Origin of the sequence: Glycomyces buryatensis (genome assembly GCF_004912275.1) — a bacterium.
In the GTDB taxonomy this organism is placed as follows: Bacteria; Actinomycetota; Actinomycetes; order Mycobacteriales; family Micromonosporaceae; genus Glycomyces; species Glycomyces buryatensis.
Genome location: NZ_STGY01000067.1, coordinates 241,072 through 355,891, shown reverse-complemented (window position 1 = coordinate 355,891; position 114,820 = coordinate 241,072). Strand labels below are relative to the sequence as shown.

102 protein-coding genes (1 of these 102 cut by a window edge) are annotated in these 114,820 nt (G+C 68.5%); 69 read left to right on the top strand and 33 right to left on the bottom strand.

The annotated features are described in order from the left end of the window. Window positions 1-53: 53 nt before the first annotated feature. Complete coding sequence (locus tag FAB82_RS19865) at window positions 54-407, bottom strand: PLD nuclease N-terminal domain-containing protein (RefSeq protein ID WP_136536272.1); 354 nt, start codon at window positions 405-407, stop codon at window positions 54-56. 115 nt (window positions 408-522) lie between these two features. Here FAB82_RS19865 and FAB82_RS19860 point away from each other — a divergent pair, with 115 nt between their 5' ends. The 3 genes from FAB82_RS19860 to FAB82_RS19850 all read left to right on the top strand — a co-directional run bounded on the left by FAB82_RS19860 (window position 523) and on the right by FAB82_RS19850 (window position 2,993). Then, window positions 523-1,299 carry an electron transfer flavoprotein subunit beta/FixA family protein gene (locus FAB82_RS19860; protein ID WP_136536271.1) on the top strand — a complete coding sequence of 259 codons (777 nt, stop codon included), beginning with the start codon at window positions 523-525 and terminating at the stop codon, window positions 1,297-1,299. Window positions 1,300-1,308: 9 nt separating this feature from the next. After that, window positions 1,309-2,238, top strand: a complete 930-nt coding sequence (locus tag FAB82_RS19855) for an electron transfer flavoprotein subunit alpha/FixB family protein (RefSeq protein WP_136536270.1) — start codon at window positions 1,309-1,311, stop codon at window positions 2,236-2,238. A gap of 128 nt (window positions 2,239-2,366) precedes the next feature. Beyond that, on the top strand, window positions 2,367-2,993 hold the full coding sequence (locus tag FAB82_RS19850) for a biotin transporter BioY (protein WP_136536269.1): 627 nt from the start codon (window positions 2,367-2,369) through the stop codon (window positions 2,991-2,993). Between the two features lie 81 nt (window positions 2,994-3,074). Here the strand turns inward: FAB82_RS19850 and FAB82_RS19845 are convergent, their stop codons facing one another. Then, window positions 3,075-4,403 (bottom strand): DUF418 domain-containing protein, encoded by a 1,329-nt coding sequence (locus tag FAB82_RS19845; protein WP_168801681.1) that lies wholly within the window; start codon window positions 4,401-4,403, stop codon window positions 3,075-3,077. Window positions 4,404-4,630: 227 nt separating this feature from the next. On the opposite strand from FAB82_RS19845, the gene FAB82_RS19840 reads away from it, so the two are divergent. From FAB82_RS19840 to FAB82_RS19830, 3 genes are all read left to right on the top strand, one after another. After that, complete coding sequence (locus FAB82_RS19840) at window positions 4,631-5,281, top strand: response regulator (RefSeq protein WP_136536267.1); 651 nt, start codon at window positions 4,631-4,633, stop codon at window positions 5,279-5,281. A gap of 20 nt (window positions 5,282-5,301) precedes the next feature. After that, window positions 5,302-6,369: a sensor histidine kinase gene (locus FAB82_RS19835; protein WP_136536266.1), complete on the top strand. Its 1,068-nt coding sequence runs from the start codon at window positions 5,302-5,304 to the stop codon at window positions 6,367-6,369. Between the two features lie 125 nt (window positions 6,370-6,494). Then, window positions 6,495-7,094 (top strand): DUF4291 domain-containing protein, encoded by a 600-nt coding sequence (locus FAB82_RS19830; protein WP_136536265.1) that lies wholly within the window; start codon window positions 6,495-6,497, stop codon window positions 7,092-7,094. 63 nt (window positions 7,095-7,157) lie between these two features. On the opposite strand, the gene FAB82_RS19825 is transcribed toward FAB82_RS19830, so the two are convergent. Next, on the bottom strand, window positions 7,158-8,069 hold the full coding sequence (locus tag FAB82_RS19825) for a hypothetical protein (RefSeq protein WP_136536264.1): 912 nt from the start codon (window positions 8,067-8,069) through the stop codon (window positions 7,158-7,160). A gap of 169 nt (window positions 8,070-8,238) precedes the next feature. On the opposite strand from FAB82_RS19825, the gene FAB82_RS19820 reads away from it, so the two are divergent. The 3 genes from FAB82_RS19820 to FAB82_RS19810 all read left to right on the top strand — a co-directional run bounded on the left by FAB82_RS19820 (window position 8,239) and on the right by FAB82_RS19810 (window position 11,645). Beyond that, window positions 8,239-9,396 (top strand): cysteine desulfurase family protein, encoded by a 1,158-nt coding sequence (locus FAB82_RS19820; protein WP_136536263.1) that lies wholly within the window; start codon window positions 8,239-8,241, stop codon window positions 9,394-9,396. Between the two features lie 31 nt (window positions 9,397-9,427). Continuing rightward, entirely contained in the window at window positions 9,428-10,582 is a 1,155-nt protein-coding gene (mnmA, locus tag FAB82_RS19815; protein ID WP_342799474.1) for a tRNA 2-thiouridine(34) synthase MnmA, read from the top strand. Window positions 10,583-10,649: 67 nt separating this feature from the next. Beyond that, complete coding sequence (locus FAB82_RS19810; protein WP_342799473.1) at window positions 10,650-11,645, top strand: uroporphyrinogen decarboxylase/cobalamine-independent methonine synthase family protein; 996 nt, start codon at window positions 10,650-10,652, stop codon at window positions 11,643-11,645. A 9-nt stretch (window positions 11,646-11,654) separates the two neighbouring features. Here the strand turns inward: FAB82_RS19810 and FAB82_RS19805 are convergent, their stop codons facing one another. Then, complete coding sequence (locus FAB82_RS19805; RefSeq protein WP_136536260.1) at window positions 11,655-12,296, bottom strand: sulfotransferase family protein; 642 nt, start codon at window positions 12,294-12,296, stop codon at window positions 11,655-11,657. A gap of 75 nt (window positions 12,297-12,371) precedes the next feature. Continuing rightward, the gene (locus FAB82_RS19800; protein ID WP_136536259.1) at window positions 12,372-14,699 is read right to left on the bottom strand and encodes a DUF4153 domain-containing protein; all 2,328 of its coding nucleotides are present in this window, start codon (window positions 14,697-14,699) and stop codon (window positions 12,372-12,374) included. Between the two features lie 172 nt (window positions 14,700-14,871). Between FAB82_RS19800 and FAB82_RS19795 the strand changes: the two genes are divergently transcribed. Beyond that, entirely contained in the window at window positions 14,872-15,576 is a 705-nt protein-coding gene (locus tag FAB82_RS19795; protein ID WP_246039731.1) for a VIT1/CCC1 transporter family protein, read from the top strand. Between the two features lie 4 nt (window positions 15,577-15,580). On the opposite strand, the gene FAB82_RS19790 is transcribed toward FAB82_RS19795, so the two are convergent. The 4 genes from FAB82_RS19790 to FAB82_RS19775 all read right to left on the bottom strand — a co-directional run bounded on the left by FAB82_RS19790 (window position 15,581) and on the right by FAB82_RS19775 (window position 19,461). Next, the gene (locus FAB82_RS19790; protein WP_136536257.1) at window positions 15,581-16,195 is read right to left on the bottom strand and encodes a TetR/AcrR family transcriptional regulator; all 615 of its coding nucleotides are present in this window, start codon (window positions 16,193-16,195) and stop codon (window positions 15,581-15,583) included. A 9-nt stretch (window positions 16,196-16,204) separates the two neighbouring features. Beyond that, on the bottom strand, window positions 16,205-16,999 hold the full coding sequence (locus FAB82_RS19785) for an ABC transporter permease (protein ID WP_136536256.1): 795 nt from the start codon (window positions 16,997-16,999) through the stop codon (window positions 16,205-16,207). A 2-nt stretch (window positions 17,000-17,001) separates the two neighbouring features. Further along, complete coding sequence (locus tag FAB82_RS19780; protein ID WP_136536319.1) at window positions 17,002-17,724, bottom strand: ABC transporter ATP-binding protein; 723 nt, start codon at window positions 17,722-17,724, stop codon at window positions 17,002-17,004. 297 nt (window positions 17,725-18,021) lie between these two features. Then, a complete protein-coding gene (locus FAB82_RS19775) occupies window positions 18,022-19,461 on the bottom strand; it encodes an alkaline phosphatase PhoX (protein WP_136536255.1) in 1,440 nt (479 codons plus the stop codon). 246 nt (window positions 19,462-19,707) lie between these two features. On the opposite strand from FAB82_RS19775, the gene ligA reads away from it, so the two are divergent. The 4 genes from ligA to FAB82_RS19755 all read left to right on the top strand — a co-directional run bounded on the left by ligA (window position 19,708) and on the right by FAB82_RS19755 (window position 26,149). Continuing rightward, window positions 19,708-21,879: an NAD-dependent DNA ligase LigA gene (ligA, locus tag FAB82_RS19770; protein ID WP_425461593.1), complete on the top strand. Its 2,172-nt coding sequence runs from the start codon at window positions 19,708-19,710 to the stop codon at window positions 21,877-21,879. Between the two features lie 366 nt (window positions 21,880-22,245). Beyond that, window positions 22,246-24,273 carry a putative bifunctional diguanylate cyclase/phosphodiesterase gene (locus FAB82_RS19765; protein WP_136536253.1) on the top strand — a complete coding sequence of 676 codons (2,028 nt, stop codon included), beginning with the start codon at window positions 22,246-22,248 and terminating at the stop codon, window positions 24,271-24,273. Window positions 24,274-24,402: 129 nt separating this feature from the next. Further along, window positions 24,403-25,359, top strand: a complete 957-nt coding sequence (locus tag FAB82_RS19760; RefSeq protein WP_136536252.1) for a sigma-70 family RNA polymerase sigma factor — start codon at window positions 24,403-24,405, stop codon at window positions 25,357-25,359. Window positions 25,360-25,435: 76 nt separating this feature from the next. After that, on the top strand, window positions 25,436-26,149 hold the full coding sequence (locus FAB82_RS19755; RefSeq protein ID WP_136536251.1) for a polyamine aminopropyltransferase: 714 nt from the start codon (window positions 25,436-25,438) through the stop codon (window positions 26,147-26,149). A 135-nt stretch (window positions 26,150-26,284) separates the two neighbouring features. On the opposite strand, the gene FAB82_RS19750 is transcribed toward FAB82_RS19755, so the two are convergent. Together FAB82_RS19750 and FAB82_RS19745 are read right to left on the bottom strand one after the other, a co-directional pair. Next, window positions 26,285-26,749, bottom strand: coding sequence for an NUDIX domain-containing protein (locus FAB82_RS19750; protein ID WP_168801680.1), 465 nt, complete (start codon window positions 26,747-26,749; stop codon window positions 26,285-26,287). A 138-nt stretch (window positions 26,750-26,887) separates the two neighbouring features. Further along, window positions 26,888-27,307, bottom strand: coding sequence for a VOC family protein (locus FAB82_RS19745; RefSeq protein WP_136536249.1), 420 nt, complete (start codon window positions 27,305-27,307; stop codon window positions 26,888-26,890). Between the two features lie 292 nt (window positions 27,308-27,599). Between FAB82_RS19745 and FAB82_RS19740 the strand changes: the two genes are divergently transcribed. The 7 genes from FAB82_RS19740 (at window position 27,600) to erm (ending at window position 34,490) form a co-directional block, all read left to right on the top strand. Next, on the top strand, window positions 27,600-27,959 hold the full coding sequence (locus FAB82_RS19740; protein WP_136536248.1) for a DUF485 domain-containing protein: 360 nt from the start codon (window positions 27,600-27,602) through the stop codon (window positions 27,957-27,959). Then, the gene (locus FAB82_RS19735; protein ID WP_136536247.1) at window positions 27,956-29,635 is read left to right on the top strand and encodes a solute symporter family protein; all 1,680 of its coding nucleotides are present in this window, start codon (window positions 27,956-27,958) and stop codon (window positions 29,633-29,635) included. Before FAB82_RS19740 ends, FAB82_RS19735 begins: the two co-directional genes overlap by 4 nt. 142 nt (window positions 29,636-29,777) lie before the next feature. Continuing rightward, window positions 29,778-30,776 carry a sensor histidine kinase gene (locus FAB82_RS19730; RefSeq protein ID WP_136536318.1) on the top strand — a complete coding sequence of 333 codons (999 nt, stop codon included), beginning with the start codon at window positions 29,778-29,780 and terminating at the stop codon, window positions 30,774-30,776. Next, window positions 30,773-31,522, top strand: coding sequence for a LytR/AlgR family response regulator transcription factor (locus FAB82_RS19725; protein WP_136536246.1), 750 nt, complete (start codon window positions 30,773-30,775; stop codon window positions 31,520-31,522). The genes FAB82_RS19730 and FAB82_RS19725 overlap by 4 nt, the downstream gene beginning before the upstream one ends. Before the next feature lie 18 nt (window positions 31,523-31,540). Further along, on the top strand, window positions 31,541-31,879 hold the full coding sequence (locus FAB82_RS19720) for a hypothetical protein (protein WP_136536245.1): 339 nt from the start codon (window positions 31,541-31,543) through the stop codon (window positions 31,877-31,879). A gap of 16 nt (window positions 31,880-31,895) precedes the next feature. Next, window positions 31,896-33,395: a sodium/solute symporter gene (locus FAB82_RS19715; RefSeq protein WP_136536244.1), complete on the top strand. Its 1,500-nt coding sequence runs from the start codon at window positions 31,896-31,898 to the stop codon at window positions 33,393-33,395. Window positions 33,396-33,686: 291 nt separating this feature from the next. Then, on the top strand, window positions 33,687-34,490 hold the full coding sequence (erm, locus tag FAB82_RS19710; RefSeq protein WP_136536243.1) for a 23S ribosomal RNA methyltransferase Erm: 804 nt from the start codon (window positions 33,687-33,689) through the stop codon (window positions 34,488-34,490). 1 nt (window position 34,491) lies between these two features. On the opposite strand, the gene FAB82_RS19705 is transcribed toward erm, so the two are convergent. Both FAB82_RS19705 and FAB82_RS19700 read right to left on the bottom strand, forming a co-directional pair. Then, window positions 34,492-35,442, bottom strand: a complete 951-nt coding sequence (locus FAB82_RS19705; protein ID WP_136536242.1) for an ADP-ribosylglycohydrolase family protein — start codon at window positions 35,440-35,442, stop codon at window positions 34,492-34,494. Window positions 35,443-35,452: 10 nt separating this feature from the next. After that, complete coding sequence (locus tag FAB82_RS19700) at window positions 35,453-37,378, bottom strand: heavy metal translocating P-type ATPase (protein WP_211116696.1); 1,926 nt, start codon at window positions 37,376-37,378, stop codon at window positions 35,453-35,455. Between the two features lie 56 nt (window positions 37,379-37,434). Between FAB82_RS19700 and FAB82_RS19695 the strand changes: the two genes are divergently transcribed. The 7 genes from FAB82_RS19695 to FAB82_RS19665 all read left to right on the top strand — a co-directional run bounded on the left by FAB82_RS19695 (window position 37,435) and on the right by FAB82_RS19665 (window position 46,454). Next, window positions 37,435-37,752 (top strand): ArsR/SmtB family transcription factor, encoded by a 318-nt coding sequence (locus FAB82_RS19695; RefSeq protein WP_136536240.1) that lies wholly within the window; start codon window positions 37,435-37,437, stop codon window positions 37,750-37,752. A 77-nt stretch (window positions 37,753-37,829) separates the two neighbouring features. Continuing rightward, window positions 37,830-39,539 carry an ABC transporter transmembrane domain-containing protein gene (locus FAB82_RS19690; protein ID WP_136536239.1) on the top strand — a complete coding sequence of 570 codons (1,710 nt, stop codon included), beginning with the start codon at window positions 37,830-37,832 and terminating at the stop codon, window positions 39,537-39,539. Beyond that, window positions 39,536-41,281, top strand: a complete 1,746-nt coding sequence (locus tag FAB82_RS19685) for an ABC transporter ATP-binding protein (RefSeq protein ID WP_136536238.1) — start codon at window positions 39,536-39,538, stop codon at window positions 41,279-41,281. The genes FAB82_RS19690 and FAB82_RS19685 overlap by 4 nt, the downstream gene beginning before the upstream one ends. A 731-nt stretch (window positions 41,282-42,012) precedes the next feature. Continuing rightward, complete coding sequence (locus FAB82_RS19680; RefSeq protein ID WP_136536237.1) at window positions 42,013-43,185, top strand: hypothetical protein; 1,173 nt, start codon at window positions 42,013-42,015, stop codon at window positions 43,183-43,185. After that, complete coding sequence (locus FAB82_RS19675) at window positions 43,182-44,618, top strand: alpha/beta hydrolase (RefSeq protein ID WP_136536236.1); 1,437 nt, start codon at window positions 43,182-43,184, stop codon at window positions 44,616-44,618. The genes FAB82_RS19680 and FAB82_RS19675 overlap by 4 nt, the downstream gene beginning before the upstream one ends. A 21-nt stretch (window positions 44,619-44,639) precedes the next feature. Beyond that, window positions 44,640-45,131, top strand: a complete 492-nt coding sequence (locus FAB82_RS19670) for a flavin reductase family protein (RefSeq protein ID WP_168801679.1) — start codon at window positions 44,640-44,642, stop codon at window positions 45,129-45,131. Window positions 45,132-45,173: 42 nt separating this feature from the next. Next, complete coding sequence (locus FAB82_RS19665) at window positions 45,174-46,454, top strand: MFS transporter (RefSeq protein WP_136536234.1); 1,281 nt, start codon at window positions 45,174-45,176, stop codon at window positions 46,452-46,454. A 606-nt stretch (window positions 46,455-47,060) separates the two neighbouring features. On the opposite strand, the gene FAB82_RS19660 is transcribed toward FAB82_RS19665, so the two are convergent. The 4 genes from FAB82_RS19660 to FAB82_RS19645 form a co-directional block, all read right to left on the bottom strand. Beyond that, window positions 47,061-48,728, bottom strand: a complete 1,668-nt coding sequence (locus FAB82_RS19660; RefSeq protein ID WP_136536233.1) for an HNH endonuclease signature motif containing protein — start codon at window positions 48,726-48,728, stop codon at window positions 47,061-47,063. Between the two features lie 349 nt (window positions 48,729-49,077). After that, window positions 49,078-49,293, bottom strand: coding sequence for a hypothetical protein (locus FAB82_RS19655; protein ID WP_136536232.1), 216 nt, complete (start codon window positions 49,291-49,293; stop codon window positions 49,078-49,080). Window positions 49,294-49,332: 39 nt separating this feature from the next. Beyond that, window positions 49,333-49,512 (bottom strand): DUF397 domain-containing protein, encoded by a 180-nt coding sequence (locus FAB82_RS19650; RefSeq protein WP_136536231.1) that lies wholly within the window; start codon window positions 49,510-49,512, stop codon window positions 49,333-49,335. Beyond that, a complete protein-coding gene (locus FAB82_RS19645; RefSeq protein WP_246039737.1) occupies window positions 49,509-50,336 on the bottom strand; it encodes a helix-turn-helix domain-containing protein in 828 nt (275 codons plus the stop codon). Before FAB82_RS19645 ends, FAB82_RS19650 begins: the two co-directional genes overlap by 4 nt. 195 nt (window positions 50,337-50,531) lie before the next feature. On the opposite strand from FAB82_RS19645, the gene FAB82_RS19640 reads away from it, so the two are divergent. From FAB82_RS19640 to mgtE, 9 genes are all read left to right on the top strand, one after another. Further along, window positions 50,532-50,840 carry a hypothetical protein gene (locus FAB82_RS19640; protein WP_136536229.1) on the top strand — a complete coding sequence of 103 codons (309 nt, stop codon included), beginning with the start codon at window positions 50,532-50,534 and terminating at the stop codon, window positions 50,838-50,840. Then, window positions 50,837-51,073, top strand: coding sequence for a hypothetical protein (locus tag FAB82_RS19635; protein ID WP_136536228.1), 237 nt, complete (start codon window positions 50,837-50,839; stop codon window positions 51,071-51,073). The genes FAB82_RS19640 and FAB82_RS19635 overlap by 4 nt, the downstream gene beginning before the upstream one ends. A 93-nt stretch (window positions 51,074-51,166) precedes the next feature. Then, window positions 51,167-52,900 carry an ABC transporter ATP-binding protein gene (locus FAB82_RS19630; protein WP_136536227.1) on the top strand — a complete coding sequence of 578 codons (1,734 nt, stop codon included), beginning with the start codon at window positions 51,167-51,169 and terminating at the stop codon, window positions 52,898-52,900. Between the two features lie 3 nt (window positions 52,901-52,903). Next, window positions 52,904-54,697 carry an ABC transporter ATP-binding protein gene (locus FAB82_RS19625; protein ID WP_136536226.1) on the top strand — a complete coding sequence of 598 codons (1,794 nt, stop codon included), beginning with the start codon at window positions 52,904-52,906 and terminating at the stop codon, window positions 54,695-54,697. Window positions 54,698-55,265: 568 nt separating this feature from the next. Continuing rightward, window positions 55,266-56,129 (top strand): class I SAM-dependent methyltransferase, encoded by an 864-nt coding sequence (locus FAB82_RS19620; RefSeq protein ID WP_136536225.1) that lies wholly within the window; start codon window positions 55,266-55,268, stop codon window positions 56,127-56,129. A 138-nt stretch (window positions 56,130-56,267) separates the two neighbouring features. Then, entirely contained in the window at window positions 56,268-56,567 is a 300-nt protein-coding gene (gene gatC, locus FAB82_RS19615; protein WP_136536224.1) for an Asp-tRNA(Asn)/Glu-tRNA(Gln) amidotransferase subunit GatC, read from the top strand. A gap of 2 nt (window positions 56,568-56,569) precedes the next feature. Beyond that, window positions 56,570-58,072: an Asp-tRNA(Asn)/Glu-tRNA(Gln) amidotransferase subunit GatA gene (gene gatA / locus FAB82_RS19610; protein ID WP_136536223.1), complete on the top strand. Its 1,503-nt coding sequence runs from the start codon at window positions 56,570-56,572 to the stop codon at window positions 58,070-58,072. A 5-nt stretch (window positions 58,073-58,077) separates the two neighbouring features. Further along, complete coding sequence (gatB, locus tag FAB82_RS19605; RefSeq protein ID WP_136536222.1) at window positions 58,078-59,568, top strand: Asp-tRNA(Asn)/Glu-tRNA(Gln) amidotransferase subunit GatB; 1,491 nt, start codon at window positions 58,078-58,080, stop codon at window positions 59,566-59,568. Window positions 59,569-59,986: 418 nt separating this feature from the next. After that, window positions 59,987-61,327, top strand: coding sequence for a magnesium transporter (gene mgtE / locus FAB82_RS19600; protein WP_246039729.1), 1,341 nt, complete (start codon window positions 59,987-59,989; stop codon window positions 61,325-61,327). A gap of 25 nt (window positions 61,328-61,352) precedes the next feature. Here the strand turns inward: mgtE and FAB82_RS19595 are convergent, their stop codons facing one another. Both FAB82_RS19595 and FAB82_RS19590 read right to left on the bottom strand, forming a co-directional pair. Further along, window positions 61,353-63,014 carry a metallophosphoesterase family protein gene (locus FAB82_RS19595; protein WP_136536221.1) on the bottom strand — a complete coding sequence of 554 codons (1,662 nt, stop codon included), beginning with the start codon at window positions 63,012-63,014 and terminating at the stop codon, window positions 61,353-61,355. Beyond that, window positions 63,014-64,165 (bottom strand): PQQ-dependent sugar dehydrogenase, encoded by a 1,152-nt coding sequence (locus FAB82_RS19590; RefSeq protein ID WP_136536220.1) that lies wholly within the window; start codon window positions 64,163-64,165, stop codon window positions 63,014-63,016. The genes FAB82_RS19595 and FAB82_RS19590 overlap by 1 nt, the downstream gene beginning before the upstream one ends. Window positions 64,166-64,270: 105 nt before the next feature. Between FAB82_RS19590 and FAB82_RS19585 the strand changes: the two genes are divergently transcribed. Further along, window positions 64,271-65,182 (top strand): 2-hydroxyacid dehydrogenase, encoded by a 912-nt coding sequence (locus tag FAB82_RS19585; protein WP_136536219.1) that lies wholly within the window; start codon window positions 64,271-64,273, stop codon window positions 65,180-65,182. Here FAB82_RS19585 and FAB82_RS19580 read toward each other — a convergent pair. Then, window positions 65,176-65,550: a PH domain-containing protein gene (locus FAB82_RS19580; RefSeq protein WP_168801677.1), complete on the bottom strand. Its 375-nt coding sequence runs from the start codon at window positions 65,548-65,550 to the stop codon at window positions 65,176-65,178. The genes FAB82_RS19585 and FAB82_RS19580 overlap by 7 nt on opposite strands. Window positions 65,551-65,749: 199 nt before the next feature. On the opposite strand from FAB82_RS19580, the gene FAB82_RS19575 reads away from it, so the two are divergent. The 11 genes from FAB82_RS19575 to FAB82_RS19525 all read left to right on the top strand — a co-directional run bounded on the left by FAB82_RS19575 (window position 65,750) and on the right by FAB82_RS19525 (window position 75,729). Then, the gene (locus tag FAB82_RS19575) at window positions 65,750-66,232 is read left to right on the top strand and encodes a hypothetical protein (RefSeq protein ID WP_136536217.1); all 483 of its coding nucleotides are present in this window, start codon (window positions 65,750-65,752) and stop codon (window positions 66,230-66,232) included. Between the two features lie 291 nt (window positions 66,233-66,523). Next, the gene (locus FAB82_RS19570) at window positions 66,524-68,569 is read left to right on the top strand and encodes an ABC transporter substrate-binding protein (RefSeq protein ID WP_136536216.1); all 2,046 of its coding nucleotides are present in this window, start codon (window positions 66,524-66,526) and stop codon (window positions 68,567-68,569) included. A 9-nt stretch (window positions 68,570-68,578) separates the two neighbouring features. Next, window positions 68,579-69,586: an ABC transporter permease gene (locus FAB82_RS19565; protein ID WP_136536215.1), complete on the top strand. Its 1,008-nt coding sequence runs from the start codon at window positions 68,579-68,581 to the stop codon at window positions 69,584-69,586. Window positions 69,587-69,716: 130 nt separating this feature from the next. Continuing rightward, the gene (locus FAB82_RS19560) at window positions 69,717-70,826 is read left to right on the top strand and encodes an ABC transporter permease (RefSeq protein ID WP_136536214.1); all 1,110 of its coding nucleotides are present in this window, start codon (window positions 69,717-69,719) and stop codon (window positions 70,824-70,826) included. Between the two features lie 8 nt (window positions 70,827-70,834). After that, complete coding sequence (locus tag FAB82_RS19555; RefSeq protein ID WP_136536213.1) at window positions 70,835-71,845, top strand: ABC transporter ATP-binding protein; 1,011 nt, start codon at window positions 70,835-70,837, stop codon at window positions 71,843-71,845. Further along, window positions 71,842-72,840: an ABC transporter ATP-binding protein gene (locus tag FAB82_RS19550; RefSeq protein ID WP_211116695.1), complete on the top strand. Its 999-nt coding sequence runs from the start codon at window positions 71,842-71,844 to the stop codon at window positions 72,838-72,840. The genes FAB82_RS19555 and FAB82_RS19550 overlap by 4 nt, the downstream gene beginning before the upstream one ends. An 11-nt stretch (window positions 72,841-72,851) precedes the next feature. Beyond that, on the top strand, window positions 72,852-73,343 hold the full coding sequence (locus FAB82_RS28935) for a beta-galactosidase (protein ID WP_136536211.1): 492 nt from the start codon (window positions 72,852-72,854) through the stop codon (window positions 73,341-73,343). 57 nt (window positions 73,344-73,400) lie between these two features. After that, on the top strand, window positions 73,401-74,081 hold the full coding sequence (locus FAB82_RS19540; RefSeq protein WP_136536210.1) for an alpha/beta fold hydrolase: 681 nt from the start codon (window positions 73,401-73,403) through the stop codon (window positions 74,079-74,081). A gap of 177 nt (window positions 74,082-74,258) precedes the next feature. Further along, window positions 74,259-74,939, top strand: a complete 681-nt coding sequence (locus FAB82_RS19535) for a Crp/Fnr family transcriptional regulator (protein ID WP_136536209.1) — start codon at window positions 74,259-74,261, stop codon at window positions 74,937-74,939. Further along, on the top strand, window positions 74,936-75,184 hold the full coding sequence (locus tag FAB82_RS19530; protein ID WP_136536208.1) for a hypothetical protein: 249 nt from the start codon (window positions 74,936-74,938) through the stop codon (window positions 75,182-75,184). Before FAB82_RS19535 ends, FAB82_RS19530 begins: the two co-directional genes overlap by 4 nt. Before the next feature lie 32 nt (window positions 75,185-75,216). Further along, on the top strand, window positions 75,217-75,729 hold the full coding sequence (locus tag FAB82_RS19525; RefSeq protein WP_136536207.1) for a hypothetical protein: 513 nt from the start codon (window positions 75,217-75,219) through the stop codon (window positions 75,727-75,729). On the opposite strand, the gene FAB82_RS19520 is transcribed toward FAB82_RS19525, so the two are convergent. Further along, window positions 75,683-76,357: a DUF3159 domain-containing protein gene (locus tag FAB82_RS19520; protein WP_246039728.1), complete on the bottom strand. Its 675-nt coding sequence runs from the start codon at window positions 76,355-76,357 to the stop codon at window positions 75,683-75,685. The two genes, FAB82_RS19525 and FAB82_RS19520, sit on opposite strands and share 47 nt — an antisense overlap. 152 nt (window positions 76,358-76,509) lie before the next feature. Here FAB82_RS19520 and FAB82_RS19515 point away from each other — a divergent pair, with 152 nt between their 5' ends. The 5 genes from FAB82_RS19515 (at window position 76,510) to FAB82_RS19495 (ending at window position 81,359) form a co-directional block, all read left to right on the top strand. After that, window positions 76,510-77,502, top strand: coding sequence for a DUF6301 family protein (locus tag FAB82_RS19515; protein WP_136536205.1), 993 nt, complete (start codon window positions 76,510-76,512; stop codon window positions 77,500-77,502). 56 nt (window positions 77,503-77,558) lie between these two features. Further along, window positions 77,559-78,566, top strand: coding sequence for a threonine aldolase family protein (locus FAB82_RS19510; RefSeq protein WP_136536316.1), 1,008 nt, complete (start codon window positions 77,559-77,561; stop codon window positions 78,564-78,566). Between the two features lie 126 nt (window positions 78,567-78,692). Continuing rightward, window positions 78,693-78,884, top strand: a complete 192-nt coding sequence (locus tag FAB82_RS19505) for a (2Fe-2S)-binding protein (RefSeq protein WP_136536204.1) — start codon at window positions 78,693-78,695, stop codon at window positions 78,882-78,884. 114 nt (window positions 78,885-78,998) lie between these two features. Continuing rightward, window positions 78,999-79,481 carry a bacterioferritin gene (bfr, locus tag FAB82_RS19500; RefSeq protein WP_136536203.1) on the top strand — a complete coding sequence of 161 codons (483 nt, stop codon included), beginning with the start codon at window positions 78,999-79,001 and terminating at the stop codon, window positions 79,479-79,481. A gap of 255 nt (window positions 79,482-79,736) precedes the next feature. Further along, window positions 79,737-81,359 carry an endo-1,4-beta-xylanase gene (locus FAB82_RS19495; RefSeq protein WP_168801676.1) on the top strand — a complete coding sequence of 541 codons (1,623 nt, stop codon included), beginning with the start codon at window positions 79,737-79,739 and terminating at the stop codon, window positions 81,357-81,359. A 4-nt stretch (window positions 81,360-81,363) separates the two neighbouring features. Here FAB82_RS19495 and FAB82_RS19490 read toward each other — a convergent pair whose 3' ends face one another. The 3 genes from FAB82_RS19490 to proC all read right to left on the bottom strand — a co-directional run bounded on the left by FAB82_RS19490 (window position 81,364) and on the right by proC (window position 83,819). Next, entirely contained in the window at window positions 81,364-81,846 is a 483-nt protein-coding gene (locus FAB82_RS19490; protein WP_136536201.1) for a GNAT family N-acetyltransferase, read from the bottom strand. A 58-nt stretch (window positions 81,847-81,904) separates the two neighbouring features. Next, window positions 81,905-82,849 carry an NAD-dependent epimerase/dehydratase family protein gene (locus FAB82_RS19485; RefSeq protein ID WP_136536200.1) on the bottom strand — a complete coding sequence of 315 codons (945 nt, stop codon included), beginning with the start codon at window positions 82,847-82,849 and terminating at the stop codon, window positions 81,905-81,907. A gap of 160 nt (window positions 82,850-83,009) precedes the next feature. Then, window positions 83,010-83,819 carry a pyrroline-5-carboxylate reductase gene (gene proC, locus FAB82_RS19480; RefSeq protein WP_136536199.1) on the bottom strand — a complete coding sequence of 270 codons (810 nt, stop codon included), beginning with the start codon at window positions 83,817-83,819 and terminating at the stop codon, window positions 83,010-83,012. 174 nt (window positions 83,820-83,993) lie between these two features. Between proC and FAB82_RS19475 the strand changes: the two genes are divergently transcribed. The 6 genes from FAB82_RS19475 to FAB82_RS19450 all read left to right on the top strand — a co-directional run bounded on the left by FAB82_RS19475 (window position 83,994) and on the right by FAB82_RS19450 (window position 92,564). Beyond that, window positions 83,994-85,403 (top strand): cytochrome ubiquinol oxidase subunit I, encoded by a 1,410-nt coding sequence (locus FAB82_RS19475; protein WP_136536315.1) that lies wholly within the window; start codon window positions 83,994-83,996, stop codon window positions 85,401-85,403. A gap of 9 nt (window positions 85,404-85,412) precedes the next feature. Further along, the gene (gene cydB, locus FAB82_RS19470; RefSeq protein WP_136536198.1) at window positions 85,413-86,408 is read left to right on the top strand and encodes a cytochrome d ubiquinol oxidase subunit II; all 996 of its coding nucleotides are present in this window, start codon (window positions 85,413-85,415) and stop codon (window positions 86,406-86,408) included. Further along, complete coding sequence (cydD, locus tag FAB82_RS19465) at window positions 86,408-88,117, top strand: thiol reductant ABC exporter subunit CydD (RefSeq protein ID WP_136536197.1); 1,710 nt, start codon at window positions 86,408-86,410, stop codon at window positions 88,115-88,117. The genes cydB and cydD overlap by 1 nt, the downstream gene beginning before the upstream one ends. Then, window positions 88,114-89,832, top strand: coding sequence for a thiol reductant ABC exporter subunit CydC (gene cydC, locus FAB82_RS19460; protein ID WP_168801675.1), 1,719 nt, complete (start codon window positions 88,114-88,116; stop codon window positions 89,830-89,832). Before cydD ends, cydC begins: the two co-directional genes overlap by 4 nt. Before the next feature lie 98 nt (window positions 89,833-89,930). Next, window positions 89,931-90,593, top strand: coding sequence for a 2'-5' RNA ligase family protein (locus FAB82_RS19455; RefSeq protein ID WP_136536195.1), 663 nt, complete (start codon window positions 89,931-89,933; stop codon window positions 90,591-90,593). 234 nt (window positions 90,594-90,827) lie between these two features. Next, window positions 90,828-92,564, top strand: coding sequence for a stealth family protein (locus FAB82_RS19450; RefSeq protein WP_136536194.1), 1,737 nt, complete (start codon window positions 90,828-90,830; stop codon window positions 92,562-92,564). Between the two features lie 78 nt (window positions 92,565-92,642). On the opposite strand, the gene FAB82_RS19445 is transcribed toward FAB82_RS19450, so the two are convergent. Next, window positions 92,643-94,694, bottom strand: coding sequence for a M3 family metallopeptidase (locus tag FAB82_RS19445; protein ID WP_136536193.1), 2,052 nt, complete (start codon window positions 94,692-94,694; stop codon window positions 92,643-92,645). A 158-nt stretch (window positions 94,695-94,852) separates the two neighbouring features. Here FAB82_RS19445 and FAB82_RS19440 point away from each other — a divergent pair, with 158 nt between their 5' ends. Continuing rightward, window positions 94,853-95,647 (top strand): metallophosphoesterase, encoded by a 795-nt coding sequence (locus tag FAB82_RS19440; protein ID WP_136536192.1) that lies wholly within the window; start codon window positions 94,853-94,855, stop codon window positions 95,645-95,647. A 49-nt stretch (window positions 95,648-95,696) separates the two neighbouring features. Here FAB82_RS19440 and FAB82_RS19435 read toward each other — a convergent pair whose 3' ends face one another. Continuing rightward, the gene (locus FAB82_RS19435; RefSeq protein WP_136536191.1) at window positions 95,697-95,954 is read right to left on the bottom strand and encodes a hypothetical protein; all 258 of its coding nucleotides are present in this window, start codon (window positions 95,952-95,954) and stop codon (window positions 95,697-95,699) included. A gap of 328 nt (window positions 95,955-96,282) precedes the next feature. Between FAB82_RS19435 and FAB82_RS19430 the strand changes: the two genes are divergently transcribed. The 3 genes from FAB82_RS19430 (at window position 96,283) to FAB82_RS19420 (ending at window position 99,296) form a co-directional block, all read left to right on the top strand. Then, window positions 96,283-97,521, top strand: coding sequence for a helix-turn-helix domain-containing protein (locus FAB82_RS19430; protein ID WP_136536190.1), 1,239 nt, complete (start codon window positions 96,283-96,285; stop codon window positions 97,519-97,521). A 163-nt stretch (window positions 97,522-97,684) separates the two neighbouring features. Next, entirely contained in the window at window positions 97,685-98,521 is an 837-nt protein-coding gene (locus FAB82_RS19425) for a Nif3-like dinuclear metal center hexameric protein (protein WP_136536189.1), read from the top strand. Further along, the gene (locus tag FAB82_RS19420; protein WP_136536188.1) at window positions 98,511-99,296 is read left to right on the top strand and encodes a zinc ribbon domain-containing protein; all 786 of its coding nucleotides are present in this window, start codon (window positions 98,511-98,513) and stop codon (window positions 99,294-99,296) included. Before FAB82_RS19425 ends, FAB82_RS19420 begins: the two co-directional genes overlap by 11 nt. Window positions 99,297-99,593: 297 nt before the next feature. On the opposite strand, the gene trpD is transcribed toward FAB82_RS19420, so the two are convergent. Next, entirely contained in the window at window positions 99,594-100,664 is a 1,071-nt protein-coding gene (gene trpD, locus FAB82_RS19415; protein WP_136536187.1) for an anthranilate phosphoribosyltransferase, read from the bottom strand. A gap of 23 nt (window positions 100,665-100,687) precedes the next feature. Next, window positions 100,688-101,122 (bottom strand): hypothetical protein, encoded by a 435-nt coding sequence (locus tag FAB82_RS19410; protein ID WP_136536186.1) that lies wholly within the window; start codon window positions 101,120-101,122, stop codon window positions 100,688-100,690. Window positions 101,123-101,322: 200 nt separating this feature from the next. On the opposite strand from FAB82_RS19410, the gene ctaE reads away from it, so the two are divergent. The 4 genes from ctaE to qcrB all read left to right on the top strand — a co-directional run bounded on the left by ctaE (window position 101,323) and on the right by qcrB (window position 105,630). Further along, window positions 101,323-101,943, top strand: coding sequence for an aa3-type cytochrome oxidase subunit III (ctaE, locus tag FAB82_RS19405; protein WP_136536185.1), 621 nt, complete (start codon window positions 101,323-101,325; stop codon window positions 101,941-101,943). Window positions 101,944-102,128: 185 nt separating this feature from the next. Beyond that, complete coding sequence (gene qcrC, locus FAB82_RS19400; protein WP_136536184.1) at window positions 102,129-102,935, top strand: cytochrome bc1 complex diheme cytochrome c subunit; 807 nt, start codon at window positions 102,129-102,131, stop codon at window positions 102,933-102,935. Continuing rightward, on the top strand, window positions 102,932-104,047 hold the full coding sequence (qcrA, locus tag FAB82_RS19395) for a cytochrome bc1 complex Rieske iron-sulfur subunit (protein ID WP_136536183.1): 1,116 nt from the start codon (window positions 102,932-102,934) through the stop codon (window positions 104,045-104,047). Before qcrC ends, qcrA begins: the two co-directional genes overlap by 4 nt. After that, the gene (gene qcrB, locus FAB82_RS19390) at window positions 104,044-105,630 is read left to right on the top strand and encodes a cytochrome bc1 complex cytochrome b subunit (RefSeq protein ID WP_211116691.1); all 1,587 of its coding nucleotides are present in this window, start codon (window positions 104,044-104,046) and stop codon (window positions 105,628-105,630) included. Before qcrA ends, qcrB begins: the two co-directional genes overlap by 4 nt. Before the next feature lie 156 nt (window positions 105,631-105,786). Here qcrB and FAB82_RS19385 read toward each other — a convergent pair whose 3' ends face one another. The 5 genes from FAB82_RS19385 to FAB82_RS19365 form a co-directional block, all read right to left on the bottom strand. Then, window positions 105,787-107,514: a RelA/SpoT family protein gene (locus FAB82_RS19385; RefSeq protein WP_136536182.1), complete on the bottom strand. Its 1,728-nt coding sequence runs from the start codon at window positions 107,512-107,514 to the stop codon at window positions 105,787-105,789. Between the two features lie 254 nt (window positions 107,515-107,768). Next, window positions 107,769-109,496 carry a DEDD exonuclease domain-containing protein gene (locus FAB82_RS19380; protein ID WP_246039723.1) on the bottom strand — a complete coding sequence of 576 codons (1,728 nt, stop codon included), beginning with the start codon at window positions 109,494-109,496 and terminating at the stop codon, window positions 107,769-107,771. Window positions 109,497-109,506: 10 nt separating this feature from the next. After that, window positions 109,507-111,840 carry a transglutaminase TgpA family protein gene (locus FAB82_RS19375; protein ID WP_136536181.1) on the bottom strand — a complete coding sequence of 778 codons (2,334 nt, stop codon included), beginning with the start codon at window positions 111,838-111,840 and terminating at the stop codon, window positions 109,507-109,509. Beyond that, entirely contained in the window at window positions 111,837-113,087 is a 1,251-nt protein-coding gene (locus FAB82_RS19370) for a DUF58 domain-containing protein (RefSeq protein WP_136536180.1), read from the bottom strand. The genes FAB82_RS19375 and FAB82_RS19370 overlap by 4 nt, the downstream gene beginning before the upstream one ends. Window positions 113,088-113,089: 2 nt before the next feature. After that, window positions 113,090-114,091, bottom strand: coding sequence for an AAA family ATPase (locus FAB82_RS19365; RefSeq protein ID WP_246039722.1), 1,002 nt, complete (start codon window positions 114,089-114,091; stop codon window positions 113,090-113,092). 295 nt (window positions 114,092-114,386) lie between these two features. Here FAB82_RS19365 and leuS point away from each other — a divergent pair, with 295 nt between their 5' ends. Beyond that, window positions 114,387-114,820 carry the beginning of a leucine--tRNA ligase gene (leuS, locus tag FAB82_RS19360; protein WP_136536178.1) on the top strand. 2,383 nt of this gene lie beyond the right edge of the window, so 434 of the gene's 2,817 nt are visible here — the first part of the coding sequence; the start codon lies at window positions 114,387-114,389; its stop codon lies off the right edge, out of view.

The following is a 114,820-nucleotide window of genomic DNA, read 5'->3' as shown; positions in this document are numbered from 1 at the left end:
AGCCCTCCGGAACGGCGCCTTGGGCGTCGTCCGTGCGGACGGGCCGGAGGGCGCTACTCGTCTTTGCCCTTCTTCTCGTCGTCGCGGAGCCTGCGGTCGAGGTCTCGGAGGAAGTCGGGGTCGTCGTCGGGGGCCTTCGGGCCCCTCGGGCCCCTCGGTCCCTTCGGGGGCCGCGGGCCGCCGGTTCCGCCCGTGGGGCGCCCCGGACCCGCCTGGCCGCCTTCTGCTCTGGCCCGGCCGACCGTGAACCACAGGACCGCACCGACAATGGGCACCAGCAGGATGATCACCACCCACCAGCCGCGACCCAGCTTCCGGGGCGACCTTTCGCCGCCCAGGCAGTCGGCCAGCGCTGCGATGATCAGCGCCAGGTGGACGAGAACGAGGAAGACCGCTACCCGGATCATTCCCCAATCATGCCTTGTCCCCTCCCGCGCGTACAACAGCGGCTCGGGGTGTTACCCGCTGGTAACTTCGTAGGATATAGTTCAGACCTATACGCAACGACCTCGGAGGTTGTCGATGAACATCGTGGTTCTGGTCAAGCAGGTCCCCGACTCGGGACTCGCAAGACAACTTGACGCCCAGTTGCGGGTCGACCGCAACGGCGCCAACAATGTCATGGGGGAGCTCGACGAGTACGCCGTCGAAGCCGCCCTCCAACTCAAGGAGGCCCACGGCGGCGAGGTCACAATCCTCACCCTCGGACCCGACCAGGCGACCGAGACGATCCGCAAGACCCTGGCGATGGGCGCGGACAAGGCCCTCCACATCTCGGATGAATCCGTGGCCGGCTCCGACGCCCTCGCCACCTCCAAGATCCTCGCCGCGGCCCTCGGCCGCTTCGAATGGGACCTCGTCATCGCCGGCGCCGAGTCCACCGACTCCGGCATGGGCATCATGCCCCACCTGCTCGCCGCCCGCACCGGCGTCGCGGCCGCCACCGGCGCCCGCAAGATCGATGTCGACGGCACCGCGGTGAACGTGGAGCATCAGCGCGACAACGGCTACGACGTCCTGACGACGCAGCTGCCGGCCATCGTCTCGGTCTGGGACACCATCAACACCCCGCGCTACCCCTCGCTCAAGGGCATCATGGCGGCCAAGCGCAAGCCCATCGAGACGCTCACCGTGGGGGACTTGGGCATCGACGCCGCAGAGGTCGGCGCCGCCGCCGCGGCGACCGAGGTACTCGAGGCCGCCGACCGGCCCCCGCGCAGCGCCGGCCAGATCGTCACAGATGAGGGCGAGGGCGGACGCGCGCTCGCCGAATTCCTCGCCGCCGAGAAGTTCGTTTAGGAGACCGACATGACTGACATCCTCGTCTACGTACCGGACTCCGGCAAACACGCCGCAGAGGTCCTCACTCTCGCCCGCTCCCTGGGCGACGTCTCCGCGATCGCCTTCGACGACGCGGCAGCCTCGCTCGCGAGCGAATACGGCGCGGCCAAGGTCTACCGCGTCAACGCCGCCGGGATCGATGACTACTTCGTCGCTCCCAAGGCGACCGTCCTGACCGACCTGGCCCGCCAGGTCTCGCCCTCGGTGTTCCTGCTGCCGAGCACGGACGAGGGCAAGGCGCTGGCCGCCCGCGTCGCCGTGGTGCTCGACAATGGACTGCTCACGGACGTCACCGGCCTGGAGACCGACGGCACCGCGAGGCAGGACATCTTCGCGGGCGCCATCATTGCGAAGTCGAAGCTGGCCAAGGGATTCACCCTCGCCACGGTGGCGACCGGCGCGACTGCGGCCGCACCGGCCCCGGCCGAGGCCCCAGTGGAGACGGTCGAGGCGACCGTGTCCGAGGACGACCAGCGCGTGAAGGTCGCCGAGAGCATCGACGAGCCGGCGGGCGACCGCCCGGGACTGGCGGAGGCCGACGTGGTCGTCTCCGGTGGCCGCGGGGTCGGTTCGGCGGACGACTTCGCGCTCATCGAGCGGGTGGCGGACGCCCTGGGCGGCGCGGTCGGCGCTTCGCGCGCGGCCACGGACGCCGGGTACTACCCGCACAAGTTCCAGGTCGGCCAGACCGGCACCACCGTGAGCCCGCAGCTCTACCTGGCGGCGGGAATCTCTGGTGCGATTCAGCACCGCGCGGGGATGCAGACCTCGCGGGTCATCGTGGCGGTCAACAAGGACGCGGATGCTCCGATCTTCGGCATGGCCGACTTCGGTGTCGTGGGCGACCTGTTCCAGGTGCTGCCGCAGGCGGCCGAGGAGATCGAGAAGCGCAAGTAAGTACCGAGAAGTCCACGAGGGCCCCGCTCTGCGAGCGGGGCCTTCATGTGTTCGAAACAGAGCTGCGTTAGGCTTCGCGACAGCCTCTCGCTATGTAGAACCTATAAGAGATGTTGGAGGAATCCGCTATGGCCGCCCCAGCTGCCGCGTTCTCCCTTTCGGGCACCGTTGGTCCTCGAGTGCTCGCCGATCTGCTGCCCGCCTCGACGCGTGCCGTCGCGATCGCCCGCGATGCCGTCCTCGTCCTCGGCGGTGCCGCCGTCGTGGGCGCCTCCGCGCAGGTCGCGATCACCATTCCGCAGATCAGCCCGGTCCCGTTCGTGCTCACCACGTTCACCGTGCTGCTCCTGGGCGCCGCCTACGGGCCGCTCCGCGCGGGACTGACCCTCGCCGTCTACCTCGCCGCCGGCATGGCCGGCGTCCCATGGTTCACCGAGGGCGCCTCCGGCTACGCCCTTCCGACCCTCGGCTACGTCATCGGCTTCCTGGTCGCGGCGGTCGCCGTGGGCTGGCTCGCCCAGCGCGGTGCCGACCGCACCGTCCTCAAGACGGTCGGCCTGATGGTCGTCGGGAACGTGCTCATGTACGCCTTCGGCGCCCCGTACCTGGCCGCCTCGCTCGACTTGAGCGCCGGCGAAGCGCTCGCCATGGGCGTCACCCCGTTCCTCGCGGGCGACCTCGTCAAGCTCATCGCCGCCACGATCGTCCTGCCCGCCACCTGGATGGCGGTCAAGAAGTTCCGCGAAGAAGACTAAGCAGGACCGCACGCCGAGCGGCGGACCGGCTCTGAAACCCCCAGTTCCGAGCCGGCCCGCCTGTCCCTGCGGAGTGAAGTCCTATTTGATGAACTTGGCGGGCTTCGTGGCCGCCCACATGACCCATTCGAGTGGGCCGCGTTTCAGGAATCGCGTCCAGAGCGGCGCGAAGACCAGCATGACCACCACGAAGATCGCCCACATGCCCCAACCGGTCATGTAGCCGACCTCATTGACAGGGTGGTCGATCAGGTACCAGACGGCCGCGATATGCGCGACATACGCCGTCAGAGACATCGCGCCGACCGCGATCAGGGGTGCGAACCAGAACCGCAGCTTCCCGAAGCGACCCAACAGGAACACGAGCCCGGCGATGATCGTGAACGCGACGCCGATGTTCCCGGCCAGTTCGAGCGGCATGCTCGAGTGCGCTCTCGCGGACACCAGGCCGGTCCAGTCGAAGCCGCCGCCCATGGCCTTGTCTCCGGGCATCTTGTCGAAGAGCGAGGCGTGCTCGGTCTCGAAGGACTTCCACTGCTCCTTGGTCCAGTTCGAGGAGTCTTTGCCCTCCAACGCCTTCGACCAGGCCTGGTCGTAGGCCTTCCATTCGGAGCCAGGGGCTGCGGTGTCCGCCGCGGGCAGGAACTTCCCTATCAGCCACGCGCCCCCGTAACCGAGCAGCGCCAGCACCGGGCCGATGATCAAGAGACGCACTTGGATAGCGAGCTTCGCGAGGTCGAGCTTGCCGACCGCCATGCCCGCGAATATGTACGCCATCCACGCGAGGCCCGGGTAGCCGCCGTTGAACAGCAACGAGACGAGGCCTTCGCCGCTCCACATCGCGAGAGGGTCCTTCGCGGTGAAACCGTCCATCCACGAGGTGTCCACTGTCCGCAGGTACTGGATGAGCAGTGGCCCGCCGATGCCGACGACCACGGCGAAGATCGCGAGGGTCCGTGCCCGCAGTTTGATGAACGGGAGCGCGAGCAGGAAGAACAGGCCGTAGTACGCCAAGATCACCACGATCGAGGTGCCCGTCGCGACCAGCCACGAGCCGAATGCCAGCAGCAGGACCGAGCGGATGACGATCCGCACGACCGCCTGCCGCCCCGGCGGGCCCGTCTTCGGGCGGCTTCCGCCCGCGAGGAGGACGAGCGAGAGGCCGGCGAGGGTCGCGAACAGCGCAGAGGAGCGGCCGTGGGGGATCTCCATGAGGAAGCTCTTCCACGTGCCCGTCTCGTTGGGCCACGGCCCGACGTGCGCGTAGTACATACCGAACACGGCTAGGGCGCGGGCGGCGTCGAGGCCGACGATGCGGCCGAGCGAGGCGTCCCGGTTGGGCGGTGGATCCGCGAGGGCGGGGTCGTCGGGCACGGCGGCGAGGTGCCGGAGCCGGATGGTGTCAGTCATGTCGCCAGCGTGCGGCGGTTCGGGGTCCGTTCCCATCCGGCGATGCGCCGGATCGGGCCCGCTGCCAGGGTCGGGACCAGCCGCCACCGGGCCGCATCCGATCCCCCGTTCGGCCGGAACGTCCCCGCCGATCGGCGGGTATTCCTCACGCTCGGCGCACTGACCGAGGCAGCGGGTGGCGCGGACGTGCTACCAATCGTCCTGAGCGAACAACGAGAGGAGGCCGCATGATCCGCGTACTGGTCGTCGACGACGAGGCCCTCATCCGCACCGGCTTCCTGCACATCCTCAATGCCGCCGGGGACATCGAGGTGGTCGCGGCCGTCTCGGGCCGCCAGGCCGTCGCCGAGGTCGGCCGCCTCCACCCCGACATCGTGCTGCTCGACATCCGCATGCCCGACGTCGACGGCCTCACCGTCCTCGAACGACTCCGCGCCCTTCCCCGTCCGCCCGTCGTCGCCATGCTCACCACCTTCGACACCGACGAGTACGTGGCCGCCGCCCTGCGCATGGGCGCGGCCGGGTTCCTCCTCAAGGACACCGACCCCGAACATCTCGCCCTCCAGGTGCGTACCCTCGCCGCCGACGGCGTGGTCCTCTCCCCGAAGGTCACCTCCACCGTCGTCGACGGCTACCTCGCCGGGCGCACCCAGACCGGCGGTCCGGTCGAACGGCTCAGCGCCCGCGAGCGCGAGATCCTGGTGCTCCTCGCCGACGGGCTCTCCAACGGCGAGATCGCCGCCCGCCTCTACCTGGGCGTGGGCACCGTCAAGGACCACGTGAGCGCGATCCTCACCAAGCTCGGCGTCGGCGTCGGCGGCCGCGTCCAGGCAGCCCTCGTCGCCGAACGTGCCGGGCTCCTGCGGGGCCACCAGTGAAGCGCTGGTGGCGGCCGTGGATGACCGACACGGCCGTCGTCGCGGTCGCCGCAGCCGACCTCTTCACCTACTGGTGGCTCGAACCGAGTTGGCACACGGCCCTGGGCTCGCTCGGGGTTCTGGCCCTGTTCGCCCGCCGCCGCTGGCCCCTCGTCGTTTTCGTGCTGACCCTGCCGGGCGCGTACCTGGTCGGCCAGCTTGCGGCCGCGCTCATCGCCCTGTTCACCCTTGCCGTCGGGTCGCATCGGCGGTGGCTGATCAGGGCCTGCGCCGTGGCGCTCGCGGGGTGCATGTTCTGGCCGGTGGGCATGGGCTTCACGGTCCTGTTCAGCGACTTGTGGTGGCCCGCCTACGCCGCTTACGCGCTGGCCCCGGCCGCGGCGGCGGCGTTCCTCGGCCAGTTCGTGCAGGCCCGCCGGGAGCTTTCGGCGCGACTGGAGGAGATCACCGAGGCGCGCGAGCACGAGCAGCTGATGGCGACGCAGAAGGTGCTCTCCGAGGAGCGCGCTCAGCTCGCCCGCGAGATGCACGACGTCGTGTCGCACCAGGTCAGTTTGATCGCGGTGCGAGCCGGGGCGCTCCAGGTGAGCACCGGCGACGCCGAGGCCAAGGAGGCGGCCGGGACGATCCGCACGTTGAGCGTGCGGACCCTCGATGAGCTGCGCCACATGGTGAACGTGCTGCGCGCGGGCGGCAGCGGCCCCACCGAACTCGCCCCGCAGCCGACCCTCGCTGAGCTCGCCGACCTCGTCGCGGGCAGCGGCATCGAGACGGCGCTGCGGATCGGGTCGCACCCGGACCTCGACCCGCCCGTCGAGCGCGCGATCTACCGGACGGTGCAGGAGTCGCTCACGAACGTCCGCAAGCACGCCCCGGGCGCGAGCGCGGAGGTCGTCCTCGCTCACGAGGCCGGGTCCGTCACGGTCACGATCGCGAACACCGCGCCGACCCGCGACGCCATGCCGCTCCCCAGCTCCCGGCACGGCCTCCTCGGACTCCACCAGCGCGCCGCGCTCCTCGGCGGGACGCTGACCTGGGCCGCCACCCCGGACGGGGGCTGGAAGAACACGCTCACGCTCCCCGTCTGAGTCGGCGCGCCGGCACCACATGCCACCGATCATGCCGGCTCGGCGATCCACGTGTCCCTCTGCGGGGCAAGCGCTCCGGGGATATCGGCTTGATGCGGGTGCGAGGTTCTGGGAGGGTACACCGCATGACCACCCCTTACCGGCAGATCCGCGCGCGGTTCGATGCGGACACGATCACCGTCTATCAGGCCTACGATCCGGCCATCGCCGAGCCGGCCCTGGCGGCGCAGGCGTTCGTCGGTCCGTTCAAACGCGAGCGCATGACCTGGATCAAGCCTTCGTTTCTGTGGATGATGTACCGCTGCGGCTGGGCGACCAAGCCCGGGCAGACCCGCGTGCTCGCCATCGAGCTCACCCGCACCGGATTCGAGTGGGCGTTGGCGCACTCAAGCCTGAGCCACCCGGCGGACGACCAGAATCCGGAAGACCGGCGGGCCGGGCTCGCGGCCGCGCCGGTGCGGATCCAGTGGGATCCCGAGCGCAGCCTGCGGTTGGCGCGTATGGAGCACCGCTCGATTCAGATCGGCCTGTCGGGCGAGGCGGTCGACCGGTACGTCGAGGAGTGGATCGCCTCGATCAGCGACGTCACGGACCTGGCGCGCGAGACCGCGGCCGACGTTGAGGCGGGCCGTATCGAGGACGCCGAACGGCGCCTGCCCGTCGAGCACCCCTATCCGCTGTCCCCAGACCTTGCCACGACGGTTCAAACCTCGACGCAGCCGTAACGCCGCTGATCGAATGGCGAAGGGCCCCACCGTCAACCGGTGGAGCCCTGCGCGCTCTTCGCTCTATTCGATCTCCCAGCCGATGCCCAGTGCCCCCGGCCTCGGGATCGGCTCCGCCAGCGCCACGGTCCGGCTCGGGCCCAGCTGCAAGTCGCCGGTCTCGCGCTTCTCCCTCTGGAGGCTCGACTGCGCGAACCGGTAGACCCGCTTGGGGATCGCGTCGGACGCGAAGCGAACCTGGAGCGAGTACTGGTCGACCGGGTACCGGAACGCATTGCCGTGCCCGGTGGACATGCCGCCATTGCCCTGCACGACGATCTCGAACAGGTGCGTCGCGCCCTTGGGAAGCGGCGTGTCGAACACGATCTGGGCCAATGCCACCGGCGCCTCGGCGTGCCGCAGCACGTTGGGGACGGTGCAGTCGCGAACCGGCTTGAACTCGATGTCGTCGATGTCGCAGCCGTTGTCGCCGCGGTACAGCAGGACGTAGCGGTCGACGTCGTCTCGCCTGGCCCGCACCAGCATCGACAGTTCGAACACCGACTCCTGCCATTGTGAGTCGACGTGGACGATGACCTGCTGGCTGAGGATGTCGAGGGTGTGTTCGCGGGAGGCGGGGACCTGGTCGCACAGTTCTCGGACCGCGTCGCCGCCGAGGACCGCGTCGGGGCGGGGGAGTTGCCCGCGGATCGAACGGGGGCCGCGGGCCCGCTTCGGGCCCAATAGTGCCCGCAGCGATCCGGCCGGGATTTCGAGGAGGTCTTCGAGAGCGGTGACGGCGGCGAGCGATTCGGCTCGTTCGGGCCTGGACCTTCCGGACTGCCAGTAGCTGAGACTGGTCGTCGAGACCGTGATGCCGCGCATCGCGAGGCGGTGCCGGATCCGGTCGAGTCCGAGGCCGCTGGTCTGGATGGCGACGCGCAGGGCAGTGTGGAACGGCCCTGCGCGAAGTGCTTCGGCGAGTTCGGGCGTCATCGGCACACTTCCTCTGAAGGACCCGGCCATGCAAGGCCGGCCTTGGGGCTTTTCCCACCGCGAAAGGTAGGAGGATTCGTCAAATTCTAGCTCGCGCGCGCCACCTCACATTCATCTGAGGTCTTGGGGAGGTCGCCCGGGGAGGGGCGCGCCGTAGACTGGAAGGGCCATGCCCTATCTCGATCACGCCGCCACCACGCCGATGCTTCCCGAGTCGCTCGACGCGTATGTGCGCGTTGCCCGCGAACTCGGCAATGCATCGTCGCTTCACGGTTCGGGCCGCTCCGCCCGACGCACCGTCGAAGAGTCCCGCGAGCGACTCAGCGAGGCGCTCGGCGCCAAACCCAGCGAACTCGTCTTCACCGGTTCGGGCACCGAGGCCGACAACCTCGCCGTCAAGGGAATGCACTGGGCCCGCCGGACCGAGGCCCGCAATCGGGTCGTCACCACCGCGATCGAGCACCACGCCATCGCCGACGCCGTCGCCTGGCTCGGCGACCACGAGCGGGCCGACGTGACCGAGCTGCCCGTCGACGAGGTCGGCCGCGTCAAGGTCGAGGCCCTCGCCGAACTGCTCGCGGAGCGCGCCGCCGAGATCACCGCCATCACCTGCATGTGGGCGAACAACGAGGTCGGCACCCTCCAGCCGCTGGAGGAGATCGCCGCCCTCGCCGAAGCCCACGGCATCCCCGTCCACACCGACGCCGTCCAGGCCGTCGGCCACGTCGCGGTCGACTTCGGCGCCAGCGGCGTCGACTCGCTCGCCCTGTCGGGCCACAAGCTCGGCGGACCCGCCGGCGCCGGAGCGCTGCTGCTGCGGCGCGACACGAAAGTCACGCCGCTGCTGCACGGCGGCGGTCAGGAACGCGAGATCCGCTCCGGCACGCTCGACGTGCCCGGGATCGCCGCGCTGGCCGAGGCCGCCGTCATCGCCGTGTCCCGCCAGAAGGACGAGGCCACCCGCCTCGCCGCGCTCCGCGACGACCTGGTCGAGCGGATCCGCGCGGCCGTGCCCGACGCGATCTACAACGGCGACCCCGTCGACCGCCTGCCCGGCAACGCGCACTTCTCCTTCCCCGGCTGCGAGGGCGACGCGCTCCTCATGCTCCTCGACGCCGCCGGTGTCGAATGCGCCACAGGATCGGCCTGCTCGGCGGGCATCGCGCAGCCCTCCCACGTGCTGCTCGCGATGGGCGCCGGCGAGTTCGACGCCCGCTCCTCCCTGCGGTTCACCCTCGGATGGTCGACCACGCAGGCCGACGTCGACGCCCTCCTGGCCGCCCTCCCCGAATCGGTCGAGCGGGCGCGCAGCGCCGGGCTCTCCTGACGACGGAATGGTTATGGTTGAGGGCGTGAAACTGCGAGTACTGGCCGCCATGAGCGGCGGAGTCGACTCGGCCGTCGCCGCCGCGCGGGCCGTCGAGGCCGGGCACGACGTCACCGGCGTCCACCTGGCGCTGTCCAAGAATCCCCAGACCTACCGGACCGGGGCCCGAGGCTGCTGCACGATCGAGGACTCCCGCGACGCCCGCCGCGCCGCCGACGTCATCGGCATCCCCTTCTACGTGTGGGACATGGCCGAACGCTTCCACGAGGACGTCGTGGAGGACTTCTACGCCGAGTACGCCGCCGGGCGCACCCCCAACCCGTGCCTGCGCTGCAACGAGAAGATCAAGTTCGCCGCCGTCCTGGACCGGGCCATGGCCCTCGGCTTCGACGCCGTCGCCACCGGCCACTACGCCCGCAAGGGCGACGACGGCCTGCTGCGCCGCGCCGTCGACCCCGCCAAGGACCAGTCGTACGTGCTCGCCGTCCTCAACCCGGCCCAGTTGGCGCACTCGATGTTCCCGCTCGGCGACACCCCCAAGGACCTGGTCCGCGTCGAGGCCGAGGAGCGCGGACTGGCCGTCGCACGCAAGCCCGACAGCCACGACATCTGCTTCATCGCCGACGGCGACACCTCCGGATTCCTCAAGAACAAGCTCGGCTCCAAGGAGGGCGAGATCGTCGACGCCGCCTCCGGTGAGGTGCTGGGCAGCCACGACGGCGCCCACCAGTTCACCGTCGGCCAGCGCCACGGCCTGGGCCTCAAGCGGCCCGCCGCCGACGGCAAGCCGCGCTACGTCCTGTCGATCACGCCCGTCGACAACCGCGTGGAGGTCGGCCCGCGCGAGGCGTTGCGCGTCGACCGGATCCACACCGGCGCCCCCGTCTGGCTCGGCCCGGAGCGGACCGAGCCGTTCGAGGCCGAGGTCCAGCTGCGGGCCCACGGCGAGGTCTACCCCGCCACGGTCGTCCCGAGCCCGAAAGGCCTCCGCGCCGAGCTCCACCAGGGTGCGTTCGGCGTGGCCGCCGGGCAGGCCCTGGTCGTCTACGACCCCGACGCCGCTGAGCACAATGACGCTTCCGCAGGCGTCGGCGACCGCGGCGACGCGGTCCTGTGCTCGGGCACCATTGACGCCACGGGGCTCAACGATGCGGCCGTCTCCAGCGGATCGGCCGCCGGTGTCTGACGGTTGGCTGTCCGACCCCGAAGCGGCGCTTGAAGAAGCGTTCGCCGTCAAGCCGGACCCCACCGCGGTGGCGCTGCCCTCCGGGGTCGCCACCGGCATCGGTTCGCTCCCCGGCACCGACATCAACGAGGCCGTCCGAACCGTCTTCGGCGAGCTCCCGGACTGGCCCTACCTCCCCGAACTTCCCGGCCGCGGGGTCGGCTCGGACATGATCGGCCGCGGGGCCGCGCTCCTGGCCGGACTCCCGGTGCAGTGGTGGGCCTCCGGCTGGCAGCTCGCCGACCTGCCCGGCCGCGACGCGCGCCGCGCCGCCGACTTCCTCGAACGCGACCTCGACGCCCTGCACGAGGTCGCCGACGCCGCGACCGGTCCCGTCAGGCTCACCGCCGTCGGCCCGTTCACCCTGGCCTCCCACCTGTGGCGGCGCACCGGCGGGGCCATGATCGGCGACCACGGCGCCCTGGCCGACCTGACCGGCTCCCTCGCCGAGGGCCTGCGGCACTTCACCGCCGCCGCGCAGGCGCGGCTTCCGAGGGCCCAGCTCTCGATCCAATTGGACGAACCGGGCCTGCCGGCCGCGCTGGCCGGACGCGTGCACACCGAGTCGGGCCTGAACTTCTATCGGCGGGTGCCGGTGGAGTCGGCGCGCGACCGGCTTCGCGAGGTCGTCGACGCGCTCGACATTCCGGTCGTGGTCCACTGCTGCTCCACGGAGGTCCCGCTGCGGCTGCTGCAAGAGGCCGGAGTCGGCGCGATCGCGTTGGACCTGACCTTGATCGGCCTGGACGACGTCGCGGCCGTGGATGCCCTGGGGGAGTACTTGGACTCGGACGGCCGCATCCTGGCCGGGGTCATCCCCGGCTTCGGCAAGGCCGACCCCGGCATGGCCGAGCGGGCGGCGGGGCGGATCACCGCGCTGTGGGAACGGCTCGGCTTCGACCCCGAGCTCATCGCTCAGCAGGTGAGCGTCACGACCACCTGCGGCATGGCCGGTGCGAGCTGGGACTACGCCCGCGAGGCGATGCGGGCCGGCCGCGAAGCCGCCAGGCGGCTCCGCGGCTGAACTGCGGCGTTACTGCTGCTCGCTGTTCAAGACACTTTCGACCTGGGCGTTGAAATCGGCCGTGGAGTTCAGGTGCGGGAACGGCTCGGCGGGGATCGGGAGGTCGAGCGCCGTGCACAGCGGCTCCCAGCCCGCTCCGGTCTCGAACTCGACCAGTCGGTCGGCCGGAATCGTCTCGCGGACCTGCTGGTGATACCGCTCGTAGGCGACCTTGATGGCCGCGACGTCGCCGGTCCGGTCGGCGCCGGGGAAGGTCTTGTCCCAGATGCCGTTGATCATGTCGACCCATATCGGGCCCATGCGTTCTTCGGCCATGTCGAAGCCCTTGAAGATGGTGTTGTTGACGCTGGTCCACCAGGTCTCGAAGCTGTCTCGCCGGGAGAGGACGACGATGGCGTCCGGATAGGCCTCGGCCAGTTCGGCATAGAAGGCCGAGCCGGGCCAGTCGACGGCGGCGGCGTAGCCCTCGAAGAGCTTGTCCCACTCAGGGAAGTCGCCCTGGGAGGCGGCGTGGAAGGCCGGCGGGTCGATCTCCGGGCGGCCGAAGACCTCCGCCATGTGGTGGCACGGCTCCCCGAGGAGGGTTTCGAGCGCGTTCTTGAGGGTCATGGTTCCGGTGCGCGGGAGTCCCGCGCCGATTACGCGAATCATCTTCCGAACGTATTCGGCCCCAACGGATTCCACAAGCCACCGAAACCGAACCTTCTAGTGAGCTAGCGCATTGGCTCAGGCAAGCTCCAGATACATTTCCGCCAAGTGGTTGGTGAGTTTCTGGCAGACCAGCTCGGCCTCATCGCCGGTCGGGCCATCGGTGATGGTGGCCTCGAAGGTCACATTGTCCAAGGCGAACATGTAGTCGAAGCTGTTGTCGGCGACCGCGATGAAGCCGTCCATGGTCTCGCTGCCGAGGTCGGTCACCTCGTATCCGTAACCCTCGTTGGCCACCCTTTTTGCGTCCAGCTGACCGGCCTCCGTCTCCCACGTGTCCCACTGCTCGACCTCGAGATACAGGTACCTGGTGCCGGGGCCGAAGTAGCCGCAGGTGAGCCACCCTTCGACCTCCTCGCCGGCCAGGTTCGGCCCGACGGAGGCGCCATTGTGGTTCGCCTCGTCGGGAACGGTGCCGTAGTCGCCCTTGGCGCTGGTGCCGAACATTTCGTCGGCGCCGGTCAGGTCGAGCTCATCGCAAGTGTCCCAATGGAAGAAGGAGGAGGCCGGGGTCACCGGCTCGGTTTCGGTCTCGAATTCGGGCTCGGATGCCGTCGCGTCATCGAGACCGTCGAGCTCGGGAGCCCCGTATTCGTCGTCGCGGCTGTTCTCCTCGAAGTCGGTGCCGAGGTGGGACGGGCAGCTCGGCTGGTCGTCGGCGGGCACGATCCGATAGTCGAACGCGAGCTCCCGGCCGTGGGAGTCGCCCCAGTTCCACGCCATCAGCGGGCGTTCGGGCCAGTCCGACTCCCGCCAGCGCAGGACGCACTCGCGGTTGTCGTCGTCCAGTTCCATGATCTCGGGGACGGCGTCGGCCGAGAGGGTTTCGAGGTAGTCCAGGTCGAGGTTGCCCGAGTCCTCGAATCGGTCGATGTTGTAGCGGGCGACGACTCCGTCGGGGTTGACGGCCGCGAGCCCGATGAGGGTCAGGGCGCCCGAGGCGAGGACGGCCTGCGGCAGCCACTTGGCGCGCAGCTTCCAGCAGGCGAACAGGACCAGGGCGAACAGGATCGCCAGCCAGATCTCGACGGTGAAGACCCACAACCGCAGCCGGGTCAGTCCGAACGACTCCCAGTAGCGGCTCATGCGGAACAGCGCCGAGGCCACGACCGCCAGCGACAGGATGCAGAGCCCGCCGAGCAGGATCCGAGTGACCCAGCGGTCGCCCCTCTCCCGGCGCGGCGCCTTCCATGCGGCGACGGCGATGACGATCAGGGCGAGCACGGCGACAAAGCTGAGCTGCCAGAAGCCGCTGCGCGCGTACTCGGCCATCGTCAGATTGGCGGTCCGCTGCACGTACTCGTCGCCGCCGAACAGCACCCGCGCCTGCATCACGATGAACGCCAGGAACAGGAGGTTCAAGGCGCCCAAGGGCACCGCGAGCTCGAAGCGCGAGGCGGGCTTCGTGGTGAACGGCTCGTCGGGTTCGAAACTCGGCCGAGCTGCGGCGAGATAGGACCACAGCAGCACCACCACGAGCAGGACGGACGCCAGGAGCAGCCGCAGGAACACATCGATCGGGTTCGCGCGGGGCAGCAGCCCGGAGACCAGGTTCGCGAAGCTCGCGTCGGCGGCGGCGAACAGGCCGCCGAAGACCACCAGCAGCGCGGCGGTGAGACCGAAGACCCGCAGATTGCGGACGGTGTTGACCGCCTTGCGGGAACGGCTCCGCCTGGCCCACTTGAAGGAGCCGGCCAGCCCTTCGAGGTGCGCGAAGAGCGCGAACGCGGTGCCGGTGAAGCGGCGCTGCGGGGCGAGCGCGAGCGGGGTGAGCAGCAGCGCGGCGATCGCGCACAGGGCCACGATCCAGCCGGCGTCGCGAATGGCCGCGACCGACCACAGTGCCGCCACGATGACGGCGCCCGGCAGCCGGGTCACGAGGTCCTCGCGGCCCCCGGCCGCGAGCGGCACGCCGATCAGCGCGATCCCGGTGGCCGCCAGGCCGATCCCGACGCCTTCGGGGTGGAAGGCCGACCAGCCGCCGAACAGTGCGGCCGCGATCGCGACCAGCAGGATCCAGGGCGGCGTTCCGCTCTCCGCGCGCTGCCAGCGGAGGGCCTGCGCGTACGGCAGAGCCGGGGGCGGGCCGACGAGTACCGGCCCGGTGTAGGGGTGGTGCGCCAACTGCTGCTGGTGATGCGGGGGCGGTTGCATCTGTGACGGCGCGTGCTGCGCGGGCTGGGGCTGTGACGGTGCCTGCTGCTCCGGCTGCGGCCGGTCTGCTTGCCGCGCTGGAGCCTGCTCGGGCGGCGTCTGCTTCGTCTCCGGTTCCACTTGATCATCGGCGGGGGAGTCGCCGGTACCGTCCGTATTCGACGGCGTGGGGGTGGCCTCGGGTTCGCTCATGCGCGAGTCCTTCTCATCCGGGGGATCCAGAGCCTACCCCCACTACGCCACGTGAACGCGGCCCCTACCTGGGAAGCAGCACCTCACTCACGGTGATAACAGGCCACAATGGTGCATTCCGGCCAGCAATGAAAAGTCACTGCCCACCGATGCCCTGTGGTTCACTGGTGCGGTGGTCGTCGACGGTGAGAATGGGCCCGGAACCCTGGGCAATCGGCTCAACTGGCTCCGGGCGGGGGTGCTCGGGGCCAATGACGGCATCGTGTCCACCGCCGGGATCGTCATCGGCGTCGCCGGTGCCACCACCGACCGCGTCACCATCCTCGTCTCGGGGCTCGCGGGCCTGGTCGCCGGCGCCCTGTCAATGGCCGGCGGCGAATACACCTCCGTCCACACCCAACGCGACACCGAGGCCAGCCTCGTCGACGCCGAACGGCGCGAACTGGCCGAGGACCCCGGCGCGGCCGAGGAGGAACTGGCCCGCAACTACGCCGCCAAGGGCCTGTCGGAATCGACCGCGAGGGCCGTCGCCCGCGAACTGTCGCAAGGCGATCCGTTGCGGGCCCATGCCGAACTGGAGTTCGGGCTCGACCCCGAGGAACTGACCAACCCCTGGCAGGCCGCGCTGTCCTCGTTCGTCAGCTTCACCTGCGGGGCGCTGCTGCCGCTGCTGACAATAGGGTTCCTGCCTCCTGACGTCCGTGTCATCGGCTGTGCCCTCGCGGTGGTGGCCGCGCTGGCGATCACCGGCTACACCTCGGCGCGGCTCGGCGGCACCCGGACGCTGCCGGCGATGCTGCGCATCATGGGCGTCGGCGTGGCGACGATGGCGGTGACCTACACGGTGGGAACGGCCTTCGGGGTCGCGACGGGTTAGTCGGCTACTTGACCAGGTGCTCGATCGGCATCGTGAGGTAGCGGTCGATGGTGGGGCCGACGGTCTCGGCCAGTTCATCGACGCCGAGCGACGCGAGCGGTTCGAGCTTGAGGATGTAGCGGGCCACGACCAGGCCGAAGATCTGGGAGGCGATGAAGGACGCGCGGGCGGGGACGTGGTCGACCTGGTCGCCGAGGACGTCGTTGACGGTCTTGATGATCCGGTGCTCGAACAACTGCTTGAGGACGAACGACATGGACGGCTTCGAGAGGCTGGAGCGGACCACGGCGAGCAGCTTGTCGCCGTGCGGACCGTCCCAGATGGTCACGAATGCGCGCATGAGCCGCTCGCCCGCACCGTCGAGACCGCCATCCTTCAGTACGGCCGCGATCTCGGGCGCCGGGTCGAGCGGGAGCTCGATCGCGGCCAGGAACAGGTCGTCCTTGGAGCCGAAGTAGTGGTGGATCAGCGAGGGGTCCACGCCGGCCTCGGCGCCGATGCGGCGCATCGAGACCGACTCGAAGCCCTCGTTCGCGAACAGCGCGCGGGCGGCCGTCAGGATCTCCGCCTTCGTATCGGGTTTGCCTGACCGCCTACCGCTTCGCTTCGCTCGCACCACGTGTGGAGCCTAACCGGTGCGCCGACGCAGGGTGGCGGCTCCGAGCGCGGCTGCGACGAGGACCGCACCGCCGACGACCGCGAGGTCCGTCCACATGGTGCTCGTGATCTCGGGGTTGACGCGGACCTCTGTGAGCGCTTCGACCGCGTAGGTGATCGGCAGGACGTCCGAGACGCCTTGGAGCCACCCGGCCATCTGCTCGCGCGGCCAGATCAGGCCGCACAGCAGCAGCTGCGGGACCACGAAGACCGGCATGAACTGGATCGCCTGGAATTCGGTGGTGGCGAATGCGGACACAAAGAGCCCCAGGGCCATGCCGAACAGGGAGGCGGAGATCGCGATGACGAACACCGCCCAGACGGGCCCGGCCGTCTCCAGGCCCAACCAGGTGTAGGCGACGGTGGCGGCGATCGCGGTCTGCGTGGCCGCGGCCAGCCCGAAGGCGAGCGCGTAGCCGCCGACCAGGTCGAGCTTTCCCGTCGGGGTCGTCATGAGCCGCTCCAGGGTCCCGCCGGTGCGCTCGCGCAGCAGCGTGATGGAGGTGATCATGAACATCATCATGAACGGGAAGAACGCCAGCAGGATCAGCCCGACGGAGGCGAAGACCTGCGGTGCGGCGTCCATGATGGCGCTGATGAGGGCGATCATCAGGCTGGGGACGGCCAGGATGAGGACGACGGTGCGCCGGTCGTTGAGGAGCTGGCGCAGGATGCGCCCCGCGGTGATGAACACAATCGGCGCGGCGAAGCCGCTCCGGTTCGGGGTGTGGGCGGGGCGACGGGTGTGGGCGATATGGATGGACATGGCTAGGCCACCTTGTCGAGTTCGCGGATGAGGTGGAGGAAGGCGGCTTCGAGGTTGTCGGTGCCGGTGGAGGCGCGCAGGTCGGCGGGGGTGTCGTCGGCGATGAAGGTGCCGTCGCGCAGCAGCAGGAGCCGGTCGCAGCGATCGGCCTCGTCCATGACGTGGCTGGAGACGAGCAGGGTCTTCCCGGCGGCGGCGGCGAGGTCGCGGAACTGGTTCCACAGCTCCTCCCGGATGACCGGATCGAGCCCGACGGTGGGCTCGTCGAGGACGAGCACGTCCGGTTCGCTGACGAGCGCGCACGCCAGGGAGGTGCGGGTCTTCTGGCCGCCGGAGAGGTTGGCGGCCAGATGGTTCGCGTGGTCGGCCATGCCGACGAGCTCGATGGCGGCCGCGGCCTCGGCCCTGCCGCGCCCGTAGAGCGCCGCGAAGTAGCCCACATTGGACTTGACGGAGAGGTCGGGGTAGATAGCGGCGTCCTGGGTGACGTAGGCGACCCGGCGGCGCAGCTGCTTCGTCCCGGCGCTCTCGCCGAGGACGGTCACGGTGCCGGACTTGATCTTCTGGGTGCCCACGACGCAGCGGATGAAGGTGGTCTTGCCCGACCCGGAGGGCCCGAGCAGGCCGGTGACCGACCCGGCCGGGATCGACGTGGAAACGCCGCGCAGCACCTGCCGCCCGCCGCGCTCGACGAACAGGTCCTGGGCACTGATGGCAGGCTGCAGCTCTGGAAGTCCAGTCGGCAGACCAGGGGTGGTGGATGGCATGGAGGGCCTCCAAATTCATCGGTTGATGAATTCAACGTACCACAGTAATTCATCGTTCCATGAATTATACGGCGCCGACTTTCCTCCCGTCTCCCGAAAACGCGGTCGGACCCGGCGGGCAACGTTGATGACGGGGCCGGGTGCCCGATTTGAAGGCCGAAGACGGAAAAATCCGGCCGCGCGACGGGGACGGTGTCGCGCGACCGGATTCCGGGAGGATTGGTCTTGTGGGCCCAGTTCGGGCTCAGTTCAAAATCAGAGGACGCCGCGCTCCCAGGGGCCCCAGATCGCGACGGTCCGGCCCGGCTCCAGGGCCGGGTCGGTGATGTCGCCGCTGGTCTTGCCCTGCATGTTCGCGAACAGGACCTTGCCGTCGGGGGAGAACGTCGCCCCGCACCACTCGGTCGTGCCCGAGTGCCAGCAGAACGGGAAGATCTCGCCCTCGCGCGTCAGGCCGCGCATGGCCGGAAGCTCGCGCGAGGTGTCCTCGCACAGCACCAGGTTGCCGCTCGGGCTCACCACGATATTGTCCGGATAGGACAAGAGCTCCGCATCGGGCGACTCGAACACGAGCTTGAGCGTGCCGGCGCCGTGGCCCCTCGGCCGGTACTCCCACAGCTGGCCCTCGCCTTCGTCGCCGCCGGACGTCGAGGCGATGTAGATCGCGCCGTCGCCGTGGAAGCAGCCTTCGAGGCGCCCGAAGATCGCCCCGCCCAGCGTCCAACCCTGGTTGAACACCGCCAGCGGGTTCTCCTCGGCGTCGGCCGGGTCGGCGTCCTCGATGTCGACCCAATCGACCGGGATGGCCTTGCCGGCCCGCTGGCCGGTACGGGTGTCGAAGTTCCACTCGCCGGTGACCTTGAGCATCTGGAGCTGGCCGCCCTCGGAGAGCTGGCCGGGCACGTTCGGCAGGAAGCGGTAGAAGCCGGAAGTGCCCTGGTCCTCGGTCTCGTAGACGACCCCGGTGTTCGGGTCGACCGCGACGGCCTCGTGGACGAAGCGGCCCATCGCCTTGAGCGGCACCGGAGTCACCTCGGAGTCGGCGTCGGCCGGAACCTCGAAGACGTAGCCGTGCTCGGTCTCCCAGCCGGCACCCGTCCCGGCGGTCGTCTCCTCGCACGACAGCCACGAGCCCCAGGGGGTCGGGCCGCCGGCGCAGTTGACGATGGTGCCGGACAGGGACTGCCAGGACTCCTCGAAGACCGGCTCGCCGCGCTTCCAGTCCACGATCAACGTGGTGGTGCCGCCCGCGCCGAGGGCGTCGTAGCGGTGCTCGGGGGTGCCGGTCGGAGCGCCGACGCCGGGCTTGTTGCGCTCCTCGTGGTTGCGCACCAGCCGCCAGCGGTGCGGCTTGCCGGTGGGGAAGCAGGCCATGCCGTCGTGGGCGAGCGGGGTGACCGTGCCGTCCGACATGGGGGAGCCGGTGGCGGCGAAGACGCGGAAATCGAAGCCCTCGGGGAGCATGAGGGTCTGCTCGAAACCGGACTCGGGGTCGGTGCGGGTCAATTCGCGCAGCTCGCCGTAGCCGCCGTTGTCCGGGCAGATTTTGTCCTGGTGGCCGGCCTTGGCGGAGGCGGCGCGGATCGTGAAGCCTTCCATCGCGGCGAGGGCGAAGAGGCCGCCGCCGGCGGCGGTGGCGCCGCGGCGCAGGAAGGTCCGGCGGCTCGCGCCGCTGGTGGGGGTCTGAACTGCCATATGGGTCGTGCTCCTTCACCGGGCCGTGAGAATCACTGTCACGAGCGATGCTCCCGACCCAAGTGGTGGAGGAGGGGAGCAGAAGATGAACACAGGGTGATCTGTTGCATAAGCCTTCACTGCCCCCGAATTGTCATACCTGCCTGCAAGAATAGGACTGTGAGCACCGCAGAGACCGATTTCGACTCCACTGCCGACGACGCTGCCGACGCCGATTTCGACGCCGCCCGCACTCGGCACGACGACCTGGCCGCCGAGATCACCGAGCACCGCCGCCGCTACTACGTGGACGACGCGCCGACCGTCTCAGACGCCCAGTTCGACGAGCTGATGCACGAACTGGTCGACATCGAGACCCGCTTTCCCGAGCTCAAGAGCGCCGACTCGCCCACCGAGCACGTCGGCACCTTCTCCGCGGCGTTCACGCCCGTCGAGCACCTGGAGAAGATGCTCAGCCTCCAGGACGTCTTCAGCGAGGAGGAGGTCGCCACCTGGTCCGAGCGCGTCGGGGAGGAGGCCGCCGGCTCCGAGTACCTGTGCGAGGTGAAGATCGACGGGCTCGCCGTCGACATCGTCTACGAGAACGGCCGCCTGGTCCGCGCCGCCACCCGCGGCGACGGCGTCACCGGCGAGGACGTCTCCGCGAACGTCGCCACCATCGCCGCCGTCCCGCAGCAGCTCAAGGCCACCGAGGAGTTCGCAGTCCCCGACCTGCTCGAAGTGCGCGGCGAGGTCTACTTCCCGACCGCCGACTTCCTCCAGCTCAACGAGTCCCAGGTCGAGGCCGGCAAGGCCCCCTTCGCCAACCCCCGCAACGCCGCCGCCGGCTCGCTGCGGCAGAAGGACCCCGCCCAGACCGCCAAGCGGCCCCTGAGCTTCATCTCCCACGGTCTCGGCGCGCTGCGCGGATTCTCCCCCGAGTCCCAGTCGCACTCGTATGAGGCGCTTGAGGCCTGGGGCCTGCCCGTCAGCCCCTACTGGAAGACCGTCGCGACGATCGCCGAGGTCTTCGACTACATCCACGAGTTCGGCGCCCAACGCCACGAGCTCGTCCACGCGATCGACGGCGTCGTGGTCAAGATCGACGACATCGCCACCCAGGACCGGCTCGGCGCCACTTCCCGCACCCCCCGCTGGGCCGTGGCCTACAAATTCCCGCCCGAGGAGGTCAACACCAAACTCCTCGACATCAAGGTCTCCATCGGCCGCACCGGCCGCGCCACTCCCTACGCCGTCCTCGATCCGGTCCGGGTCGCCGGATCCGAGGTCGAGTTCGCCACGCTGCACAATGCCGACCAGGTCAAGGCCAAGGGCGTCAAGATCGGCGACACCGTCGTCGTCCGCAAGGCCGGGGACGTCATCCCCGAGATCGTCGCCCCCGTGGCCGCCGCCCGCGACGGCTCCGAGGTCGATTTCCAGATGCCCTCGAACTGCCCCGAATGCGACTCGGTGCTCGCCCCCGCCTCGGAAGGGGACATCGACCTGCGCTGCCCCAACGCCCGCTCCTGCCCCGGGCAGCTGCGCGAACGCCTCGCCTACCTCTCCGGCCGGTCCTGCTTCGACGTCGACCGCATGGGCTTCATCGCCTGCTCGGCACTGGTGCAGCCGCTGGAGCCGGCCGAGCCCGTCCTGGCCGACGAGGGCGGAGTCTTCGACCTGGAGATGGAGGACCTGCTGCCCATCAAGGTCGTCGTCCGCGACCCCGACTCGGGCCTCCCCAAGCCCGACCCCAAGACCGGCGAGGACAAGGTCGTCACCTACTTCGCCAAGCAGCCCGACAAGAAGACCGGCGAGATCGAGCCGAAGAAGACCGCCGTCGAGATGCTCCAGAATCTGGAGACGGCCAAGGCCCAGCCGCTGTGGCGGGTCGTCAATGCCCTCTCCATTCGCCACGTCGGCCCCGTCGCCGCCCAGGCCCTCGCCGAGCACTTCGGCGACCTCGATCGCATCGCCGCCGCAGAGGAGGACGAACTCGCCGACATCGACGGGGTCGGCCCGACCATCGCCGCCGCCCTCAAGGACTGGTTCGCCGTCGACTGGCACCGCGACATCGTCGAGCGCTGGCGGGCAGCCGGGGTGCGGATGCAGGACGACGCGCCCGACGTATCCGATCTTCCGCCGCAGACGTTGGAGGGCGCCACCGTCGTCATCACCGGCTCGATCCCCGGTTACAGCCGCGACGATGCAGGTGCGGCGGTCAAGGTGCGCGGCGGCAAGGTCACTTCATCGGTCTCGAAGAAGACCAGTGCCGTCGTCGCCGGAGAAAAGCCGGGGTCGAAATACGACAAGGCGATCAAGTTCGGTGTGACGATTGTGACGGGTGAGGATTTTGAGCAGTTGCTCGCCGAAGGCCTGCCCGTCGCGGACAACGCCGAGGCGGAAGCCTCGCCCGCGGGCACCGAGAGCGAACCAGAATGATTACAAATCAGTAACGATCCGTATTCAATAGCGGGGGTCGACTCGTTAGAACCAGGCAGAGTCATCTCGTGGAATCGCACCGAGGCGTCGATAACGGTCCGCCCGGCAGGCCCGAACGGGTCGCCGGGCGCCTTGGCGTCGCGATCGGTGACCCTGTCGCTGCATGCAAGCGATCCCACCGCCGGGTGTCAAGATTCTGATAACGGTTTCTGTCACGGGGGTGTCGCAGCAGGTCACAACTGTGCCGCATGTGCCGCCAGCGTTGTCTGGGAGCGAAATTCGCGATATGACAGAGGAGTCGGTCGCTTCCGATCTTCGGTGATTCTGGCGCGTCACCTAGATCGAAGCGACAGTGGGAGGAGCGATATGGCCACGACGCTCATGCGCAACACTGCGCCCAGTGAGCACGCGGGCCGGTACTACGGCTTCCACGCTGCGATCGCCGCGATCGCGGTGGTGGGCGCTGTGGCCGTTACCGCCATCGGGGGTGAGCCCGCCGGCGGTTGGTTCGGTGTGCCCTTCGCCTTCTGGCTCACCGCGGGCCTCGCACTCGTCGCCGAACTGCGACCCACCCGCTGGGGCGGGCTGTGGATGTCGCCGATCGCCTCCATATATCTCGTCTACGTGCTCGCCACCATGGCCACCTGGGGCTTCCTTCCGGCACTCATCGCCCAATCGGGGGCGATCGTGCTGCTGTCCGTGCAGATCAAGGCCGCGGCCTGGCGCACGGTCTACAACATCTCCCAGCAGGGCATCGCGCTGTGCGTCGCCTGGCCGGTGTGGAACGCCATCGCGGGCGGGGAGACCTGGACCGGGACCGCAGCAGAGCTCATCGCCGTCTTCGTCGCCGGCGCGGCCTGGACGCTCACCAGCTGGTGCCTGGTCGCCCTGCGGCAGAACCTGCGCGCCGCCGAGGCGACCTGGAGCGACCTGTTCCTCCAGTGGGGCAAGAGCGAATGGGCGCTGCGCGCCACCCAGATCTCGATCGCCCCGATCCTCGCCACCGCCGCCGTGTCCTCCTGGTGGCTCGTCGCCGCTTCCGCGATCCCCATCTTCAGCGTCTACCGTATTCTCCAGACCGCCGCCGCCCGCGAGAAGGCCGCCGAGCGCGACACCCTCACCGGCCTGCTGAACCGCAAGGGATTCCAGCAGCTGGTCGACGCCAAGATCCTGGACGCGGCAGAGACCAACACGGCCCTGTCCGTCATGATCCTCGACCTGGACCGTTTCGCCGACATCAACTCCGCGCTCGGGCACGACGTCGGCGACCAGGTCCTGGTCGAGCTCGCCAACCGCTTTCTCGCGGACAAGCCCGAGGGCAAGGAGATCGCGCGGCTCGGCGGCGACGAGTTCGCCTTCGTGTGGAGCGAACTCGACGGCATGACCGACCCGCTCGAATGCGCCCGCGAGATCCGCGCGCGCCTCGACAAGGCCATCGTCATCGACGAGGCCAGCATCGAGATCGACGGCTCCGTCGGCATCGCCGTCTACCCCGACGACGGCGACGACTTCCAGACCCTGTTCCGCCACGCCGACATCGCGATGGGGGAGTCCAAGCAGCGTTCGGGCAGCTACGCCCGCTACGCCCCCGAGTTCGACCACCACTCGCCCGAGCGCCTCATGCTCCTGGGCGACCTGCGCCGCGCTCTCGACCACCCCGACGCGCCCGGCGTCAACCTCTACTACCAGCCGCAGGTCCGCCTCGACACGGGCGAGACCATCGGCGCCGAGGCGCTGCTGCGCTACCAGCACCCCGAGCGCGGCATGGTCAACCCGGCCGAGATCATCGAGACCGCCGAACACTCCTCGGTCATGCGGATGCTCACCGAGAGGGTGGTCGACATCGCGCTGCGACAGCTCAAGTCGTGGAAGGACGCCGGCTACGACCTGCGGATGGCCGTGAACGTGAGCGTCAGGGACCTCCAGAGCCCCGAGTTCACCGACTTCCTCACCGAGCGGATCGACGCCTACGGTGTGGACGCCTCCCGGCTTCAGCTGGAGATCACCGAGTCGGCGCTCATGGCCGACCCGCGGCGCGTCGTCGTCAACGTCCAGCGGCTCTCCGACCTGGGGGTCGGCATCAGTCTGGACGACTTCGGGACCGGCTTCTCCTCCATGCAGCACCTGCGGCGCCTGCCGGTCACCGAGATCAAGATCGACAAGTCGTTCGTGACCAGCCTGACCGAGGACCCCGACAATGCCGCGATCGTCTCGTCCACGATCGACCTCGGTCGCGCGCTGGACATCGAGGTCGTGGCCGAGGGCGTCGAGGACGAGAAGGTCCGCAAGCAGCTCGAGGTGTGGGGCTGCCACGCCGCCCAGGGTTGGCACTTCGCCAAGCCGATGAACGCCGACGCCTTCCTGCGCTGGCTGGCGTCCAGTCGGGACCGTTAGTCGGATTCTTTGGGCCATAAGGGAATCCGAAGTGTCGCTGTCAGCTGCGAAAATCCCGCTCTCACCCGCGCGGGCGAGTGTCGGAGGCAGCGCGGATAAATGTCGTAGGCGCGTGGCAGAGTGGCGGGTATGAACGACGTCTACTCCTCCTTCGAGACGCACCGTCGCGAGCTGTGCGCCTACGCCTACCGGATGCTCGGGTCCTCATTCGAGGCCGAGGACGCGGTGCAGGAGACCTTCACTCGGGCCTGGAAGTCGTACGAGTCCTTCGAGGGCCGCTCCAGCCTGCGCTCGTGGCTGTACAAGATCACCACCAACGTGTGCCTGGACATGCTCAAGGGCCCGCAGCGCCGCGCCCGGCCGATGGACCTCGCCCCCGCCTCCGATGCCGGAACCCCGCTGCCCGCGCCCGAACCCGATTACGTGTGGGTCGAACCCATCCCCGACGCGATGGCGTTCGGCGCCGATCCGGCCGAGGCCGCCGAGGCCAAGGACTCCCTGCGCCTGGCGTTCGTCGCCGCCGTCCAGCACCTCCCGGCCAAGCAGCGCGCAGTCATGCTCATGCGCGAGGTCCTGCGCTTCTCGGCCGCCGAGACCGCCGACGCCCTCCACCTCAGCCCCGCCTCGGTCAATAGCGCCCTCCAGCGGGCCAAGGCCACGATGGAAAAGCTCAAACCGGCCGAGACCGACCCCTACGACGAGGCCGACGACCAGCTGAAACAGCTCGTAGAGGACTACGTCAAGGCCTTCGAGTCCTACAATATGGAGGCATTGACCTCCTTGTGCAGCAAGGACATCGCCTTCTCCATGCCCCCGTTCCCGCTGTGGGTCCAGGGTCCGGACGCGGTCGTCGAGTTCATGCTCGGCACCGGCAGCGCCTGCCGCGACTCGAAGCTGTTCCCGGTGGCGGCCAACGGCCTCCCCGCCTTCGGCCACTACAAGCCCGGCGACGAGCCCGGCCTGTGGACCCCCTGGTCCATCACGATCCTGGAGACGAAGGACGGCCAGATCACCGGCCTGAACTACTTCCTCGACACTCCGCGGCTCTTCCCGCAGTTCGGCCTCCCGGCCATGTACAGGGAGTAACTCGGGCGGGAGTAACCCGCGACGGAATGTCCATGCCTCGGCGCAGGCTGCGACAACGGTGTGGTCGGATTGCCGAATGACGCGATTCGAGGAACTGGACTGGCAGTCCACGCCGATGGGTGAGATCAGCCTGCGCCGCAGGTTCGAACCGGTGGCGCAGGTAGACGTGTACGAGGTCAAACTCGACGACGAGTTCCTCATGTCGAGCCTGTTCCCGGTCGCGGAGATCGAGCTGGCCCGACTGGGCATGGAGCGCGCGACCGGGAAGGATCTCTCCGTCCTCGTCGGCGGCCTCGGCCTCGGCTACACCGCCTTCGAGGCGCTCGCCTCGGACAAGACCGGCGAACTCGTCGTCTGCGAGTACTCCGAGGCCGTCATCAGCTGGCACGAGCAGGATCTCCTGCCGGACACCCACGGCCTGGCCGCCGACCCTCGCACCCGTCTCATCCAGGGCGACTTCTTCGCGGCGGCCGCCGGCCGCTCCGCCTTCGACCCCGAGGCCCCGAACCGCCAATTCGACGTCGTCCTCCTCGACATCGACCATTCCCCTCGCTTCCTCCTGAACTCGGCCCACGCCTCCTTCTACAACCAGGAGGGGTTGGAGGAGATGTCGGACCACATCAGCGACGGCGGCGTGTTCGCCCTCTGGTCCGACGACCCGCCGGACGAGGACTTCATGGCCGTACTCGAAGAGGTCTTCGTCGACGTCGAGGCCCACCGCATCTGGTTCGACAACCCGCTCACCGGAGGCAAGGCCTCCAACACCGTCTACCTGGGCTCCATGCCCTGATCGAGTCCCGGGACGCATACCCGGCCAGCGCCTCCCGGCGCTTGAACCGCCAACCCGTCGACCGACTTCCAAGACGGCGGCAGCGACCGAGTGCCAGTCAGGCGGTCTGCGCGGCACCGTCGGAGGCACCGCCTGCTAGGGCCTCGCGAAGCGCGCAACCGCGTCCGACAGGAAGGCGTCCAAGTTCCAGTCGAGGCCGGCCTTGACCGCGGGGCGGAACTCGCAGCGCATGCGGAGACCATTGTCGCCGTCCGCGCTCGCGACGGTGTGCTCCCAGGAGTCCCGGTCGTCCGTCGTCGTCAACCAGCTGTAGGTCGACACCTGCCAGACGCCCATTGAGCAGTCCGGATTCAACAGCATGTTGCCGACGACCTCGCCGAAGGCCAGCCCCCGCACTCCGGTCTCCTCGAACGCCTCCCGCAGGGCCGCCTCGCCGGGCGTCTCGTGCGCCAGCGCGCCTCCACCGGGCACCTGCACCCCGGCGTCCGGATGGTCCACGTGCAACATGACCAGCACTTCCACGTCGAGCTTGGGTCGCTGCCGCAGCACATAGGCGGTGGCGCGCTGGCGGAAGGACTGCAAGTACGAGGCTTCGGTCACCGGGCCAGTCTCACAACCATTCCGCCGCAACGCAATCCATTAGCCGGGCACTGCTGAAGCGGACGAGCCGCGACGCCCGAAGGCCGCCCCGGAACCGGGGCGGCCTCTGCGGGTCCTGATTTTCCTTCTTGTCCTTGGCTATTCGGCCTGGGGATTCGGCATGTGGAACGGTTCCCATTGGTGGCCGTCGGGGTCGATGAAGTTTCGGCCGTACATGCCGACCTCCTCTTGCTGCGACTGGATGTCGGGACGGTCCTCCTCGACGCCACCCGCCTTGAGGGCGGCGGTGACGAGGTCGTCGACGGAGCCCCGGTCAGGCAGGGCGAGGGCGTACATGGCGCCCGAGGCGGCCGTGGTGTCGGCGACCGGGCGCTTGGTGAAGGTCGTGTAGTAGGCGCGGGTGAGCAGCATCAGGCAGATGTTGTCGTCGACGACGACGCAGGCGGCGTTCTCGTCGGAGAAGTCGGGGTTGATGCTCCAGCCGAGGCCCTCGTAGAACTCCTTCGAGCGCTGCAGGTCCGCCACCGGTAGGTTCAGGAAGATCATTTTCTCGGCCATTTCAGGTCACCCTCTCTGAGTCATTCGCTTTCATCAGTTCAGACGAGGCGGCCCCCCGGGATTCATCGTTCGGCCCCGAGAGATGTTCCTGAGCCGCCCGCCGACCGTTCATCGACCGCTCGTCGCACCTCCGTCGCAGGAAGCGAACGCCCGCCGACACGCCGGACTTCGGTACTTCTCAGCGCCACCTCTAGGTCATAGGTTCCTAGGTAATACACGTCACCGTGTTGACAAGCGCCAGAAATTTTGTCGACACGATGCGCACTGCAAGCCCTTCAAGGAGGAAGGCCTGATGGCTACAACCCCTACTCGCGACGGCCCACCGCCCGACGTAGCCGAGCACGAGATCGCCGCATTGCACGACGACCCCCGCTTCGTCGATCTCAAGCGCCGGCTGTTCCGGTTCATCGTCCCGGCCACGATCGCGTTCCTCGCCTGGTTCCTCCTCTACGTGGTCCTGTCCGGTTACGCCCGCGACTTCATGGGCACGGTTCTGTTCGGCAACATCAATATCGCTCTGGTGTTCGGCCTGCTTCAGTTCATCTCGACCTTCGGCATCGCGTGGGCCTACTCCCGCTACGCCGCCCGCGAGGTCGATCCCTACGCCCAAGAACTGCACGACGAGATCCACTACGGGGAGAACGCACAATGAACCTCCTCGCACAGGCCACCGGCTCCGGCCGGACCCTGACCTTCACGCTCTTCCTGCTCATGGTCGCGGCCACCCTCGTCATCACCGTGTGGGCCCGGCGCCACACCCGCGACGCCACCGACTTCCACTCCGGCGGTCGCGGCTTCAAGCCCTGGCAGAACGGTTTCGCAATCGCCTCGGACTACATGTCCGCGGCCTCGTTCCTCGGCATCGCCGGGACGATCGCCCTGTTCGGGTACGACGGGTTCCTGTACTCGATCGGCTTCCTCGTGGCCTGGCTGGTCGCGCTGCTCCTCGTGGCCGAGCTGCTGCGCAACTCCGGCCGGTTCACGATGGCCGACGTGCTGTCGTTCCGCATGCGGCAGCGGCCCGTCCGCACCGCCGCGGCCATCTCCACCATGAGCGTCTCGATCTTCTACCTGCTCGCGCAGATGGTCGGCGCCGGCGCGCTCATCGCGCTGCTGCTGGGCATCAAGGAGGGCCAGACCTTCCTGGGCATGAACGCCGACGTCGCCGCCAACGTGGGCATCGTCCTGGTCGGCCTGCTCATGATCGTGTACGTCGCCCTCGGCGGCATGAAGGGCACGACCTGGGTCCAGATCGTCCAGGCCTGCGTCCTGCTCGGCGGCGCCGCACTGCTCGCGATCATGGTGCTGGTGGAGTACAACTTCAACCTCTCCAACCTGCTCGGCAGCGCAGCCGACGCCTCCGGGGCCGGCTCCGCGTTCCTCGAACCGGGGCTCAGATACGGCACGGAGGTCCCCGGCGACGCCATCGCGACCATGTGGAGCAAGCTCGACCTGCTCAGCCTCGGTCTCGCCCTGGTGCTCGGCACCGCCGGCCTGCCGCACATCCTGATCCGCTTCTACACCGTCCCCGACTCCAAGGCGGCCCGCAAGTCCGTCAACTGGGGCATCGGCCTGATCGGCACGTTCTACCTGCTCACCCTGGTGCTCGGCTTCGGTGCCGCCGCAATGGTCGGCGCGGAGGCGATCACGGCGCAGAACCCTGCCGGCAATACCGCCGCGCCACAGTTGGCGGAAGTTGCGGGCGAAGGTCTAGGCGGGTCGGCCACCGGGTCGATCATGCTGGCGATCATCGCCTCGGCCGCCTTCGCGGCGATCCTGTCGACGGTGGCGGGGCTGGTCATCGCCTCGTCCTCCTCGCTGGCTCACGACCTGTACAACAGCGTGATCCGGCGCGGAACCGCGACCGACCGCGAAGAGGTCATCTTCGCCAAGGTCGCCGCGATCGGCGTCGGCGCCATCGCGATCGTGCTGGCCCTGTTCGCGCAGAGCCTCAACGTCGCCTTCCTGGTGGCGCTGGCCTTCGCGGTCGCCGCCTCCGCCAACCTCCCCACGCTGCTGCTCAGCCTGTTCTGGAAGCGGTTCAACACCGCGGGCGCGGTCGCGGGGATCTATGGCGGCCTCATCGCCGCCATCGGCCTGGTGATCTTCTCACCGGTCGTCTCGAGCACTCCTAATTCGCTGCTCGGCGAAGGGGTCGACATCGCCTGGTTCCCGATGTCGAACCCTGGCTTGGTATCCATTCCGCTGGGACTCATCTGCGCCGTGGTCGGTACGCTGATGAGTTCCGAATCGCAGCCCCAACGGTTCGCGACCCTCCAGGTGAGGGCGTTGACCGGAGCCGGTTCAGAACGCGCTGTGGAGCACTGAGTCACCTCAGGCGGGGAGGGCCAACCCTCGGCCCTCCCCGCTTTTCGTTAGCTGTGCGCCAGGTTACAGTTGGCGAGTGATTGCAAGATCCCCTCATCAGCAACTGCGTCGCCGCACTGCCAACGCGGCGACGCTCGCTGCTCTGCGGATTTCACGCCTGGTCGGGGAGTCCCTGTCCGACGGGCTCACCGCGAAGGGCGCGGCCAACGCGGTCCGCCGCCTGATTCGCCTCCTCGGCGCCGACGGCGTCGCCCTCGCCGACTGCGACCAGGTCCTGGCCGCCTCGGGCCGAATCGACGCCACCACCGCCGCCCAGATCCTCACCGAGACCCTCGACGTCCTCGAACCGGTCACCGCCCCGCCACTGCGCGCGGCGCCGCTGGTGGTGTCCGGCGACGTCGCCGGGTGCCTCATCGTCTCCGGGGACGTCACCGACGCCGAGCTCACCGAGGCCGTCCACCTGGTGGCCTCCGCCATCGACCACGCCGAGCTCAACCGCTCCCGCGAGCGCATCGCCGCCGCCGACCTGCGCACCCTGCGCGCCGAGATCTCGCCCCACTTCATGCACAACGCACTCGCCGCGATCAGCGCCCACACCCGCACCGACCCCGAACGCGCCCGCGAGCTGCTCACGGACTTCTCCGACTACCTGCGGTACTCCTTCGCCGCAACCGGCGATTACGCGACCGTGGCCGACGAGCTCCAGGCCGTGCAGACCTACCTCGAACTCCAGCGGGCCCGCTTCGACGACCGGCTCGACCTCACCGTCCAGATCGCGCCCGAAGTCCTGCCGGTGCCGATTCCGTTCCTGGTGGTGCAGCCGATCGTGGAGAACGCCGTCCGCCACGGCTTCGAAGCGAAGATAGGCACCGGCCACATCGCGGTGCGCGGCTTCTCCGAGGGGCCGCTGTGCATCATCGAGGTCGAGGACGACGGCGCGGGCATGGAACCCGACCACGCCGAGGCCGTGCTCACCGGCCGGCACCGCGGCGGCGGCGGCATCGGCCTGGCCAACGTCGATCGCCGCTTGCGGGCCGTCTACGGGCCGGAGTACGGTCTGTGGCTCGACACCGCCCCGGGAGCCGGAACCAAGGCCACCGTCCGCATCCCCCGATATGCCCGAGGAGTCATTGCCCAATGAAGCGGATACGCGTCCTGGTAGTCGAGGACGAGCCCAGCACCCGCACCGAACTCGCCGGTCAGCTCGCGCAGCTTCCTGCCGTAGGAGACGTCGTGGTAGCCGCCGGCGGCGACGAGGCGGTGCGACTGCTCGGCTCCGGGTCCTTCGACGCGGCCTTCCTCGACATCGCCATGCCCGGACTCAACGGCATCGACGTCGCCCGCATCCTCAAACGGCTCTCCGACCCGCCCGCGATCGTGTTCGTCACCGCCTACGAAAACCACGCCATCGAAGCTTTCGGGCTCGGCGCCGTCGACTATCTGCTGAAGCCGTTCCGCCCCGAACGCCTCGCCGAGGCCGTCGCGCGCATCGACCACCACCGCTCCGGCCCCGCCCCGACGGGGGAGAAGCCCGACGACCTCGCCGTCATCCAGGTCGAACTCGCCGGACGCACCGTCTTCATCCGCCGCGACGACATCGCCTACGCCGAGGCCCACGGCGACTACGTGCGCCTTCACTCCGGCCAGGACTCCCACCTGCTGCGGCAGTCCCTCACCTATCTCGAGCAGGCCTGGGACGCGGCCGGATTCGTGCGCGCCCACCGCTCCTTCCTCATCAACCTCGCCGCCGTCACCGAACTGCGGGTCACCTCCACCGCCGGACTGGTCGCCGTCACCGGCGCCGGCGAGGTCCCCGTCAGCCGCCGCCACTCCCGTCTCCTGCGCGAACGCCTCCTGGAGGCCGCCCGAACCAACGATCGAGCCTGACCCGGAGCTGAATCTCATATGCCACAGCGGATCCGCGTCACCAGTCCCCAAACCCGGCTCGCCCTGCTCCGCAGGACCGACGCGCGCCGCAGCCTCGGACGGCTCTCCGGGCGCGGAACCGTTCCCTCCACCGCGATCGACCTGGCCGCCGCCGAACGGGCCATGCGCCGCCAGCGCCGCCAAGCCGTCCGCACCGTCGTCGCTCTCGGCATCACCCTGACCGTGTTGATGATCGGCGCGAATCTGGCCCCCGGCCGCTGGGGCTGGGCCGTGCTGTTCTTCGCCCCCTACCCGTTCCTGCTCGCGCTGGCCTTCGTCCACGTGCGCAGGGCCGAACGCATTGAGGCCGATTCCTGATGCAGGGTGGTTGCTAATGCTCGGCCTGGTCTCGATCTCGCTGGTGCTGGCCGTGAGCGTCATCATCGGCCTGTGGGGCGTGCGCGCGGCCCGCTCCACCCCCGACTTCCTGGTGGCCTCCAGGCGCATCGTCCCGGGCTGGAACGCGATGGCGATCGCGGGCGAGTACGTCTCGGCCGCCTCGGTGCTGGGACTGGCCGGATTGCTGGTCAAGAACGGTGTGGGCGCCATGTGGTACGCCGTCGGGTTCACCGCCGGGTACGTCCTCGTCGCCGCGCTCGTGGCCGGTCCGATGCGCCGCTCGGGGGCCTACACGGTCCCCGACTTCGCCGAGTACCGACTCGGCTCGCCCCGCATCCGCCGCATGTGCGGCCTGGTCGTCGTCGTGATCATGCTGCTGTACCTGATTCCGCAGTTCAAGGCCGCCGGGGTGGTCCTCGAACTGGTCAGCGGCATTCCCTACTGGGTCGGCGTGGTCGGCTCGGGCCTGGTCGTGGCCTCCTCGATCGCGGTCGGCGGCATGCGCTCGGCGACGTACGTGCAGGCCTTCCATTACCTGCTCAAGCTCGCGTTCATCGCGGGGCCGGCGCTGTTCCTGATCTTCCTGGCCGGGCCCGAGCGGCGCGAGGCGGCCGTGAACCCCATCGGCAGCACCGCGGACTGGGCGCGCCCGCTGCTCGACCTCGACGGCTCCGGACACCCGGTCCTGGCCACGATCTCCGTGCTGGTGGCGACCACCCTGGGCGCCATGGGGCTGCCGCACGTCGTCATGCGCTTCCACACCGTCGCCGGGGCCCGCGCGGCGCGGCGGGTGGCCGTCAGCGTGATCGTGCTGCTCGGCCTGTTCTACCTGTTCCCGGTCGTCTACGGGCTCCTCGGCCGGGTCGTCGCGCCCAGGCACGAGGAGACCGACGTGGTGACCGTGCTGGTCCCGGGGCAGATCGTGCCCGGCGCCGTTGGTGCGGTCCTCATGGCTCTGGTGGCCGCGGGCGCGTTCGCGGCCTTCATGTCCACCTCCTCCGGCCTGCTGCTGGCGCTCGCCGGGGGCCTGTCCCACGACCTGTTCGGCGGCTCCCTGCCGCGCCTGCGGTTGGGCATCGTGGTGGGCACCGGCCTGGCCGTGGCGCTGGCGCTCCCGTCAGCCAATGTCGACATCAATGTGCTGGTCGGCTGGGCCTTCGCGGTGGCCGCCTCGACGTTCTGCCCGCTGCTGACCCTCGGCATCTGGTGGCGCGGGCTGACCGCGACCGGGGCGACCGTGGGCCTGCTGGTGGGTGCGGGAGCCTCCACCGGGGCCGCCCTGTCCTCGGCGATCGCGGATATCGAACCGGGCATCGCCTCGGTGCTGCTCGCCCAGCCGGCGCTCTGGACGGTCCCGCTGGCGTTCCTGACGATGGCCGGGTTCTCCCGTCCCGGCAGCGTCCCCGACTGGGCCGACGAATCGGTCCTCAGGCTGCACATGCCGGGCCGCTACAGCACCGAAGCGCAATCGGCCCGCGCTCGAGACTCCGTTTGAGCTGATCGCTCTGAACCATCCGGATACCGGCATTAATCGTTTGACGCCCCTCGGGTCCCGCACTACGTTGGGCGCCATGAGTGGAAGTCCCAACGCGGGCGCCTGCTGCGCGCCCGCCTTTTACATCCGGATGCGCGCAGCGGCCTAGGCCCTGCCACGCACTGAATCCGAACCCCGGTGACAAACCCGGGGTGTCTTCACACGGCTGACAACCGTGCCTTCTTAGTGCCTCCGCAGGGGTCTAGGCGAATCAGCTCTCGCGATTCGACGACTCCACTCGGAGGACTTCCCTTGTCCCGCAAACGTTCCTACCCGCACGCCCGCGAAACCCGGACCGCGTCCACGCGGAAGCGGCTGTCCCAGAACTTCCTCACCGACCCCGCCGTCGCCCGCTCGATCGTCCGCGACTCCGGCGTCGGTCCCGACGACCTGGTCCTGGAGGTCGGCCCCGGCGACGGCATGATCACCCGCCACCTGCTCCCGGTCGCCGGGCACGTCCTCGCCTACGAGAAGGACCGGCACTACGTCGAACGCCTGCGCAGGCGCTACGCAGGCGAGGAGCGGCTGCGCTGCTTTCACGCCGACTTCCGGGACGTGCGCGAGCCGTCCGAGGCCTTCGCGGTTGTCGCCAATGCCCCCTTCTCGATCACGACCGACATCGTGCGGTGGTGCCTGGGTGCCCGCAACCTCACCTCCGCCACGCTCGTCACGCAGATCGAGTTCGCCCGGAAGCACAGCGGCGATTTCGGACGGTGGACGAAGCTGGCGGTGTCGTCCTGGCCCGAGACGACGCTCGAGCTCGGGCGGCGAATCGGGCGGGGCCGGTTCCACCCGGTCCCGCAGGTCGATGCGGCGGTGCTGCACCTTGAAAGGAGGGACGAGCCGCTGCTGCCGCGACGATCGATGGGGGAGTACCGGCGGCTGGTCGAGCTGGGCTTCACGGGCGTGGGCGGATCGCTCCCGGCATCGTTGCGGCGCGCCTACCCAAGTGGCGTTGTGGGCCGCGCCTGCGCACGGGCCGGCATCGCCCGAGACGAACCAGTCGGCTTTGTGGACCCCGAACGATGGTTGACCCTGTTCCGCGTCCTGCCCTGAGCTACACCCAGTCCGGCAGCGGTTCCCGGGCGGCGATCCATGCATCGGGGATGGTGGTGAATCCGGTCCCAGCCGCGACCATGCCGCCGACAATGGCGGCGTTGGTGTCAATGTCGCCGCCCACCGAAACCGCGGTGCGGACGGCCAGAGGAAAGTTTCCCAAGTGCCTGATCGCCGCCCAGACACAGAACGGGACCGTGTCCGCGCAGCTGGTGCGCTGCCCGTTGCCGACCGCGGCGGCCACTGACGTGGCCGTCGCGTCCCAGCCGAGTGCGGCCACGGCGCGGAGCCGGGTTTCGACCTCGCCGCGCGGGACGCGGTCGATGACGGCCTCCAGCAGTTCGGTACGGGTCGCCGCGCCGCGTCGGGCCGCGAGCGCCGCGGTGACCGCCACCGCGATCCCGCCCGCGATGGCGTCGGGGTGGGTGTGGGTGACCTCGCTGCACAGCCGGGCCTGGGCCTCCAGGTGCGTGAGGTCATCGCAGAACCAGGCGCCGAGCGGAGCGATCCGCATGGCGGTCCCGTTGCCCATCGAACCGCTGCCACCGAACGCCCCGGCCGTGAGCGGCCTCCATGGCCGTTCCGCTCGCGCTTCATCCAGAATCGACAACACGGACGGCCCGTAGTCGCGCTTGAGTTCCACGCGCGCGGCGAACGCCTTGACCAGCCGGTCGGGGTCGATGCCGCGGCCGTGGCGAAGTTGCTCTACGACGGTGCAGGCCATCTGCGTGTCGTCGGTCCACTCCCATGGCCCCGGCGGGGTCAGGTCCGCGGACAGGAACCGGTCGGTGAGGTCGGGCGTGGAGTAGTCCGGCTCCTCCCATTGCCGTCCCGGGAACGGGACCGACTGCCAGTTGGCGATGTCGAAGAACTGGTTGCCGAAGGCGTCGGCGACGCTGAGCCCGATCAGCGAGGCTGTGGCATTGGCGTTGGGGTCCTTGGGATTCCACATGGCGATCAGGCTAATGCACCGCGGCCATCGAGGACGATTTCGGTGTGTCGACGCGTCGCTCGATCCAGTTGCGCTTACTCAGCAGCCGCAGGCCGTTGAGGCCCACGATCACCGTCGACAGCTCGTGGCCGGCCACGCCCAGCACCAGCGGGAGTTCTCCCAGGAGGTCCCACGCCGCCAGCACCGCGATCACCGCCGCCGCGAAGCACAGGTTCGCCTTCGCGACTCGGTTCGCCTTGCGGGCCAGGTCGACCGCCGCCGGGAGCGCCGTCAGGCGCTGGCCGACCAGCACCATGTCGGCCGATTGCAGGGCCAGGTCCGAGCCGGTACCGCCCATTGCCGCACCCACGTGCGAGGCGGCCAGCGCCGGCGCGTCGTTGATGCCGTCGCCGCAGTACAGGGTGCGGGTGCCGCCCAGACGAGACGCCTTGTCGCCGGGCAGGAGCGCGGACGCCACCTGGTCGATGCCGACCGCTTCCGCGACGCGGCGGGCCGCCGCCGGGTTGTCGCCGGTCAGCAGGATCGGGGTGGAGCCGAGTTGGGTGCTCAGGGTGTCGATCGCCTGGGCCGCATCGGGTCTGATCCGGTCGGTGAGGCCGATGACGCCGATCGGCCGTGCGTCGGCCAGCGCGACCGCGACGGTCAGTCCCTGGGCCTCCAGGTCCGCGACGACAGTGCTCGCAACGACGGTGCTCGCGGCGGTGGCGTCCCCGGCCACTTCGAGCAGGACCGGGTGCCCCACCTGGACTTCTGAGCCGCCGACGATCGCTCGCACGCCCCGTCCCGGCATGGCCTGGAAGTCCGTGGCTTCCTCGCCCGACCCGATCCGGGACAGGGCCCGTCCGATGGGGTGTTCGCTGCGGGCCTCCGCGGCGGCCACGAGCCGCCGCAGTCGGGCCTCGTCCCCGTCGAGGACGGCGATGCGTTCGACCTCGGGCTGGCCGGTGGTGAGGGTGCCGGTCTTGTCGAACGCGGCCGCGTCGACTCCCGCCAGCCGTTCCATCATCAAGGCGCTCTTGACGAGTACGCCGTGCCTTCCCGCGAGCGCGACGGCGGCGAGCAGCGGCGGCATGGTCGCCAGGACGATCGCGCAGGGACTGGCGACGATCATGAACGTCATGGCGCGCAGCAGCACCGGCTCGAACTCGGTGCCGAACGCGAGCGGGAATCCGATGAGCGCCAGGGTGATCGCAACGACGGCCAGCGAGTAGGGCTGCTCGATCTTCTCGATGGTCAACTGGGTCTTGGACTTGGCCTCGGAGGCCTCCTCGACCTGGCGGGCGACCCGGGCCAGGACCGAGTCGGCGCTGTCGCGGCCGACGCGCACTTCGAGCGCGCCGGTGCCGTTGACGGTCCCGGCGAGGACGTCCTGACCGGGCGCCTTGCGGTTCGGCAATGCCTCGCCGGTCAGCGTGGACTGATCCACTTCGGATTCGCCGGAGGTGACGGTGCCGTCGGCCGGGACGCGGTCGCCGGGCCGCACCAGGACGAGGTCGCCGCGGGTCAGTTCGGCCGCGTCCACGGTCTCCTCGCGTCCGCCCGCGAGCCGCACCGCCCGGTCGGGGGCGAGCTTGAGGAGCCCCCGCACCGAGTCGGCGGTGCGCTCGGTCAGGACCGCTTCGAGCGCGCCGGAGGTCGCGAAGATGACGATGAGCAGCGCGCCGTCGAACCACTGCCCGATGGCCGCGGCCGCGACGGCGGCGATGACCATGAGCAGGTCGACCTCGAAGCGGGGCTTGGCAAGCGCGCTGATCCCCTCCAGCGCCGGTCCCCAGCCGCCCGCGAGGTAGCAGGCCAGGTAGGCGCCGATCCAGACCGGCTCGGGCGCTCCGGAGAACTGGAGGACGCCGCCGACGGCGAAGCAGGCGAGGGCGAGGGCGGCCCATCGGACGTCGGCCAGGCGCCAGGCGGCGGCGAAGCGATTATTCGCGAACATGCGCATCATCTTATCTTCGCAAATACGAAGATAGCAAGGCAGGGTAAGCTGGCGGTATGCACAAGGGGCTGCCGAACTTCCACATGCCCGACGAGGAACGCGTCGTCGCCGCCGCGGACGCGCTGCGCATGCTCTCCGACCCGACCCGGTTGAAGCTCATGTGGGCGCTGCTCGAGGGCGAGGAGAACGTGGCCTGCCTGGCGGACCTCGTGGGCGCCAGGCCCACCGCCGTCAGCCAGCACCTCTCGAAGCTGAAACTCGCCGGCCTGGTCCACGCCCGCCGCGAGGGAACCTTCATGTACTACACGGCGGCGGGCGACCACCTCCGCACCATTCTTGAAGCGGCCCTTGGGGAAACCCCCGCGAAGCAGTAATCCGCGGCGCCGCGGATCGTCGAAATCGGAGCAGTTAACCGTTTGCCGATCGGGCTCGACGCCCGTACGGTGACCACGTGGCACTCCTCCGCGCCCCCGACCTCCCCGTCGCCGACCCCGGCACCCCTCCGACCACGCCCTGGCGGCTCTTCGGCTGGCTCGCCACCCGCCGAAAGTCCCTCGCCGCAGCCGTCCTCATCTCCGCGGTCTTCTCCCTCGGACTCGTCCCGGTCATGCCGATCTTCCTCACCGGCGCCGTCGACGACGGCATCCGCGGCCGCGACTGGGGCGCCCTCGCCGCCTGGGCCGGAGCCCTGGCCCTCGCCGGTTCGGTTGCGGCCGTAAGCATCGTGCTCCACCACCGCCTCACCGTGTGGTGGCGCCACGACGCCCAGTACCGCGTCCTCCAACTGGCGACCCGCAAGACCGCACGACTCGGTTCGCGGTTCCGCACGCACACGACCACCGGCTCGGTGGTCAGCGTCGGCGTCACCGACGTCGTCTCGATCGGCCGCGCCACCGAGTCGCTCGCCCCGACGATCGGCTGCGTCTCCGGGATCATCGCAGTAGCCGTCCTGCTGTTCAACATGTCCGCCGTCCTGGGCCTCACGGTCTTCACCGGCGTCATCGCCGTCGCCGCGATCACCGGCCCCATGCTGCGACGCCTCCAGTCCCGGTACGGGTCCTACCGGAAGGACATCGGCGCCGTCACCGAACGCGCCGCCGACATCGTCGCCGGCCTCCGCGTCCTGCGCGGCGTCGGCGGCGAAGACCGCTTCAACGGCGCCTACCGCCGCGATTCCCAGCGCCTCAAACGATCCGGCTTCGGACTCGCCGCCCCCGGCGCGTGGATCGACGCGGTCTCCGAAGGCGCCCCGGCGATCCTGCTCGGCGCCGTGGTGTGGATGTCGGCCCGGCTCGTCGCCGCCGACGCGATCACCGTGGGCCAGATGGTGGCCGCCTTCGGCTACACCGCCGCGCTGCTCATGCCCGTGCGCTGGCTCATGGGCACCGCGATGACCCTCATCCAAGGCAGCGTCGCGTGCGCCAAAGTCTGCGAACTCCTCGTCCTGCCCGAACGCGAATCCCCTCGAGACCCATTGCAGGGACCCGAAACCGGCGCCACCCTCGACGACCCCCAATCCGGCCTCACCCTGGCCCGGGGACTGACCGTCATCGCCGCGAGCGACACGGACGCCGTCGCCGCGATCTTCGACAGGCTCGCCGGCCTCGAACCCTCCGAAGCCCACTTCGGCCACGTCCCCGTCGCACGCATGGACGCGGGTGAACTGCGCCGGAGAATCCTCGTAGGCGACCACGACGCCTACCTCTTCGCCGGCGCCCTGCACACCATCCTCGTCGGCCGGCGGGCCGGAACCGCCATCACCACGGCCGCCGCCGTCGATGCCGCCTCCGCGAACGACGTGGTCGACTCGCTGCCCGACGGCCTGCGCACGGAACTCGACAACCAGGCCCGCACCCTCTCCGGCGGCCAGCGCCAGCGCCTCCGACTCGCCCGCAACCTCGCCGCCGACTCCGAAGTCCTCCTCCTGCGCGAACCGACCTCCGCCGTCGACTCCCACACCGAAGCCCGCATCGTCGAACGCCTCACCGACTTCCGGCAAGGCCGAACGACCGCGATCGCCAGCGCCTCCCCGCTGTGGCTGGGCCGAGCCGACACCGTGGCGTTCGTCCAGGACGGCAAGCTCGTCGCCACCGGAACCCACGCCGAACTCACCGCCTCCCGGCCCGACTACCGGGCCCTGGTCAACCGGGAACTGACATGACCACCGAACTCCCCGTCGCCGAACCCGAGCGCGTCCGCCGCGCCTTCGTCGCGCTGCTCCTGACCGAACGGACCCGCGTCGCCGTCGCCATCGCCCTGCGCGTGGCCGCCGCGAGCGCCGCCACCGCCGCGCCGCTGCTCATGGGCCGCATGATCGACTCCCTCTCGGCCGGCCAGAGCATCGCCGACATCGACATGCTCGCCCTCGCCATGGCCGCGGCCATCGCACTCGCCGTCGCCCTCACCTGGGCCGCGAGCTACACCGCCAACCGCGTCGGCGAACGCCTCTCCGCCCACCTGCGCGAACGCTTCGTCGAACGGGTCCTGCAACTGCCGCTGCACACCGCCGAGCAGGCCGGATCCGGCGACCTCATGACCCGCACCTCGGTCGACGTCCCGCAGACGGGCAACCTCATTCGCGACGCACTCCCGAGAGCGGCCGTGGCGATCCTGACCGCGCTCGTCTACGTCGGCGCGATGGTCTGGGTCAACGCCCTGCTCGCGGCCTGCATGCTGCTCGCGGTACCGCTCATCGCGGTGGGTGCGCGCTGGTACTTGAAGCGCGCCCGCGCGGGATACCTGACGCAGGCCCGGGCCGAGTCGCGGTCCGGTGAAGCGCTGGCGGCGACCGCCGACGGTGCGCGGACCGCCGAACTCCACCGGCTCGAAGCGGAGCGCGTCCGGATCGGCGACACGACGATCGCCGCCCACTGGACGGCGAACAAGTACACGTTGTACCTGCGCAGCATGTACTTCCTGACGCTGGAAAGCTCCTATGTGCTCCCGGCCTCGGCGGTGCTGGTGATCGGCGGCGCGATGTACTTCAACGGCATGGTGAGTCTGGGCGAGGTCGCCGCCTGCGCCGTGCTCTCCCGCCAGGTGATGACCCCGCTGAACTTCCTGCTCATGATGGTCGAATGGCTACAGCGCGGCTTCGCCTCCTTCGCCAGGGTCGAAGGCGTTGCGGCCGTCGCCACCGAGGACGAGGCCACCGCGACCGCATCACCCACCGACGGCACGGTCGAACTGCGCGGCGTCACCTTCGCCTACTCCACCGGACCGGATGTCCTGCACGGCATCGACCTGCTCATCCCCGCGGGCGAACGCTTGGCGGTGGTCGGCCCCAGCGGCGCCGGCAAGTCCACGATCGCCCGTCTCGTCTCCGGCATCGACAGCCCGCGCGAGGGCCGGGTGGTCATCGGGGGAGTGGACGTTTCGGCCCTCCCGTTGGACGAACGCCGAGGTCACGTCACGCTCGTGACCCAAGAACACCACGTCTTCACCGCGACCCTGCGCGACAACCTCACGCTCGCGAAACCCGAAGCCGAGGACGCGGAGCTGCAGCAGGCCCTGGCGACCGTCGGCGCGCTGTGGGCGGGTGACCTCCCCGCGGGACTGGACACCGAACTCGGCGGCACCGCAAAGGAACTCGATCCCGCGGCCGCGCAGCAGATCGCGCTGGCGAGGCTCATCCTGGCCGACCCCGATGTCGTGATCCTCGACGAGGCGACGGCGATGCTCGACCCCAGGGCCGCCCGCGACACCGAACGGGCATTGGCGGCGGTTCTGAAGGGCCGCACCGTCATCGGCATTGCACACCGCCTCCACACCGCCCACGACGCCGACCGCATCCTCGTCATCGAGGACGGCAGGCTCGCCGAGCTCGGAAGCCACCACGAACTCCTCACGGCGAACGGCCCCTATGCCCGCCTCTGGAGGACCTGGCACGGCACCGCCGGCTGACGCACGAGCTCGTCATTCCGGCCGCGGGCCCCGTGTCGACTCCGTGGCGCCCGCATGCTCGTCACAAGCCGAGGCGATCGCGAAGTATCGAATGTGGAACCGACAGGTTACGGGCGTATAAATCATTTTCGCAGGGCTTACAGGGGTTGCATCGAATAGATCGCGCACCTCTATTCCATGTTCTACCATCGGCATCACGGTCTTCATTAAGCACATTGCACACCATTAATTCGTCGCTCCACTGAAGATCATTTGAGTCGGCGATTCCCACACGGGCAGGGAAATTTTCAACCTTCTTAGAGGTATTGGTACCTCGCTTCTCACCTGCGAAAACACTGAGTTCTCAAAGTCCGTGGAAACCATTTTGCAGCGCTTCGGAACGTCATTCGGAGTCGATGGTGAATGGACATTCAGAACACGAATTGTCAACAACATGACAACGCATTGTCGACGGCTGCAATCGTTCCATGTCTTGGGTAACGTGTCCTCTGGCGGGCGAAAGTCCGAACCATCAAATCAACCGAAAGGATGATCATCATGGAGAAGATCGATTTCAGCGATGTAGTCGAAGAAGAACTGAACGTTCTCGCCATGGCAGTGATCTACTAACGCCGCCTCGGAGTAGCAAGTAAAGGGGCCGAAGACCGATGCGTGTATCGCATCGTCTTCGGCGCCCTTCGCCCCGCATGCGATCGGAAACGAATACGGCAACGTTTGATCGGAGTGTTTCTATGAGTAGTCCGCTAGGCATCAACCGCACTCGCGACATATGGGAAGTGCTCATCAATGTGGAGGCGAGGAGAACCGGGCCGTTCGCGTTTCGCCATGCACCGCTCCTGGCGCTGGGCCACCTGGGCGAGGCGGCGGTTCCGATGTCCTCGCAGCTCTACCCCTCCGGTCTTCGCGCGCACCTCCTTCGAACATTCGGTCTCAGCTCCACCCACTCGCTCCTGGACAACGAGAACCCCGGCTTCGGCGATCGAAGCGAACCGTTCCAGGAACTCTCGCGCGACCTCCACCGGTATTCCCGGCTCAGCACCCTGCGCAAGGCCCAGGTGTGCGCCGCCTTGAACTGCCTGACGCACCAGCCCATCGTCAAGAAGCTCGCGTCGATCGATGGGCAACCCGAACAGGGACCGCATGGGATGCATCTGCTCTACGAGATCGCCCGGGCCGAGATCCGGGTCGACCCGAGGTCATCGTCGGCCCGCGAGAAGTTCGACCTGATCGTCAAGAACCAGGACCTTCGCTTCACCGCGATCAACGCAGCGATCCAGCTGGGCGCGTTGGAGATTCGAACCTATGATGACGTTGCGGCGGCCGAGGCCGCCGTCGCATCCGTAGCGACCCCGCAACGGGAACTCGAGCAGGCGGATCCGGACCTCCCGTCGCTGCTCGCACTCAGCAGGCTGTATCGCCTGATAGCGCTCATCGAACTGAAGAAGCGGAACATCGGTGCGGCGCGAGAGGCGCTGCGCGAATGCATGACCCATGCGGAAGCGATGATGGCACGAACCTCCGGAGAGGACGGTTATGGCCGACTCCTCGCCGAGGAGAACCACAAAATCGTCGTGGAGGTGCACTTCAAGGCCGCCGCGGGCGGGCGGGACCTCGACGGGGTGAACAAATGGGGTCGCAAATTGCTCGAGATCGACAATGAGGACCCCTATGTGTGGCAGCACATGTTCGAGTACTCGATGCGCATGGGGGCAATCGAGCCGGCGGTCGCGGCCCTCACCGGATTCACGGCCACCGGCGGACTCGGAGTTGAACTGGCCACCAGGGAACTGCTGCAATCGAAAGGCGCCGCAGAGGACTTCCAGGCTCAGTTCGTGCAGCAGCTCTACGCTCGCAACCCGTTCGTCGATGACCGATCCGCCGCCGGGCTGAAGGCGACGATATGATCGTCCCGCCGACTCCGCGCCATCCGCATGAGGGCCGAGACCTCGGCCCCGAATTCAATATCGCGCGAATCGGCGGCCCCGGCGGCGTATGGCGTTCGGTCGCGGTATTCGACGGCACGGTATACGCGCTCTCGGACATCGCCGGCGGACACAGTCTGGTGACGCTGTCGGAGACCGGGCAGGCGCTGACGGATTTCGCGCAGAGGTCGGCATTGGTGCTGGACGGCGGTGGGACGCTCGACGTGTACCACAAGCGGGGCGACACGGTCGAGGTCGACAGAAGCTCATTCGACGGAACGACATGGCGCACGCAAGCCAGTTCGTACGACCAGCTCAGTCCCACCACGATTCGAAGCGATTCCAGCGATCACCTGGCGGTGTACGCGAAGCGTCTCTACCCCGGGCTCTCCGAGTTCATTCCCGCGGCCGACGGGAAGATCCTCGGAGAGCACCGTTGGCGCGACCGCCTCACCGGGCGTCCCCTGATATACGGGGACCGCATCTGGTACCTGCGTGAACGATGGCCGAACCAGGAGCTCATCGCGCGCGACGAACAAGGCGACGTCATCACCGCACTCACCCTGCCCCCCGGGCATCTGGGGAGCATCGCAAGTGACGGAACGACCGTCGCGGGCGTCTGGAACGATGCGTACACGGCCGCTACCGGCGTCATCGCCACCTCATTCGAAGCGCTCGCGGAGAGCCTGTCACGGCACGCGAACGACCCCGTGTACCAGGAGTCGGCTTGCTACGCCTACTCGGCGAAGACCGTGGACACCATTCCGGTCGGAATCTATGAGCCCGACACACCGGCCGTCGGGACCATCGTCATGCTGCACGGCGGTCCTCATTCGACCTCGTGGCCCGCGAACCAGCCCCTCGTCAGTTACCTTGCCAGACAAGGGTGGCGTGTCGCCGTCCCGAATATCTGCTCAAGCTCGCTGGCGGAGCGATACCACCTCTGCGAGGAACTGGGAAGTGACGACGCGCGTGAGGTCGCAACCCTGGCCCGGCACTTTCAAGCCCGTGGCCCGGTCGTCGTGTTGGGGATCAGCTACGGCGTATACGTCGGCGCGAGGGCCGTGTCGCTCGACGCTCCGATCGACGGCCTGATCGCGATGTCCGGGTTCATGACCGCTTCGTCCTTGGACTCCTCGAGCCATCCGATGGTGGTCGCGCTCAGAACGAAGCATCGTCTGCCGGAGACGGACGCCGCAAAGCTGCGGAGGGTCCCCACGATCGTTGTTCACGGCCGACGCGATGTCCGCGTGCCGGTGGCGAGTCAGCGCAAAGCGGCAGAGGACATCGCGGCGCTCGATTTTGTCGAACTCGCAGAAGAAGGGCATGAGATCAAGTCCGACCGGGCCGTGGCGACGGCTTACCCGCGAATCGCCTCATGGCTTTCGGCGACACAGGTTTCGATGGCGAGGTAGGCAGTGAAAGAGACCGGAATCTTGACTGACACCACTGAAACCCTGGAGAACGGTCATGCCATTCGATCGGCGCTGACGCAGTTGCCGCGATCGGTCGCCGTCGTCTCGTGCTCGCATCGCGATGTCGTCAACGGACTGACTGTCAGCACGCTTTCGTGCCCGACGTATGAACCACCGCGGCTGGCCGCATCGATCAGGCGGGGTTCGAGCACACTGGCGAGCATCAAGCTGGCCGAGATGTTCGATGTCCATCTCCTGCGGGACGACCAACTGGATATAGCCGACGACTGCGCAGGCGACGCTCCGTCCATGCACCGCGCTCTGAAGGCGATCTATTCCGCGACCGAAGCCGACTATCTGGCGCGGTTCCGCTGCTCGTTCGAGTCCGTCACCCCTGTCGGAGACTATGAGCTGATCATAGGTTTGATTACCGACGCTAGTGTGGGCGTGGGGCAACCGCTGCTTCGGTACGGGAAGCGGTTCGTCGGCGTCGGCAGTTCGATCATCGAGTGACGCAGCCGAATACGTGACCCTCTGAGAGCATTGGACCTTGCCATGACAGCGAATCCGCCAGACCCGGCCCCGACGAGTCCGAGCCTCTTCCGGGATTCCAGGTTCCGGCGCTATTTCGTTTCTGCCATCAGCAGTTCGGTCGGGTATCGCCTCTGGATGTTCATCGTCCCCATGGTGGCGATCTTCCTGGTGGACGCGAGTGACTTCCAAGTGGGCCTGCTGCACGCGGTCATGACGAGCGTGGGCGTGCTCATCAGCCTCCCGGTCGGCGTCTGGCTGGACCGGCTGCCGCTCAAGGCCGTTCTCGTTTGCGCATTGCTCGGAGGGGGGATCATCGCCCTCATAATCCCGTTCGCCTGGTGGTCGGGCGTGCTCTCCTTCGGCCTCCTGGCGGTGGTGGCGTTCGCCGCCGCAGTGAGCAATGTGCTGTATGAAACCGCTCGGCAGAGCATTCTGCCGCTGCTGGTCGACCGCTCGAAGGTAGTGGAGGCGAACTCCCGCCTCTCGGGGGTGGTGCAGGCGTCCAACTTCGCGGGGCCCTCGCTCGGCGGGCAGATCATGGCGTTCTTCTCGGCTCCCATCACCGTTATTGCGAGCGCCATTGGACTGCTGTTCTCAGGGTTGTATCTCCTCGGCGTGAAGGTGGAGCAACCTGAACGCGAGGCGAAGCAGGATTCGAATCTGCTGCGTGACATCGGAATCGGGTTGCGATTCGTCATGACGCATAAGATCCTGGGGCCGATAGCGGGAAGCAATATGCTGACCAACCTGGCGATGTCCGCGTACATGGCCGTCTACATCTTGTTCATGGCGCGCACGCTCGGTGCGTCGCCAGGTGTCATCGGCATCGTCCTGGCAATAGGGTCCGTGGGCGGTATAGCGGGTGCATTCGCTTCGAAGCGGATAACCAATCGCCTGGGTCAGGGGCCGGTGCTGCTGTATTCCCTGCTGCTGTTGCCCGCCACCATCGTGCTCTTTCCTCTGGCCACCCCGGAACTCTTGATACCGATCGGCGGACTGGCAGGCGCGGGGACCGGAGCGGCCATCGCTTCATACAATGTCGTCCAAATCAGTGCCAGACAACTGCTGACCCCGGGGGACCTGCTGGGACGGGTCATGGCGACCTTCCGATTCCTCAACTTCCTCATGGCGCCGGCAGGAGCGCTGCTGGGCGCAATGTTGGCATCTAGTTGGGGGCCACGGGAAGCGCTGATATCGGCGGCAGTGCTGTCATTGTTCGCCAGCTTGCCGATCGTATTCTCCGCAGTTCGCAAGCAACGTGACTTCTCGCAGGAGAAGGTCGAGACGGCCACTTCCTCCTGACAGCGGCCTCGGGGTCGTTCCTCCTATCGGAGTGGTTGTCCAGCCACCGGAGCTGCCTGGAGTTGCCTGGAGCAGTCCGGAGCAGCCCGGAACAGCCCGGAGCCGCGTGGACCTGCGTGGACCTGCCCGGACCGGATCGGGCCGGTGCGCGGTCAGAGCGGGCAGCGACGAGAGGTAGGCAGTGGGGCCGGTCGGCTTGTCGGCCTTGCGGGGGTTGATAGTCGAAGTCAGAGCGGGCACCGACGAGGAGGTAGGGGGTGGGCGGCGCGGCCGTCTCGGGCTTTCCGGTCGCAGTTCTCTTCCCGTCTTTCCTTGTCTTGTAGGGGTGTTGGGTCGGTGTCCCGGTGTCCCGGTGTCCCGGTGTCCCGGGGTTCGGCGGTTCCGGCGGGTTCGGCGGGCGGTGGGGGATTGGCGGTACAGGGGTGCAGCGGTGCAGCGGTGCGCGAGTCGTGGCAGCCGGAGCCGGAGCCGGAGCCGGAGCCGGAGCCGCAGCCGCAGCCGCAGCGGTGGCGGCGGTGCGTCGCGGCGGTGCGTGGTGGCGCGCTACGCGGGGCGCGGGACTGTGGGGGAGGTGGCCGATTTGTGTGGGCCCGAGGGATCGGGGTGTCAATACTGAGGGATCAAGGCCTGGACATGCTGGGGTGCCCGATCCCTCTTGGGGATTCGGGCTTGAGCGCTATGTGGTGTGCGCTCCCCCGACGGTCTCCCGTCGGGGCGGCCTAACACCTCGGCGGGTGTGGTGAACCGTTCTCGGAGTTTCGCTTTGGCTCGATCGACAGCTTGTTTGGCCTGTGTCATCGCGTAGGCGTCGAGAGTGTCTTTCAAGTCGCGGTTGCCGATCCCGGTTTGTTCCTCGGGGTATAGGCCTGTCGGGAAGTCGTCTTCGAGGCCGTCTCTGAAGTCCGCTTCGAGGTCCTCACTGGAGCGGTGGTCGGCGCACCCGCACCCGTCCGTGTCGTATTCGGCCATGTCGGCCGTGATGGCTGCATCGTGATCGTGGTGGACGATGAGCGCCTGGCCGGGGCCGGTCTTGGTGACGTTCCAACCAGGAGTGTGGATGCGGCCGTGGTGGAAGCGGCAGAGGAGGATCAGGTTCTCCGCGACCGTTTCGCCACCGTTCGCCCAGTGGATCAGGTGGTGAGCCTCGGTCCATTCGACCGGGGCCTGGCAGCCGTGCCAGGCACACCCGCCCTGCTGTTCCAGTTCCAGCTTGCGGCGCAGGGCAGCGGTGGGGAGGCGGAAGGCCCGACCGAGCTCCACGGCTTCACCGGTGGCGTAGTCGAACACCCCGGGGATGATCACTGCCTCGCACGCAAGCAAGCGGGCCCTGGCGACACTGATGGGGCGGCCTTCGAGAAGGGGGAGGCGGCCGGTGTCCTTGCCCTGCAATGTCTCGATATCGACGACCAGATTGAGCGTGGCAGTGTGGCCGTGCCGGGTGGGGGCGTCCCCGGATGCGCCATAGGAGGCGAGCATCTGGTGCAGGGCCTCGGCATTCCGGTTCGCTTGGGGAGGCAGGTCCCCTTCGGTGTCGGTCTCGTCCTGGCGGGGCGGGGGCACGGAGGTGGTCAGCAGCTTGGCGAAGAGGGCACCGGTGTCGGCCGACAGCTGCCCATTGAGGCCCCACATGCCGTTGTCCTGCTCCCACAGGTCCAAGTGCTGAAGCGACTGCTCACCAAGGCCCTCGAACAGTTCGGCGGACTCTGCCAGAGAGGCTTCGAGTTCGGCCAGGTGAGCCCGGAGGTCGGCATACGGGGCATGCGCGCAGTACTGGGCTACCAGTGTTTCAGGCGTCGTGCACAGCATCTCCGGGTCGAATGGAGAGGGCACTGGCTCGCGATAGGGAGTTCGGGCATACAAGCGCATGGCAGGGGTGCGGTCGAGGGACCGGACGGCGTAGGCGACCTGGTCGATCCGGGCCGTCTGCGAGAGTGCGGACTCGGTCAATACCGCGAACTTCCGTGAGCGCTGGGCAATGGCGGCGATGTCCGCGGCAGTGCGGTTGTGGAAGTCGAACTTGGCGACCAGCCAGGCCTTGGGGCCGGCGAACCCGTCGAAGTCCCGGCCCAGTTTCCAGTTCAGCGCTTCGATCACTGAAGACAGTGCCGTGGCATGAACCGTGTTGATCAGCGCGGCCGCATCATCGAGGGCAGCGGTGACCTTCTCGTGCCGGGCTCGGCGATCCGAACCCAAAGGTGCAGAAGCGGAAGGGGGCGTGGGGGTGCCGGGGCAGGAGGAGCCGAGATCGGTGGCGGTTGCTGTCGTAGTTGCCATCCCGCTCACCTCCTTCGCGATCCATACGGGCTTCTGGTTTCCGTCCTTCTGTTCTATGTTTCAAGTGTCCATTTACGGCAAATCTGGATCCACTAACGACAAAGAGACGTGGGTCATATTCGTAGGTCGGCCCGGCCCGATTGGTCCGGCCAGTCCGGTGAGTTCGGTCGGCCAGTCCGGCCCGGTCCGTCTGGTTGTCCCAGTCGGCCCAGGCCGACATCGGTTGTATTGGGGCGCAAGGTAATCCGACCGGATCGTCGCATCTCCGCCCGCCCCGCATCCGTCCTCTTCGTCGCTGCCCGCTCTAACCGCTACGGAAGCGGATCGTCTAGTCGGAGAGATGACCTGATCAGCGGCCGTAGCCCACCCGATCCGCGAGCCAGCCGGCCATCGCGCGATCTGCGGTCGCGGTGTCGATCGCGTCCTGGTCGATGCCGCGACCTGCGGCGTGCGCGGCGGAGGGGGCGGCGGCGGTGACGAGCCTTGTGGGCGATTGCTTCCGCGATACGAACTGCGGCTCTCCCCGCAGTGCCGGGAGAGCCGCTAGGTTGATTCGCGATGCCAAGTCGCGTGATTCAGGGTGCCTGCCGGTGGGGCCGACAGGTCACCGCTGGGCGGCGCTGAGCAGGCTCGTGAAGTCCGAAGCCCGCAGGTCGAAGATTGGCGAGTTGTCGCCGAGCTTCGAGTCGCGCACCTGGAACGCGCCCTCGCTGACCCGGGCTTCCACGCAGTCCGACTGCTGGTCACCCTGGCTGCGAGACGATTTCCGCCACTCGGTAGTCATGCCAGATACTCCTCCAGTGCTTCCGAATTGCCTTGAGCGCTCGTGAAGAGCCGCTCGAAGAAGAAGACTACTTCCGAGCGCTCGATGTAACGGCAGCCGTCCCTTGATTCCAGGTAGGCGATCGGCGGCATGTCCGGTGAAGTTGTCAGGAGTTTGAACGGAGACCCGGCGGCCGCGTGTAGGCCAGTGAGGATGCGGACTGATGCGTTCGGCAGGGCGTTCACTTCCCGCAATCGTGCGATCTGCCCATCGCGGACCGGTTCGGGGAGCCGCATCAGGTAGTGCATCGCACCTGCACCGATGAGGAACTCCATCTGCGGGTTGTCCTTCCGGCCGAAGATGAGCTTCTGCCGGTGCACACGCAGAGCCCGGATCTTCTCGGCGACCTCGGGCGGCACCGGAAGTTGCACCGCTTGCAGTGCAAGAAGGTACTCAGGAGTTTGCAGCAGCCCGGGAATCACCTCAGACTCGAACATCCTGATGAGGGTGGCGATCTGCTCCGATTCGAGGAACAGCGGGAAGTCCGGGCTGATCACCTCCTCGCTGCTGGCATCGAAATACGCCTCCCACCAGCCGCGTTCGGCACTGCGCGCCCACAGCGCCAGCAGATAGCTGCGTTCCTTGTCGTCCACATCGTAATGGCGGCACAGCGATTCGATCACCGGTCGCTTGGTTCCTTGGACGCCCTTCTCGATGCGGTCGATGGTCTTGCGGCTCATACCGATGGAGTCACCTACCGCTGCCGGTGATTCTCGGGTGCCGTCCCGAAGTCGTTGGAGTCGAAGGCCGAGGGCCCTGCGGGCGAGAGTCGGTTGCTCACTCATCGTTGCAGTATGCATACGAACACCAAGGGTCGCAACCCCCATGGACACCATGGCTAGGTCGGAATGTCCAAGGTGGTTCCTCTTCCACCTGCGGCGTTGCGCAGCTTACGGTCGAAGAGTCCCGCAAAGACTGACGGCCCGCCGGTTCGACTGGACATCTCCCGGCGGCCCGTCTCATCAGAGATTGGACCTCCGATGGCACTGACCAGAATACTTGCGGATCTCGCCGCCGACCAAGGCGAATTGATCCCACCGCGCATGGACCTCGCGGCCGAGTGGGAGACGCCCGAGCGCGTCAAATTCGAGCTGTGGGTAGACCCGGCGGTCGGCGACGGCATCATCCTCTCCATCATCGATGGCCCCGCCGAGATCGCCGGGGATGTCCTGATCTCCGGCGACCAGCTATGCGTCACTTGGCGAGGCGACATCACCGACTGGCCCCGCGACTGGCTCAATGCCCAGCGCGCACACGCCGCGTTCCTCTACCTCGGGGAGTGCCAATGAACACCCTCGGCAGCTTCGTCTTCGCCGATATGACCATCGAGGTCGAGTCGCTGCGCAACGCACAACTCGGATTCGAAGTCTTCTGGCTCCTGCGCACCCGACCAAACCCGAGACTCACCGTCGCCGTCCGCAGGCCCTCCGGGATCGCCGTCGCGAACCGACTCGCCGTCGATCCGATCGGCCTCGACACCGCGCTCGCCGAGTTCCTCAAACGCCGCTCTGACTCCTCGTAAGACCGAGGCGCCGAACGTGATGCCCGCCTCTGTCTCCCTGGCGCCGGTGTTAATGGATTGCCGGTTGTCGGACCCGCACTTTACGCTCGGCAAGTGAGGTTCCTCCGCGCTCCCGAACTGCCGCTCGATGATCCCCTGGTGTCCGACGGGGCCACCGGTCGGTCGAGCGAACCCCCGAGCAGCCCTTGGCATTTCTTCCTCTGGCTGGCCAGTCGCCGCAAGGGGCTGATGGTCGCCGCGCTGTTCACTTCGGCGATCGCCCTCGGGCTGCTGCCGGTGCTGCCGTATTTCCTGACGGGCGCGGTCGACTACGGTCTGGCCGAACGGGACTGGGGCGCCCTGACGCTGTGGTCGCTCGGATTGGTCGCGGCCGGGTTCGCCTCGGCCGTCATGATCGTGTGGTCCCACCGCCTCACCGTCTGGTGGCGAGCCGACTCGTCCTACCGGGCGCTGCAACTGGTCACCCGCCATGTCAACCGACTCGGCGACGAACTGCACCGCCGCGCCACCACCGGCGAGGTCGTCGCCGTCGGCGTCAGCGACATGCAGCGCATCTCCCAGGCCGTGGACTCGCTCTCGCCGATGATCGGCTGCGTCGTCGGGCTCCTCGCCGTCGGCATCCTGCTGTTCAACACCTCCGTCGCCCTCGGCCTGACGATCTTCATCGGGGTCTTCGCCGTCGGCCTCATCACCGGCCCCGTCCTCTCCAGACTGCAACGGCGCCAAGAGGCCTACCGGGATCGCATCGGCGACATCACCGACCGCGCCTCCGACATCGTCTCCGGGCTGCGAGTACTGCGCGGCATCGGCGGCGAGGCCCGCTTCAGCGCCACCTACCGGCGCGACTCGCAGCAGCTGCGCAAGGCCGGCTACAAGGTCGCCACCCCCATCGCCTGGCTGGGCGCCCTCGGCGAGGGCACCCCGGCGATCCTGCTGGGCGTCGTGGTGTGGGTGTCGGCCCGGCTCGTCGCCACCGGTGACATCAGCGCCGGCCAGATGGTCGCCGCCTTCGGCTACACCAGCGCGCTCATGATGCCCGTCAACTGGCTCATCGGCGTCTCCTACCGCGTCATCGAGGGCCGCGTCGCCTGCGGCAAGGTGTGCGCGCTGCTGGCCGTTCCCGCCCGCCCGGAGGCCGAGAACCCCGTCGCTGGCCCCCAGGCCGGCGCCGAACTCCACGACCCCGAATCGGGCCTGACCGTCGCCGGCTCCGAACTCGTCGCCGTCGCCTCCTCCGACTCCGACGGCATCGCCGACGTCTTCGACCGCCTCGGCGGCTATGCCGACTCCGGTGCGCGCTTCGGCGAGGTCGAACTCGCCCAGATGGATCGCGACGAAGTACGCCGTCGCGTCCTGGTCGCCGAACACGACGCCTACCTGTTCGCCGGGACCCTCGCCGAGGTCGTCGCCGCCCGCGACGGCGCAGGCCGCGTCCAGGCCGCCGTCGACGCCGCCTCCGCGAACGACGTGGTCGACTCGCTGCCCGACGGGCTCGATACCGAAGTGGACAACCAGGTCCGCACCCTCTCCGGTGGCCAGCGCCAGCGCCTGCGCCTGGCCCGCGCGATCGCCGCCGACCCCGAGGTGCTGCTGCTCCACGAGCCGACCTCCGCGGTCGACTCCCACACCGAGTCCCGCATCGTCGACGGCCTCACCGCCGCCCGCCGGGGCCGGGCCACGGCCATCGCCACCACCTCGCCGTTGTGGCTCGGCCGCGCCGACCGGGTCGTCTTCGTGCGCGAGGGCAAGGTGGCGGCGGTCGGCTCCCACCTCGAACTGACCGCCGGCCATGCCGAGTACCGCGCCCTGGTCACCCGGGAGGACTAGTAGATGAGCATCCAGACCGTGAACGCCCCCAAGGCCTCCAGTGGGAACCTGCTGCCCATCGCCGAGCGGGCCGAGGTCCGGCACGCCTTTGTGCGGCTGCTGCTCTCGGAGAAGCGGCGGGTCGCGCTGGCGATCGGCCTGCACCTGATCGCCGCGGTCGCCTCGGCCGTCGCTCCGCTGCTGCTGGGCGAGATCATCGACGCCCTCGGCGCCGGGGGCTCGGTCGCGGACGTCGACCGGCTGGCCCTCGGCATCGGTGCGGCCGCCCTCGCCGTCCTCGTCTTCACCTGGGCGGGCACGTTCGTCGCCCACCGGCTGGGGGAGCGGCTGTCTGCGACGATGCGCGAGCGGTTCGTGGACCAGTGTCTGCGCCTGCCCATGCCGGTGGTCGAACGGGCCGGGTCGGGCGACCTGATGACCCGCTCCTCCGGTGACGTGCCCGAGGCGGGCGGTCTGTTCCGCGACGGCGTCCCCCAGGTCACCGTCTCGGTTCTGAAGGTCGTCGTCTATCTCTCGGCGATGGTGTGGGTCAGTCCGCTGCTGGCGCTGTGCATGCTGGTGGCGGTCCCGACCATCACGATCGGCACCCGCTGGTACCTCAAGCGGGCCCGCGCCGGGTATCTCAATGAGCGCAAGGCGGAGTCGACGATCGGCGACACCATGGCGGCCTCGGCCGACGGCGCCCGCACCACCGCGACCTACCGGCTGCGTCCGGTCCGCGACCGGGCCGGGGACGACACGGTCGCCGGGCACTGGAGCGCCGCCCGCTACACCCTGTTCCTGCGCAGCGTGTTCTTCCCGTTCCTCGACGGCACCTACGCGCTGCCGACCGCGGCCGTCCTGCTCATCGGCGGTGCCTTCTACTTCGATGGCGCGGTCAGTCTCGGCATGGTCGCCAGCTGCGCGGTCCTGACCCGCCAGATCATGTTCCCGCTCGACCACATCCTCATGTGGATCGAGAAGGTCCAGCGCGGCTTCGCGGCCCTGGCCCGGGTCGAGGGCGTCTCGGGCATCCAGGACGTCGACGAGGGCGCGACCGATCGCCGTCCCGAGGACGGTGCGGTTGCGCTGCACGGCGTCCGCTACGCCTATCCCGGCGGCGGCGATGTCCTCCACGGTGTGGATCTGGAGGTGCCGGCCGGCCAGCGCCTGGCCGTGGTCGGTCCCTCGGGTGCGGGCAAGTCGACCCTGGCCCGGCTCATCTCCGGCGCCGACGTGCCCCGTGACGGCGCCGTCACCATCGGCGGCGTCGATGTGGCCGCCCTGCCTTTGTCCGAGCGCCGCAGCCGCGTCACCCTGGTCACCCAGGAGCACCACGTGTTCACGGCGACGCTGCGCGACAACCTGGTCCTGGCCAAGTCCGAGGCGGACGACGCCGAGCTGGAGCGGGCGCTGGCCGCCGTCGGCGCCGACTGGGCGTTCGACCTGCCCGACGGGCTCGACACCGAACTGGGCGGCACCGCAAGGGAACTAGACGCGGCCTCGGCGCAGCAGATCGCGCTGGCCCGCATTATCTTGGCCGACCCGGACGTGGTGATTCTGGACGAGGCGACCGCCATGCTCGACCCGCGGGCCGCGCGCGACACCGAGCGGGCGCTCGGCGCGGTCCTGGAGGGGCGCACGGTCATTGCGATCGCCCACCGGCTCCACACCGCCCACGACGCGGACCGCATCGCGGTGGTGGAGGAAGGACTGGTGGCGGAGTTGGGAAGCCATGACGGGTTGATCGCCCTCGACGGGCACTACGCGGGTCTGTGGCGGGCCTGGCACGGCGAGTTCGCCTCCGCCGAGGCCTGAGAACCCAAGGGGCCCAGGTATTAGGCCCTGAAGACGAAGTTGGGCCCCGAGCTTTCGCCCGGGGCCCACGCTGGTTCGAGAACACCACCACAAGTCGGAACACCCACCGACTCGTTTTTAGCAAGGAAACAGAAAGGAAACCAGGAAACCCGTTCCGAACCAGCAACGAGAGAGTATCACGTCACACTTGCTTTGGCCAGAGCAGGTTTGAGCAGGGGCCCCGTCGTCACGCTCGGGTGAATATCTCGACGGGGCCACCGGTCGTGGGCGAAATGTGCCAGGGACTGTCGCGCTCCAGGTGGGCGCCCTTGGCGCCTAATCGAACCCGTCGAGATGCCGCCCGGATGCCCCTGGGGCAATTTCATTGTGTCTTTTGCCATAGGGCGCCGAGTACGGGCGGGCGAGGACTGGTCCACTTCCTCGGTTCACCGCGAAGACACCGCGACCAGGACTTACCGGTGCCCAAGGGAACCGTGGAGTTCACCTGCGGCTGTTAGCGTCGGGCCCTGCCGTCGCCCCAGATCGCGGCGGTTCCGTTTCGCTGAATCGAACCTTCACGAGGCAGGCAATGAACTTGAGGATCCCCTACCGCGGCTTGGTGGTCGGCGCCGTGGCCTTCGGCCTTGGAACGATGTGGCAGGCGCGGCGACGTCGGGGGGCGGCGATCACCGAGCTCACCGAGAAATTGGCGCGCTTCCAGGCGGCGCAGGAGGCCACCCGCGCGGAACTCGCATCGATGCCCAAGTCGACCCGGAAGCTGATGCGGGAGTGGAGCCAGGTCGTCTACACGGAAGTCGAGGACCTCATGGCGCTGTACCGCGACATCGGCCCGGAACAGGCGCTGCCCCGTATGCACGGGTGGGCGGCCGGGCCCGATCTCGCCAGGTTCCTGTACCTCGAAGTGGTTGAGCGGGGGCGCAGCGCCGTCCTCGAATGCGGCTCGGGGAGCACCACGGTGATCCTCGCGTACGCCTGCCGCGCCGTCGGCAAGGGCCGGGTGTTCGCGCTGGAACATAACCCGCGGTTCGCCTCGGCCACCAGGAAGATGCTTGAGGAGCGGGGTCTGTCCGAGTGGGCCGAGGTCGTCGACGCGCCGCTCACCGAGGTGAGCGTCGGCGGCGGCACACAGCTCTGGTACGACCCCGCGGTGATCCCCGACCAGTCCTTCGACCTGGTGTTGGTCGACGGTCCTCCCGGAAGCGTCGGGCCGCAGGCCCGCTACCCCGCGGTGCCGCTGCTCGTCGACCGGCTCACCGAGGACGCGATGGTGGTTCTCGATGACGCCAGGCGCACCGACGAGCGCGACATCGGAGAGCGCTGGGCCGCCGAGCACGACGGCTTCGGGCTCGAATGGTTCACCCACGACCACGGCACGCTCGTGCTCCGCAACAACGCGGACGACGAGCCGGACCCGGATCCGCGCGCCGTGTAGCTGTGTCCGGATTCTCGGCGACCCCACTTGGGTTTTCCCTTAGGCCACACAGGGCGGGGCCGAGATTCGGCCCCGCCCTGTGACGACCTAGACTCGACAGGTCTTCCCGCAGCTAGTAACCGTTAGGAAACACCTGTCGTGAGTACGATTTCACGCGAGGAAGTCGCGCACCTGGCGCGGCTGGCCCGCCTCGAAGTCACCGATGACGAGCTCGACGCCTTCGCGGGCCAGCTCGACGTCATCCTCGAATCGATGAAGACGCTCGCCGAGGTCGACACGGACGGCGTCCAGCCGACCTCGCAGGCGGTGCCGCTGGTGAACGTGTTCCGGGAAGACCAGCCTCAGCCCTCCCTGCCCCGCGACGCCGCACTGGCCGGCGGCCCCGACACCTTCGAGGACCGCTTCCGCGTCCCGCGCATCCTGGACGAGGAGGCCTAGACATGAGCGACCGCATCATCGACCAGACCGCCGCGGAACTGTCCGCCGGCATCCGCGAGGGGCGCTACACCTCCGTCGAGGTCACCACCGCATTCCTCGACCGCATCGACGCGATCGACGGCACCGTCAAGGCGTTCCTCCACGTCGACCGTGAAGGCGCGCTCGCCACCGCCGCCGAAGTCGACGCCGACATCGCGGCCGGCAAGGAGACCTTCGCGTTGGCAGGCGTTCCCATCGCGATCAAGGACGTCGTGGTCACCAAGGGCATGCCGACCACCGCGGCCTCCAAGATCCTCGAAGGCTGGATCCCGCCCTACGACGCGACCATCGTCGAGCGCATCAAGACCGCGAGGATGCCGATCCTCGGCAAGACCAACATGGACGAGTTCGCCATGGGGTCCTCCACCGAGTACTCCGCCTACGGCAAGACCCTCAACCCCTGGGACACCGGGCGCATCCCCGGCGGCTCCGGCGGTGGCTCGGCCGCGGCCGTCGCGGCCAAGATGGCCCCGCTCGCGATCGGCACCGACACCGGCGGCTCCATCCGCCAGCCCGGCGCCGTCACCGGCACCTTCGGCGCCAAACCCACCTACGGGTCCAACTCCCGCTACGGGCTCATCGCGTTCTCCTCGTCCTTGGACACCCCGGGGCCGGTGGCGCGCAACGCCCTCGACGCGGCCCTGCTCCACGAGGCCATCTCCGGGCACGACCCGCGGGACTCCACCGCCATCGACGCGCCCGTCCCGCCGGTCGTCGCGGCCGCCCGCGCCGGTGCGACCGGCGACCTCTCCGGAGTCAAGCTCGGCGTCGTCAAGGAGTTCAAGGAAGGTTCCGACGCCGCCGAACCGGGCGTCATCGCCGCCTACGAGGCCGCCGTCGAGCAGCTCGTGAAGCTCGGTGCCGAGATCGTCGAGGTCTCCTGCCCGTCCTTTGCGTACGCGCTGCCGACCTACTACCTCATCGCCCCGTCCGAGGCCAGCTCCAACCTGGCCCGCTACGACGGCGTCCGCTACGGCCTGCGCGCCGGCGACGACGGCAAGCACTCGCTCGAAGAGGTCATGAGCCTCACCCGCGAGGCCGGCTTCGGCCCCGAGGTCAAGCGCCGCATCATCCTCGGCACCTACGCGCTCAGCGCCGGCTACGTCGACGCGTTCTACGGCAAGGCCCAGAAGGTCCGCACGCTCATCAAGCAGGACTTCGAGCAGGCCTTCGAGTCCGTCGACGCGATCATCAGCCCCACGACCCCGTTCGTGGCCTTCAAGTTCGGCGAGCGCACCGGCGACCCGTACCAGATGTACCTCGCCGACCTGTACACGATTCCGTCCAACCTCTACGGCGGCCCGGGCGTCTCCGTCCCCGTCGGACTCTCCGAGGGCATGCCCGTCGGCCTCCAGGTCATGGGCCCGGTCATGGGCGACGACATCACCTACCGCGTCGCGGCCGCTTTCGAATCCACGCAGGACACCCTGCTGGCCGACACCGCGCCCGAGATCGAGGGGAAGTAGCGACAATGAGCAAGCTCAACACCTACGAAGACGCCGTGGCCGCCTACGAGCCCGTCCTCGGACTCGAGACGCACATCGAGCTCGACACCCGGACCAAGATGTTCTGCGGCTGCTCCACCACCTTCGGCGGCGAGCCCAACACCCAGGTCTGCCCGGTCTGCCTGGCCCTGCCCGGCGCCCTCCCGGTCGCCAACCGGGCCGCCATCGAGGCCACCATCAAGATCGGCCTCGCGCTCAACTGCTCCATCGCCGAATGGACCCGCTTCGCCCGGAAGAACTACTTCTACCCGGACATGCCGAAGAACTTCCAGACCACCCAGTACGAGGAGCCGCTCTGCGAGGAGGGCTACGTCGACGTCACCGTCGACGGTAAGCCCTACCGCGTCGAGATCGAGCGCGTCCACCTCGAAGAGGACACCGGCAAGACCCTCCACGTCGGCGGCGCCACCGGCCGCATCCACGGCGCCACCGAGTCCCTCGTGGACTACAACCGGGCCGGCATCCCGCTCGTGGAGATCGTCACCAAGCCCGTGCCCGGCACCGGCGCCCTCGCCCCCGAGGTCGCCCGCGCCTACGTCACCGAACTGCGCGACATCGTCCGCTCCCTCGGCGTCTCCGACGTCCGCATGGAGCAGGGCTCGATGCGCTGCGACGTCAACCTCTCGCTGAACAAGCCCGGCGCGGAGTGGGGCACCCGCACCGAGACCAAGAACGTCAACTCGCTGCGCAGCGTCGAACGGGCCGTCCGCCACGAGGTCCGCCGCCAGTCCGCGCTGCTGGACGAGGGCATCAAGATCATCCAGGAGACCCGCCACTTCCAGGAGGGCACCGGCGAGACCAGCCCCGGCCGGTCCAAAGAGGAAGCCACCGACTACCGGTACTTCCCCGAGCCCGACCTGGCCGTCATGGAGCCCTCGCGCGAATGGGTCGAGGAGCTGCGCGCCAGCCTCCCCGAGCCGCCCCGCCAGCGCCGCGAGCGCCTCCAGGCCGAATGGTCCCTGGCGGACAAGGAGATGCAGTCGGTGGTCAACGCCGACGCCGTCGAACTCATCGAGTCGACCATCGCCGCCGGTGCCGCCTCCTCGTCCGCCGTCAAGTGGTGGCTCGGCGAGCTGTCGCGGCGCGCCAACGAGGCCGGCGAGGAACTCGGCGCGCTGCAGATCACGCCCGCGCAGGTCGCCGAGCTCCAGGGCATGGTCGACGACGGGCGGCTCAACGACAAGCTGGCCCGTCAGGTCATCGACGGCGTCCTCGTCGGGGAGGGCTCGCCCGCCGAGGTCGCCCAGAAGCGCGGCCTGGAGGTCGTCTCCGACACCGGCGCGCTCGAAGCCGCCGTCGACGAGGCCATCGCCGCCAACCCGGCCGTGGCCGACAAGATCCGCGGTGGCGCGCACGCCGCCGCCGGAGTCCTCATCGGCGCGGTCATGAAGGCCACGAAGGGCCAGGCAGACGCCGGCTCGGTCCGCCAGATCATTCTGGACAAGCTGGCCGGGTAGGATTCGAGACACCGAGGGGCCGGGACGACCAGGAGTCGCACGGCCCCTCGGCCTTTTTGTAGCAATCGCGCTTTTTCTGGCAACCGCTCGTTCTCCTCCCGTTTTCCGATGGTGTGAGCCACGAGTCCTCCGGGTAGTCGATTGGAGATGTTGTTCACGCGATCTTGCTACCCTTGACCGCGCCAGCCGGATCAGTTCTTCGATCCGCAGTTCTGCGCAAAGCTAATGGCGCACGACCGAAGGAGGTGAGAGACCAAATGGGCGATGACCCCGGATCTAGTCGAGATACCGACGTGTTCTCTCATTTCTCCCACCCGTGCCCCGCGTCCTCTTACATTGTGAGGCGGACGGCCTGACCTGCGGCGATTTCGCTCGCACGAGGGGCACGGCTGTTTCCTCGTGTTAGGAGGTGGCTGGCATGCAGCAGACTGTTCAGCCGATTTCGCCCGCGGCCATGGATTCGCTTACCGCGCTCCGTTCGGAACTCGCCGATACTTCGACCCTTACATTGGCCGATGAACTCCCGCGCATGGACCTGGCCGAGCAGGCTTTGCGTTTTCGCCTGCTCCCCAAAGACCGCGCTCTCGCCGTATTCGAGGAGTTCGACACGGTCCACCAACAGGAACTGCTCGACGGACTCAAGACCGAGACCGTGCACGACCTGCTCGACTCGATGGAGGCCGACGACCGCGCCAAGCTGTTCGACGAGATGCCGGCGATGGTCGCCACCCGGCTCCAGGGACAGCTGAGCCCGGCCGAGCGCCGCCGCACCGCCCAGCTCCTCGGCTACGACCCCGAGTCGGCCGGGCGCATCATGACCCCCGACTACGTGTCGCTGCGCGCCTCCATGACCGCGGCCGCCGCGATCGAGCGCATCCGGCACCTGCGGGCCCGCCCTCGTCATCTGGACGTCCTCCCGGTGACCGATGGGCACCGCAAGCTCATCGGGACCGTCGTCCTTCCCGACTTGGTGGCGGCCGACCCCGAGTCGCTGGTCGCCGAGCTCATGGCCGACGAGCTGCACCAGATCACCACCGACGCCGACCAGGAGCAGGCCGCCCGCCTCATCCAGGAGGCGAACCTCAACGCGCTCCCCGTGGTCGATCACGACGACCGCCTGGTCGGGCTCATCACCTTCGACGACGCCATGGAGATCCTCGAGGCCGAGGACACCGAGGACGCCACGCGAGCCGGTGCGGCCGAGCCGCTGGAGCGGCCCTACCTGGCGGCGGGCGTGTTCATGCTCGCCCGCAAGCGGGCGCTGTGGCTGCTGATGCTGGGCTTCGCCGGCATCCTCACCGTCTCGGTGCTCAACCACTACGAGGCCTCGCTTTCGCAGGTCACCGTCTTGGCGGTGTTCATTTCCCTGCTCACCGGCGTGGGCGGCAACTCCGGTTCCCAGGCGTCGGCGATGATCATTCGCGCCATGGCCGTCGGCGAGGTCCGCTTCTCCGACACCTTCAAGATCATCTGGCGCGAGGGCCGGGTCGGGCTCATGCTCGGTGTGCTGCTGTCGGTCGTCGGCGGGCCGATCGTCGGCCTCGTCTACGGGTGGCAGATCGGCCTGATTATCGCCCTGACCCTGCTGGTGATCTGTACCTGGTCGACGCTCGTCGGATCCTTCCTGCCGCTGATGGCCAAGAAGGTCGGCATCGACCCGGCGGTCGTCTCGGCCCCGATGATCTCGACCCTCTGCGACGCGACCGGCCTGGTCATCTACTTCTCGATAGCCGCAGCCGTCCTCGGTTCGGCGCTGTAATCCGCGACCGGACGTGGATAAGGGCCTAATCCTGAGGTGACTCTGAGCTTTCCGAGCCGTCCTGGCTCTGCTCATCATGGACATCGGTCTCGCCGACCTGTTCCTCGGTCGGGATGACCGTCCGTTCCAGCGTCACGTCGGATTCGCCGACGGTGCCGAGGTCGATCGAGTCGTACGCCGTGAGCGCCTTCGAGTCCGGATTGAAGTAGAGGACGTCGAGTTGCATCTTCAACGGCGTCTCGGATTGGAAGGTGCGGATCCCGGCCGCGCCCGTGGAGCCCTCGACCATGAGCGTGGTGCCCTCACCGAGGTCCTGGACGGCCCGCTCGTGGGTGTGGCCGGCCAGCACCAGCGGCACACTGCCGGTGAGCGGCACCGCCATCTCGGGTTCGTGGACCATTGCCAGGTCGGCCCCGCCGGCGTCCTCGATCGCGGTGTTCAGCCGCTCGCCGGACTCGGTCAGCATCTGCTGGGCGTACTCGCTGGTGGGCAGGTTGCCCTTGTCCTGGGTGAAGCGAGGGTCGCCGACGCCGCCGAACCGCAGCCCTTCGACCTCCTGGACTTCGCCGTCGAGGATCACCACATTGTCGTAGGCGGCGAGCGCGGCGACGGTGATGGCCGAGTCGTGGTTGCCCTTGACGAACACGTAGGGGCAGTCGATCTGCTCGACTCCGCGCGAGAAGATCTCGGCCTCCTGCTCGGAGCCCCAGTCGTTCATGTCGCCGGTGTCGGCCACGGCGTCGATGTCGAACTGGTCGACGACCGATTCCATGACGTGCCAGGCGGAGGGGTTGAGGTGGATGTCGGAGACGTGCAGGACCTTGATCGAGTCGTCGTTGATGCCCAACTGCGGCATGTCCATCGCCAGCGCGTAGAACTCCGAGATGTTGGTGACGAACTTCTGGAGGTTGGCGACGTACTCCTCGTAGTTCACCGCGATGTCCTCGGCATTGCCGACCACGCTGGGGGCGTAGGCGAGCAGGCCCTCATAGCGAGGCTGCGAGATCGACTCGGGCCGCAGGGTGGACGCGGCGTAGCCCATCATCGCGGCCGTGACCGCGAGCGAGGTGATGGCGGTGAAGAGGGTGCGGCGCATGGTGCGGAAGACCAGTGCGCCGACCAGCAGGCCGCACAGCGTGACGATCGCGAGCGCGGCGAAGACGACGCGGCCGACGGCCTCGGTGACCTCCGAGGCGAGGCCCTCAGAGGCGGAGGAGACCCCGTCGGAGGTGTTGACGATGGTCTGGGCCGCTTCGGGATCGACCGAGTTGAGGGTGAGGTTGACGCCGATCGGGCCGTCGTGGCTGTCGAAGACGACGTCGCCGAGCGGGGGGATGTTGACGACGGTCTCGCCGTGCACGTCGGGGCGCAGCGACATGGTGGTCTCGAACGGCCCGATGTCGGCCTCGGTGTTGCCGACCAGCAGCAGTCCGCCAGCGGCGGCGACGGTGCCGACGAGGAGGATCGACGCGACCGAGGCGAGGCGCTGGGCGCGGTGGGAGGCGCGGAGGCGCGTCCAGGTCCGTCCGGCGTGGTACCAGGTGGCGATGATCGCGCGGCCGGGCCGTGAGGCCTCCAGCCGGTGCCAGGCTCCGTCGAATCTGTGTCTGGTCCTGGAGGCGCGGCGCAGGGCGGCGTCGCCGAGGTTCCTGAGGAAGTCCAGTGCAGAGCGGAGCCGGTGGTTCATCAGACCCTTCCTTGCGCGGCATAGGAGGTGGCGAAGCGGATGACGCGGTCATCGGTGTCGTCGGCGACGCAGCCGCGTTCTTCGACGCATTCGTCGTCGCGGTTGGACGTGGTCACCCACAGCATCCCGTCGGGGCCCATGACGACCGATCGTAGTCGGCCGAACTCGCTCTGGAGCGCGGCTTGCGGCTCGCCGCTGACCGCACCGGAGGAGTCGAATTCGACCGTCCACAGTCGTTGGCCGCGCAGGCAGGCGGTGATGAGGGTGGACTCGGCGAAGACGGCGCCGGAGCAAGAGGCCTCGAAGGGTTCCCAGGTGAGGACGGGATCGATGTAGTCGCCGTCGTTGCCGGCGCCCTCGTTCAGGGGCCAGCCGTAGTTGCCGCCGGGCTCGATCAGGTTGATCTCGTCGGCGATGTCGGTGCCGAACTCGGTGGCGTACAGCTCTTCGGAGGCGTTCCAGGTCAGGCCCTCGATATTGCGGTGGCCGCTGGAGTAGACGGGGGAGTCGGGGTCGGGGTTGTCCGCGGCGGGCTCGCCGCCTGAGTCGATGCGGAGGATCTTGCCGCCCAGCGAGTCCTCGTCCTGGGAGTTCTGGCTGTTCCCGGCGTCGCCGGTGGCGGCGTACAGGTAGCCGTCGGGGCCGAAGGCGAGCGCGCCCCCATTGTTGGTGCTGCCGGAGGGGATGCCGGTGAGGATCGGTTCGGGCTCACCCTCGGCGTCCAGATCCAGGCTGGCGATCCGGTTATCGTCCTCGCTGGAGTAGTAGAGGAAGATCGTGGAGTCCGAGTCGAATTCGGGGGAGACGGCGATGCCCATGAGGCCGCCGTCGCCCGCGGGGTCGACTTCGATGGTGCGCAGTTCTTCGGGGTCGCCGGTGGTGCCGTCCTCGGCCAGGGAGATGGACAGCAGCCGCCCGGAGTCGCGCTCGCCGAGCAGGGCGGTCCCGTCGGGCAGGAAGCCCAGGCCCCAGGGGACCTCGAGGCCTTCGGCGACGACGTCGAGGAGGGTCGCCGGTTCCTCGGGGGCGCCGCTGGGGGTGGGCAGGTTCGGCGGCTCGCCGCCGGTCGGCTCGGGCGGCTGGCCGAACGAGCACGAGGCGAGCGAGAACGTGACCGCCGCCGCGGAGGCGGCCGATATCCATCGGCGCATAGGCCCCACCCTATCTATCCGGCAATGGAAAGCCACCCGCCCCGATCCGGTGCCGTCGGCCCCAGTCGTTTTCGTTCCCTTCTGCGCTGCACTAGGCTGTGCCGCGTGAAGGTTTGGATCGGTCATGAATCAGGTCGCGAGCACCTCGGTGAACTCCCGGCGAATGTTGAGCTCGAGGTGTTCGACGGACGCTCCGGCTATCCCTCGGACCCGGCCACCGTCGAATTCTGGGTGCCGCCGTTCCTGGCCCAGTCGAAGGTCACCCTCCCATTGCGGGACATGCCCGCGCTGCGGACGATCCAGCTGCTGAGCGCGGGCGCAGAGGTCTGGGTGCCGGTCCTGCCCGAGGGGGTGGCGCTCTGCGACGCCCAGGGCGTCCACACCGGAGTGACCACTGAATGGACGATCGGCGCGATCATCGCCTCCATGCGCGGTTTCGACGTCTTCGCCCGCCGGCAGGAACGCCGGGAGTGGAAGGTCGAGTTCACGACCACGGTGTGCGACAAGCGGGCCCTGATCGTCGGCGCCGGCGACATCGGGGAGAAGGTCGCCGAGACCTTGACGGTGCTCGGCACCGAAGTCGTGAAGGTGGCCCGCCGCGCTCGCCCCGGCGTGCACGCCATCGACGAGATCGACGCATTGCTGCCCGAGGCCGACATCGTCGTCCTCATCCTCCCGCTGACCGACGCCACCCGCGGCATGGTCGACGCGAAGTTCCTGGCCCGCATGAAGGACGGCGCCCTGTTGGTCAATGCCGCCAGAGGCCCGATCGTCGACACCGACGCACTCGTGGCGGAGGTCGCCGCGGGCCGCCTGCGCTGCGCGGTCGACGTGGTCGACCCCGAGCCGCTGCCCGAAGACCACCCGCTCTGGGGCCTGGAGGGCGCGCTCATCACTCCGCACGTGGGAGCCTCGACGGACGGCCTGATCACCCGCGCCTACGCCCCGGTGGGCGCTCAGATTCGCCGCTACGCGGCCGGGGAACCGTTGGAGAACGTGGTCAGCGAAGGCTACTGACTCGAGTCGGAGCCGTCCCCGCGGAGGTCCTGGCCGCCGACGTGCAGCACCTGCGGGAGGTTCTCGGCCTTGAGCGGGCGCAGGCGGACCTGGGACTGGTCGTCCAGTATGGCCGCCACTCCGTCGTCGTCAGTGGCGAAGCCGTCGATGTGGTTCCACTCGATGAGCCTGCGCGAGAGGAAACTCCGCACGATGATGCCCTCGCGGGTCACGTCCAGGCCGGAGCGCCAGGCCCAGGAGGAGACGGCCAGCGGCGCCAGCAGCAGCACCGCCCCGATGACGACCGAGAAGGCGCCCCACAGGGGCTGCTCGGCCATCAGCGAGAACGCCAGCGGCGCACCCGCCAGCCAGCCGACGAAAGCGGCCACTGTGATCGCCGCGGATCGGCGAATCCGCAGGCGGGGAGACGAGGCAGGCGAGGCAAGGGTCATGGACTGATCCTGACACACCCGGCCGCGGGGCGCGAATCAGGCGCGGTCCGGTTTCTGTCGGATTGCCGCTTGACTGTCCCCTCTCACGTGGCACGATCACCCCAGAGGCAAGGGAACGAGACCAATGGTGGTGAGTGTGGCTGTCAAGATCACATTCCGGCCAACGCCGCGCCAAGTGCTCGGCCGCACCATCTTCATTGCCGCCATCGCAGGGGCCGCCGCCCTCACGCCCGCCCTCGCCTACATGGTCCTGAGCGGCGACTGGAACCTCATCGTCCTGGCGGCCGTGGCGGCGGTCGCCGGCCTCGTCGCCTTCGCCTTCGCGCTGCTGGGTTCGCGCAAGCTCGGAGTCGTCGTGGACGACGAGGGCATCCACCCCTTCGAGAGTCCCCGCAGCGTCCCGTGGACGCAGGTCGCCGACATCCGCGCCGAACGCCGCGGCACCCGCGCCGTCCCGGTCGTCTACCTGACCGGCCCCGCCGGGGGCACCTGGCGGCTGCGCGCGCCCTACTCCGGACGAGCGCTGGCGGTCGACGAGCAGCTGGACGAGAAGATCTTCGTCATGCGGACGTTGTGGGAGGTCCACCGCCACGGGGCGGTGCCCCCGCGTACCGACTGATCGACGATCTTCACTGGATTGTTTCCGGCGCGGACCCGAAAGTTCCGAAAACCTTTGAGTAGGCATTGAAGGAATGCGATTGCCATTTGTGACCCGATCGTGACCTTCGGGGCGGTTCACCAGCCTTGACCCTCCAATAGTGTTGCCGTAATCTCACCGTCATTACCGAAAGTTTTCGATTTAGTTCCGGAAATTGAAAGCGTTATATCGGTATTCGGCGGGATCGAGCCGGGCCCCGTCGGACCCCTTTTGGTCCTCGGGCCATGACGACCTCGGAAGGAGCGCTCACCGATGAGCACTCGAGCCCCGCAGTCCAATCCCTTCAAGAAGTCCTCGGGGGCCATTGCGTGGCCCGACCCCGCCCTCTCCCGACGCGGCCTGGTCGTCACCGGTGCCACCGCGCTCACCGCCAGCGCCGCCGGTTGCAGCTGGTTCTCCACCGACCCCGAATCCGACGGCGCGGCGGGCGGGGAGAAGGGCCTGGAGGCCCCCATGCTCGCCGAGCGAGTGGAGGCAGGCGACCTCCCGCCGGTCGAGGAGCGCCTCCCCACCGAACCGGTCGTCATCAAGGTCTCCGAGGAGATGGGCGCCTACGGCGGCACCTGGAACACCGCCATCACCGGCGCCTCCGACGGCCCGTGGCTCTTCCGCACCATCAACTACGAGCCGTTGCTCAAGCGCACCCGCGACTGGGAGGAGATCGAGCTCAACCTCGCCTCCGCCTTCGAGGCCAACGACGACGCCAGCGAATTCACCATCACGCTCCGCGAGGGCCTGAAGTGGTCCGACGGTGAGCCGGTGACCACTTCCGACGTCGAGTTCGCCTTCAACGACGTCAATCTCAACGAAGCCCTCACCACCGCGGTCCCCACCGAGCTGACCGGCCCCGACGGCAACGCCTGCGAGCTGGAGATCGTCGACGAGCTCACCTTCATCGTCCGCTTCTCCGGACCCACTCCGATGTTCCGCGAGAACATGGCGGGCGGCATCTCCGGGCAGCGCTTCACCTGGTACCCACGCCACTACCTGGAGCAGTTCCACCTCGACTACAACGACAAGGCCGACGACGAGGCCGTCGAGGAGGGCTACGACGGGTGGGTCGCCCGCTTCACCTCGCTGGGCAACCTGTGGAGCTTCCAATGGGAGAATCCGGACCTTCCGAGCCTCATGGCCTGGACCTGCAGGCAGCCCATCTCCTCCGCCGATTACGCCTCCTTCGAGCGCAACCCCTACTACTACAAGGTGGACGAGGAGGGCAGCCAGCTGCCCTACATCGACGAGGTCCGCTACAACATCATCGCCGACGTCGAGACCATGTTCGCCCACGCGATCAACGGCGACTACGACTTCCACTCGCGCCACTTCAACGACAACGCCCACCGGGCCGATGCGGTCGACGCCCAGGAGGCCGGGAACTACACCGTCCTCGACCTGACCTCGACCTACTCCAGCGACATGAACATCGCGTTCAATATGAACCACCACGACGCCGGGTTGCGGAAGATCTTCCAGGACAGGCAGTTCCGCATCGCCATGTCCCACGCGATCGACCGGCAGGAGCTGATCGACGTGCTGTGGAATCGCGTCGGCGAGCCCGCGCAGCCCGCCCCCACGCCCGACTCCGACTTCTACGACGAGGAGTTCGCCACCCAGTACCTCGAGTTCGACGCGGACCTGGCCAACCAGATCCTCGACGATGCCGGCTACGAGGCCGGATCGGGCGGCATGCGCACCTCCCCGGACGGGACGCCGTTGGAATTCACCTGCTCCATCGCCGACGACGCGCTCCTGGGCACCATCTGGATCGACGCGATGGACATGATCAAGACCTATTGGGAGGCCGTCGGCGTCACGCTGCACATCAACGGCCAGCCCCGCGAGAACTGGCAGACCGCGGTCAACGAATTCGACTTCGACCTGACCGTGTGGACCGGCGACGGCGGCGCGATCGACGAGACCATCTCGGTCTACTGGTACATGGCCGCGGGGCCGGGCGGCGGCGCGTTCTTCGCCAGGCAGTGGTCGGAGTACTACGAACGCGGCGGTGAGACCGACGAGGCGCTGGTCCAAGAACTCCCCGCCCACATCGTCGAGCAGCAGGAGCTGTACAACCAGTGGCGGCTCGAACCCGACCCGGCGTCACGAGACGACATCTTCCGGCAGATCCTCGAGATCGCCAAGGAGCAGTTCTACGCGATCGGCACCGTCCGCGGCGCGGGCTCGTGGGCCATCGTCTCGAACCGGCTCCACAATGTCGGCGGCGAGATGCCGGAGAACCCCACGTACGGAACGCCCTCGCCGTCGCGCCCCGAGCAGTGGTTCCTCAACGAGGCTTAGGGACTCGACATGCTGCGCTACCTGGGCCGCCGTGTCCTGTACATGGCGGCCACCCTCTTGGCGATCTCGCTGGTGGTGTTCGTCGTCATCAGCCTGCCGCCGGGGGACTTCGTAACGGCCCTGCAGGCCAAGTATTCGACGCAGGGCCAAGGGCTCTCCGCCGACGACCTCGAGAACCTGCGGGTCAGATACGGCCTGGACGGCAATATCCTCGCCCAGTACGGGCACTGGTTCTCACAGATCGTGCTGCACGGCGACCTGGGGACGTCCTTCGAGTTCGAGAAGCCCGTCGCCGATATCGTGGGCCCCCGCCTGGGGGCCACGATCGGCGTCTCGCTGGCGACCTTGATCGTGACGTGGGCGATCGCCTTCCCCATCGGCGTCTACTCGGCGGTCAAGCAGCGCTCGATCGGCGACTACACGGCGACGACGGTCGGCTTCCTCGGCCTGGCGACCCCGAACTTCCTGATCGCGCTGGTGTTCATCTACTTCAGCGTCTCCTGGTTCGGGTCGGTCCCTTCAGGACTGTGCTCGCCCGAATGGTGCGACTCGGCGTGGAACCTGGGCAAGCTGCTGGACCTGCTGGGGCACTTGTGGATTCCGATGATCGTCATCGGCACCGCGGGCGTGGCCGGGGTGGTGCGCATCATCCGCAATAACCTGCTGGACGAGCTGCACCGCCCGTACGTGACCGCCGCCCGCGCCCGGGGCGTCCCCGAGAAGCAGCTGCTGCGGCGCTATCCGCTGCGGGTCGCGCTCAACCCGTTCGTTTCCACGATCGGATGGGTGCTGCCGCTGCTGCTGGTCGGCGACATCGTCGTCGGGCAGATCCTGAGCCTGCCGACGTTGGGGCCGATCCTTTTGGGGGCCTTGCGAAGTCAGGACATGTACCTGGCCGGCTCGATCATCATGATCCTCAGCATGCTCACCGTGATCGGCACCCTGATCTCGGACCTGCTCCTGGGCTGGCTAGATCCCCGCATCCGCCTTATGGGGATGAATGGAGCACGCCAGTGAACAATCTGGACTGCGGCTCGCTCGTCGCAAGTACGCTCCGCAAGCTCCGCATACGTACTAGCTCCTCACGACCCTTGCCAGATTGCCCCCTGACGCACCCCATTCACCCCATACTTCCCCTGGAGCAAAAGTGAGTGTCACCGTAGACACGCGCCCTACCGCCTCCCAGCGGCAACTGGTGTGGTGGGCGTTCAAGAAGCACCGCCTGGCGCTGATCTCGGCCTGGCTGCTGGCCTTCATGTTCTTCGTGATCGCCCTGTGCGAGTTCCTGGCGCCGTTCGACGACCGCCACCGCGATTCCGCGTACACCACCGCGCCGCCGCAGGTCCTCAAGCTGTGGGACACCGACGGAGAGGAGGGATTCCGGTGGGGCCTCCACGTCGACGGCTACACCTCCACTCAGGATCCCGAGTCGCTGCGGATCAGCTACGAGGCCGACCCCGACGATCGCGTGGAGGTCGGGTTCTTCGTCAAGGGCGAGGAGTACGAGCTCTTCGGCCTCATTCCGATGGAGCGGCACTTCATGGGGCCCCATGACCCGGAGGACCCGATGTACCTCATGGGGACCACCACCGACGGCCAGGACCTGTTCAGCCAGCTCATCTACGCCACCCGCGTCTCGGCCTCGGTCGGCGTCATCGGCGTGCTGCTGGCGTTCATCCTCGGCATCGTGCTCGGCGCGATCTCCGGCTACTTCGGCGGCTGGGCCGACAACGGCATCCAACGCGTCATCGAACTCATCATGGCCGTCCCCGCGATTCCGCTGTGGCTCGGCCTGACCGCCGCGCTGCCGGTGGAGATGAACCCGCTGACCAGATACTTCATCATCACGACGTTGCTGGCGCTGGTGGCGTGGACCGGCCTCGCCAGGGAGGTGCGCGGGCGCTTCCTGGCGATGCGGAGCGAGGAGTTCGTGACCTCGGCGCGCCTGGACGGCTCCAGCCACGGGCGGGTCATGTTCCGGCACATGCTCCCGTCCTTCTCCTCCCACATCATCGCGGCGCTCTCCCTGTCGATCCCGACGATGATCCTGGCCGAGACCGCGCTGTCGTGGCTCGGCATGGGGCTGCGCCCGCCGGTGGTCTCCTGGGGCGTGCAGCTCCAGGACGCGAGCAAGTGGAGCGTCCTCTCGGGCGCGCCGTGGCTGCTCATCCCCGGCCTGTGCGTGGTGATCGTGGTCTTGGCGTTCAACTTCGTCGGCGACGGCCTGCGCGACGCCGCCGACCCCTACAAGCATTAGGCATGCCGATGAGTGAACCGCTCCTTGAAATCTCCGGCCTCAAGACCGGCTTCGACACCTACGACGGCAGAGTCAGGGCCGTCGACGGCGTCGATCTCACGGTCCACGCCGGCAAGACTTTGTGCGTGGTCGGCGAGTCCGGCTGCGGCAAGTCCGTCACCGCCCGCTCGATCCTGCGGCTGGTCGAGGCGCCCGGCAGCATCGACGCCGGCTCGATCGTGTGGCGCGGCGACCCGGAGCCATTCGACGTGCTCGAACTCGACGTGTCCGACAAGCGGCTGGCGAAACTGCGCGGCGGCGACGTCGGCATGATCTTCCAGGAGCCGGCCGCGTCGCTGCTTCCCTTGCGCACCATCGGCGCCCAGCTGATCGAGACGATCCGCATCCACACCGGGGCCGACAAGAAGGCCGCCCGGGCCCGCGCCATCGACCTGCTCGACCAGGTCGGCATTCCCCGGCCCGAGCAGCGGGTCGACGCCTTTCCGTTCCAGCTCTCCGGCGGCATGTGCCAGCGCGCCATGATCGCGATCGCCCTGTGCGCCAACCCGTCCCTGCTCATCGCCGACGAACCCACCACGGCGCTCGACGTCACCACGCAGGCGCGCATCCTCGACCTCATCCGCTCGCTCCAGGCCGAATACCGGATGGCGGTCATGTTCATCACCCACGACCTGGGCGTCGTGGCCGAGCTGGCCGACGAGGTCGCCGTCATGTATCTCGGCAAGGTCGTCGAACGCGCCGGTGTGGAGGAATTGTTCGCCGATCCCAAGCACCCCTACACAAAACGGCTGCTCCACTCCGTGCCGGTGCTCGGCCGCGACCGGGGACGCGACCTGCCGACCATCCCCGGCACCGTCCCCAATCCGCTGCACCGCCCGAAGGGCTGCTCCTTCCACCCGCGGTGTGCCGAGGCCATCGCCGGGACCTGCGACCTGGATGAGCCGCCCGAGATCGACTTCGGCGGCGGCCGCACCGCCCAATGCGTTCTCTACGCCGACCGAGAAGGGGCCACCGCATGAGCGAGCAGCTGCTGGAGGTAAGTGACCTCCACGTCCGCTTCCCGGTGCGGCGCAACCTCCTCGGGCGCGTCACCGTGGAGAACCACGCCGTCTCAGGCGTCGACCTCACCCTCTACAAGGGTGAGACACTCGGCCTGGTCGGCGAATCCGGCTGCGGCAAGACCACGCTCGGACGCACCATCGTCGGCGCCCAGAAGCCCACCTCGGGCTCGATCCTCTACGACGGCAAGGACCTCGCGGACCTCAGCCGCCGCGAACAGGCCGCCTCGCGACGGCGCATCCGCCTGGTCTTCCAGGACCCGTTCTCCTCGCTCAACCCGCGCATGACGCTCCGCCAGATCATCGGCGACCCGCTCGTCGCCACCGGCGAGGCCCGCGGATCCGAACTGGAGGAACGAATCGCGGAGATGATGCGCCGCGTCGGACTCTCCCCGGACTACATGGAGCGGTATCCGCACTCGTTCTCCGGCGGCCAGCGCCAGCGCGTCAATATCGCCCGCGCCCTCATCGTCGGCCCCGAACTGGTCGTCGCCGATGAACCGGTCAGCGCCCTCGACGTGTCGGTGCGCGCCCAGATCCTGAATCTCCTGCGCGAACTCCAGGCCGAGTTCGGCCTGACGTACCTGTTCATCTCGCACGACCTGTCGGTGGTGGAGAACATCGCCGACCGGGTCGCGGTCATGTACTTCGGGAAGATCGTCGAACTCGCCGGCACCGCCGAGCTGTACGAGACGCCGCACCACCCGTACACCGAGGCGCTCATGTCGGCCGTGCCGATCCCCGACCCGGCACTGCGGGGGAGGGGCGGGCGGATCCTGCTGCCGGACGAACTGCCCGACCCGACCAGCCCGCCGCCCGGCTGCGCGTTCGCCGGGCGCTGCCGCCACGCCTTGACCGGACGCTGCGACACCGGCATGATCCCGCTCGAGGGCGGCGTGCGCTGCGTGCGCTCCGGCGAACTGAAACTCCAGGGCCTGACCGCGAAGACGAACTGAAGGCGCAGTCGATGACCGACATCATTCCCACTGTCGAGGGACTCGCCTTCGGCGGCGATTACAACCCTGAGCAGTGGGGCCGGAAGGTCTGGGACGAGGACGCCCGTCTCATGGGCGAGGCCGGGGTGAACCTCGCGACCGTCAACGTCTTCTCTTGGGCCAGAGTCAATCCCGGTCCCGGCCAGTGGGAGTTCGGGCAGCTCGACGCCATTATGGACCACCTTGCCGCGAACGGCGTGAAGGCCGACCTGGCGACCCGCCCGACCGATCTCAACCCGTTCCTCGACCGCCTGGCAATCGAGCCGGACTTCCCGGACGCTCCGCCGGGCCTGGAACTGGTCCGCCGATCCCATGAGGACGGCAGAAGCTACCTCTTCGCCATCAACCACACCGAAACGGAGTCGCGAGTCCCGGCGACCGGAACCGATCTCCTCACCGGCGCCGACTGGACCGCAGAGACCCCCATCCCTCCCGGAGGTATCGCGGTCATTCACGAGTCCTGAACTGTCACACCCGTCGGCTACCGTCACAGATTCAGCCATTCCTGTGGAGGAGCCACAATGCCCACGATCGTCTTCGTTCACGCCCTCGGATCGAGCAGCCGGGCCTGGGAGCCGCAGCGCGCCGCGCTCGGCGACCAGTACCGGGTCCTGACACCCGACCTGCCCGGGCACGGTGAGGCCGAGGGCCGCTTCACCCTCGACGGCGGTGCGGACGCCATCGGCGAGGTCATCGCCGCCGAATCCGAGCCGGTGACGCTCGTCGGGATTTCGGTCGGCGCCACGGTGGCGATGCTCGCCGCCCTGGCCGAACCGGACCGGGTCTCGCGCCTCGTCCTCTCCGGCGGCGTGGCGCATGCTCCGGGCATCGCGGCGCAGCGCAACATGATGCGCCTGATGCCGACGGGTCTGATCGTGGGGCTCATGAGCGGCATGTATGCGGGTGGGAAAGCGGAGTACAAAGCCCAGGCCGCCGAGGACCTCCGGCGGGCCGGCAAGGAGGCGTTCATGACCGGCCTATCGCAGCTCGGCGAGCTCGACCTTCGCCCCCGCCTGTCCGAGCTGACCCAGCCGGCATTGGTCCTATGCGGCGCCAAGGACAAGGAGAACCTGAAACCGGCCGAAGCACTCGCCGCAGGGCTGCCGAACGCCGAACTGAAGACCATCCCCGAAGCCGGTCACATCTGGAACCTCCGGGACCCCGACGGCTTCAATCGGACCCTGACCGATTTCCTGCCCTAATCGGCACCGGCTGGATCCCCGAAGCAACCCTCCGACCGGGAGCCGCTGCCGCCATTCGCGAGAATTGATCACGCTCACTCGCCCAATCCGTCACTGGCGCAACATGATCAGTCGGATTTGCGACAGACTGTGTGTTGAGACGCCCGATCTTGAGTGTGTAGAAATACACTTATCTCTATGGAGAATCCGACACAGGAAACCGGTCTGCTGAACGAGGCCGAGCTCGGCGAACTCGCCGAGCTCGGCCATCGTGTCCGGTACCCTGCGCGGTCGAAAGTGGTTCAGGAAGGGGACAACTCCGACTTCGTCCTCTATCTGATGGACGGCCACATCCAAGTGGTCACGGGTAAGCCTCCCGAAATCATCCGCATCTACGGTCCCGGAGACATAGCCGGTGAACGTGCCAGTGTCACCGGTAAACTGCGGAGCGCCGATCTGGTCGCCTTCGACGAGGTCGAGGCCTACTTCATCCCCGGAAGAGAGTGGCGCCGGTTCATCGAACAGCGTCCTGCAGTGCTGATGAAGCTCTACCGCGCCACGCTCGACCGACTCGAATCGCGGGAACCCTCGCGATCCGCCTCCGCTTCAACGGTCGAATTCAAGGTCGCCTCGGCACTGATCAGGCTGCTCGAAAGTGGACTCGGGCAGGCGGTGCCCGAAGGACATCGCATCAGCGGGATCTCACAGCGGGAACTGGGGTACCTCAGCGACATCTCGCGTGAATCGGTATCCATCGGGCTCAGGCCGCTGCGAGAGCGGGGTGCGATCAGCACCGGCCGGAACTGCTTCACGATCCTTGATCTCGCCGAGATCGAACGCGTCGCCCACCGCAGCTACCGGACATCGGAACCGTTATGAACGCAGTAATCGGAGACCTCCTCCCTTATGCGACCTACTTCCTGGCGGCGATCCCGCTGGCACTGGTCACCAAGCACCTCTTCGCCTACCTGAGCGACCGGAACCGATCCCGGGCGCGACTCGAACTGCTCACCCGCAGCATTGAAGGCACCGATCCCGACTCCCGCGCTGACATCCTGCGCGCGCTCGGCGACGGTGAACCCGACGGCCGCGAGGAGATCCGTCGGCCGCCTCCCTCCAATTGATGATTGAGCGACACAAACGAGAGGGACGGCACGTGGCCGTTGACAGATCGGCCGCCTACGACGGTGTGCTGCTCTACAAGTTGGTGTGGCGGCTCGTCCGGGACCACCGATTCGACCCGAATGACTTCGTGCTCGTGGGCAGTGCCCGGCTGTGGCTCGAAGGCATTGTCGGTCGGCTGGCGGACATCGACATCGTCGCCCGGAACGAGACCTGGGAACGGGCCCAGAAGATCGCCCACAACTATCTGCACAACGGGACATACAGCGGAGAGAACACCGGCGCACCGGTGGTCCAGCTTTACGGGAAGCGAATCGACGTCTGCCCCAGCTGGGTCGGCGACCGCTTCGACGCCGACGAGCTCATCGACCATGCCGATGTCATCAGCGGGCTCCGGCACATGTCGGTGGCCGACGTCGTCGCCTACAAACGGAAGCTCGGGCGCCCCAAGGATCGTCAGGATCTGGCCCGCATCCGTTCCAGGACCGCGGGACTGGCGATCACCGAGCTGCCTGATCGTCGACCGGCGCTGTCGGTTCCGGGGTGACCGGGTGGAGGAGACCGGGGTGGTCGTCGGGGAGGACCGCCTTGATGGCCCAGCCGGAGACGACCAGGCACAGGAGGAGGAGCGGCCAGGAGAGGAGGACTTGCGCCAGCGTGCCGCCGAGGACCGCCACGACCTCGCGGTCGGCGATCCAGAACGGGGTCAGGATCGCGACCCGAAGGGCGTACATCGCCACCCAGATCCAGGACGCGACGCTGTAGGCGCGGACGAGCTCGGGGTCCAGGCGCCAGCGGGTCTTCTGGCCGACCATGGCTCCCACGATCAGGCCGAGCAGCGGCCTGCGGAAGATGATGAACGCCGCCCAGACGAGAGCGCTGGCGGCGTTGGAGAGGATGCGGGGGAGGAGGATGTCCTGCGGGCGTCCGGTGTAGATGACCACGAGGCAGGCGACGCAGACGCTCAGCAGTCCGAGCACGACGGCTCTCGGCTTGGATTTCTGCCGCAGTCGCACCGCCGCGATCAGTGCCGCGCAGGCGAGCGAAGCCGTTACGCCCCAAGCGATCGAGTTTCCAGTGAGCAACCAGGTGAGGATGAACACCACCAATGGGGCGGTGGCGTCGAAGGCTCCTCGCTTGCCGCCTAGTAGGCTGACGAGCGTGTCTTGCCGCACAGTATCGGACGCTGTAGACAATGCCAACCCTCACTTCTAGACCCGTTACAACAGGCAAGGCTACCCTAACGGCAGGGGGCCGCCGGGCATCGCTCAGCGTGGCCCGACCCACGGATGGATTGGCGCAGTACCGGATGCTCGGCACACATGGGATGGACGAACCGCAGCTCCTCGACCTCATCCGCCGCGCCCGCCAAACCGACTTCGGGCGATGGAGCAAGGCCGATCTCGAGCGGGCGGTTCCCGGTCTCGGTTGGAAGATCAGGTCCTCAGAGGTCGACATCGGCATGTGGCGGGCCGACACCGGCTATGCCACCGGCGACGCCATCATCGACTCGGTTCCCCCGCAGACCCCGCTCTACGGACGGGCCGACTTCTACTCGATCGAAGTCCTGGTGCTCCGCTCCGCCGAGCGCGGCCGACAGGGTGAGAGTCACCGCACCAAGGTCTTCCGCGAGGTCATGGCCACCGTGCTCAGCGAGCTTGGCGCGCCTGACATCCGCGGCGGCGACGGCGGCCCCTGGATCCGCTGGTACCGCGACAATCTCGTCTTCGAACTCCACCTGCGCCGCTTCCACGGCGGCGTCACCCTCCGCCTGCTCTCACCCGAGCTGTTCGACCAGCTGGAGGCCCACGCGGTCGGCAAGGGCGACGTCTCCGGATGGCAGGCCTACGCCCGCCAGTCCAACCACCCGACCGAGCCCGCCTGCTACGACCTGGGCGAGTTCACCGAGCGGCTCAGCTCCCTCCTCGGCGACATGTCCGCCGACGTCCCCACCATCGACACCGCCGGCACCGTCCTGCTGCGCACCGGCGACTGGTCGGCCCGCTACGTGGCCGCGTTCGTCGACGGCGGGCTCCGCGTCGAGGCCTCCGCCGCCGTCAAGGGCAGCTGGCGCGGCGGCCTGTCGAACCTGCCCAACATGGGATTCCGGGCCCCCTCGGGCGCCCAGCCGAACTGGTCGCGAACCTTCCCCTCGACCGACCGGACCGCCACCAATCAGGCCGCGCACATGATGGTCGACGCCTTGCGGGCCTTCGGCATCCAGGACCTGTTCGACATCGTCTACGACGGCTTCACCGCCGACGGCGAACGCATGTACCTGCCCGTCCTCGGCATCGGAAACGGCGCCAACCCCTACTAGATACGGCCTCGTCCGCGACGGCGTCCCGGGCGACGCGAAGTTAGGGTTTCGGCATGATCGTTGATCTCCGCTCCGACACCCTGACCCGTCCCACCGCGGACATGCTCGACGCCATGATGCACGCCGAGGTCGGCGACGACGTCTACGGCGAAGACCCGACCGTGAACGCACTCGAAGCCGAGGCGGCCGCGCTCTTCGGCCACGAGGCTGCCGTCTTCACCCCGACCGGCTCCATGGCCAACCAGATCGGCCTGCAACTCGCGGTGCCGCCCGGCGAGGAACTGCTGTGCGACATCAAAGCGCACATCGTGAACTTCGAGATGGGCGCCGCCGCCGCGCTCGGCGGGATCTCCACCCGCACCTGGACGACCGAACGCAGTCGCCTCGACGCCTCCCTCATCGAACCGCTGATCAACCCGATCAGCCCGCACGTGACGCCCACCCGCGCCATCGCGATCGAGAACACCCACAACATCGGCGGCGGCACCATCCAGCCGCTCGCCGAACTGCGCGCGCTGCGCGAACTCGCCGACTCGTACGGCCTGGCCCTCCACCTGGACGGCGCCCGCATCTGGAACGCCCACGCCGCCACCGGGGTCTCCCTGCGCGAGTACGGGACGCTGTTCGACACCGTCTCGGTGTGCCTCTCCAAGGGCCTGGGCGCCCCGGCGGGCTCGATCATCATCACCGACGCCGAGCGGGCCGCCCGCGCCCGCATCATCCGCAAGCGCCTGGGCGGCGGGATGCGTCAGGCCGGCTACCTCGCCGCCGCCGGACGCTACGCGCTGGCGAACCACATCGAGCGCCTCGCCGACGACCACGCCCGCGCCAGGCACCTCGCCGAGTCCCTGGAACCGTACGGAATCTGCGAGGCCGAGCAGGTGGACACCAATATCGTGCTGTTCCACGGCCCCGACATGCCGAAGCTCGCCGCGGCCGCGGCCGAGCAGGGCGTCAAGTTCGGCGCCATGGGTCCCGACCGGGCCCGGCTCCTGACGCATCTCGACGTGGACGACGCGGGAATCGAGCGCGCCGTCAAGGTCCTCAGCGACCTGGTCCGCTGACCGGACCCCGCGCCGGGGCCGTTCGGGCGGGCGGATATCACCGAGTCGACGGTTGCCGCCCGCCGACACCGGGGGTAGGTTAGGCATACCTGAGTAAGTCGAACCTAAGTCCCTGGAGGTCCGCGGATGTATGCCTGCATCTGCCACGGCGTTCAAGACCACGAAGTCCGTGATTGCATCCGCGCCGGGGCGCGCACCGAAGAGGCCATCGGCGATGCCTGCGAGGCCGGTACCGGCTGCGGCAACTGCCTCGATCGCATTACCGACATGATCGAGCACCACTTCGCTTCGGAGCCCGTCGCGGTCGCCTCCGGTTAGGCAAGCTTGTCCTATTTTAGGTATTCCTGAGTGAAAACCCCTGCTGACCTGGTCTTAGTGTGGAAACGTCGACCGTTGCGGCCGACGTTGAAAACCGGGGAAGGACACCGAGACATGCAGGGCGACAAGCGAGTCATTGAATTTCTGAACGAGCAGCTGACCGCCGAGCTGACCGCCATCAACCAGTACTTCCTGCACTACAAGATGCAGGACAACTGGGGTTACACGAAATTGGCGGCGTACACGCGGGCCGAGTCGATGGACGAGATGCGCCACGCGGACATCTTGACCGACCGGATTCTCTTCCTGGACGGGCTCCCGAACTACCAGCGCCTGTTCCCGCTGCGGATCGGCCAGTCGGTGCCCGAGATCTTCCAGTGCGACCGCGAGATCGAGGTCGAGGCGATCGACCGCCTCAAGCGCGGCATCGAGTACATGGAATCGGTCAAGGACTACATCTCCCGCGACCTCTTCGCCAGCATTCTGAAGGACGAAGAGCACCACATCGACTACCTGGACACGCAGCTCGAGATCATCGAGAAGATCGGTGAGGAGCTGTACATCCAGTCGCTGATCGAGCAGCCCAAGGAAGCCTGATACTCAGCGAGATCGGAATGTGAGAGGGGGCCGGCATTGCGCCGGCCCCCTCCTTCTTCCGCGCGGCGGGGCCCCTCACATCCCCACTGCGTTGGTAGGTCGCCGCTGGCCTTGACAGCGCCGACTTAGGGATCGTAACATATCGATACTTCGAATGAAAGTTTCGCGAAACTTTCAGTCCAAGCCCCTTGTGGACCGGCCTTCTCCGACCCCTGACCGGCCGCGATGTCCCTCACCTTCGCAAAGGAGCGATCCATGCAAACCCCTGCCGACCACGGTCCAATTCCCAGGCGGACGGGTCCGTTCGCGACCCGCCGCACCGTTCTGACCACCGCGGCCGCCGTCGGAGGCGCGGCCGTCCTGCCGGTCGGGTTCCTCGCCCTCGGCGCCGGCCCGGCCAGCGCCGACGAGCTGCTGCTGACCACCGACTTCTCCTCCGGCACCGCCGAGGGCTGGACGGGCCGCGGCGCCGCCACCGTCTCGGTCACCCCCGAGGAGCAGCTGCTCATCGAGGGCCGCACCGCCAGCTGGAACGGCGCCGCCATCGACATCACCTCCCACATCGAGGTTGGCGTCCGCTACCAGATCACGGTGCGCCTGCGCCTGCCGGAGGGCAATCCCGCCGCGGACCTGCGCGTCACGGTGCAGCGCGATGTCGGCGGCGCCTCCAGCTACGACTCGGTCGTGTGGAACACGGCGGTGGACGACGCCGCGTGGATCGAGCTCACCGGCACGTACTCGATCTCCGCACCCGCGGACCAGCTCCAGTTCTATGTCGAGTCCGCCTCCAGCCTCACCCCGATCCTGCTGGACGACTTCGCCCTGACCCGAATCGAGGAACCCGAGATCGAAGACATTCCCCCGCTGGCGGACTTCCTGGCCGCCGACTTCCGCTTCGGTGCGGCCGTCGAGCCGCCCGAGGTGGTCGGCAGGCCGGCCGAGCTCCTGGCCAAGCACTTCGCGCAGGTCACCACCGGCAACCAGATGAAACCCGAATCGATCCAGCCGGTCGAGGGGACCTTCGACTTCTCCCGCGCCGACCAGATCGTCGACTTCGCCGAGGCGAACGGCATGCAGATCTGGGGCCACACCCTGCTGTGGCACAACCAGACCCCGGCCTGGTGGTTCGAGGACGCCGACGGGCGCCCGCTGGAGAACAACACCGAGGACCAGGACCTCATCCTGGGGCGGCTCAAATCCCACGTCGAGGCCATCGCCGCGCACTACGGCAACCGGATCTGGGCCTGGGACGTCGTCAACGAGGTGGTCGACCCCGAGCAGGAGGACGGACTGCGCCACTCGCGCTGGTATGAGATCTTCGGCGGCGGCCAGTACATCGCCAAGGCGTTCAAGATCGCCCGCAAGGCCTTCCCCAGGGACGTCAAGCTCTTCATCAACGACTACAACACCGAGTTCCCCGACAAGCGTGAAGCGATGTACAACCTGGTCCAGGGGCTATTGCGCCGCCGTGTCCCGATCGACGGCATCGGCCACCAGGCGCACGTCGACTACAAGCGCCCGATCGAGCTGCTCGCCGAATCCATCGACCAGTTCACTACCTTCGGGCTGCTCCAGACGGTCACCGAACTCGACGTGTCCATCTCGGATTCGATGGACGAGAGCCTCCCCGAGACGCCGCCGGAGCGGCTGATCGAGCTGGGCTGGTACTACAAGGAGCTGTTCGAGATGCTGCGCGAGCGCTCCGAGCACCTGGAGTCGGTGACGATGTGGGGCCTGTACGACGCGGTCTCGTGGCTGCGGACCTGGCCGGTCTCGCGGCCGCACGAGGCGCCGCTGATCTTCGACGACGACCTCCAGGCGAAGGCGGCGTACTGGGGCATCGTGGATCCGACGAAGCTCGAACCGCTGCCCGAATAACCGATCATGAGAGCGGGGCGCCCGGACCGGGTGCCCCGCTCTCGCACTGCTCCTTGCCCGTCCGGAGCATCGGCACGTGGGGAATGCCGTCCTCGACGTATTCGGGCCCGTCCTCGGCGAAGCCGTAGTGCCGGTAGAACCCGGCCGCGTAGATCTGCGAGTCGAGGACGATCTCGGCCTCCGGCCCGACCGACTCGATCGCGGCGGCCATGAGCGACCCGGGCAGACCCCGCCCGCGCGAATCGACCGCGCAGCAGACCCGCCCGATCCGCCACCGTTCACCGTCGCGCAGCAGCCGCAGGCATGCGATCGCCTCGCCCGCGGCGCCGATCCAGAAATGGGTCGTGTCGGGGTGGGTGTCGTGCTCGTCCAGGTCGGGGTAGGCGCATTCCTGCTCGACGACAAAGATCGTTTGCCGGAGCCGTGCCAGGGCGAACACCGTCGCGCCGTCGAGCTCGGCGAAGCGCCCGTGCTGTATTTGGTGCATGTCGGCCATTAGAGCAGCGAATTGCGTTCGGCGGCGACCCCGCGTCCAGAAGTGTGCCCTATGCCGGCACCAGTCGGCGCTGCCACCATTCGATGGTTTCGCCAAGCGCGGTCTCGGTATCGGTGGGCTCGTCGCCGAAGGTGGAGGTGAAGTCCGAGGACTCCATGATGTACGGACCATCCCATTGGTGGCGGGTCTCGGTCATGCCGCGCATGGCCGGCTGAAAAGTACCGATGACTCTGATGAGGACCCACCATGGGAGGCGGCGGATCACGGCGGGGTCGCGACCGAGCAGGCGGCACACGATCTCGGCCATCTCCCGCTGGGACACGGCCGGAGCCGAGGGGACGTGCCAGGGCCGGCCCCACGAGCGGTCGTCCCCGGCCAGGCGCACCAGCGTCCGGGCCACGTCCGGAATGTAGGTGAAGGTGTGGGGCGCGTCGGGGTCGCCGACGATGGAGAGGTGCTTGCCCTCGATGAGCGGTCGGACGAAGCGCTCGCCGAGCATGGCGTCGGCCAGGGCGCCGGGGCCGAAGAAGTCCGAGCCGCGCGCCTCGGTGAAGCGGATGTCGCCGGCCTCGTGCAGCGCCAGCGCGTCCTTCCACATCTGGATGCGCAGCCGCCCCTTGTGACCGGGGGAGCGCAGGGGCGTCCGCTCGTGCATCGGCTCGGAGACGGGGCCGTAGCCGTAGAGGTTGCCGGTCTGGACCAGACTGGCCCCGTTGGCTTTGGCGGCGGCGAGGATCGCGGCGAACATGGGCGGCCATTCCTCGGCCCACCGGTGGTAGCCGCCGGGGTTGGCGCAGTTGTAGAAGACGTCGGCTCCGGCGCTGGCGGCGGTGAGGGCGGCAGCGTCGCGGGCGTCGACCTTGATGTGGGTGATGCCGGGGGTGTCGGTGCCGCCGGAGCGGCTGAGGACGCGGACGCTCTCGCCGCGCTCGGCGAGGATGGCGGCGACGGTCGAGCCGATCTGGCCCTTGCCGAGGATGACGTGGTCGGTCACGATGGTTCCCTTCACAATGAGAGATCAGTGCTCTCGTTATGGAACAACGATCGCACGCCCGATCCGGCTTTGTCAAGAGCACTGCTCTGTTTTGTGTGCAGTGATCTGAATCGCGTCCGCGCTTGATAAACGCGGCTGCGTCGGCAAGGCCTCAAGCTGCTCAGGCGTATTCGTCGGCGATCTCGCGGGCCCGGTCGCGGGCGGCCTCGATCGCATCGGTCATCGCCGAACGGACGCGATGGTTGTCGAGCTGGCGGACCGCATTGATGGTGGTGCCGGCGGGGGACTCGACGGCCTCGCGCAGCTCGACCGGCGAGGAGTCGGCCTCGCGCAGCATCCGCGCCGCGCCGAGCGCCGTCTGGGTGACCAGGTCCGCCGCGACGTCCCGCGGCAGCCCCATCAGGACGCCGGCCTCGGTCATGGCCTCGGCGAGGTAGTAGAAGTAGGCCGGGCCCGAACCGGAGATCGCCGTGACCGCGTCCTGGTGCTTCTCGTCCACGACCAGGGTGCGTCCCAACGGCTTGAACAGCTCCTCGACCGCGGCCAGGCAGGCGTCGTCGGTGTGGGTGCCCGGCGAGAGCACCGTCATCGCCTCATCCACCAGTGCCGGGGTGTTCGGCATCGCCCGCACCACCGGCGTCGAATCCGGCAGCCGCTTCTCGAAGAACGCCACCGGAAGCCCGGCGCAGATGCTCACCACCGGGGTGCCCGCCGCGAACGATCCGGTCAGCTCCTCCAGCAGCGCCCCGGCGTCCTGCGGCTTGACCGCGACCACCACCGCGTCGGCCCGCAGCACCGCATCGGTATTCGATTCGACCGCCACGCCATAGGCCTCGCGCAGGGACTTCGCCCGCTCGGCGCTGCGCGCCGTCGCGATCACAGAGTCTCTCGCCCAGCCCGCCCGCAGCAGTCCTGAAAGGATCGCCGAACCCATCTTCCCGGTCCCGAGGATCGCCACTGTCTTCAAAATCCGTCTCCCGTCACGTTTCGGTCGCCCTACCGATTGTGCCTCGCTCCGAGCCGGCCGGCCTCCTTCAGAACCGGACGAAAGTCATGCGATGTCTGGCGTTTCGTCACTGGGGGCGCCGCGTCCCTGCCACGATAATTGTCCGGAGTGACCTTGAAGCACGGCGATTGGGGCGGTATGGACGTACTCGACTTGGCGCGGATGCAATTCGGCGTCACGACCGTCTACCACTTCCTGTTCGTTCCCGTCACCATCGGACTCTCGATGCTGGTGGCCATCCTCCAGACCATGTGGCGCGCCACCGGCAAGACCGCGTATCTGCGCGCCACCAAGTTCTGGGGCAAGCTGTTCCTGATCAATATCGCGATGGGCGTGGTCACCGGGATCGTCCAGGAATTCCAGTTCGGCATGAACTGGTCGTCATACTCCCGCTTCGTCGGCGACATCTTCGGCGCCCCACTGGCATTCGAGGCGCTACTGGCGTTCTTCCTCGAATCGACGTTCATCGGCATCTGGATCTTCGGCTGGGACAAGCTCAAACCCGCCCTCCACCTCGCCTGCATCTGGCTCGTGGCCATCGGCACGGTCGCCAGCGCCTACTTCATCCTCGCCGCCAACGCCTTCATGCAGAACCCGGTCGGCTACCAGATCAACGAGACCGCCGGCCGCGCCGAACTCACCGACTTCGGTGCGGTGCTGACCAACCCGGTCGTCCTGTCGGCCTTTCCGCACACCATCTTCGCCTCGTGGCTCACCGCCGGGGTCGTCATGATCGCCGTCTCCGGCTACCACTTCCAGCAGCGACGCGACCTCGACGTCCACCGCCCGGCGCTGCGCCTGGGCGTGCTGACCACCCTCGTCGGCGGACTCGGCACGACCCTGTCGGGCGACGCCCTCGGCAAGGTCATGACCTCGACCCAGCCGATGAAGATGGCCGCCGCCGAAGCGCTCTACCAGACCACGTACAACGCGCCGTTCTCCGTGCTCACCATCGGATCGCTCGACGGGCGCCACGGCACCCCGATCATCGAGATCCCCGGCCTGCTGTCCTACCTGGGCACCGGCTCGTTCAACGGGGAGGTCCAGGGCATCAACGACCTCAACGCCCAGTATCAGACGCTGTACGGCGCCGGCGACTACGTCCCGTACATCCCGCTGACCTACTGGTCGTTCCGGCTCATGATCGGCTTCGGACTGCTCGCCATCGCCATGGCCGTCATCGTCTGGTGGTTCACCCGCAAGGGCGGCAACCCCACCCACCGCCTGTTCTGGCCCATCGCGATGTGGATGGTCCTGACCCCGTTCCTGGCCAACAGCGCCGGATGGATCTTCACCGAGATGGGTCGCCAGCCGTGGGTGGTGTTCAGCCTCCTGGAGACGGAAGTCGGGGTCTCGCCCAGCGTCGGGGTCCGCACGGTCGCGATGTCGCTGATCGGCTTCACCCTCGTCTACCTAATGCTCGCCGTCATCGCGCTCAAGCTGTTCCTCAAGTACGCCAAGGCGGGTCCACCGAGCGAGGAGGACGCGCTGGCCGGGGCCTCCGGGCCCGGCACCGACCCCGAGAAACCGATGGCCTTCGCCTACTAAGGACGAACTATGGAATTGACGACGATCTGGTTTCTGGCCATCGCGGTCCTGTTCACCGGCTATTTCATCCTGGAGGGCTTCGACTTCGGAGTGGGCGTGCTGCTGCCGGTCCTGGGCCGCAGCAATCGTGAGCGCAGGGCCATGATCAATACGATCGGGCCGATCTGGGACGGCAACGAGGTATGGGTGATCACCGCCGGCGCGGCCATGTTCGCGGCCTTCCCGCACTGGTACGCGAGCCTGTTCTCCGGCTTCTACCTGCTGCTGTTCGCCATCCTGATCGGACTGATCATCCGGGGCGTGGCCTTCGAATACCGCGGCAAGGGAACGACTGACAAATGGCGGCAGGGCTGGGACCTGTGCATCTTCACCGGCTCGGTCCTGGCGGCGTTCTTCTGGGGCGTGGTCGTGGCCAATATCGTCCGCGGCGTCCCCCTGGACGCGAACTTCGACTACACCGGCTCGGTCTGGCAGCTGCTCAACGGCTACGCGCTCCTCGGCGGGCTGACGACGCTGCTGCTGTTCACCACCCACGGCGCCTACTTCCTGCACCTGAAGACCGCGGGGGAGATCTCGGAGCGGGCCCGGGCGCTCGGGCTGCGGCTTGCCGTCGCCACGGCCGTCCCGGCCGCCGCGTTCCTGATCTGGACCCAGGCGGCCTACGGCAGCGGCCTGAGCCTGGTCCTCATCGTCCTGTGCGTGCTCTCGCTGGTGGCGGCGTTCCTGCTCGACTACTCCGGGCGTGGCGGGCTCGCATTCGCCTCGACCTGCGCGACGGTCGCGTTCGCCGCCTCCGGGCTGTTCGCGGCCCTGTGGCCCGACGTCCTGCCGTCCACCTCGGATCCGGCCAACGGCCTCACTGCCGTCAACGCCGCCGCCACCGACAAGACGCTCGGCATCATGACGTGGGCGGCCGCGATCTTCCTGCCAATCGTTTTGCTCTACCAGGGCTGGACGTACTGGGTCTTCCGCAAGCGCGTGACCGTGGAGCAGATTCCGACCTGATGACCGCACTGACACCGACACCCAACGCCGCCTTCGACCGCCGGCTGCTGCACCGCGCGCACGGGGCGGCCCCCTACATCGCCGTCTGCGCCGCGCTCGGCGCGGCCCAGACCGCGTGCGTCATCGCCGGCGCCTGGCTCATGGCGACCATCATCGCCGCCGCCTTCGCGGGCGGCGTGGGCCTCGGCGCCCTGACGCCGCAGCTCATCGCCCTCGCGGCGGTACTGGCCGCGCGGGCGCTGCTCGCCTCGGTCCAGGAAAGCGCCGCGCACCGAGCCGGCGCCGGCGTCAAGACCGCGCTGCGGCGCCAGGTCCTCGCGCAGCTCATGCGGCTGCCCTCGGGAAGGCACCACTCGGGCGAGACGGCGGCGCTCCTGGTCCGCGGCATCGACGCGCTCGACGCCTACTTCGCCCGCTACCTGCCGCAGCTGGTCCTCGCCGCCATCGTCCCGGTCGGCGTCCTGGTCGTCATGGCGCTCACCTACCCGCCCGCGGCCCTGATCGTGCTCGTCACGCTCCCGCTGATCCCCATGTTCGGCATCCTCATCGGCCTGTACACCCGGCGCCGGGCCGAATCCCAATGGGAGTCAACGGCAACGCTCGCCCACCACTTCGCCGACCTGGTGGCCGGCCTGCCGACCCTCAAGGCCTTCGGGCGCGCCGCCAAGCAGGCCGGCGCCATCCGCGTCACCACCGGCGAATACCGCCGCCGCTCGATGTCGCTGCTGCGCATCGCGTTCTGCTCGGCACTCGTCCTCGAACTGGCCGCGAGCCTGTCGGTCGCCATCGTCGCCGTCACCGTCGGCATCCAGCTCATCGACGGCGGATTGAGCGGGCAACTGGGCCTCCAGACCGCGCTCCTGGTCCTCATTCTCGCCCCCGAGGCCTACCTGCCGCTGCGCGCCGTCGGCACCCACTACCACGCCAGCGCCGAGGGCCTGGCCACCGCGCGGCGGCTCTTCGCGATCCTCGGTGAAACCCCCGAACGCTCCTCCGCGGGCACCGCGCAGACCGCCGGGGCCGCGGCTCCACTCGACCGTGCCCAGTTCGACCGTGCCCAGTTCGACCGTGCCCTGCTTGACAGTGCCCCCATGATCATGTTCCGCCGCACCGTCTTCGCCTACCCCGGCCGCGAACCGCTCCCAGAGCTGAGCCTGACCGTTCCGGCCGGACGCGTCACCGTCCTCACCGCCCGCTCCGGCGCCGGGAAATCGACGCTCATGGCGTCCCTGCTCGGCTTCCGCGAACCCGCCTCGGGCACCATCACCATCGACGACACCGACCTGGACCAGATCGACCTCGCCCGGCTGCGCCGCTCGATCGCCTGGATGCCGCAGCGCCCGGTCCTTATCGATGGGACCGTCGCCGACAATGTCCGGCTCGCGGTCGCCGCAGCGGTCACCGACGCCGACGTCCAGCGCGCCATCACCGACGCCCGCGCCCCCGAGCCGCACCGCACCGTCGCCGCCGACGGCTCCGGCATCTCCGCCGGCGAGGCCGCCAGAGTCGGCCTGGCCCGGCTCTTCCTGCGCGCCAGGCTCCTCGACACCCCGATCCTGCTCCTGGACGAACCCACCGCCCACCTCGATGCCGACACCGAACAGTCCATCCTGACCGCCCTCGCGCCCCTCACCGAGAACCGCACCGTCCTGATCGCCTCCCACCGAGCCGCGGTGCGCGCGATTGCCGACCGAGAGGTGAACTGGTGAACACCGCGAGGATCCGCAACACCATCGCCCTGCGCCTCGGCGCCGGCGCCGCCCTCGGCGCCCTCTCCCAACTCAGCGCCCTCGCCCTCCTCGCCGTCTCCGGCTACCTCATCTCCCGCGCCTGGCAGCAGCCGCCGATCCTCTACCTGATGTGGGCCGTCACCTCGGTACGGCTCTTCGGGATCAGCCGCGGCGTCCTGCGATACGCCGAACGACTCGTCTCCCACGACGCCGCCTTCCGCGGCCTCGAACGCCTCCGCCTCGCCGTGTGGCGCAAACTCGTCCGCCTCGCCCCCGCCGGACTCCCCGTATGGCGCTCCGGCGACCTCCAGGCCCGCCTCATCGACGACGTCGACGGCGTGGGCGACCGCTGGCTGCGCGGCACCCTTCCGGCCATCAGCGCCGCCATCGTCGCCATCGCCGCCGTCACCCTCCAATTCACGCTCCTGCCCGCCGCCGGGATCATCCTCGCCGCATCGCTCGGCGCCGCCGCACTGCTCGCGCCCGCGCTGGCGGCCTGGTCCTCCCGGCTCGCCATGCGCACCACCGCCGCCGCCCGCGCCGACCTCACACATGGCGTCCAGAGCTGCCTCCACGGCCGCGAGGAACTCGTCGCCACCGGCACCGACACCGTCGCGCTCGAACGCGTCCTCCACACCGACGCGCAGCTGCGCGCCGCCCACGCCCGCATCGCCTGGACCGCCGGACTCGGCCAGGGCGCCGGGCTCCTCGCCATGGCCGTCGCCGTCCTCGGCGCCCTCGCCACCGGCATCCCCGCCCTCGGCGCAGGAACCCTCGACGGCGTCCTCCTCGCCGTCATCACGCTCGTCCCGCTCGCCGCATTCGAACCGGTCCTGGCACTGCCCGCCGCCGTCCAGCAGGCCGGCATCGCGAAGGACTGCGGGCGACGCCTGGTCGAGATCACCGAGACCGCCGAACCCCGCCCCGACCCGGTCGAACCCCTCGAAGTCGAACCGAATCCGGCCGGCGGACCGCCGTACATCGAGATCAAGCGGCTCGCCGTCACCTGGCCGGGCAGCCCGGCCCCGGCCCTCAAGGGCCTCGACCTGACGATCCAACCCGGCGAACGCGTCGGCATCACCGGCCCCTCCGGCTCCGGCAAATCCACCCTCGCCGCCGCCCTCATGGGATTCCTTCCCTACGAAGGGAACCTCCGCTTCGGCGGCGTCGAACTGTCCGAACTCGACGGCGACACCATCCGCCAGACCGTCGGCCTGTGCTCACAGAACGCCCACATATTCGACACCACCCTCGCCGAGAACCTCCGCCTCGCCAGGCCGGGAGCCCCCGAGACCGAACTCGCCCGCGCCCTGCGCTGGGCCGGCCTGCGCGACTGGCTCGACGCCCTCGACCGCGCCAACGCGAACGGCACCGGCCTCGACACCCTCCTCGGCGAACACGGCCGGGCCGTCTCCGGCGGCGAACGCGGCCGCATCGCCCTCGCCCGCTGCCTTTTGGCCGACCGCGAAGTCCTCATCCTCGACGAACCCGACGCCCACCTCGACGCCGCCACCGCCGAACGCGTCCTGCGCACCACTGCCGCAGCGCTGGAAGGCAAGACCGCCATCATCATCACCCACCGGCCGCTCCCCGCCGGAGTCGTCGACCGCGTCATCAGCCTCGACCCGCCTCCCGTCCCCGCTCCACGTGACGCGCCGAACAGCAGCACTGTCGACATCGCGCCCGCTGTGTAGACTCCCTTCACGGTGGCACTGACTTCACGTGGTGGACGACAACCCACGGCGCCCATCCGGGCAGCCGTTTCTTTCGATTTTCTCCGAGGCATTCAGCAGTGAAGACATCTGCGGGCGAGCCCACGAATCACAGAGTCGCCCAGGCTCCGAGCAAACCTCCCAGCTCAGGACAGCGCTGGCCGGACGGCTGGACGAAACTCCACGTCTACCTCACCGACCTCGAAGAGGTCAAGCCGATCGCCGACTCCTACCGCCCCGTCATCGACGAAGCAGCGGGCGACAAGCCGGTCCCGCACGAATGGCTCCACGCCACCATCGCATCGGTCGAATGCGACGCCGCGACCATTTCGGCGGCGACCCGTCAGCGCCTCATCGAGCGCCTCCGCGAACGCGTCGGCCGCGTCCCCGCCTTCGACCTCACCGTCGGCCCGGCCCTCGCCGCCACCGGCGCGATCATGCTCGACACCTTCCCCGACTCGGCCTTCCGCAAGCTCATCCGCTCCAGCGTCGAGGCCATCAACGAAACCGTCGACGGCAATGTCGGCCGCCCCTGCGGCGGGCCCGGCCACGTCTCGCTCTCCTACCGCTCCGACATCGTCGGCGTCGACCGCGCCCGAGGCGCCATCCAGAACCACCTCAGGGATGTCCGCCCCGGACGTGTCGAAGTCAACATCACCGGGGTGGATCTCGTCCGAGTCATCCAATCGGACGACGCCTCCCAGTACACGTGGGAGACCGTCGCGCGAATTCCGTTGGGGTAGAACAACTCTCGACTCCCAGCCCGCATGAACGCGGGATGAACGGCGAATCAGTTGACGCTTGGGACGCATATCTGACACTATTTCGTCACTGGCCTGTGGCCTACTGTTGGGACATGTGTCAAAGTCCGGCCACGTGATGTTCAGGCGTGGTCAGCGACGACCCGCTCCCCACAACGCCGGCATGCAGTCTCCGGTGCGCCGGAGCGGCCAACCGCCGTTTGTCAGGAGGTGTCGATGTTTGCTGAGAACGACCGCCGTATCGCAACCCGAACGACCGGATCCCGCAACGAGGGCTTTGCCCCCATTGCAAACTCACCGCTCTACCACCCGCTCGAAGAAGCGGTGAACCTCACCGAACCCTGCCGGGTCGAACCTCCCTCCGCCTCAAGCGAAGTCACCGAACCCTACGGCTTCTTCACCGACCTGGCCACCAGCCACATCCTCTACTCCCAGCAGATCCGGCCCGCCTACGCGCTCGCCGCGCCCACCCCGCTGGAGGTGTGGCGGCGCAACCTCGAAATCGTCACCGCGATCCTCACCGCCGCCGGCGTCGACTTCTTCGCCATCCCCGGATTCAGCCTCACCAGGCCCGTCCTGGGCGTCGACGCCGCCGACCGCGCCCGTGTCTGCACCGCGCTGGCGATGCTGTGCGATACCACCGGCGGGCGGCTCTCGGCTCCCGAACCGTCCTTCCGCCAGTCCGAACTCGGTCTGGACCACCCGGTCTGGGCCCGCCGCACCGACATGGGCGACGTGCCGCTGGTCCGCGCCGACTGGCTGTGGACCGAGCCGTCGCGCAACCTGGTGTACGGCGCCGAGTACGGCTGCGACGTCGAGTTCTGGAGCGACACCGGCGACGGCCACCTGCTGGCCCCGCGCCACAACCGCATCAGCCCGCTCGTCCGCCGCGACGGCGCGAGCGTCACCGCGCCCGGGGAGCTGTTCTCCGCGCTCGGAACCGGGCCGGGCACCGAACTGCCGACCGTGATCACGCGGGCCGAGTTCGCAAGGCCCGGACCGGACTTCGTCAGCTTCCCGATCGATGTCGTCTACACCTGGGTGGACGGCGCCGACCACGCGTGGCTGCGTCGCCGTTCCGAGGCCGACCAGTCCCCGTACCACGCCGAATCGGCCAACGACGCGCGTTTCATCGACCGCGAGGAGCTGCGGTTCTCGCTGCGGTCGCTGCACATGAACGCGCCGTGGGTGCGGCACGTGTACCTGGTGACCGACCAGCAGCGCCCCCACTGGCTCGACGAGTCGGTCCCGGGGCTCACGGTGGTCGACCACCGCGACCTGTTCGAGGACCTGGAGAACCTGCCGACGTTCAACTCGCACGCGATCGAGTCGCAACTGCACCGCATCGAGGGGCTCAGCGAGCACTTCCTGTACTTCAACGACGACATGTTCCTGGGGCGGCCGCTGTCGCCGCAGGCGTTCTTCGAGCCGAACGGGTTGGCGCGGTTCTTCCCGGCCGAGACGTTCATCGGGCTCGACCCGGTCAGCGCGGCGGACACTCCGCCGAACGCGGCGTTCAAGAACGACCGCGCGCTGGTCGAGCAGGCCTTCGGGCGGACCATCTCGCGGATGGTCAAGCACGTGCCGTATCCGATGCAGCGCAGCGTGCTCGCGGAGATGGAGAAGGAGTTCGACGAGGCCAGCGCCCGGACGGCGGCGAGTGCCTTCAGGAACGTCACCGACATTTCGACGGTGACGCTCCAGCACTACTACGCGTTCCTGTCGGGGCGGGCCGTGGCCGGCAAGTGCTACGACTCGTATCTGGAGCTGGGGAGCCCGGATCTGGCCGAGCAACTGTCGGAGCTGCTGGACCTGCGCGACCGGGAGACGTTCTGCATCAATGACGCGGGACTGGCCCCGGGCCTGGCCGAGGAACGCTCGACGCTGATGCGGCACTTCCTGGAGGCGTACTTCCCGGTGCCCTCGCCGTACGAGCGGACGATGTCGATCTAAAGCGAGATCTCCTGCGATTCGGCCCCCACCGGCAATGCCGGTGGGGGCCAAGGCTTGTCCGCGTGTGCCCGATTCGTGCTACTTCAGGCCGCGGCGTTCGAGCAGCGGCTCGATTTCGGCGTCGCGGCCGCGGAAGCGCCGGTACGACTCCATCGGGTCGATCGACCCTCCCTTGGAGAGCAGGAACTCCCGGAAGTGGTCGCCGTTGTCGCGGCTGAGCCCGCCGTGCTCCTTGAACCACTCCACGGTGTCGGCGTCGAGGATCTCCGACCAGATGTACGAGTAGTACCCGGCCGAGTAGCCGCCCGCGAAGATGTGCGCGAAGTAGCCCGAGCGGTAACGCGGGGCGATCTCGTCCATGGCGATACCGGCCTCCTCGAGCGCTGCGCGCTCGAAGGACTCGACCACCGCGGCCGCGTCGTCGCCGGCCTCGGGGACGTCCTCGGGGGCCAGCCGGTGCCAGGCCTGGTCGAGGATGGCGGCCGCCAGGTACTCGGTGGAGGCGAAGCCCTCGCCGAACTTGCCCGAGGACTCCCACTGCTCCAGCAGCTCGGCCGGTGCGGCCTCCCCGGTGACGTGGTGGCGAGCGTAGTTCGCGACGACCTCGGGCCACAGGATCCACATCTCGTTGACCTGCGAGGGGTACTCGACGAAGTCCCGCGGCGTCGACGTCATCGACGTCTTCGGGTAGCGGCAGGCCGACATCAGCCCGTGGAGGGCGTGCCCGAACTCGTGGAACATCGTCCGCACATTGTCGACGGTGACCAGCGCGGGCTGGCCCTTGGCGGGGCCGACGATATTGAGGTTGTTGACCACCACCGGCCGGTTCCCGGTCAGTTCCGACTGGACGACCACGGGGTTCATCCACGCCCCGCCCTTCTTGGAGTCGCGCGTGAAGAAGTCCGCCAGGAACAGGCCCAGGGCCTCGCCATCGCGGTCGAAGACCTCGAAGACTCGCACCTGCGGGTGGTAGCCGACGAGGTCTTCGCGTTCGGAGAACGTCAGCCCGAACGCCTTCTCGGCGGCCCAGAAGACGCCGTCGAACAGGACCCGGTTGAGCTCGAGGTAGGGGCGCAGGGCGTCGGCGTCGAAACCGTACTTGGACTGTCGGACCTTCGCGGCATAGTGGGACCAGTCCCAGGCGGCCAGCTTGAAGTCGCCGCCCTCGGCGTCGATGACCTGCTGGAGCTCCTCGGCCTCGCTGCGGGCATTGCGCACGGAGGCGGCCGCAAGGGAGGCGAGGCGGTCGGCGATGGCACCGGCGTCGCGGGCGGTCTGGTCAGAGGCGATGTAGGCCGCGTGGTGGTCGAAGCCGAGCATGCCGGCCTTCTCGGCGCGGAGCCCCACCATTGCCAGCAGGGTGGCGGCGTTGGTGGCGCCGCCGCGCGAAGTGGAGGCGCGCCAGAGGCGTTCGCGCACGGCGCGGTCGGTGAGCTGTTCGAGTTGGGGGTGGTTGGAGAAGAGGTTCTGGGTGAGCAGGTGGCCCTCGAGGCCGCGGTCGGCGGCGGCCGCCGCGGCGGCGCTGATGGCGTCGTCGCCGAGGCCGGCGAGTTCGGAGACGTCGGTGAGGTGGACGGCGCCGTCGTTGATGTCGGCGAGGACCTGCTGGTTGTACTTGGCCGAGAGTTCGGCGAGCTCGGTATTGATCTGGGAGAGGCGGGCCCTCCCGCCGGAGTCGAGCGCGGCGCCGCTGCGGACGAACTCGGTGTGGTACCGCTCGAGGAGGCGCTCGTCCTGCTCGTCCAAGCCGAGCTCGGCGCGCTTCTGCCACAGCGCGTCGACGCGCGCGAACAGGGCCGGGTCGAGCAGCACCTGGTCGTGGTGCTCGGCGAGCTTGGGGCTGATCTCGGTCTCGATGGCCTGGAGCTCATCGCTGGTGTCGGAGGTGTTCTTGTTGAAGAACACCATGCTGACCCGGGACAATACGCCCTGCCCGGCGCGCTCGAGGGCGACGATCGTGTTGTCGAAGGTCGGTTCGGCCTCGTCGGCGGCGATGGCGCGGGCGGCCGCGAGGTGCTGCTCCATCCCGATCTTGAACGCGGGGAGGTAGTGCTCCGTGGCGACGTCCGCGAACGGTGGGAGGTGGAAGGGGAGTTCGGAGACGGTCAGGAACGGGTTGGCTTCGGTCACGGAGGCTCCCTGTCTGCTGTGCCGGCATGCCCTGAGGGCAGCTCGGAGTGCTCTGGCGGTGGCCGAATCCTATTCCGGGCGCTAGCCGCGGGGCAAGTGCATTGGGCAGGGACCGACAACCTCACCGGAGCGTGGGCCGTCCCATTAATATCGAGGCCATGTCTGATACGAGTCCGCTGTTCGTGGCCAGCGATATCCACGGCCACTACGACGCGCTGGTGGAGGCGCTGCGGGGACGCGGACTGGTGGACGCGGATGCGGCCTGGACGGGCGGTGACACTCGCCTGTGGATTCTGGGCGACCTGTTCGACCGCGGCGAGGAGGGCGTGGCGGTGGTGCGGCTGCTGCGCAAGCTGGCGGGGCAGGCGGCCGCCGAGGGCGGCCTGGTCGACACCCTGATCGGCAACCACGAGGTGCTCCTGCTGGGCTCCAAGCGCTTCGGCGATCACGTCTTCGTCGACGCCGACGGCCAGGAGCGGCACTTCCTGCACTGGTGGGTGCTCAACGGCGGCTTCGAGGAGGAGCTGGGCGACCTGACCGACGACGAGGTCAGCTGGCTGGAATCGCGCCGGGTGGTGCACGTGGTCGGCAAGACGCTGCTGGTGCACGCCGACACCGAGTCGTATCTCGCCTACGGGCGTAGCGAGGAAACGGTCAACACGGCCGTGCGCTCGGTGTTCGCCGGCGGAGAGCCCGAGGAGTGGTGGCAGCTGTTCAGGGAGCTGACGCGGCGCCACGAGTTCATGGGCGACGAGGGCCCGGCGCGGGTGCGGGGGATGCTGCGGGCCTTCGGCGGCGAGGAGCTCGTCCACGGCCATTCGACGATCCCCGACACCACCGAACTCGAACCCTCCCAGGTGACGCAGGCGAGGCGCTACTGCGACGGCCTGGTCCTCAATGTCGACGGCGGCGTCTATCAGGGCGGCAAGTGCCTGGTGGTCCGGCTCAACTGACCGGGCCGCCGGCACGTTCGGGGTTCGCTCGGGTCGCGATTCCGGGGCGTCAGTCGGTGCTGCGCTGCTGCGGGAGGAAGTAGAACGGGGCCGGCGGGGGAGCGGTGTGCCGCGCCAGCCGCGACTCCAGCCACACGCTGACGGCGACGGCCGTGATGATGGCGGCCAGGACCCATCCGGCGAGGGCCGAGAGGGCCATCAGGTACCCCAGCAGTGCGGCCGCTCCGGTCGAGGCGGCGGCGGTCCAGAGGGCGGTGACGAACGAGCGACGGTGCCTGCGCGCGCTCGGGAATTCCTTGTGTCTCATATCCGACACAACGATCGGCAACCCCGAACAGACACGTTGCATGTGCAGATTTAACGCGTTCGGGTGGCCGAAACCCGGCATAGGACCTGATAGGAGACGGGTTACTGGCCAGGAGGGTAAATACTGTAAGCGGTTGTCCGCTCTGCGTCATCGATGCAGCTGACAGTTGTGCGGAAGCGCGATAAGCGGTAAATACATAGCTGTCGGGGTCGGTGGTGGCGGGCTGCGGCGGTCGCGACCGTCTGGCCGCGGAAGCGGCCGCCTCCGCCACGACCGAGAACCGAACTTCGAAATTTCAATGCAACTCCTATGAGGACGGTGGGGTCTGATGGAGTCCGAAACGCAACCCATGGGGCGGCGGGTCGCCTATTGGCGACAGCGCCGCGGCATGTCGCAACAGGTATTCGCCGATCGGATCGGCAAGTCCAAAAGCTGGGTCGACAAGATCGAACGGGGGGTCCGCCGACTCGACAAGTACTCGGTCATCACCGAACTCGCCGAAGCGCTCAGCGTCGACGCCGGACAACTGCTCGGCCGCGAACCGCGGCGCAGGCCGGGACTCGGGGGGTGTCTCGATCAGGTGGAGGTCGAGTCCATCCGCCAGTCCCTCGAACGCTACGAACGACTCGGCCGCTTCCTCGAAGCCGCCCCGATCGACCCGACTCCGATCCCCGAACTGCGCGGCGCCGTCAGCTACGCCTGGCTCGCCTTCGAGAAGGGCCACTACCCGGTCGTCGCCCGCTCGCTCATCCAACTGCTGCGGGACACCCCCGTGGCCGAAGAGAACCCCGTCGGCGGGACCAGCGCCGACGCCGCCGAACTGATGACCCAGGTCTACCAGATCGCCTCCACGGTGCTGCGCAAACTCGGTGAGGCGCAACTGGCCTGGCTCGCCGCCGACCGCGCCATCTCCGCCGCCCAAAGGGGCAACGACCCGCTCCTGGCCGGCATCGCCACCACCCGGGTCTCCAACGCGCTCAGGGCACTCGGCCGGTACCAAGCCGCACTCGACCTCAATGTCCAAGTCGCCCACGGCCTCATCTCGGAGACCGGCGGCGAGGCCGCCAGCCCCGCGGCCATCAGCGTCTACGGCGCGCTTCTCCTGCAAGGTGCCATGGCCGCCGCCCTCGGCGGCGACGCCACCACCTCCGACGACCTACTCGACAGTGCCGACCGCGCGGCCACGATCCTCGGCCGCGACGCCAACCACTACTACACCTCGTTCGGACCGACCAACGTCAAACTGCACCGCGCCGCCGCCCTCGTCGAACTCGGCGAAGGCGCCGACGCACTCGCCATCCACGACGGCATCGACCGCGCCGCCCTCGGCGACCTCGTCGCCGAAAGGCGCGCGCACCACTACCTCGACATGGCCCGCGCCTGCGTCCAGACCGGCGACATCGACCGCGCCGGACTCGCCCTCGCCAGCGCCGACCGCACGGCCCCGTCCGAAATCCGGTGCCGCCCGATAGCAGTCGAGCTCATTGACCAGATCCTGCACCGCTCCAAGGGGGCGCCGACCCCCGAGGTGCGAAGGCTGGCAGAAGAGGTGGGCGCCTTGAACTAGGGCCTGTCCGGTGGAACAGGCCGGCCCTCGCCGGAGAGGGTGCGTTCCGGGGTCCGAGCAGCTGGGCTCCGGAACGCACCCCCACCCGCACCGCCGGGCCCGCCACCTACGAATGCGCCTCCGCAGGGCCGCCCCGCCCTCGCCCTGAAATAGACTGCAAGCCATGCGTACGCTCCGCGAGGTCATCGCAGCACTGGACGAGATCTATCCGCGCCACTGGGCCGAGGACTGGGACCGGGTCGGGCTCATCTGCGGAAGGGCCGACTACTCGGTGCGCAAGATCCTCTGCGTCGTCGACGTCGTCCCCGAGACCGTCATCGAAGCCAACGAACTCGGCTGCGACCTCATCGTCGCCCACCACCCCCTCCTGCTGCGCGGCGTCTCCAGCCTCGACCCCGTCGCCGACTACAAGGGCGACCTCGTCCACACCCTCATCGAGAACGGCATCGGCCTCTACGTCGCGCACACCAACGCCGACATCGCCAACCCCGGCGTCTCCGACGCGCTGGCCGACCGGCTCGGCCTGATCGACCTGCGGCCCCTGCGCCCGTCGTCCGATCCGGAGCACCACGCCGCCGGCCGGGGCATCGGCCGCGTCGGACGCCTCCCCGAACCACTCACGCTCAGCGATCTGGTCGCCCGAGTCGCGAAAGCCCTTCCGCCCACCGCCTGGGGCGTGCGGGGCGCGGGGCGGGCCGACGCCCTCGTCAGCGTCGTCGCCGTCTGCGGCGGCGCGGGGGACACCTACCTGGCCGACGCGACCGCCACCGGTGCCGGCGCGTATCTGACCGCCGACCTCCGCCACCACCCGGCCAGCGAACACCTCGCCCGGAGCGGCCCGGCCCTCATCGACGCCGCCCACTGGGCTACCGAGCGACCCTGGCTCGATACTGTTGCAGAGCAACTGTCGGAACTGGCAGACGAGGTATTCGTCTCCGACCTCGACACCGATCCATGGACCATCCATCAGAATTCCGGGGTGAACCGAGTTGAAAGCTGACCTGTTCGATCAGCGACGACTGCTTGAACTGCAAGCCGTTGACACGGGCCTCACCCAGCTCGCCCAGCGGCGCCGCAAGCTCGAGGCCGACACCGCGCTCGACGACGCCCGCCGCCACTCGCAGGCGCTGGCCGATCGGGCCGCCTCGCTGACCGGGGACATCGCCGACCTCGAACGCGACATCAAGCGGATCGAGCAGGAGGTCGAGCTGGTGTCCAAGCGTGCCGCCGCCGATCGCGAGCGGATGGGTTCGGGCGCCGCCAGCCCGAAGGAACTCGAAGGCCTGCAGAGCGAACTGGAGTCGCTGGCCCGGCGCCAGGGCACGCTCGAGGACGACGAGCTCGAATACATGGAGCGCCGCGAGGGACTGGAAGGCCAGCTCGAGACCCTCCGCGGCCAGACGGCCGAGGCCGAATCGGCCATCGCGAGCGCCGAGGCCGATCGGGCCCGCGCCATGAGCGAGATCGAGGCCGAGACCCTGGACGCCGAGGGCGACCGCCGCGCGCTGACGATCGCGATCCCGGACCGGTTGGTGGAGCTGTACGAGCGCATCCACGCGAAGCAGCCGATCGCCGCCGCCGAACTGGTGGGCCGCCGCTGCGGTTCGTGCCGGATCGAGAAGTCACCGGCCGACATGCAGCCGATCAAGGCCGCCCCGATCGACGAGGTCCTGCGCTGCGAGGAATGCGGCTGCGTCCTCATCCGGACCGAACTCCCCGGCGCCGGACCGGCCAGGCCCGCATCGGAAGACGAGCTCAAGAAGTACAACAGCTGAGGCACCAGCGCAGGCACCCCCCTGGGGGGTGGGTGGCTTTGGTGGGTGGGGAAGGGGATTCCCACCCACCCAAGGGAACACCACCGTAGCGGCGATCCTCGCAGGCGGGTCCGACAGGAATCCGGCCCGGAGCGCGCCGCAGCCGGGGAGTTCCCCCGAAAGCATGAGGAAACGTGAGGGGGGCGGCCCGCGCAATGCGCGGGCCGCCCCCCTCACGTCATGTCAGAAGCGCCGTCGGGGACTCGATGCCCTCGCGCGCTTCCGGATCAGGTTGAACCGCTAAACACAGTCCGGCGCTCAGGCCTTCTGCGAACGCGTGAACTCCGTCCAGCGTTCGACCAGCTTGACCGCTTCGCCCCGGTCGACCGCCGACGCGGCCTGTTCCAGGCCCCGCTTCAGCAGATCGCGCCGGCGCGCCTCGTCGTGCAGGTCGATTCCGTCGACCAGCCCCTGGCGCGACGCCAGAGCCGCCGCCGCATTGATCAGGACCGCATCCCGGACCGGACCGGACTTGCCCGCGAACACGTCCCGGGCGACCGCCGTATTGAATTCGATGTCCCCACCGCGCAACGCATCCGCGCCCGCCTGCACCAGACCGAACTCCTCGATGTCGATCGAGCCCTCCGAGACCCGCCCCGCCGAGACCACCCATTCGGTGGTCGTCGACGACGTCGAGATCTCATCCAGCCCGTCGTCCCCGCGGACCACGAACACCGAAGCGCCGCGCCCGGCGAACACCTCCGCCATCAGCGGCGCCATCTTCGGGTCGGCGCAGCCGATCAGGCCCGCCGCCGGCTGGCCCGGGTTCGTCAGCGGCCCAAGCAGGTTGAACACCGTGGGAATTCCCAGCGCCGATCGCACCGGGCCCGCGTGGCGCATGCCCGGGTGGAACGTCTTCGCGAAGCAGAAACCGATCCCGACCTCGCGCACCGACGCCTCGACCCGGACCGCTTCGGCCTCCAGATCCACGCCCAGCGCCTCGAGCAGATCGGCCGAACCGACCGAAGACGACGCCGACCGGTTGCCGTGTTTGATGACCGGCACTCCGGAGGCCGCCACGATGATCGCCGCCATCGTGGAGATGTTCACGCTGTTCGAGCCGTCACCACCGGTGCCGACAATGTCCACCGCCACGCCGAGGTCCGACACGTCGATGCGCGTCGTCTCCGAGAGCATCCGCCCGGCGATGGCCGCGATCTCCTCCGGCGTCTCACCCTTTGAACGCAGCAGCACCGCGAACGCCGCCAACTGCGCCGGATCGGCCTTGCCGGCCATGATCTCGGACATGGCCCAGTCGGCGCTGGCCTTGTCGAGGTGGTCGCCGCCGGACAGGCGCGCGAGGACATCAGGCCAGGTCGCGTTAGACATAAGGACTCCAGGGGAGGTCGAATTCAGGCGGCGCGCTGCGCCGGGACCGCGTTGGAATCGCGGTTGACCAGCAAGTCTACTACCGTCTGGCCGGTTGTCACGGGGTTAAGGGGGTGCATCAGCACCGCATCGGCCCGCGACCACGCCGCCAGCCAGCGATCGGCGGCCCGCGCCAGGACCACCGCCAGCGTCGGCGGAGCGGAGAATTCATCGCGCAACTGGCGGGCGATCCCGAGTCCGCCGGCGGGCTGGGCCTCGCCGTCGAGGAGCACCAGATCGATCTCGTACTTATCGATCAGGGACACCGCCTCGTCGTACTCGCCGGCGACCGCGAACTCGATTTTGACGCCCTCGACCGGCTCATCGCCGATCGCAGCGCGCATCTGTTCGATGACCGAGGGTTGATGACTGTAGAGCAGCACTGCATACTCAGTCGTTGAGGTATTCACCCCACGCATATTAAACCGGCCACACCGAAATGGGAAGCCCGGCGCGGCCGCTTCCGAAACCAGGTCCGCTCCGGTTCCGCCTACAGTGTCCAAACCTAACGTGACCTGGGAACACGGTGTGAAGGGAATGGGAGCCTACTCCCGACCGACACGCGCGAAAAACACACCCCATGCGCAGCTTGGGCCCGCCGGACCGTAATAATGTGCGCGTGACTGCCGCCGAAGCAACTATCGACCCCAGCCGAATTCACTCACTGACGAGGCCCAATGTCGTCAGTGTCGGCACCATCGTGTGGTTGAGCAGCGAACTGATGTTCTTTGCGGGACTCTTCGCGATGTACTTCTCGATCCGCGCCTCCGCACCGGAACAGTGGACCGGGACCGAAGCCGTCGAGGGCGGGCCCGCTCACCTCAACGTGGCGTACGCCCTGGCGTTCACCGTGATCCTGGTGGCCTCCTCGGTGACCTGCCAGCTCGGAGTATTCGCCGCCGAGCGCGGCGACGTGCACGCGCTCCGCCGCTGGTTCGCCCTCACGTTCATCATGGGGCTGGTCTTCGTACTCGGCCAGGTCAACGAGTACCGCAACCTGGTCCACGAGGGGCACACCATCGCCTCCGACGGGTACTGGTCGATGTTCTATCTGACGACCGGCTTCCACGGTCTGCACGTGACCGGCGGGCTGGCCGCGTTCATCTTCTTCCTCATCCGTTCGACGATGGGGCGCTTCAGCCCCGCGCAGGCCACCGCATCCATCGTGGTGTCCTACTACTGGCACTTCGTCGACGTGGTGTGGATCGCGTTGTTCGCGATGATCTACTTCCTCCAGTAGAGACGACAATTCGGCCGTCCGCGCCCGGCGCGGCTCCGGCTCAACGAAAGTGAAGGCCCCGACTAGGGTCGGGGCGGATATCCGAGAAACGCGACGGCCGTCGCCCGGAGGCGGCCGCACGGCCGGTCGAGGACTCTCCACAGCCCTCACCGGTCACAGAGCTAGATAAAGGTGAGGCAACAACCGTGGCTGCATCAGCGAAACGCCGGCGAGGCTGGCGCAAGCGCCTTGGCGCGCTGGCCAGGTTCACCGGCGCGTTGGTCATAGTCGGCGGGCTCTACTCGGTGTTCTCGCCGAGTCTGTACGCCCAAGAGGCCGAAGACAACGCGATCGACTCCGAGGTCGTCAAAGGCGAGGAGCTCTACTCCACGAGCTGCATCACCTGCCACGGCGACAACGGGGAAGGCGTCGAGGGACGCGGCCCGAGCCTCATCGGCATCGGGTCGGCGGCCGTCGAGTTCCAGGTGAACACCGGCCGCATGCCGATGGCGGCGCAGGGCGCTCAGGCCCCCGCAGGTGAAGCCGTCTTCACCGAGGAAGAGGCCGAGTGGCTCGGCGCCTACATCGACTACCTCGGCGGCGGCGCCGCCGTGCCGGACGATCTCGAGATCCTGGTCGAGGACGCCAGCGTCGGCGAGGGTGGCGAGCTCTACCGGGTCAACTGCTCCTCCTGCCACGGCTATGCCGGCGGCGGCGGCGCGCTCTCCTCGGGCGCCCACGCCCCCGAGCTGAGCGGCGTCACCGACGACGAGCTGTACCAGGCGATGCTGACCGGACCGCAGAACATGCCGGTCTTCGCCGACAACGAGCTCACCCCCGAGCAGAAGGCCGACATCATCGCGTACGTCCAGTACCTGGTCAACGATGACAAGGACCCGGGCGGCGTGTTCAGCCTCGGACGATACGGCCCGTCCACCGAAGGGCTTGCCATCTTCCTGGTCGGCATGAGCACTCTGCTGCTGGCCACGCTCTGGATTGCAGGTAAATCGTGAGTGCCCACAACGACGACAGCCAGCCGGAAAAGGTCGACCTGGACGACCCGAAGCTCAGCCGCTTCGACGTCTACCGCGAAGGCCTGCGCAAAGACGGCATCGAGATCATCCACTACGAGCCGCGCTTCGCGAAGCCCGGAACCGCCGCCGAGAAGCGCATGGAGCGCATCGTCAGCGGCCTGTTCCTGCTGAGCGGCCTCTTCGCGACGGCGTTCGTGGCGGCGTACATCTTCTGGCCCTGGGAGTACGAGGGCGCGGCGTCCTGGCGCGAACCGCAGACCTGGTACACGCCGGTCATCGGCATCACGCTCGGCCTCTCGCTCCTGCTGTTCGCCGTGGGGGTGCTCACCTGGGCGAAGAAGTTGCTGCCCATCGAGGAACTGGTCCAGGACCGGCACGACGGCGGCTCCGCCAAGGAGGACCGCAAGTTCGCCGAGTCCACCGTGGACACCACGGTGGACGACATGGGCATCCGGCGTCGCCCCTTCCTGGTGAAGGCCGCGCTGCTCGGCGCCGCACCGCTCGGACTGGCTGCCGTGGCGCCGCTGGGGGCCCTGATCAAGGACCCGGCCGACATGCTCACGGTCACCGGGTGGAACGCCGAGAAGTACAACGAGGGCAACCCGGTCCGCCTGATGATGAAGGACGGCGCCCTGGTGCGTCCGGACATGGTCTCGGCCGGCGGCCAGATCACCGTCTACCCGGCGATCGAGCACGGGGCCTCCAACGAGTTCCCGACCGCGCCGAGCCTCCTCATCCACCTGCGCGAGCAGGATGCGGAGCTGCTGCGCGAGAACCTGTACCCGATGTACCAGGACGTCGACGCGCTCTGGGGCAACTACGTCGCCTACTCGAAGATCTGCACGCACGTCGGCTGCCCGGCGAGCCTGTACGAGCAGCAGAGCCAGCGCCTGCTGTGCCCATGCCACCAGTCGCAGTTCAACGTGGTCGACAATGCGGCCCCGATCTTCGGCCCGGCGACCCGCCACCTGCCGATGCTGCCGCTGTCAGTCGACGAGGACGGTCACTTCTTCGCGAAGTCCGACTTCCTGGTGCCCCCGGGGCCGGGCTACTGGAACCGCCCGTCCCTCCCCGAGGAGGATGAACAGTGAAACGCCGCAAAGGCACTAACGAGAGCCTGATGATCAAGGCGGGCGGGGAGCTGGACGACCGCTTCAAGCTCGCCGGTCCCACCCGGGTCCTGATGAACAAGGTCTTCCCGGACCACTGGTCGTTCCTGCTGGGCGAGATTGCGCTGTTCTCGTTCATCCTGCTGCTGCTCACCGGCACCTTCCTGGGGCTGTTCTTCGAACCGTCCATGACCCACGTGACCTACGACGGCGCGTACGTGCCGCTGCAGGGTATAGAGATGTCGAAGGCCTACGAGTCCTCGCTGGACATCTCCTTCGAGATCCGCGGCGGACTGGTCATGCGCCAGATGCACCACTGGGCGGCGCTGCTGTTCATGGCGGCGATCCTGGTCCACATGCTCCGGATCTTCTTCACCGGCGCGTTCCGCGCGCCGCGCGAGACCAACTGGATGATCGGCATCGTGCTGTTCTGGCTGGGCTTCTTCGAGGGCTTCTTCGGCTACTCGCTGCCCGACGACGGCCTGTCCGGTACCGGTCTGCGCATCATGGAGGGCATGACCGAGTCGGTTCCGTTCATCGGCCCGTGGGCCTCGGCGGCGCTGTTCGGCGGCCAGTTCCCGGGCACGTCGGTCATCTCGATGCTCTACATCTTCCACGTGTTCCTGATCCCGCTGATCATGCTCGGGCTCATCGTGGTCCACGTCGGACTCGTGTTCGCGCAGAAGCACACGCAGTGGCCGGGGCCGGGACGCACCGAGCACAATGTGGTCGGCTTCCGCATGTTCCCGAACTACATCATGAAGCAGGTCGGCTTCATGCTGTTCATCTGGGGCGTGACCGCCGCGATGGCGGGCCTGTTCCAGATCAACCCGATCTGGCTGTTCGGCCCGTACGACGTCTCCGTGGTCTCCTCGGGCTCGCAGCCGGACTTCTACGTCATGTTCCTGGACGGACTCATCCGGCTCTTCCCGGCCTGGGAGTTCAGGATCCCGCCGTACTTCTCGCTGCCGCCGGTGTTCTGGCCGGGCGTCGTGGGCATGGGCCTGTCGATCGTGCTGCCGCTGCTGTATCCGGCGCTGGAGCGACGATTCACCAAGGACCGCGCGCACCACAACCTGCTGCAGCGTCCCCGGGACGCACCGCACCGCACCGGTCTGGGCGTCATGGTCGTGGCGTTCTGGCTGATCGGCGTCCTCTCCGGCGGCAACGACGTGTTCGCCGAGAAGTTCGACATCAGCCTGAACGCGATGACGTGGTTCGGCCGCATCGGCATCGTGGTGATCCCGATGGCGTTGTACTACATCACCTACCGGATCTGCCTGGGCCTGCAGCAGCACGACCGCGAGGTCCTGGCGCACGGCCTGGAGACGGGCATCCTCATGCGCGACCCGGAGGGCCGCTTCTACGAGGTGCACCAGCCGCTGGCCGAGCCGGACGAGCACGGGCACACCGAGCTGGAGTACAACGGCTGGGTGGTTCCGAAGAAGATGAACCGTGTCGGCGCCTTGGCGCCCACGGACAAGGGCTTCTTCAAGTCGATCGAGGAGCCCACCGAGAACGGTGGCGAGCACCGAGACGAGATCGAAGCCGGCAAGCACCAGTAGGCAGGTCGGCAAAGCACGACGGCGGGGCCGCTCCTTCGGGAGCGGCCCCGCCGTCGTCGTACCCCGCGGTTGGCTTGGAGAGCGGGGGTGGTTGTGATCGCGAGGAAGCGTCGGGTTCGCGACCCCCCCCATTTTCAAACGTAGGCCGGGGGTGTGTCAGAAGCGGTCGACTGTGGTGATGAGCTTCTCCGCCAACTCATCTGGGTCGAGCTTTTCTCTGGCGAGGGCCAGGTACAGGGAATCGAGGTCTGGGAAGCCGAGGGAGGACGCCATATTGTGCAGTGGTCGGTCTCCAGCCAGTCCCCGCCCCCGGGCGATCAGGGAGCGCCACAGGCGGTTCTTGCCCGCCTTCAGTTCGTCCTCGAAGCGCTGCATCGGAATGACCGGGAGTTCTCCGGTGCTGTCGATGTCGACCGCGGAGTCGAACCAGCCGTTGATGTGGAGCTGCGCCTCGGGCGTCTTCGTGTGCTCGAGCCACTGCTTCGAGGGCCCGTAGGGCTGTTCGTTGGTCAGGACCAGTTCCACCGAGTCGCCGTCGCGCAGCGCCTGCGAGAGCGGGGCGATCTCGCCGTTGACGTAGGCGGCGATGAGGCGGTGGCCCGTGGCCGGGCCGGTGCAGTAGGCGACGTCCACGGGGGTCGACGCCTTCGGCACCAGCACCTGGTCGCCGTCGCCGGCGAAGACCAGGATGTCCTGGTCGGCCAAGTCGCAGCGCAGGGAGTCGAGGAACTGGCCGGAGTCGGCGACCTCGTGCTGCCAGTCCAGGAGCCGCCGCAGCCACGGCAGCTGCACCTCGGCCGGGTTCGAGTCGGGGTCGGAAAGGCCGGCCACGATGCCGATCTCGGCGGTCTGGTGCATCTCCTTGGTGCGGATGAGGAACTCGACGTTCGCGCCGGCCGGGCCGTTCACCGCCGTGTGCAGCGATTGGTACAGGTTGAACTTCTGCGTCGCGATGAGGTCGCGGAACTTGCCGCCGATCGGCTTCCACTGCTGGTGGATCGCGCCCAGCGCCGCATAGCACTCGGTGGGCGGGCCTTCGACCACCACGACCAGGCGGGGCGGGTCGGCCGGGCCGGTCCCGGGGTGCTTCTGCATCTCGCGGTAGACCGAATACGGGTGGCGGGGCCGGTCGAGCAGGCGCGCGTTCACCTTGTAGCCGCGCAGCGCGCGCCGCACCTGGGGGACGATCGCGGCGACCTGCCGGTTGCGGTCGGTGTCGGAGCCGATGTGCTCCTGGATCTTCTGGAAGATCTCCGGCTCCAGGGTCTCCAGGACGATGTCCTCGAGCTCGCGCTTGATGACGTACAGGCCGAGCCGGTCGGCCAGGGGGATGAGGACGTCGCGGGTGGCCTCGGCGATGCGGATCTGGCTGGGGCGCTTCTTGAACTTGATGGTCCGCATGTTGTGGAGGCGGTCGGCGAGCTTGATGACCATGACGCGGATGTCCCGCCCGGCCGTGAGCACGAGCTTGCGGAACGTCTCCGCCTCGGCGGCCGATCCGAGGTGGATCTTGTCGAGCTTGGTGACCCCGTCGACCATGACGGCGATCTCGCCGCCGAAGTCCGAGCGCAGCGCCTCGAGCGAATAGCTGGTGTCCTCGACGGTGTCGTGGAGGAGGCCGGCCGCGACCGTGGCGGTGTCCACCCCCAGGTCGGCGAGGATGGTGGCCACCGCGATCGGATGGGTGATGTACGGTTCGCCGGATTTGCGGGCCTGCCCCCGGTGCATCTGTTCCGCAATGCGATAGGCGCGGCGAACCAGCAGCAGGTCGGGCTGCTCGCAGTGGGCACGGTGGGCGGACTCGAGCTCCGCGACACGGCCCGCGAGATCCCACGGGTCGTCCTGCTTCGCAGACCGAGTAGCCGAAAGCAATGCGCGCAACATGAAAGCCTCCGATGCCCAAGGTTGACCGCATTCTAGATGTACAACGATTCTCGGAGGGAATCGACACTAGACACTGTCGGATTTCGGCAGCACCCCCGAAAGGCAAGGGGCGGAAGTGGATTAGAAATCGCACAGGTCCGAATTGTCGACTAGTCCTCGGTCACATTCGGTGATGTGCGACTCGGACACGCGGCTCGATCCGGATCAGCCGAACGGACGGCGACGTGGCTCGGGCCGGGCGGTGACCGTTCGGCTCAGCCGAACGGACCGCGCCGCACTCCCGGCTCGGAGGTGACGGCTCCGGTCCAGCGTTCGGCGCCGTCGAGCGGGCAGGCCCAGGGCTGGTCGACGTCGACGAGGCGGACCTCGTCGCGCGAGAGCCAGTCGAGCAGCAGCCGGGCCTCGGCGGCGTGCGCGGCGTCGACCACGTCGGCGACGGGCTCGACCGAGCGGGCCGTGGCGCGCAGGCGCTCGATGTGCGGCATCGGGTCGGCCCGCGGGGGAGTGCGGGTGGCCCCGGCGAGGGTGCCGTGGCGGATCAGGGCGACCTCCCAGCCGCCGCCCCGGGCCCGGCCCGCGGCGACGATCTCTCCGGCGGCGACGAGGCCCCTGACGCGTTGCGTGGACGCCGACAGTTCCAGGAACGCCGCCAGTTCGTCGCGCCGCTCGGCGGCGGCCTCGAACCGCTCCGATTCGGACAGCTCGGCCAGTCGCCCGGCGACGGCCTCCGCCACCGGCGCGGGGTCGGAGTCCAACGCCCGCGCGGCATCGGCGGCGATCGCGGCGTACTCCTCGACTGAAACGGTGTGGCGGCACGGCTCGGCGCACTTGCCGATCTCACCGAGGATGCACGTGGCCGAGGTCCGCTTCGGCGAGAGCCTGGTCCGGCACGAGCGGATCGGCAGGGCCGCCTCGATGGCCGCGATCGCCGCCTGCGCCTGGGAGCCCGAGGCCGGGCCGAGCCGCGGCTCACCGGGCTCGGGGGGCTTGCGCGAGATCTGGAGGCGCGGGTACGGCTCGTCGGTCAATCGCACCCAGCTGCGGAACTCCAGGTTCTTTCCGGCCCGGTTGTACGGCGGCTTGCCGCCGGAGATGAGCCGCAGCTCGGCCACCCCGGCCTCCAGCCGGTGGGCGCACTCGATGACCTCGACGCGTTCGGCCGACGCGATCATGTCGCGCAGCCGGCGCCGCTGCTCGCCCGCCGAGAAGTAGGAGCGGACGCGGGCGGCGACATCGACCGAGACGCCGATGTACAGCGCCCGGTCGTCGGCGTCGCGGAAGATGTAGACGCCCGGTTTGTGCGGCAGTCCCTCGGCCAGGTGCCGCTTGCGCCGCTGGAGTTCGGAGGGGATGGCGCGGCAGAACTCGACCAGGTCGGTGTCGGTGACCACGCCGTGGCCGGTGGCCCGCTCGATGAGTCCGTGCAGGACGGTCACGGTGGCGCGGGCGTCGTCCAGGGCCCGGTGGTTCGGGGTCACCGGAGAACCGAACAGCCGCGCCAGGCTCCCGAGCCTCCGGTTGGGGACCTCGCTCTTCTCGGTCAGCTTGCGCGCCAGCACGACCGTGTCGACGATCGGCGGCCGTGGCCAGCGCGTACCGGTCAACTCGCAGGCGTTGCGCAGGAATCCGACGTCGAAGCCGGCGTTGTGCGCTACCAAGGTCGCGCCCGAGGCGAATTCGAGGAACGAGGGCAGGACGGCGCCGATGGCGGGGGCGCCCGCGACCATCTCGTCGGTGATGCCGGTCAGGCGGGTGACGCGCGGGTCGATCGGCTCGCCCGGATCGACCAGGGTGGAGTACTCGCCGAGGACCTGTCCGCCCTTGACCTTGACGGCCCCGATCTCGGTGATGCCGCAGGCGTCGGCGGCCAGCCCGGTGGTCTCGAGGTCGACCACGCAGAAGGTGACCTCGGACAGCGGGGTGCCGAGGTCGGTCAGAGCCGGTTGCTCGTATCCGGTGCCCGTTGCTCCGCTCTCAATCACGGCTCAAAGACTACGGGCGGCCTGTGACAGTCCCGTTCGGGTGTTCGTTCGAACGTCGCGTTCGCCCCATTCGGCTTTGTGCCCCGGACAGGCGGTCGGCGGCGCTTTCTCGCCAGGCGACGAGCCAGGTCGCGAGGGACGCCGGCCAGAGCCGGGCCCGCCACCGGCGCGTCGGCTCGGCCCCGCGGTCCAATTCGGTCCGCAGGTCGGCGACGGCGTCGCCGAGCCCGGCCGGGTCGGCGCCCCGCGGTGAGTAGCGATGGGCCTCCATCGCCGAACCGAGTGCCTCCGCGGCGGGCGCGGCGCCCGGGGCGGCGGCGGCGAGCTTCACCGACGCCTGCCGGGGCGTGAGCGAGTCGGCAAGGGGCGCACCGTAGTCGCGGGCGAGGTCGCGGGCCTCGTCCCAGGCGGTGGTGGCGCTCAGGCGTCCCGGAGACAGGCGGGAGCGGCGGATGGCCCCTCGCCACAGCATCGGTATGAACGGCGGGACGGCCAGCAGCAGGAGCGCCAGCCAGGCCGGATTGAATCCGAAGCCGCCGCTCTCGGAGTCGGGCGCGGCGTCCTGCGTCACGCCGTCGGTCGGGTCGGCGTTCGCCGAGGGGTCCTGGTCGTCGGGGGCCGCGGAGCTGGCCTCGTCGGTGGGTTCATCGGTCTCGTCCGGGTTCGGCTGCTCGTCCGTATCGGTCGGCTCCGACGCCCACGGGAAGGCCACCGAACCGGCGACGCCGCCGGACGGGGTGGGGTCGTAGGTGACCCAGCCGGAGTCCTCGTAGTAGACCTCGACCCAGGCGTGGAAGTCGGAGGTGGAGAAGCTCCACTCGCCGTCGATCTTGGTGCCTTGGGACAGTCCGATGGCGACTCTCGCGGGCACGTCGGCCTCGCGCAGCATCCACGCCATCGCGGCGGCGTACTGCTGGCAGTAGCCCTGCTTGGTGTCGAGGAAGTCGAGGATCGCCTCGTCGTTGCCGGCGTCGATGGTGTCGAGCGAGTAGGTGAACCCGTTCGCCGAGGACAGGTGGTCCTTGACGGCCAGGACCTTGTCGTGCACGGTGGTGGCTCCGGCCTCGCCCATGAGGGTGTCGACGCGGTCGGTCAGTTCCGGGACGTCCGGGTGGTCGGTATTGCGTTCCCAGGCCGGATCGGAGGGGTCCATCGTGCCTTCCCGGGCGAGGTTCGCGGCCTCGGGCGAGGGGTCTGAGTAGGTGAAGCTGTAGGAGTCGACGTCGGCGAGGCTGGTGCCGTCGGCGGCGATGACGTCGGTGTTGGGCTCGACGCCCCAGTCGCCGTCGATCTCGATCGACGAGGGCCGCCCGTAGACCGGCACGACCTCGTCCGACAGGCCCAGGTTGGTCACCTGGGCCGTGAAGGTCTCGCCGCCGGCGGGATCGAGGGAGTCGAGCGGCTCCAGGTCCGCGTAGTCGGAGGGTTCGAAACCGTCGCTGGAGAGCTGGTCGGCGATGTGCATCCGCAGGTAGCGGGGCGAGGGGTCGTCGGTGGTGAGCCGGGCGACCTCGACCGGGTCGGGCCGTTGGAGCGACCCGGACAGCTGCGCCCAGGGGTTGAGGCTGCCCAGGCCGTTCGCGTCGCCGCCGTCGCCTCCGACGCCGTTGGAGACCTGGTCGAGCAGTCCGGAGGTATTGGCGGGGATGACCGCCAGGATCATCAGGGTCACGGTGATGAACACGACCGCCGAGATCCGGGCGGCGGACGCCATCGGCGAGGGGAACCTGGGTCCGACCAGCTGTCCCTGCCCGGTGAACCGGTGCCCGAACCGGGAGACGCGCCGCAGGTTGTCGTCGCCGAGGACCCACAGGTACGCCGCCGCCGGGAGGATGAACCAGAACCAGGAGGTCGCATCGGGGGCGACCGACACCGGCACGAGGTACATGGTCAGGAGCGTCAGCCCGGACAGCGCCGGGGTGCGCAGGCCGACCACGAACATGTCGTGGAGGATCGCGACGATGCCGACGCCGGCCATCGTCAGGAACAGGATGCCGCCCTCCGCCGCGACCGGCGGCGCCTGGGTGACGACGTCGGCGACGCCCACGCTGATGAGGTACGCGAACTCCTGGAAGGTGGCGGGGGTGGGGATGACGAACACGATCGCCGTGCCGTTCCCGAACGCCGCGGTCAGCAGCACCAGCAGCGCCGCGATCATCGACAGCGTCTGGAGGCCCTGGCCGCGTCCGCCCGCTCGCACCAGCGAGCCGGTCACCGCGACGACCGTGATCGTCAGCAGGATCGGGAACGTCCACGAGATGCCCTCGAACAGGCCGAACATCGGCGTCATCGTCAGTGCGAGGCTGGCCGCCGCGACCAGGGTCGCGTGTCGCTGTCCGCTCATGCCGCGACCCTCCAGGAGCCAAGTCGGGTCCACACTCGACGCAGTTCGGTACCGGACATCACCGGGACCACCCTCCAGCCGGCCCGCACCAGGACCGCGGCGGCGGCCCGGTGCTGTTCGGCCATCGCCCGATCGGCCTGATCCGGCTGCGCGTTCGGATGGCGCGGGATCCAGCGGGCCGCGTCCAGCAGCAGCGCCGTGCAGTCGCTGCCGCGACGCGACATCCGCGCCAGCGTCGCGGCCTCCTCGGGCGTCAGGTGCCCCAGGAACGCGACGATCGCGGTCACCGAACGGTGCCGCTTGGTCTTCTCCACCATGCGCGACAGTTCCGCGCCGGTCGTGGCCGACACCGTCGCCAGGTACCGCATCGCCTCGCCGTAATCGCCTTGGCGGCATTCGAACTCGGAGAACGCCGACACCAGCCGCGGGTCCATGCCGTCGCCCGCCAGCCGCACCGTCGCCGATGCGGCCGCGCCGACCATCCACTCGAAACTGGACGCGTCGCCCTCGCCGCGGTGCGCCGACCGTCGCACGTCGAGCAGGATCGCGGCCGTGTTCTCCCACGGCTGCTCCTCGCGCCGCACCATCAGCTCGCCCTTGTGGGCGCTGGCCTTCCAATGGACGCGGCGCAGGTCGTCGCCGATGCGGTACTCGCGGATCGCGATGTCGTCATTGCCGGAGATCGCCACGGACTGCGCCTGCGACTCGCCCGAGGACATGCCGGCGCCGCCAGGCAGCCGCAGGTGCGTCAGGTGCTCGATGCGCGGGGTGACGATCAGGGGCGTCGTCATCGGGAACTCCTGCACCGCCACCGCCAGACCGAACGGGTCCGAACAGCGGACCGTCAAGGGCCCCAACTCATATGAGCCGCGGGTGGGGGGATTGATGGTGTAGTTGACGACGCTGCGCGCGCCGGGGGACAGCCGCTCCAGCACCAGGCGGGGGCGGTTCCCCAGCTTGTACGGGATCCGGTCCTCCAGCATCAGCGCCGGGGGACGGCGCCGCCCGGTGTTCTGAATGCCCAGTCGCACCTGCGTCGGCTGCCCGGCCTCGACCTGCGGGGGGTTGAGCACCCGGTTCGATTCCAGGCTCGGCCGCGTCCACCTCAGGATCAGCAGCCCGCCCAGCGGCGCGACCGCCGCCAGCAGGGCCGCCCGCAGCAGGTCGCCCTCGCCCACCGCCAAGGCGGTGACGCCGACCGCGACGCTCACCGCCAGCAGGGTCTTGCCGCGCCCGGTGAGCTCCACTCCTAGTACCTCCCCGGCTGCGACACCACCGGCACATGACGCAGGATGTCGGCCACGATGGAGGCGGAGTCGTTGCCGCCCATGGTGGTCTCGGTCGTGGGGATGATCCGGTGGGCCAGCACGGGGACGGCCAGCTGCTGCACGTCGTCCGGCAGCGCGAAGTCGCGCCCGTCCATCGCGGCCAGCACCTTGGCGCACCGCAGCAGCTGCAGGGTGGCGCGGGGGCTGGCCCCCAGGCGCACCTGCGCATTGGTCCGGGTGGCGCCGATGAGTTCGACGGCGTACCGCTTCAGTTCGGGCGCCAGATGCACGGCGCGGGCGGTGGCGATCATGCGGACGATCATCTCGCCGTCGCACACCGGTTTGAGCGCCTCGAGCGGGTTGAACTCGCCGCGGTGGTCGAGCATCGCCAACTCGGCATTGAGGTCGGGGTAGCCGATGGCCAGCCGCGCGGTGAACCGGTCGCGCTGGGCCTCGGGCAGCGGGTAGGTGCCCTCCATCTCCACCGGGTTCTGGGTGGCGATGACCATGAAGGGGCTGCGCAGTCGATAGGTGTTGCCGTCGACGGTGACCTGGCGCTCCTCCATGCATTCAAGGAGCGCGGCCTGGGTCTTGGGGCTGGCCCGGTTGATCTCGTCGCCGAGGATGAGGTTGCCGAAGATCGCGCCCGGTTTGAAGACGAAGTCGCGCTTCTCGGGGTCGAAGATGCTCACCCCGGTCACGTCGGACGGGAGGAGGTCGGGCGTGAACTGGATGCGCCGCACCGAGCAGTCGACCGACCGCGCCAGGGCCTTGGCCAGCTGGGTCTTGCCGACGCCCGGGACGTCCTCCAGAAGCAGGTGGCCCTCCGCGATCATGACCGCGAGGGCCAACCGGATCGTCGGGGACTTGCCCTCGATCACCCACTCGACATTGGTCAGGATCGCCTCGGCAGTCGCCTTGAACTCCTGAGAGCTCAGCGGCGGAGCTGGGACCTGCTGCGGTGGGGATGACTCGAAGGTCAATGGTCCTCCCGGGGAAAAGTAAAGTGAGGTGGGAATCGCCGCGCCGTTACAAATGGCTCCCGGCAATCGTACTCGGGCGACGCGAAGGGGCCGGGGCGCGCGGCGGGCCGCGCGACCTGGGGCCGGATCGGCTACACTTACGACATGTCTCGGCGTTTCGAGCTGCTCCTTACGTAGCCGTGCAGGTTCCCACCGGCACGGCGCCCCTGCATGGTCAGGGGCTTTTTGCTGTTCAGGGACGGGAACCCGCATCCCGCCGAATCAAACCCGAGCGACACCGGACACAGGACGAGTCATGAGCGAACCCGCACACCGTTACGACGCCCGCCTGGCGAACGAGATCGAACCGCGCTGGCAGGAGCGCTGGGAGGCCGAGCAGACCTTCCGCGCCCCCAACCCGGTCGGTGAACTCGCCGAGCCGGGCCACCCGCGCGCGGGCGCGCCGAAGAAGTTCGTGATGGACATGTTCCCGTACCCGTCGGGGGCGGGGCTGCACGTGGGCCACCCGCTGGGCTTCGTCGCCACGGACGCGTACTCGCGCTTCCTGCGCATGGACGGCTTCAATGTGCTGCACCCCATGGGGTTCGACGCGTTCGGTCTGCCCACCGAGCAGTACGCGATCGCGACCGGGCGCCAGCCCGCCGAGATCACCGCCGAGAATGTCGAGCGGTACCGCGACCAGCTGAAGCGCCTGGGCATGGGCTATGACAAGCGCCGCGAGTTCGCCAC

What these genes read in the sequence shown, in the direction of transcription:
- FAB82_RS19685 (WP_136536238.1), top strand. Translation starts at nt 39,536, where the DNA reads ATGACCACCGAACTCCCCGTCGCCGAACCCGAGCGCGTCCGCCGCGCC.
- FAB82_RS19675 (WP_136536236.1), top strand. Translation starts at nt 43,182, where the DNA reads ATGATCGTCCCGCCGACTCCGCGCCATCCGCATGAGGGCCGAGACCTC.
- FAB82_RS19755 (WP_136536251.1), top strand. Translation starts at nt 25,436, where the DNA reads ATGACGCGATTCGAGGAACTGGACTGGCAGTCCACGCCGATGGGTGAG.
- FAB82_RS19495 (WP_168801676.1), top strand. Translation starts at nt 79,737, where the DNA reads ATGCAAACCCCTGCCGACCACGGTCCAATTCCCAGGCGGACGGGTCCG.
- FAB82_RS19835 (WP_136536266.1), top strand. Translation starts at nt 5,302, where the DNA reads ATGACCGACACGGCCGTCGTCGCGGTCGCCGCAGCCGACCTCTTCACC.
- FAB82_RS19695 (WP_136536240.1), top strand. Translation starts at nt 37,435, where the DNA reads ATGCACAAGGGGCTGCCGAACTTCCACATGCCCGACGAGGAACGCGTC.
- gatA (WP_136536223.1), top strand. Translation starts at nt 56,570, where the DNA reads ATGAGCGACCGCATCATCGACCAGACCGCCGCGGAACTGTCCGCCGGC.
- gatB (WP_136536222.1), top strand. Translation starts at nt 58,078, where the DNA reads ATGAGCAAGCTCAACACCTACGAAGACGCCGTGGCCGCCTACGAGCCC.
- FAB82_RS19410 (WP_136536186.1), bottom strand. Translation starts at nt 101,122, where the DNA reads ATGCGTGGGGTGAATACCTCAACGACTGAGTATGCAGTGCTGCTCTAC.
- FAB82_RS19375 (WP_136536181.1), bottom strand. Translation starts at nt 111,840, where the DNA reads ATGAGCGGACAGCGACACGCGACCCTGGTCGCGGCGGCCAGCCTCGCA.
- FAB82_RS19825 (WP_136536264.1), bottom strand. Translation starts at nt 8,069, where the DNA reads ATGACGCCCGAACTCGCCGAAGCACTTCGCGCAGGGCCGTTCCACACT.
- FAB82_RS19530 (WP_136536208.1), top strand. Translation starts at nt 74,936, where the DNA reads ATGAACGCAGTAATCGGAGACCTCCTCCCTTATGCGACCTACTTCCTG.
- FAB82_RS19535 (WP_136536209.1), top strand. Translation starts at nt 74,259, where the DNA reads ATGGAGAATCCGACACAGGAAACCGGTCTGCTGAACGAGGCCGAGCTC.
- FAB82_RS19700 (WP_211116696.1), bottom strand. Translation starts at nt 37,378, where the DNA reads ATGTTCGCGAATAATCGCTTCGCCGCCGCCTGGCGCCTGGCCGACGTC.
- FAB82_RS19715 (WP_136536244.1), top strand. Translation starts at nt 31,896, where the DNA reads ATGCTCGGCCTGGTCTCGATCTCGCTGGTGCTGGCCGTGAGCGTCATC.
- FAB82_RS19635 (WP_136536228.1), top strand. Translation starts at nt 50,837, where the DNA reads ATGAACACCCTCGGCAGCTTCGTCTTCGCCGATATGACCATCGAGGTC.
- cydB (WP_136536198.1), top strand. Translation starts at nt 85,413, where the DNA reads ATGGAATTGACGACGATCTGGTTTCTGGCCATCGCGGTCCTGTTCACC.
- FAB82_RS19430 (WP_136536190.1), top strand. Translation starts at nt 96,283, where the DNA reads ATGGAGTCCGAAACGCAACCCATGGGGCGGCGGGTCGCCTATTGGCGA.
- FAB82_RS19800 (WP_136536259.1), bottom strand. Translation starts at nt 14,699, where the DNA reads ATGAGCGAACCCGAGGCCACCCCCACGCCGTCGAATACGGACGGTACC.
- FAB82_RS19425 (WP_136536189.1), top strand. Translation starts at nt 97,685, where the DNA reads ATGCGTACGCTCCGCGAGGTCATCGCAGCACTGGACGAGATCTATCCG.
- FAB82_RS19620 (WP_136536225.1), top strand. Translation starts at nt 55,266, where the DNA reads ATGAACTTGAGGATCCCCTACCGCGGCTTGGTGGTCGGCGCCGTGGCC.
- FAB82_RS19570 (WP_136536216.1), top strand. Translation starts at nt 66,524, where the DNA reads ATGAGCACTCGAGCCCCGCAGTCCAATCCCTTCAAGAAGTCCTCGGGG.
- FAB82_RS19805 (WP_136536260.1), bottom strand. Translation starts at nt 12,296, where the DNA reads ATGATTCGCGTAATCGGCGCGGGACTCCCGCGCACCGGAACCATGACC.
- FAB82_RS19475 (WP_136536315.1), top strand. Translation starts at nt 83,994, where the DNA reads ATGGACGTACTCGACTTGGCGCGGATGCAATTCGGCGTCACGACCGTC.
- FAB82_RS19565 (WP_136536215.1), top strand. Translation starts at nt 68,579, where the DNA reads ATGCTGCGCTACCTGGGCCGCCGTGTCCTGTACATGGCGGCCACCCTC.
- FAB82_RS19680 (WP_136536237.1), top strand. Translation starts at nt 42,013, where the DNA reads ATGAGTAGTCCGCTAGGCATCAACCGCACTCGCGACATATGGGAAGTG.
- FAB82_RS19720 (WP_136536245.1), top strand. Translation starts at nt 31,541, where the DNA reads ATGCCACAGCGGATCCGCGTCACCAGTCCCCAAACCCGGCTCGCCCTG.
- FAB82_RS19515 (WP_136536205.1), top strand. Translation starts at nt 76,510, where the DNA reads ATGGACGAACCGCAGCTCCTCGACCTCATCCGCCGCGCCCGCCAAACC.
- FAB82_RS19865 (WP_136536272.1), bottom strand. Translation starts at nt 407, where the DNA reads ATGATCCGGGTAGCGGTCTTCCTCGTTCTCGTCCACCTGGCGCTGATC.
- FAB82_RS19785 (WP_136536256.1), bottom strand. Translation starts at nt 16,999, where the DNA reads ATGTCCATCCATATCGCCCACACCCGTCGCCCCGCCCACACCCCGAAC.
- FAB82_RS19660 (WP_136536233.1), bottom strand. Translation starts at nt 48,728, where the DNA reads ATGGCAACTACGACAGCAACCGCCACCGATCTCGGCTCCTCCTGCCCC.
- cydD (WP_136536197.1), top strand. Translation starts at nt 86,408, where the DNA reads ATGACCGCACTGACACCGACACCCAACGCCGCCTTCGACCGCCGGCTG.
- FAB82_RS19490 (WP_136536201.1), bottom strand. Translation starts at nt 81,846, where the DNA reads ATGCACCAAATACAGCACGGGCGCTTCGCCGAGCTCGACGGCGCGACG.
- FAB82_RS19640 (WP_136536229.1), top strand. Translation starts at nt 50,532, where the DNA reads ATGGCACTGACCAGAATACTTGCGGATCTCGCCGCCGACCAAGGCGAA.
- FAB82_RS28935 (WP_136536211.1), top strand. Translation starts at nt 72,852, where the DNA reads ATGACCGACATCATTCCCACTGTCGAGGGACTCGCCTTCGGCGGCGAT.
- FAB82_RS19665 (WP_136536234.1), top strand. Translation starts at nt 45,174, where the DNA reads ATGACAGCGAATCCGCCAGACCCGGCCCCGACGAGTCCGAGCCTCTTC.
- FAB82_RS19450 (WP_136536194.1), top strand. Translation starts at nt 90,828, where the DNA reads ATGTTTGCTGAGAACGACCGCCGTATCGCAACCCGAACGACCGGATCC.
- FAB82_RS19590 (WP_136536220.1), bottom strand. Translation starts at nt 64,165, where the DNA reads ATGCGCCGATGGATATCGGCCGCCTCCGCGGCGGCGGTCACGTTCTCG.
- FAB82_RS19555 (WP_136536213.1), top strand. Translation starts at nt 70,835, where the DNA reads ATGAGTGAACCGCTCCTTGAAATCTCCGGCCTCAAGACCGGCTTCGAC.
- FAB82_RS19595 (WP_136536221.1), bottom strand. Translation starts at nt 63,014, where the DNA reads ATGAACCACCGGCTCCGCTCTGCACTGGACTTCCTCAGGAACCTCGGC.
- FAB82_RS19550 (WP_211116695.1), top strand. Translation starts at nt 71,842, where the DNA reads ATGAGCGAGCAGCTGCTGGAGGTAAGTGACCTCCACGTCCGCTTCCCG.
- FAB82_RS19740 (WP_136536248.1), top strand. Translation starts at nt 27,600, where the DNA reads ATGGCTACAACCCCTACTCGCGACGGCCCACCGCCCGACGTAGCCGAG.
- FAB82_RS19725 (WP_136536246.1), top strand. Translation starts at nt 30,773, where the DNA reads ATGAAGCGGATACGCGTCCTGGTAGTCGAGGACGAGCCCAGCACCCGC.
- FAB82_RS19735 (WP_136536247.1), top strand. Translation starts at nt 27,956, where the DNA reads ATGAACCTCCTCGCACAGGCCACCGGCTCCGGCCGGACCCTGACCTTC.
- FAB82_RS19845 (WP_168801681.1), bottom strand. Translation starts at nt 4,403, where the DNA reads ATGACTGACACCATCCGGCTCCGGCACCTCGCCGCCGTGCCCGACGAC.
- FAB82_RS19830 (WP_136536265.1), top strand. Translation starts at nt 6,495, where the DNA reads ATGACCACCCCTTACCGGCAGATCCGCGCGCGGTTCGATGCGGACACG.
- FAB82_RS19625 (WP_136536226.1), top strand. Translation starts at nt 52,904, where the DNA reads ATGAGCATCCAGACCGTGAACGCCCCCAAGGCCTCCAGTGGGAACCTG.
- FAB82_RS19765 (WP_136536253.1), top strand. Translation starts at nt 22,246, where the DNA reads ATGGCCACGACGCTCATGCGCAACACTGCGCCCAGTGAGCACGCGGGC.
- FAB82_RS19650 (WP_136536231.1), bottom strand. Translation starts at nt 49,512, where the DNA reads ATGACTACCGAGTGGCGGAAATCGTCTCGCAGCCAGGGTGACCAGCAG.
- FAB82_RS19540 (WP_136536210.1), top strand. Translation starts at nt 73,401, where the DNA reads ATGCCCACGATCGTCTTCGTTCACGCCCTCGGATCGAGCAGCCGGGCC.
- FAB82_RS19745 (WP_136536249.1), bottom strand. Translation starts at nt 27,307, where the DNA reads ATGGCCGAGAAAATGATCTTCCTGAACCTACCGGTGGCGGACCTGCAG.
- mgtE (WP_246039729.1), top strand. Translation starts at nt 59,987, where the DNA reads ATGCAGCAGACTGTTCAGCCGATTTCGCCCGCGGCCATGGATTCGCTT.
- FAB82_RS19820 (WP_136536263.1), top strand. Translation starts at nt 8,239, where the DNA reads ATGCCCTATCTCGATCACGCCGCCACCACGCCGATGCTTCCCGAGTCG.
- FAB82_RS19435 (WP_136536191.1), bottom strand. Translation starts at nt 95,954, where the DNA reads ATGAGACACAAGGAATTCCCGAGCGCGCGCAGGCACCGTCGCTCGTTC.
- trpD (WP_136536187.1), bottom strand. Translation starts at nt 100,664, where the DNA reads ATGTCTAACGCGACCTGGCCTGATGTCCTCGCGCGCCTGTCCGGCGGC.
- FAB82_RS19760 (WP_136536252.1), top strand. Translation starts at nt 24,403, where the DNA reads ATGAACGACGTCTACTCCTCCTTCGAGACGCACCGTCGCGAGCTGTGC.
- FAB82_RS19860 (WP_136536271.1), top strand. Translation starts at nt 523, where the DNA reads ATGAACATCGTGGTTCTGGTCAAGCAGGTCCCCGACTCGGGACTCGCA.
- FAB82_RS19855 (WP_136536270.1), top strand. Translation starts at nt 1,309, where the DNA reads ATGACTGACATCCTCGTCTACGTACCGGACTCCGGCAAACACGCCGCA.
- FAB82_RS19850 (WP_136536269.1), top strand. Translation starts at nt 2,367, where the DNA reads ATGGCCGCCCCAGCTGCCGCGTTCTCCCTTTCGGGCACCGTTGGTCCT.
- FAB82_RS19705 (WP_136536242.1), bottom strand. Translation starts at nt 35,442, where the DNA reads ATGTGGAATCCCAAGGACCCCAACGCCAATGCCACAGCCTCGCTGATC.
- FAB82_RS19385 (WP_136536182.1), bottom strand. Translation starts at nt 107,514, where the DNA reads ATGTTGCGCGCATTGCTTTCGGCTACTCGGTCTGCGAAGCAGGACGAC.
- FAB82_RS19775 (WP_136536255.1), bottom strand. Translation starts at nt 19,461, where the DNA reads ATGGCAGTTCAGACCCCCACCAGCGGCGCGAGCCGCCGGACCTTCCTG.
- FAB82_RS19505 (WP_136536204.1), top strand. Translation starts at nt 78,693, where the DNA reads ATGTATGCCTGCATCTGCCACGGCGTTCAAGACCACGAAGTCCGTGAT.
- FAB82_RS19840 (WP_136536267.1), top strand. Translation starts at nt 4,631, where the DNA reads ATGATCCGCGTACTGGTCGTCGACGACGAGGCCCTCATCCGCACCGGC.
- bfr (WP_136536203.1), top strand. Translation starts at nt 78,999, where the DNA reads ATGCAGGGCGACAAGCGAGTCATTGAATTTCTGAACGAGCAGCTGACC.
- FAB82_RS19645 (WP_246039737.1), bottom strand. Translation starts at nt 50,336, where the DNA reads ATGAGTGAGCAACCGACTCTCGCCCGCAGGGCCCTCGGCCTTCGACTC.
- FAB82_RS19440 (WP_136536192.1), top strand. Translation starts at nt 94,853, where the DNA reads ATGTCTGATACGAGTCCGCTGTTCGTGGCCAGCGATATCCACGGCCAC.